Genomic DNA, 100,284 nt, shown 5'->3' on the forward strand with positions numbered 1-100,284 from the left:
CAGGCGCGACTCTCATCGTGGCGCGGAGTACATCTCCAATTAGACGCCGGATAGATTTAAGCGAGCCTTCTTACAGCATACAAAAAATCAGCTTGCAAAAAAGAGGGTGACCATAGATTTTATTGCAGGCAATGGCGGATGCCGTCTTCCAGCGCCACCGTGGGCCGCCAGCCCGGCACGCTGTCGAACGCCGTCCACGGCACCATCACTTCGCGCGGCCGGTAAGGCCGGCCGCCCCATTCGATATTGAGCGCCCGCCCGCTGGCCTGGGCGTAGACGGCGGCGATCTGGCGCAGCGGCAGCGGCGCGCCCGACGAGACGCCGTAATCCTTCATGCTGCCGGCCGGCGCCGTGTCCAGCTGCGCCTGCGCCAGCAGGAAGGCGGCGATCACGTCGTCGATGTAGACCAGGTCGATCAATTGTTCGCCGGGCGACATGGCCAGCGGTTCGCCCGACAGCGCGTGCCGCTTGAGCAGGTGCAGCAGCTTGGGGCGCGGGTCGCCGGGGCCGTAGGTGTCGAACAGCTTGAGCGTGACCACGCGCAGGCCGGCCGTCTCCACGTAGTAGCGCAGCACGGCTTCGAACGCCTGTTTCAGGGCCGCGTACAGGCACACGGGGTTGTACTCCGCGTTCTCGTGGTGCTGCCATGAGGTGCCCGTGTTGACCAGGCGCGTGACGCCGTTGGCGGCCATGGCTTCGGCCAGCTGGGTCGAGAACAGGACGTTGGAGCGCACCAGCGGCTCCACCTGGTCGGCCGTGTGCTGGGCCAGGAACAGCGAGGCCAGGTGGAATACCACGTGCGGCGCGGCCGCCCCGACGATGGCGATCAGGTTGGCCGTGCCGCCGTCATGTTCGTGGATGACCAGCCGCGTGCGCTGTGCCGCATCCAGTCCTGCGAGCAGGGCGCGGTCGGAGGCGGGCCGCAGCACCACGTGCACCTGCCAGCCTTGCGCCAGCAGGCGCCGCACCAGGGCCGCGCCGATGAAGCCGCTGGCGCCCGTCACCAGCGCCGTGCGCACGGTCGGCGCGCTCATGGCTGCGCCTCGTAGGTGAACGGCGACTGGAACTCGGCCAGCGGCGCGAAGCCGCGGTCGCGCGCCGACAGGATGGGCTGCTGGTCGGGCCAGACGATGCCGGCCGAATTCCACAGGATGCCCGTGTCGTGCGCGGGGGCGTAGGTGGTGGTGACCTTGTACACCATCAGCGCCTGTTCGCTCAGCGTGTAGAAGCCGTGCGCCACGCCCGGCGCCAGGTACAGGGCCTGGCCATGCTCGGCATCGAGTTCGATCATGATGTGCTGGCCATAGGTGGGCGAACCGACGCGCAGGTCCACGGCCGCGTCGAGCACCTTGCCCTGCACGCAGTACAGCAGCTTGGCGTGTTCGTGCGGCGGGGTCTGGAAGTGCAGGCCGCGCAGCACGCCGCGGCGCGAGACGGAATAGTATTCTTCGGCGAAATCGGCCGCCAGGCCTTGTTCGCGGAAGGTCTGCTGGTGGAACACCTTGACGAAGCAACCGCGTTCATCGCGCAGGATGTTGGGTTGCAGCAGGAAGCAGCCGGGCAGGGCGGTAGGCAGGAATTTCATGGGAACGGTCCAGTCAGGACGCCATCGCTCAAGGCGACGCGGGCGGTGCGGACGGCGCGGTGGCCGCGGCGGCGGTGTCCAGTTTGAGGTGCGGCATCAGCACCGTCAAGCGTTGGAAGATGAGGTTTCCCCAGCCCCATTCGTTGGCCTTCTTGGCCAGCAGCAGCGCGTGCAGCCGTTCGCAGCTGAACGCCATTTCCCGCGAGTGGTAGCCGGGACGCTCGATGTAGTGGTTGCGGTAAAAGCGCGCCATCACTTTTTCCAGTGCTTCGACGATCTCGACGAACCACGGGATGGGGATGTAGGACACCGTGGGTGCCGTGATGAAGGTATTGCCGCTCAGGTAGTTGACGCATTCCTCGTCCGTGATGATGCCGAGGTCGATCGCATCGCCGAAGAACTTGAGCAGGTCGCGCACCTTGTTGTCGGCCCCGTACTGCTGGATCAGGTTGCCCTGGAAGCCCACCAGCATCGGAATAATGGGGGTCACGCCGTCATGGTAGAACAGTTCCGGCGGCACGTCGGCCAGCATGTCCGGATGGGCGTGGTAGTTGAAGTAGCATTGCTGCCCGATCGGCTTGGTCAGCGCGAAGCGGCGGTAGTGGCAGACGCCGACGAAACCCTGGGCGTTCGACTCGAGCAGCATCTCCCGGATCGCGAACAGCGCCACGTACTCGCCCAGGTAGGCATTGCGGTGGGCCAGGTGGGGGAAGCGGTCGGCCATGGCGATGCCGCCTTCGGGCCGGTAGTCGCCGGTGCCGATCACAGTCATGAACTTCGGCAGCGGCCAGGCGCACGGGGCATGGGAAATGCAATAGAAATGTTCGGGGGCGGGGGTCATGGCAGCAAGGGTGGTCGGTGGACGTGGGCGAGGCCGCTCAGCACGGCATGGACTTCAGCAGCAGCGGGCCGGCTTCGGCCGCGTTATCCGTCGGCAGCAACAGCGGGTGGCCGGCGCGGAATTTCGCCTGTTGCAACATGCTGCGCACCGCGTCCGGCCCGTGCTCGAGCGAGGCGCCCGAATGGGGCCAGACGGGCAGGTTGGGCAGCACGATGTAGAGCGAGGCATCGGCCTGGATCACCTGGCGGATGCGGCCCAGCAGCGCCACCGGGTTGGCGCTGTCGAACAGGGTCTGGTCGAAGATCCAGGCATCGGTCATGTCCAGGTGGGCGAAGAAGGCCGGGCCGGCCGTATCGGGATTGGCCTGGTGGACCAGGTCGCAATAGCGGCGCGCCTGCGCGGCCAGTTCGGCGTCGCGCACCACCACCTGCCACACGTTGGCCGGGTAGGTGTGCTTGTAGGCGGCGGCCAGCGTGGCGTCGTGCCAGCCCACCTGCACCAGGCGGCGCGCATTGGGCGGCAACTGCCCCTTGAGCGCGGCCGCGTAGCGGGCCGGGTTCAGCATGGCACCGCCTTGATCAGGTACAGGTCGGCCTGGGCGTCCTGGAACGCCAGTTCCGGATCGACCCCCATGCTGGCCGTCAGCTGGCGCAGCGCGGCCGCCACGCCCGGATGCTGCAGCGGCTGGCGTATCACGGGCGCGCCCTGGACGATGCGGAACCCGGCCTGGCGGAACAGTTCGAACATGGTGACGCGGCTGAACCAGCGGCGCTGGCCCGGGCTGAGCAGACCTTCGGCGCTGTAGGCCAGGTCGCCGATGGCCATGCGCAGCAGCATGCCCCAGTGCTGGGCGTTGGGGATCACGGCCACCACGCTGGCGTCGGGCCGGATGCACTTGCGGATGCGCGCCAGCAGCTGTTCGGGCGCGGCGCTGCGCTCCAGCGCCTGGTCCAGGATCCAGCAGTCGGTGGCGCCGTGGTCGCGGAAGAAGGCGTCGTCCAGCGTGTCCGGGTCGCACGGGTAGAGCGCGTCGCAGGCGTTCTGGGTCACGCTGGCCTTGTCCGGGTGGCTGCCGGCGGCCAGGTAGCGGGTGGCCGGGTCGGCCTCCTTGCAGGCGCGCGCCAGCAGGGCGTCGTTGGCGCCCAGTTCGAACAGCAGGCGCGGGCCCGGCGGCAGCATGGTCTGCACCATCAGCCGCAGTTCGGCGGCCTGGCGCGATTTCTGGTTCCACTCGTCCAGGCCGTAGCTGCCGCTGCGCTTGACGGTGCCTTGCCAGTCGTGGCGCAGGTAGTGGCGCTCGCCGGTGGTGGTGTTGAGGAAGTCTTCCTTGAGCCAGTCGATGCCCTGCACCAGCTGGCCCTGGCCGGCCCGGTGCAGGGCCAGCATCGGTTCCGTCATCGGTGCGCCGTGCTTGGTCGGCATGGGCCACTGGCGCAGCACCTCGATGTTGACCAGCATGCAGGCCGGGTGCAGGTAGCGCACCGCGCCTTGCTCGTAGTCGACGTCGTAGCCGCCCTCGTTGACGTGGTTCACATAGCCGACGCCGTACATGCCCGGCTGCAGCCGCTGCGCCATGTCCTCCAGGAAGCCGCGCTTGAGGATGAACACGTCCGAATCGAGCACCAGCACCGGGCCTTGCAGTTCCAGGTTCTGGAACGCCCACGCCATGCCGGGGCCGTGGTGGATGTTGTAGTCGAAGTGGATGAAGCGCACGTCGTCATAGCGCGCGCACACGGCCTCGATGGCGCGGTAGTGCTGCTCGCCCGAGCCGTCGATGATGGTGACGGGGTTGCGGTAGTGGGCCCGGAATGAACTGAGCAGGTCTTCGATCAATTCGGCCGAATTGTAGGAGACGGAGATGACGGGAATGGTATCGATGTGCATGGCGGGCGGCATGGTTCAGGGAGTGGTCCGGCGCCCGCGGGCGCCGGAACGGGCGGCATCAGCCGCGGTCGTACACGGCCTGTTCGGCCGGCTCCAGCGGGAACGATGGCGTGCCCTTCATGCGCGCGTATGGCTTGCTGATGGCGCGCTTCTCGATCACCACGATGCTGTCGTAGTAGTGCACGGCGAAGGTGGTGCGGGTGTGCTCCTCGACGAAGTGGCGCGCGTCCTGCGAGTACCAGGCATGCAGCTGGTCGATCAGCTGCTTGGTGTACTCGATGAAGGTGTGCGGCTGGCGGAAACCGCCGCCGAAGCCGGGCCAGTAGTTGGTGTGCAGGTCTTCGCACAGGTAGATGCCGCCTTCCTTCAGGTGCTTCCAGGTTTCCTCGAACGTGATCACCTGCTGCGACATGGTGTGGCCGCCATCGTCGAGGATGATGTCGAGCGGCGGCAGCTTGGCGCAGATGTCGCGCAGCGACTGGCGGTTGTCCTGGTCGCCCAGCAGGATTTCGATCTGGTCCTCGGCCAGCTCGGCGCAGCGCGGGTTGATGTCCACGCCGTAGATTTTGGCCTGCTTGCCGAAGTAATACTTCCACATCTGCAGCGAGCCGCCGTGCAGCACGCCGAATTCGAGCATGTTGATGGGCTTGTTGCGGAACTGGGCGAAGTGGCGCTCGTAAATCTCGAAGTAATGCATCCACTTGTGGATCATGCGGTGCGGGTGGTTCTCGAAGAAGTCCAGCAGTACGCTGCCGTTGTTCAGTTCCATGGTGTCTCCTCGTGTGGCGATCGTTGATTGGATGGGGCGGGACGCGCCGGCGGCCGGCGCGCCCGCCGCGGTCAGGTTCCCAGCAGGATGGTGGTCGCCTGCTGGATGACGGCCTGGATTTTTTCCAGCGGATAGGCGCCGGCCTTGATTTGCTCGTGCTGGGACGACAGGTACCAGATGCAGGTCACCAGCTTGTTGGTGAGCATCTCGCGCAAGTCGGCCCGGTTGCGCAGGAAGTGCTGGTGCTGGTGGGCGTCGCACAGCAGCTGCAGCCATTCCACGTTGGCCTGGATCTTGATGCGGCTGCCGCTGGCCTGGTCCTGGCCGCCGTGGATGCGGAAGTAGCTGAGCGGCTCGGTCATGTAGACGCAATCCTGGGTGGTCAGGATGGACAGCCAGGTGGCCACGTCCGACAGCGTCACGTACTGCTTGCCCTGGAACTTGCCGAAACCGTCGGGCAGGGCGCGCTTGCGGAACAGGGCCGTGGTGGGCTCGCCGATCATGTTCTGGCCGTTGGTGAGGATCAGGTCGCCCAGCGAGGCGCCGCCCACGGCCGTGTCCACGTTGAACAGGCGCTCGGTGCCGCTGATCGGCGCCATGTAGCGGCCCTCGGCGTCGATCAGCTGGCGGAACGAGGTGACCAGGCCGATGTCGGGACGCGACAGCATGCAGCCCATCATGCGCTCGATCTTGTTCGGATGGAACAGGTCGTCATCCATCAGGAAGTTGATGAATTCGCCGCTGGCGTTGTCGTAGCAGTTCAGGAAGTTGCCCAGCGCGTTCAGGCCCGGCGCGCGCAGGTAGCGCAGCCGCGGGTCGCGCTTGGCGTAGGGCGCGAAGCGCTCGCGCGTGAGCTCGTCGTCGCTGTTGTCGCTGACGATGATTTCCAGGTTGGGCCAGTTCTGCGCCAGCGCGCTTTGCAGCGCCAGTTCCGCGTAGTCGGGCCGGTTGTGGGTGGGGATCAGGATGCTCACCAGCGGCAGGCCGCTGCTGCGGGCCGGGCGCAGCGCGTCCGTGGTGCGGGTCGGCGGCGCCGCCTTGGCGCCGGCGTTGCCTTTCAGTGCCACGGCCGCGTAGCGCTCCTCCAGGTCGCGCACGAACTGCGGGCTGTCGAACAGCGCGCAATCGAGGCGGTGGTCATGCAGCTGCTGCTTCATCGCTGCCACCCGGGCCCGGTCCTGGGCCAGCGCCACGGCCTTGTCCTCGTAGTCCTGCAGGTTGTACGTGATCAGCTCCGGCAGGTCGACCGCCTGCAGCAGGCTGCCGGCCATGCGCGACGAGAAGGTGCGGCCGGCGCAGGTGAGCACGGGCAGGCCGGCCCACAGCGCGTCGCTGGCCGTGGTACCGCCGTTGAACGGGGCCGTGTCCAGGAACAGGTCGGCCACCTGGTAGCGGGCCAGGTACTCGGCCGGCACCACGCGCCCGGCGAACACCAGGCGCTCCTGGTCGACGCCGGCCAGTTCGGCCTGGCGCCGCAGGTTGGTGCGCACCTGTTCATTATCGGCCACCATCCACAGCAGGCTGCCCGGCACGCGCGCCAGGATGCGCATCCAGGCGCCGAACACTTCCGGGTTGAACTTGAAGTTGTTGTTGAAGGCGCAGAACACGAAGGCGTCTTCCGGCAGCGCGCAGGCGGCGCGCGTGGGGCGCGGGCCGATGATGCGCTGGCGGTCGTTGATCTGGAAGGTGCGCGGCATGTGCAGCGGCTTCTCGGTGAAGAACGGCTCCAGTTCGGGCGGCAGCACGAACGGGTCGGCGATCACGTAGTCGATGGCGGGCATGCCGGTCGGGCCGGGCAGGCCCAGCCAGGTGATCTGCACCGGGGCCGGGCGGTAGGCCAGGATGTTGGGGCGCGCGCCCAGCGTGAGGCCGTGCAGGTCGACCAGGATGTCGATCTCGTGCGAGCGGATCAGGCGCGCCGCCTCCTCGTCGGTCAGGGTGCCGATGCGGATGTGCTGGTCCATGCCGGCGATCACGCGCGCGCGCAGCGGCGAACCATCCTCCTGGCTCCAGCAGAAGCCGTACACTTCCACCTTGCTGCGGTCATGCAGGCCGTACAGCTCGGCCGTGAGGATGGACACGGCGTGCGAGCAGAAGTCCGACGACAGGTAGCCGATGCGCAGCCGCTCGTGGCCATAGCCTTCCGGGCCGGACAGGCGCGGCACGTCCTGGATCACCTTCTCTTCCACGAAGCGGCGCGAGGCGGCCAGCTGCTGGGCCGGGTCGCCCGAGGCCGACAGCATGGCCAGCGCCGAGGTGGCGTCCATCAGCTTTTCTTCGGCGATGCCGCAGGCGCTGCTGTTGTAGACGGGCCATTTGCACTGCTTCTGGCGCAGATGGACCCAGTGCGTGATGACGTTCTTCTGTTCCGGCTCGATCTCCAGGCTGCGCGTGAGCATGTCCTCGGCGGCCGGGTAATCCTTGCGGATCTCCAGCAGCCGGCCCAGGTTGTTGAGCGCCTGCAGGCAGTGCGGCTTCTCGGCCGCCAGCTGCGGGTTGGCGTAATCGAGCACGGTGCGCCAGCTGGCCAGCGCCTCCTCCGGGCGCTGCAGCCGTTCCAGCAGCGTGCCCAGGTTCAGGTGGGCTTCGGAAAAGCGCGGGTTGACGGCCAGCGCCGTGCGGTAGGCCGCTTCGGCGCCGGCCGTGTCGCCCTGGTCGCTCAGCAGCACGGCCAGGTTGAACTGGGCCGCGTAGGCCAGCGGTGACGCCGTCTTGCTCAGCCACAGGCGGTACAGCTGGATGGCCGTGTCGCGCTGGCGCGCTTCCGTCAGGGCGGCGGCGGCGCCAAACAGCTCGATGATCTGCAGCGAGCCGTCGGCCGCCTGGGCGAAGGCGGCGGCGGTGGCCTGCGCCAGCGGCGCGGCCATGGTGGGCGGGGCGATAAACGTCGGTGTCGTCATGTAAAGCTTTCAGGCGCGGGCCGCGCTCACGCGCGCGGCGCGGCGAACCAGCGGTAAGTCTTGTCGATGGCCTGCTGCAGCGAACAGGTCTGGCGCACGCCCAGCCGGCGCACGGTGGCCGTCACGTCCGGGTACAGGTCGTCCTGCTGGCGCTGCTGGCGGGCCGGCGCCGTGTTGAGCACCACGCGCGGGCGCGGCGAGACGCGCTCGCCGATCAGCTGCACCAGTTCCAGGTGGGTCACCGGCTCGGCGCTGCCCAGGTTGTACACCTCGCCGTCCACGCCCTTGACCAGCGCGGCCAGCGTCCACCAGGCCGCGTCGCTGCCGTACAGGTAGCTGCGGCGCGCGCTGCCGTCGCCGTGGATGCGGATCTCGCCGCCGGTCAGCACGTCGCGCAGGAAGTTGTTGATGGCCCACGGCCGGTCCAGCTGCTGGTAGGCGCCCGTCAGCGTGAATGGCCGCACGGTGGATATGGGCAGCCGGTACTGGCTGCGGTAGATCGAAGCCAGCATCTCGGCCGAGCGCTTGGCGTCGATGTAGACCGTGTGCAGCTGGCCCGAGGGGATGGGGAAGTAATCGGTCTCCGTCAGCGCGCCCAGGCGGTCGGGGGCGCCGGCCACCAGGCAGGAGCTGACGTTGATGAAGCGGCGCAGGCCGTCGAGCTGGGAGGCCGCTTCCAGCGCGTTGGTGATGCCGGCCACCGTGGTCTGGTGCACGCGCAGCGGGTCGGAGGCGTGCACCCGGTTGTTGGGGATGCCGGCCGCATGCACGATGTAGCTGGTGTTCTTGGCGAATTCGAACGGCGAGCGCACGTCCTGCGAGCGCAGGCGGATGTCGAGCCGGCCCGCCAGGTGCGGGTACTGCTGCGGCCATTCCGTGACGTTGCGCGCGTACAGGTCGAGCGTGATGCCGAGCTGGTACTGGTCGTTCAGGGCGGCCACCATTTCGGCGATCCAGGTGCCCAAAAAGCCCGTGCCGCCGGTGACGGCCAGGTGCTGGCGCGCCAGGGCGGCCCGCACGTCGGGCTGGTCGGCGCAGGCGGCCAGGCAATCCTGGCGCATGTCGGCAAAGCGTTGGTTGGCCATGATTACCCTTTCACTGCGCTGCGGTTGGCGGCCAGGTCGCGCGCCACTTCGATGATCAGGCTTTCCTGCCCGGCCACCGCGTTGCGCTTGCCCAGTCCGAAGAAGATGTCGCGCGGGTCCACGTTGTAGTCCTGCGCGGCGCGCGCCACCGGCTTGGCGAAGCCGGAGAACACGCCGGCCAGGCCGGAGACGATGGACAGCGGCGAGATCGACGGCGCCACCGGATTGAATTCCTTCTCGGCGATGTCGGCCGCGTCGAGAATCTTGTACAGGTCGATGCCGGTGCTGTAGCCGAGGCGCTCGAACACGGCCACCAGCACTTCGAGCTGGGTGTTGCCGGCGCCGGCGCCGAAGCCGCGGATGGTGCCGTCGATGATGCTGGCGCCCTCCTGCACGGCGGTGACGGAATTGATGACGGCCATGCCCAGGTTGTTATGGCCGTGGAAGCCGACCGGAATCGACAGGCCGTTGACCAGGGTGGCGATGCGTTCCTTCACGTCTTCCGGGAAGTAGGCGCCGGCCGAGTCCATGATGACGATCGCTTCGGCGCCGTACGATTCCATCTTCTTGGCTTCCTCCAGCAGCACCGCGGCGCTGGCCATGTGGCTCATCATCAAGACGCCCCACGCTTCCTTGCCGGCCTTGCGCACGTAGCCGATGTGGCGGTCGGTGATGTCGGCCTCGGTGCAGTGGGCGGCGATGCGGAACACGTCGACGCCGAGGTCGATGGCCTTCACCAGGTCCTTCTTGATGGTGCAGAAGCCGGGGATCACGTGGATGCCGAGGCGGGAGTTGTGCAGGTGCTGGCGCGAGACGGTGAGGATGTCCTCGTCCGTCAGCCGGCATTCGCCGACCAGCATGGACGAGGCGCCCAGGCCGTTGCCGTGGCCCACTTCGACGATGGGCACGCCGGCCGCCTCGGCGGCCTGGCAGTAGGCGATGAAGCTTTCGCGGCTCAGCTGGTGGCGCACGGCGTGGTTGCCGTCGCGCAGGGTGGGATCGCTGATCAGGATGTTCTTAGCCATGCTTGCGCTCCTTGGTGTGCTTGGCGTGGCCGCCGTGGCGGGCCTCGGCGATCATTTCCGCCATCGCGATGGCGGCGCAGTTGATGATGTCCAGGTTGCCCGCGTACTGCGGCAGGTAGTCGCCGGCGCCCATCACCTTGATGGTGGTGACCACCTTGCCGCCCTCGATGGTGGGCGGCACGATCAGCTGGTAGCCCGGCACATAGGTCTTGAGCTTGGCCACCATGGCGTCCACCGACGCCTGGATGGCCGGCAAATCGGGGTTGGCGATCTTGGCGTAGATGGTGGTCTGCATGTCGATCGGCGGGTTGGCCGGGTTCAGGATCAGGATGGCCTTGGCCCGCTTGGCGCCCGAGAAGCGCTGCAGCGCGTCTTCCGTGGTTTCGATGTATTCGTCCAGGTTGGCGCGCGTGGCGGGGCCGGCGCTGCGCGAGGCGATGCTGGAGGCCACTTCCACGTATTCGATATCCGCATGGACCTGGCCGATCGCATTCGCAATCGGAATGGACGACTGGCCGCCGCAGGTGATCATGTTGATATTGCGGGTGCCCGTGTCCAGGCAGGCCTGGGCGTTGATGGCGGGGATGCAGAACTCGCCCAGCTTGGCCGGCGTCATGTCGATCACGGTCTTGCCCAGCTTCTCGAGCGCGGCCCAGTGGCCGATGTGGGCCTGGGCCGACGTGGCGTCGAACACCACGTCGCAGATCGACGGATCGGCGATGATGGCCTCGATCCCGCGGTCGGAGATGGGCACGCCCAGCTGGCTGGCCCGCTTCATGCCGGCCGAGTTGAAATTGCGGCCCGCGAACAGCGTGCACACCAGGTGCCTGGAGCGCATCACCTTGATCATCAGATCGGTGCCGATGTTGCCGGAGCCGATGATGGCTATCTTCAGTTTGTCGGAGCTAGTCATGGTTCACCCATAGTCTCTTTATCGTTATGTCGCCGTGCCTGACACGATTATCGCCGATTCGGCCAGGATGCCATCGAGCGAAGTATAGGCCGGTTGGTAGCCCAATTCGGCCGCTTGCCGGTTGAGCGAATAGTAGTGGGGCTTGGCCCCGGTGGCGTTGACGATGGCTGCGCCATTGGCCGCACCTGCACCAGCACCAGCACCCGCGCCGGCCACTTCGTAGCGCAGGCCGTGGTGCCGCTCCATGGCCGCCAGCAGCGCCAGCTTGTCGATCGGCGCGGCGCTGTAGCAATCGATGGCGTGGTTGGCCGGCGGCGCGCGCAGCACGCATTCGACCAGCTGGTGGAAGTCTTCCGGGTGCAGGTAGTCGCGCACCATGGTGCCGGGCGAGGTTTGCAGCACGGTGCCGTCGCGCACGGCGCGCAGCACGTCGGTGATGAAAAAGCGCGCGTCCAGGTTCTGGGTGTGGCTGAAGTAGTTGAACACGCGCAGGTCGGTGATGGCCAGTTCGGGGTGGGCGCGGTGCTTGCACTCGGCGTGCAGCTTGGCCACGCTGTAGTACTCCTGCGGCGTGAGCGCGTTGATGGTGATGTCGGCGTGCGTGTCCGGGCCGGCCGGCTGCAAAAACGTGCTGCCGTAGGCGGCGCCGCTGGACAGGAAAATGTAGCGCCGCTCGGGGTGGCGCCGCAACTGCTCCAGCGCCAGGTCGTCGAACTGCTGGGTGACGCCGAAGATGGCACCACCCATTTGCGCGGCCCGCTGCGGGTCGCCCACGCCGACGAAGTTGAGCACCGCCTCGTGCGGTTCGCGGCCATATTCCTCGTACGGCGCCACCGGGTAGTGGATGAAGTGATCGGCCAGCCAGCGCCGGGTGGCCGCCACGTCGCGCACGTACAGCAAGGCGTGCGTGCGGCCCTGGCGCGCGAAGGAGCGGATCAAATCCCGGGCGATCTGGCTGCTGGCACCGAGGATGGCGACGCGCTTCATCGTAGGCCGCACCGTGCTACAGCGATTTCGACTTCTCGTGCATGCCGCCCAACATGGCCTGGTCCAGCACCTCGCGCGGCAGCAGCGGCGACAGGTCTTCCAGCGGCGGCGACACCAGCGTGCCGTCGGCCCGCGCCACCACGCCCAGCTTGGGCGAGAACAGCTGCTGCGGGTGCATGAACACTTCGCAGATCACGGGGCCGGTGGCCGCCTGCACGGCCGCCAGCGTGGCGTCGCACTCGTCCCAGCCGTGGATCTGGTAGGCCGGGATGTCGAACGCTGCCGCCACCTTCGAGAAGTCGGGGCAGGACACGCCGGACGCGCGGTCCGTGCCCACGTAGTCGGCCTTGAACAGCGACTTCTGGGTGTGCTTGATCATCAGGTAGCCGTCATTGTTGAAGATGAACAGCTTGACGGGCAGCTTGTGGTGGACGATGGTCTGCAGTTCCTGCAGATTCATCATCATGCCGCCGTCGCAGTTCAGGCACATCACTTCGCCGCGGTCGGTGGCGAACGACACGCCCAGCGCGGCCGGCAGGCCGTAGCCCATCTCACCGAGGCCGGTGGAGGTCATCAGACGCTGGCCATCCTTGATGCGCAGCGCCTGGTGGCCGCACAGCAGGGCCGTGCCCATGTCGGTGACGACGATCTGGTCGGGCTTGAAGAAGCCGTTCAGGCGCTCCATGAAGCGGTAGGAATTCATGTAGCCGCCCTGGTCGGCATGCTCCTCGCCTACCCACGGGAACTGGGCTTCGTAGGCGCGGCAGCGTTCCAGCCAAGCGTCGCGCTTGGGCTGGGCCGGGGCCTGGGCCGCCAGCGCGCGCAGGAAGTCGCCCGCGTCGCAGATGATGTTCTCGGTGGTGCGCACGGCGTGCTTGACGGCTTCGGTCGGGTCGATGTCGACCACGTCGATGCGGGCCAGGCGCGCCAGTTCGCTCAGGTCGTAGCCGATCTGCGGGATCGCCAGGCGGGTGCCGATGGCCAGCACGTAGTCGCTGTTTTGCAGGATGAAGTTGGCGGCGCGCTGGCCGTACACGCCGGCGCGGCCGAACACCAGCGGATGCGAGGAGTCGATCATGTCGATACCGGCCCACGACACCAGGGCCGGCACGCCCAGCTGCTCCAGCAGCGGCGCGATCAGTTTTTCGGCGCCGGCCAGGCGGATGCCGTTGCCCAGCCACAGCAGCGGACGTTCGGCCTTGGTCAGCGCTTCCAGGGCGCTGGCCAGCTGGCGCTGGACGTCCGGTGTCACATACTCGGGCGCGGCCGGGACTTCATAATGTTCGAGCGCGGCCGGCGCGATGCGGCTGGACTGGATGTCCATCGGGATCTCGACCCAGGTCGGGCCGGGGCGGCCGGCCAGCGCGATGTGGGCGGCCTTTTCCAGTTCGTAGACGGCGTATTCGGGCCGCATCACGCGCTCGGCGTACTTGGTCACGTCGCGCACCATCTGGCACGAGTCGTAGCCCTGCACGCCCCACATGCGCAGCGGATTGTCGGCGCGGGTGAAGCGGGAGTTCTCGTTACCGGCGATCAGCAGGCAGGGGATGGAGTCGGCCCAGGCCGACACCACGCCCGTCACGCCGTTGGTGGAGCCGGCGCCCGTGGTCAGCAGCGCGGCGGCCAGCTTGCCGCAGGTGCGGTAGTAGGTCTGCACGGCCATGGCGGCCGCCTGCTCGTGGTGCACGCAGACGATTTCCGTGAAGCCGCGGCGGGTGATGGCCTCGAACAGGTGCACGTTGCCGGCGCCGATGATGCCGAAGGCGTGGCGGATATCCAGTTGTTCGAGGGCTTCGGCCACCAGTTCGGCGACCTTGATGGTCAGTTCAGGCGCTTGCATCAGAAATTCACACCAAAGAAGGTTTCCAGTTTCTCGATGGTGAAGTCGAGCATCTCGCGCGTCAGGCCGGGGAAGACCCCGATCCAGAAGGTGTCGTTCATCACGCGGTCGGTGTTGGTCAGCTCACCGGAGACGCGGTAGTTGCGGCCCATCATGTAGGGCTGGCGCGTCAGGTTGCCGGCGAACAGCAGGCGGGTGCCGATCTTGTGCTGGTCCAGGTAGGTCAGCAGGTCCACGCGCGACACGTTCGCTTCCGGCTTCAGGGTCATGGGGAAGCCGAACCACGATGGGTCGCTGTGTTCAGTCGCTTCCGGCAGGATCAGGAATTCGGCGCACGACTGCAGCTTTTCCTTCAGGTAGGCGAAGTTGTCCTTGCGGGCCTGGATGAAGCCGGGCGCGCGGTCGATCTGGGCCAGGCCGCAGGCCGCCTGCATGTCGGTGATCTTGAGGTTGTAGCCCAGGTGGCTGTAGGTATACTTGTGGTCGTAGCCTTCCGGCAGCGTGCCCAGTTTCCAGCCGAAGCGCTTGCCGCAGGTGTTGTCCTTGCCCGGCGCGCAGTAGCAGTCGCGGCCCCAGTCGCGGAACGATTCGGCGATCATCTTCAGTTCCGGGTTGTTGGTGAACACGGCGCCGCCCTCGCCCATGGTGATATGGTGGGCCGGGTAGAACGACATGGTGCCGATGTCGCCGAAGGTGCCCACCATCTTGCCGTGGTAGGTCGAGCCGAGCGCGTCGCAGCAATCCTCGATCAGCCACAGATTGTGCTTCTTGCACAGCGCGACGATGACGTCCAGGTTGTACGGGTTGCCCAGCGTGTGGGCCAGCATGATGGCCTTGGTTTTGGGCGAGATGGCCGCCTCGATCTTGGACGCGTCGATGTTGTAGGTGCCCAGCTCCACGTCCACGAACACGGGCACGGCGCCAAATTGCAGGATGGGGTTGACGGTGGTGGGGAAGCCGGCCGCCACGCCAATCACTTCATCGCCGGGCAAGATGGCGCGCGCGCCCAGCTTGGGCGAGGTCAGCGTGTTGAACGCCACCAGGTTGGCCGAGGAGCCGGAATTGACGGTGATCAGGAAGTCGACGCCGATGAACTTGGCCAGCTTGGCTTCGAACTGTTCGTTGAAGCGGCCCGTGGTCAGCCACGCGTCCAGCGAGGCCTCGACCATCAGTTCCATCTCGGGCGCGCCGACCACCTTGCCGGCCGGCGGCACCACCGTCACGCCTGGTTCGAACGGGCGCGGGGCGCTGGCCAGCGCGCCGTATTCGGCCACCAGCTTGATGATCTGCTCGCGCAGTTGTTCCTTGCTTTGCTGTTCACTCATGATGATTGCGACCTTACTTGATGTCGGTGTGTTGGTATTGCTCGATCTGGGCCAGCGTCAGGGCGCGCATGGCGGCGCCGTCCGGGTTGGCGGCGTAAGCCTGGTGCCATTCCACGATCTTGTCGATGGTGTGGCCCAGGTTCCAGCGTGGCTGCCAGTGCAGCCGGCTGCGCGCCTTGGAGCAGTCGAGCTTGAGGTAAGTGGCTTCGTGCGGTTGCGGCGCGCCGTCCAGTTCCCAGCTGGCGCCGGCGCCCCAGCTCTGGCACAGCCGCTCGATGATCCATTCGACCGGGCGGGCGTCGGTGTCGTGCGGGCCGAAGTTGTAGCCTTCGGCGTAGGCCGGGCCGTCCAGGTAGAGCCGTTCGGCCAGCGTCAGGTAGCCCGACAGCGGTTCCAGCACGTGCTGCCACGGGCGGATCGCGTGCGGGCTGCGGATCAGCACCGGCTGGCGGCGCGCGATGGCGCGCACCATGTCGGGGATCAGCCGGTCCTCGGCCCAGTCGCCGCCGCCGATCACGTTGCCGGCGCGGCCCGAGCCGAGCGCCACGCCATGTTCGGCGTAGCGTTCGGCGTTGAAATAGGAATTGCGGTAGGCCGACGTGATCAGTTCGGCGCAGCCCTTGCTGTTGCTGTAGGGGTCGTAGCCGCCCATGGCTTCGTTCTCGCGGTAGCCCCACGGCCATTCGCGGTTCTCGTAGCACTTGTCGCTGGTGACGTTGACGACCGCCTTCACGCCCGGCGTGGCGCGCACGGCCTCGAACAGGTTGACCAGGCCCATCACGTTGGTGCTGTAGGTTTCCACCGGGTGCGCATACGAATAGCGCACCAGGGCCTGGGCCGCCATGTGGATCACGATGTCGGGCCGGGCCTGCTGCACGGCGCGGGTGAGGGTGGCGCCGTCGCGGATGTCGCCGATCTGCGAGTGCATGCCGGTGGCCACGTCGGCCACCGTGAACAGCGACGGTGTGCCGGGCGCCAGCGCGAAGCCGCTCACATGCGCGCCCAGTTGTTGCAGCCACAGGCTCAGCCAGCTACCCTTGAAACCGGTGTGCCCCGTCAGGAACACACGCTTGCCTTGCCAGAAGCCTGGCGTCATGGCCAGCGCTTCCACGGCGCTTTGCCGTTCTGCCACAGGTCTTCCAGCAGCACCTTGTCGCGCAGCGTGTCCATGGGCTGCCAGAAACCGTGGTGGAAGAAGGCGTCCATCTGGTTGTCGCGCGCCAGGTGTTCCATCGGTTCTTTTTCCCACGTGGTGCTGTCGTCGGCGATGTAGTCGAGCACCTTGGGCGAGAGGATGAAGTAGCCGCCGTTGACCCAGTTGCCGTCGCCTTGCGGTTTTTCCTTGAAGCTCAGGATGCGGTTGCCATCGAGGTCGATGGCGCCGAAGCGGCCCGGCGGCTGCACGGCCGTCATCGTGCCCAGTTTGCCGTGGGCCTGGTGGAATTGCACGGCGGCCGTGATGTCGACGTCGGCCACGCCGTCGCCGTAGGTGAAACAGAATGCTTCGTCCGGGTCCAGGTATTTCTTCACGCGCTTGAGGCGGCCGCCCGTCAGGGTGTTTTCGCCCGTGTCCACCAGCGTCACCTTCCACGGTTCGGCGTGGCGCGAGTGCACTTCCATTGTGTTGTACTGCATGTCGAAGGTGACGTCGGACGTGTGCAGGAAGTAGTTGGCGAAGAATTCCTTGATGATGTAACCCTTGTAGCCGCAGCAGATGACGAAGTCATTGATGCCGTGCGACGAATAGGTCTTCATGATGTGCCACAGGATGGGCTTGCCGCCGATCTCCACCATGGGTTTTGGACGAACGGAGGTTTCCTCACTGAGCCGCGTCCCCAGGCCGCCGGCGAGTATGACTGCTTTCATGCTGCTCCCTCGATGATTGGTCTTTGTCGTTATGGCAGCGGTACGCGCGTGCGGCGGCGATCCATCTGACGGCCCTATTGTGGGCCCAAGCGAGGCTATTCTAAACCAGAAGCAAGAGGGTGTGCAGGGCTTTATTTTCATTTGGCAACACTGTGTTGCGGCACCGCGCCGGGGGGCGCGGTGCCGTCCAAACAACATTGCCAACCGGGGCGGCAGCGGCCCCGACCGAGGCCTGGCCGGCGCCCGGCTTTACTTCGGCGGCAAGGCCAGCCAGCCCTGCTGGGCGGCGCGCGGATCGGCCATGCCATCGGGCCGCGCCGGCGCGCTCAGCAGGGTGCCGGCGCGCGGCCGGCCGTAGGCGTCAAACTGGCTCAGGGCCGCCGTCAGCACCGCCACCTGCTGCGAGGTGCCGGCCGCCAGCGCGCTGGCCGGCGGCGTGGCGCTCGCCTGCTGGGCGGTGTCGGCCGCCAGCGCGTCACGGGTCAGTGCGTAATGGGTCAGCGCATGGGCCAGGCTGCCCACCTGGCTGCTCATCGGCGACTGCACGCCTTCCTGGCGGTTGGCCACGAACCACACGTCGGCCGCCTGGTGCACGCTGCCGTCGCCGCGGGTGAAGCTCGATACCAGGCCCAACCGGTTGCCGTACTGCTGCGTACCGCTGGCCGTGGCCGTGGTGGCGATGGCCGTGATGCCCAGCGAGGACAGGCTGTGCAGCTCGCCCGTTTCCGTCACGGCGTCGCTGTTGGCGTCCACCCACACTTGCAGTTGGCCCCAGGCCACGTCGGCGCTGGTGATCTGGCCGTCGCCATTGCTGTCGAGCTGGCCCAGGGCCGCGTAGCCATCCCTGGCCTGGCTGCCGTCGGCCAGCCGGGTGGCACTGCCGAACAGTTCGCTGCCGCTGGTGATCTGGCCGTCGCCATTGCGGTCCATCACCAGCAAGCCATCGCTGGCGGCCACCCAGCCCGTGTGCACGGTGCGGCCGTCGCCATAGATGTCGAACTGCACGCCGGCCGCCACGCTCAGCGTGGACACGCCGTCGCCGCTCAGGTCCAGGATCAGCGGCGTGGCGTAGCGCGACGAGGCCGGGTTCAGGGCCATGGTCTGGTCGGTGCTCATGGCCGCCACCTGGGTGTTGCTGAAGGCGGCGATCTGGTCGGTGCTGAGGGCGGCCAGGTCGGCCGTCTCCAGCGCCACGATCTGCTGCGTGCTCAGCGAGGCCAGCTCGGCCGTGCTGAGCGCGGCCGCCTGCGCGCTCGTGATGCCGGCGATCTGGGCCGTGGTGAGGGCCACGATCTGCGACGTCTTGAGGGTGCTGATCTGCAGCGTCGTCAGCGCGTCGAGCTGGGGCACGCCGATGGCCGCGATCTGGTCGGTGCTCAGGGCCGCCAGCTGGGCCGTGCTCAGGGCCGGCACCTGCACGCTGGTGAACGAGGCCACCTGGCCGGCGCTCATGCCCAGCAGCTGGCTGGTCTTGAGCGACGCGACCTGGGTGGTGGTGAGGGCGGCCACCTGGTCGCCCGTCAGGTAGCCGACCTGGGTGGCCGAGAGGGCGTTGACCTGCGACGTGCTGAGCGCCGTCAGCTGGTCGGTGCTGAAGGCGTTCAGCTGGTCGACGCTGAAGGTGGCCACTTGCGAGGTCTTCAGCGACTGCACCTGGGCCGTCGTCAGCGCGGCCACCTGGGACGCCAGCAGCACGGCGACCTGGGCCGTCGTCAGGGTCAGCACCTGCGCGGTGGTCAGGTTGGCCACCTGGTCGGTCGACAGGGCGTTGAGCTGGTCCACGCCCAGCGCCGTGATCTGGCTCAGCTTGATGGCGTCCACTTGCAGCGTGCTCAGCGCGCCGACCTGGGCCGCCGTCAGCACGGCCAGCTGGGCCGTCGTCAGGTAGCCGATCTGGGCCGTTGTCAATGCTTGCACCTGGTCCGTGCCCAGCACATACATCTGGTCGGCCGTCAGCGCGGCCAGCTGGGCGCTGCCCAGCGCCGGCACCTGGGTGGCCGTCAGGGCCGGCACCTGGCTCAGCGACAGGGCCGCGATCTGGCTCGTGGTGAGGGCCGCCACCTGGGCCGTGGTCAGCGCCGTCAGCGCCGCCGTGGCCAGCGTGGCCAGCGTGGCGCCGTTGAGGGCCGCCACTTGCTGTGTGCCCAGCGAGGCCAGCTGGTCGGTGCTGAACACGGCCAGCTGGGCCGACTGGATGGCTGCCGCCTGGGCCGTCGTCAGGCCGCGCAGCTGGGCCGTGCCCAGGCTGGCCGTCTGCGCCGTGGACAGGGCCGTGAACTGGTCGCTGGTGAGGGCGGCCAGCTGCTTGCTGCCGAGCGCGGCCAGGTCGGCCGTCTCCAGCGCGGCCAGCTGGTCCAGCGTCAGCGTGGTCAGCTGGGCCGTGGCCAGCGCGGCGGCCTGGGCCGTCGTCAGGGCCACGATCTGGTCCGTGCCCAGCGTGGCGAACTGGGCCGTGCTGAGCGCGCCGATCTGGGCCGTCGTCAGGGCGGCCACCTGGTCGGTGGCGAGCGCGGCCACGTCGTCCGTGCTCAGGCCATAGGTGAGCTGGGTCGAGCTGAGGGCGGCCAGGCTGGCCGTGGCCAGCGCGGCGACCTGGGCGGTCGACAGGCCGGTCAGCAGCTGGGCCGTGGTCAGGGCCCGCAGTTCGGTGCTGGTCAGGGCGTTCAACTGGTCGCTGCCCAGCGCGGCCAGCTGGTCGCTGGTGAGCGCGACTATCTGCCGCGTTTGCAGCGACGACAGGTCCAGCGTTTCAAGCGCCGCGATCTGCTGCGTGCCCAGCGCCACCACCTGGCGCGTCGTCAGCGACGCGGCCTGGGCCGTCGTGAGGGCGACGATCTGGTCGGTCGTGAGGCCGGCGCTGATCTGGTCGGTCGACAGCGAGGCCAGCGCGGCCGTGCTCAGCGCGGCCAGCTGGTCGGTGCCCAGCGCGGCCAGCTGGTTGGTGTCGAGCGCGGCCAGCTGGGCCGTCTTGAGCGCACTGGCCTGGGCCGTTGTCAGCGCGGCCACCTGGGCTGTCGTCAGGGCCGCCACCTGGGCCGTGGCCAGGCTGGCCAGCTTGCTCGTGGCCAGGCTGGAGAACTGATCCGTGCTCAGCGCCGTCAGCTGGTCGGTGCTGAGTGCCGCCAGTTCGGCCGTGGTCAGCGCGTTCAGCTGGTCCGAGCCCAGCCATTGCAACTGGCTGGTGGCCAGCGTGGCCACCTGGATCGTGTTCAGGGCGGCCAGGTCGGCCGTCTCGATGGCGGCCACCTGGTCGCTGGTGAGCGCGTTGACCTGGGTGCTGGCCAGCGCGCGCCACTGGGCCGTGGTCAGGGCCACGATCTGGTCCGGCGTCAGGGCCGTCAGCTGGGTGCTGCCCAGGGCGGCCACCTGGGCCGTCGTCAGCGCGGCCAGCTGGACCGTATCGAGCCCGCTCAGCTGGGCCGTGCCCAGGCCCAGCGCGATCTGCTCGGTGCCCAGCGCGGCCAGCGTGGCCGTGGCCAGCGCGTTCAGTTGCAGCGTGGTCAGGCCGGCCACCTGGGCCGTGCTGAGCGCCGTCACCTGGCTGGTGCGCAAGGCGTTCAAGTCCTGGGTGCTGAGCGCGGCGATCTGGGCCGGCGAGAACGCGGCCAGTTGCACACTGCTCAGGCCCACCAGTTGCTGGGTCAGCAGGGCGCCGATCTGGTCGCTGCCGAGCGCGGCGATCTGCGCCGTGCCCAGGCCGGCCAGCTGGCCGCTGGCCAGCACGGCCAGCCAGTCAGTGGTGAGGGCGGCCACGTTGGCCGTGCTGAGCGCGCCCAGCTGGGTGCTGAGCAGGGCCGCCACGTCGGCCGTGGCCAGCGCGTTGAGCTGGTCGCTGCCCAGCGCCGCCACTTGCTGGGTGGCCAGCGATACGGCCTGGGCCGTCGTCAGGGCGGCGACCTGGTCGGTGCTGAGGGCGGCCAGTTGCAGCGTGCTCAGCGCGTTGAGCTGGCCGCTGGCCAGGCTCGCGATGTCATCCGTGTTGAGGGCCGCCAGCTGGTCGCTGCGCAGGGCCGCCAGCTGGCGCGTGGCCAGTGAGGCGGCTTGGGCCGTCGTGAGGACGGCGACCTGGTCCGTGGTGAGGGCGCCCAGCTGCAGCGTGCTCAGCGCGTTCAGTTGCTGCGAGCCCAGGGCCGGCAACTGGTCGGTGCCGAGGGCGCCCAGCTGGGTCGTGCTGAGCGCGGCCACCTGGGCCGTGCCCAGCGCCGCCACATCGTCGGTCGGCAAGCCTTGCAATTGCTGCGTCCCCAGCGCGGCCACCTGGGCCGTCGTCAAGGCCGCCACCTGCTGTGTGGCCAGCGCGTTGAGCTGGTCGGTCGCCAGGGCCGCCACCTGGGCGCTGCGCAGGCCGGTGATCTGGGCCGTGGTGAGCGCTTGCAGGTCGTCCGCCTGCAGCGCGGCCAGCTGGTCGCTGCCCAGCGCGGCTAGCTGGGCCGTGCCCAGGGCGCGCGCCTGCGCCGTCGTCAGGGCCACGATGTCATCGGTGCTCAGGCCGGCCACCTGGGCCGTGCCCAGCGCGGCCACCTGGACCGTCGCCAGGTTTTGCCACTGGTCGGTCGTCAGTTGGCCCAGTTGCAGCGTGCTCAGCGCGCCGATCTGGGTGGCGGTGAGGGCCGCCAGTTCGTCCGTGGTCAGGCTTTGCAGCTGGACGCTGCCCAGGCTGGCCACTTGCAGCGTGCTCAGCGCGGCCACCTGGGCGGTACTCAGCGCGGCCAGCTGGTCGCTCGTCAGTTCGGCCAGTTGCAGCGTGGTCAGCGCCACCACCTGCGCCGTGCGCAGCGCTTGCAGGTCGTCCGTCTCCAGCGCCGCCAGCTGGGTGCTGGTCAGCGTGGCCAGCTGCAGCGTGCCCAGGCTGCTGACCTGGTCCGTGGTCAGGGCCACGATCTGGTCGGTGCCCAGGCCGGGCAACTGGCCCGTGCCGAGCGCGGCGATCTGGCTGGTGGTCAGGCTTTGCAGCTGGTCCGTCGTCAACTGGCCCAGTTGCTGCGAGCCCAGGGCCGCCAGCTGCTGCGTGCGCAGGGCCGCCAGTTCATCCGTCGTCAGGCTTTGCAGCTGGGCGCTGCCCAGGCTGGCCACCTGGGTGGCCGTCAGCGCGGCCACTTGCAGCGTCGTCAGGGAAGCCAGCTGGTCGCTGCTCAGTTCATTCAGTTGCAGCGTCGACAGCGTGGCCAGCTGGAGCGTGGCCAGCGCTTGCACGTCGTCCGTCTCCAGCGCCGTCAGCTGGGTGCTGGCCAGTGCCGCCAGTTGCAGCGTGGCCAGGCTGCGCACCTGGTTGGTTGTCAGCGCGACGATCTGGTCGGTGCTGAGCGCTTGGATTTGCGCGCTGCCCAGCGCGGCCAGCTGGGCCGTGCCCACGCTTTGCAACTGGTCGGTGCTGAGTGTGCTGACCTGGGCCGTCGTCAGCGCGGCCAGCTGGGCCGTGCGCAGGGCGGCCACATCGTCCGTGCCCAGCGCTTGCAGCTGGGCCGTGGCCAGTGCGGCGATCTGGTCCGTGGTCAGCGCGGCCGCCTGGGCCGTGGCCAGTGCGGCGATCTGGGCCGTGCCCAGGCTGGCCAGTTGCGTCGTGCTCAAGGCCGCCACCTGGGCCGTCTTGAGCGCTTGCAGGTCGTCCGTGTCCAGTGCGGCGATCTGGGCTGTCGTCAAGGCCGCCACCTGGGCCGTGGCCAGCGCCGCGGCCTGGGCCGTCGTCAGGGCCACGATCTGGTCCGTCGTCAATGCTTGCAGCTGGCTGCTGCCGAACGCGACCATCTGGGCCGGGGTCAGGCTTTGCAGCTGGTCGGTGCTGAGCGCGTCGAGCTGGTCGGTGCGCAGGGCTGCCAGTTGCGCCGTCTTCAGCGTGGCCAGCTGGTCGGTGCGCAAGGCCGCGACCTGGGCCGTGGCGAGGGCCGCCAGCTGGGTGGTGGACAGGGCGCCCGTTTGCAGCGTGGTCAGGGCGGCGATCTGGTCGCTGCCCAGCGCCGCCAGCTGGCCGGTGGCCAGCGCGGCCACCTGGGCCGTTTTCAGGGCGGCCAGGTCGTCCGTCGTCAGGGCCAGCAATTGCTGGGTGCTCAGCGAGACGGCCTGGGCCGTGGTCAGCGCGGCGGCCTGGGCCGTCGTCAGGGCGGCGATCTGGGCCGTGCTCAAGCCCGGCAGCTGGCCCGTGCCCAGCGCCGCGATCTGCAGCGTGGCCAGGCTTTGCACCTGGTCGGTGGACAGGGCCGCCAGCTGGGCCGTGCCGAGCGCGGCCACCTGGGCCGTTTTGAGGGCGGCCAGGTCGGCCGTCTCCAGCGCTTGCAGCTGGAGCGTGGTCAGCGCGGCCACCTGGGCCGTGGCCAGCGCGCCCGCCTGCAGCGTGGTCAGGGCCACGATCTGGTCCGTGCCTAGGCTGACCAGCTGGCTGGTGCCCAGCGCGGCCAGCTGGGCCGTCTTGAGGGCCGCCACGTCGTCGGTGGACAGCACGGCCAGTTGTTCCGTGGCCAGCGTGCTCACCTGGAGCGTCGTCAGGCCGGCGGCCTGGGCCGTCGTGAGGGCGGCGATCTGGTCGCTGCGCACGCCGCGCAACTGGGCCGTGGCCAGGGCGGCCACCTGGGCCGTCGTCAGGCTGGCGAACTGGTCGGTGCTCAAGGCTTGCAGTTGCAGCGTGCCCAGCGCGGCCACTTGCGCCGTCTTGAGCGCATCGAGGTCGCGGCTTTCCATCGCTTGCAGCTGGGCCGTCGTCAGGGCCGCCACCTGCTGCGTACCCAGGGCGCTCGCTTGCAGCGTGGTCAGGGCCACGATCTGGGCCGTGCCCAGCGCGGCCGTGGCGTCCGTGCCCAGCGCCGTGAGCTGGCTGGTCTTGAGCGCGGCCACGTCGTCCGTGCTCAGCGCCACCACCTGGGCCGTGCCGAGCGCGGCCACCTGGGCCGTCGTCAGATTGGCGGCCTGGGCCGTGGTGAGGGCGCCGATCTGGTCGCTGCGCAAGCCGCGCAACTGGGCGCTGGTGAAGGCGGCCACCTGGGCCGTCGTCATGCTGGCGATCTGGTCGCTGTTGAGGCTGGCCAGTTGGGTCGTGGCCAGCGCGGCCACCTGCGTCGTCTTCAACGCGTCGAGGTCGCTGTTTTCCAGCGCCCGCAGCTGGTCCGTCGTCAGGGCCGCCACCTGCTGGGTGCCCAGGGCGCTCGCTTGCAGCGTGGTCAGGGCCACGATCTGGGCCGTGCCCAGCGCGGCGATGGCGTCCGTGCCCAGCGCCGCGAGCTGGCTGGTCTTGAGCGCGGCCACATCGTCCGTGTTCAGCGCCACCACCTGGGCCGTGCCGAGCGCGGCCATCTGGGCCGTCGTCAGATTGGCGGCCTGGGCGGTGGTGAGGGCGGCCAGCTGGTCGCTGCGCAGGCCGCGCAACTGGGTGCTGGTGAGGGCGGCCATCTGGGCCGTCGTCATGCTGGCGATCTGGCCGGTGCTGAGCGCCGCCAGTTGCGCGGTGGCCAGCGCGGCCACTTGCGCCGTCTTGAGCGCGTCCAGGTCGCTGTTCTCGAGCGCCTGCAACTGGTCCGTCGTCAGGGCTTGCACTTGCTGCGTGTTCAGCGCGCCTGCTTGCAGCGTGGTCAGGGCCACGATCTGGGCCGTGCTGAGCGCGGCCGTGGCGGCGCTGCCCAGCGCCGCGATCTGGGCCGTCCTGAGCGCGGCGAAGTCGTCGGTCGTCAAGGCCAGCACCTGGGCCGTGCCGAGGGCGGCCACCTGGGCCGTCGTCAGTCCGGCGGCCTGGGCCGTGGTGAGGGTGGCGATCTGGCCGCTGCCCAGGCTCACGACCTGGGCCGTCGTCAGTGCGGCGAGCTGGGCCGTTCCCATGCTTTGCAACTGGTCGCTGCCGAGCGCGGCCAGCTGGTCCGAACTGAGCACCATCAACTGGGCGCTCTTGAGCGCGTCCAGGTCGGCCAGCGTCAGGGCCTGGATTTGCTGCGTGCCCAGCGCCGCCACCAGTGCCGTGCGCAGCGACGACGCTTGCAGCGTGGACAGGGCCGCGATCTGGGCCGTGGCCAGGCTGGCCAAGGCCGCCGTGCCCAGCGCGTTGAGCTGGGCCGTCTTCAGGGCCGCCAGCTGGTCGGTGCTGAACGCGGCCAGCTGGGCCGTGGCCAGCGCGGCCACCTGGGCCGTTGTCAGGTTGGCGGCCTGGGCCGTGGTGAGGGCCGCGATCTGGTCGCTGCCGAAGGCCGGCAACTGGGCCGTGCCGAGCGCGCTCAGCTGGGCCGTGGCCAGGCTTTGCAGCTGGGCCGTCTGCAGCGCGGCCAGCTGGTCGGTGGACAGCGCCTGCAACTGGCTGCTGCGCAGCACGGCCAGTTCGGCCGTCAGCAGGGCGCGCACCTGGTCGGTGGTGAGGGCGGCCAGCTGGCGCGTGCCCAGGTTGCTGACCTGGGCCGTGACGAGCGCGTCGATCTGCCCGGTGCCGAGCGCGGCCACCTGCTGCGAGGCCAGCGCATTGAGCTGGCTGGTCTTCATGGCGGCCAGGTCGACTGTCTCCAGCGCGGCCACCTGGGCCGTTTGCAGGGCCGTCATCTGGGCCGTCGTCAAACTGGCGGCCTGGGCCGTGGTGAGCGCGACGATCAGGTCCGTGCTCAGCGCGGCGACCTGGGCCGTGGTGAGGTTGGCGATCTGGGCCGTCGTCATGGCTTGCAGCTGGGCCGTGCTGAGCATGCCCAGCAGTGCCGTGCCCAGCGCCGCCAGCTGGGTCGAGGACAGCGCGGCCAGATCGGCCGAGGTGAGCGCGGCCACCTGGCCGGCATTGAGCGTGACCAGCTGGGCCGTGCTCAGCGCGCGGGACTGGGCCGTCGTCAGCGCGGCGATCTGGTCCGTGCTCAGCAGGCTCACTTCGGTCGTCGTCAGGGCCGTGATCTGGCTGGTCTTCAGGGCGGCCAGGTCGGCCGTCTCCAGCGCCGCCAGTTGCGCGCTGGTGAAGGCGGCCACCTGGGCCGTCGTCAGGCCGGCGGCCTGGGCGGTGGTCAGGGCGGCGATCTGGTCGCTGCCCAGGCCTTGCAACTGGTCGGTGCCGAGGGCGGCGAGCTGGGCCGTGCCCAGCGCCTGCAACTGGCTGGTGGCCAGCGCGCCGAGCTGGCTTGTGCTCAGGGCCCGCAGCTGGCTGCTGCGCAGCGCGGCCAGTTCGGCCGTGCTCAGCGCTTGCATCTGGTCGGTGGTCAGGGCGGCCAGTTGGCGCGTGCTCAGGTTGCTCACTTGCAGCGTGGACAGGGCGGCCAGCTGGGCGCTGCTGAGCAGGCTGACCTGGGCGCTGGCCAGGGCGTTGAGCTGGGCCGTCTGCAGCGCGGCCATGTCGTCGGTGCCGAACATGGCCAGCTGGTCGCTGGTGAGGGCGGCCATCTGGGCCGTGGCCAGCTTGCTCAGTTGCAGCGTGCCGAGGGCGGCGATGTCGGCCGTGCCCAGGGCCTGGAACTGGGCCGTGTTCAAGCTGCTTAGCTGGGCCGTGGTCAGCGCCTGCACCTGGGCCGTGCCGAGCGCGCCGATGTCGTCCGAACTGAGGCCGCGCAACTGGAGCGTGCTCAAGGCGGCCAGGTCGGCCGTCGTCAGGGCGGCCACCTGGTCGGTGGTGAGGGCGGCCAGCAGGCGCGTGGCCAGGCCGGCCGCCTGCTGGGTGCTCAGCGCGGCCAGCTGGGCCGTGCTCAGCAGGACGGCCTGGGCCGTGCCCAGCGCGTTGAGCTGGCTGGTTTTCAGGCTGACCAGGTCGGCCGTCTCCAGCGCGGCCAGTTGGTCGCTGTTGAGCGCTGCCAGTTGGGCCGTCGTCAGGGCCGCCGCCTGGGCCGTCGTCAGGGCGGCGATCTGGGCGCTGCCGAACGCGCCCAGCAGGCGCGTGCCCAGGGCCACCGTTTGCAGCGTGTTCAGGGCCGCCACCTGGGTCGTGCTCAGCAGCGCGGCCTGGTCCGTCGTCAGGGCCGCCACCTGGTTCGATTGCAGCGCGGCCACGTCGCCCGTGTCGAGCGCGGCCAGCTGGTCGCTGGTCAGCGCGGCGATCTGGACCGTGGCCAGCTTGCTCAGCTGCTGGGAATTGAGGGCCGTCAGCTGGGCCGTCGTCAACGCTTGCAACTGGGCCGTGGTGAGCGTGCTGAGCTGGGCCGTCGTCATCGCGCGCAGCTGGGCCGTGCCCAGCGCCGCGATGTCATCCGTGTTCAGGCCGCGCCACTGGGCCGTGCCGAGCGCGGCCACGTCGGCCGTCGTCAGGGCGGCCACCTGGTCGGTGGTGAGGGCGGCCAGCAGGCGCGTGGCCAGGCCGGCCGCCTGCTGGGTGCCCAGCGCCGCCACCTGGGCCGTGCTCAGCAAGGCGGCCTGGGCCGTGCTGAGCGCGTTCAGCTGGCTCGTTTTCAGGCTGGCCAGGTCCACCGTCTCCAGCGCCGCCCACTGGTCGCTGGTGAGGGCGGCCACCTGGGCCGTCAGCAGGCTGTTGGCCTGCGCCGTGGTCAGGGCCACGATCTGGGCGCTGGTGAGCGCTTGCAACTGGCTGCTGTTGAACGCGGCGACCTGGGCCGTGGACAGGGCCTGGATCTGGGCCGTGGTGAGCGCGGCCACGCTGGCCGTGTCGAGCGCGGCGATCTGGACGGTCAGCAGCGAGGCCAGGTTGGAGGTGTTGAGCGCCAGCAGCTGGGCGCTGCCCAGCGCGTTGAGCTGGGCCGACGTCAGCGCGGCCGCCTGGGCCGTCGTCAGGGCCGCCACCTGGGCCGTGCTGAGCAGGGCCACTTCGTCGGTCGTCAGGGCCCGGACCTGGGCCGTGCGCAGCGCGGCCAGGTCGGCCGTCTCCAGCGCCGCCAGCTGGTCGCTGGTGAGGGCGGCCAGCTGGCGCGTGGCCAGGTTGCTGGCCTGGGCCGTCGTCATGGCCACGATCTGGGCCGTGCCCAGCGCCTGCACCTGGGCCGTGCCCAGTGCGCTCAACTGGGCCGTCGTCAATGCTTGCAGCTGGGCCGTGCTGAGGGCGGCCACGTTGTCCGTGCCCAGGCTGGCCACCTGGACCGTGCGCAGGGCGGCCAGCGTAGCCGTCGGCAGGGCGGCCAGTTGCGCGCTCGACAGGTTGGCCATCTGCAGCGTCGACAGCGACGCCGCCTGCAGCGTCGTCAGGGCGGCCACCTGGGCCGTCGTCACGGCAGCCAGCTGGGCCGTATTGAGGGCCAGCAACTGGCCGGTGGCCAGCGCGGCCCAGTCGCGCGTTTGCAGGGCGGCCACCTGGTCGCTGCCCAGGCTGGCGACCTGGCGCGTTGTCAGCGCGGCCGCTTGCGCGGTGCTGAGCACGCCGATCTGGTCGGAATTGAGCACGGCCACCTGGTCGGTGCCCAGCAGTGCGATCTGGGCCGTCTTGAGCGCGGCCACCTGGCTGGTGCTGAGGGCCGCGATGGCGGCCGTGCCCAGGCCCAGCAACTGGTTCGATTGCAGGGCGGCGTAGTCGGCCGAGCTCAGGGCGGCCAGCTGGTCGGTGGACAGGGCCCGCAGCTGCAGCGTGGTCAGCGCGGCCGCCTGGGCCGTGCCCAGCGCCGCGATCAGGGCCGTGCCCAGCGCGCCCACCTGGGCCGTGGTCAGGGCCGTCAACTGGCTGGTCTTGAGGGCGGCCCAGTCCACCGTCTCGAACGCGTTGAGCTGGTCGGTGGTGAGCGCGGCCATCTGGCGCGTGGTCAGCGCGCCGGCCTGTGCGGTGCCCAGCGCCACCAGCTGATCGCTGGTCAGCGCGGTGATCTGGGCCGTGCCCAGTGCGGCCAGCTGTTGCGTGGCCAGCGCGGCCACCTGGGCCGTCTGCAGGGCGGCCACGGCATCGCTGCCGAGGGCGGCCATCTGCTGGGTTTGCAGGGCGCGCAGAGTGGCCGTGCTGAGCGCGGCCAGCTGGTCCGAACGCAGCGCCGCCCATTGCACCGTGGCCAGGCCCGGCACTTGCGTGCTCCTGAGCGCGGCCAGCTGGGCGGTCGTGACGGCGCCCAACTGGGCCGTCGACAGCGCGGCCAGTTGCGCCGTTTTCAGGCTGGCCCAGTCGGCCGTTTCCAGTGCCGCCAGTTGATCGGTGGTGAGCGCGGCCAGCTGGCGCGTGCCCAGGTTGCTGGCCTGGTTGCTGCTGAGGGCGACGATCTGGTCGCTGCCCAGGGCTGCCACCTGGGCGCTGGACAGGGCATTGAGCTGGGCCGTGCCCAAAGCGGCGGCCTGGGCCGTGCTGAGGGCGGCCACGTTGGCCGTGCCCAGGCCGGCCAGCGCGCCGGTGGCCAGCGCGGCCAGGTCCATCGTTTGCAGCGCGGCCAGCTGGTCCGAGCGCAGCGCCGCCAGTTGTTGCGACGATAGCGACTGGGCCTGGGCCGTGGTCAGCGCCGTGATCTGGTCCGAGGTCAATGCGCCGAACAGGGCGCTGCCCAGCGCGGCCAGCTGGCTGGTCTTGAGGCTGGCCAGGCTGGCCGTGGCCAGCGCGTCCAGTTGCGCCGACGACAAGGCCGCCACCTGGGCCGTCAGCAGGGCGCTGGCCTGGGCCGTGCCCAGCATGGCGATCTGGTCGCTGCCCAGGGCCGCGATCTGCTGGGTCAGCAGGGCCGTCAGTTGCTGGGTGCCGAGCGCGGCCACCTGGTCGCTGCGCAGGGCCGCCACGCTGGCCGTGGTGAGGGCGGCCAGTTGCTGGCTGCGCAGGGCCGCCACATCGGCCGATTGCAGGGCCGCCACCTGGTCGGAGCCGAGCGCGCGCGCCTGCGCCGTGCTCAGGCCGGCGACCTGGGCCGTCTTCAGGGCGGCCAGGTCGGCCGTGCCCAACAGGGCCACCTGGGTCGTCGTCAGGGCGCCCAGCTGGGCCGTCGACATCGCGGCGAACTGGTCGCTGGTGAGGCCATACACCAGTTGCGCCGTCGTCAGCAGCGGCATTTGCTGCGTGGACAGGGCCTGAATCTGCTGGGTGCCGAAGCCGTAGGCCAGCTGCGTCGTGCTCAGCGCCTGCAAGTCCTGGCTGGGCAGGGCGCGGATCTGCTGGCTGCTGAAGACCGCCAGCTGGTCAGTCGTGAACGCCGTCATTTGCGTGGTCGACAGCACGCCCATGTCGGCCGTGGTCAACTGGACGATTTGACTGGTCAGCAGCTGAGCGATCTGGTCAGTGCTTAATTCTTGAACGAGCGACGACATAGTGGGGGTCTCCTAGCAGAAGGATATAGTAACGCCAATCGACTCGAAATTGAGAATAAGCAAGAAATTCCCATGCAAATCTTGGCATGAAAACAAGGACTTAGCGGCGCCGGATCAGCATGTTGGAAACACGGTAAGATGCACGCTATCGCATCCCGAGGAATCGCCGCCCCATGCTGCACACGCCCGCCGCCTTCACGCCCATGATCCATCCGCAAACCCATGCCGCGCCGCTGACTTTCCTGTGCCATCGCGGACAGTTGCTTTTGCGCAACGACAACTGGTCCTTACCGCCGTCCGCCGTGCTGGCCGCGCTGGACGTGGCGTCCGCACGCATCCATCCCGTGGGCGTGCTCGATGGCCAGTACTATCAAACCGCCTGGACCGACAGCGACGCCGTGCCGGGGCCGGAATACGGCTGGCACAGCCTGCGCGCCCTGTTCGGCGTGTGCGACGAGGGTTTCCTCGGCGTGGCCGGGCGCGCCGTGCAACTGGCCGAATGGGCCAGCACCCACCGCTATTGCGGCGCCTGCGCCACCCCCATGACGCACGTGGCCGGCGAGCGCTGCTACCAGTGCCCGGCGTGCGGCATGAGCGCCTACCCGCGCATCTCGCCGGCCATGATGGTGTTGATCCGCAAGGGCGAGCAGGTGCTGCTGGCCATGCACGCCAACGCGCCCTACAAGCGCTACACGGCGCTGGCCGGTTTCCTCGAGGCCGGCGAATCGATCGAGGAAGCCGTGCACCGCGAAGTGTTCGAGGAGGTCGGCTTGCGCGTGCATAACCTGCGCTACTTCGCCAGCCAGCCGTGGCCGTTCCCCCATTCGCTGATGGTGGCCTTCACGGCCGACTACCTGGACGGCGAGATCCGCGTCGACCCCAGCGAGATCGCCGACGCACGCTGGTTCGGCCCCGACGACGAATGGCCGGAGCTGCCCATCACTGTCTCGATCGCGGCCGCGCTGATCAACGCCCACCGCCCGCCCGGGCGCTAGCGGCGCGCGGTTGGCCTGCGGGCTGGCTGCAAGACTGGGCGCGGGGCCGGCCGCGGGGCTGACCGGTGGGCTGTCCGCATTTTCTGTATACTTGCGGCAATCGTTATTTTTATGGTCTCACTACATCATGTCTAAAGAAGCTTTCACGGAACAAGACTGGCGCCGTCTGCTCAGCTCGCTGGGCGAGGACCCGGACCGTCCCGGCCTGGCCGAAACCCCGCATCGGGTGGCCAAGGCCTGGAAACACTGGACCTCGGGCTACGAGCAGGACCCGGTCGAGCTGCTGAAAGCGTTCGAGGACGGCGCCGAGCAGTACAACGAGCTGATCGTGGTGAAAAACATCCCCGTCTACAGCCACTGCGAGCACCACCTGGCGCCGTTCTTCGGCAAGGCCACGGTTGGTTACCTGCCCAATGGCAAGATCGTCGGCCTGTCCAAGCTGACCCGGCTGGTCGATTGTTTCGCCAAGCGCCTGCAAGTGCAGGAACGCATGACGATACAGATCGCCAACGCCCTGATGGAAGTGCTGGAACCGAAGGCGGTGGGGGTGGTCGTCAAGTGCCGTCACATGTGCATGGAAAGCCGCGGCATCCGCACGCCGGGCGAAGAAACCATCACCTCGGCCATGCTGGGCGAATTGCAGCCCAACCTGGCGCTGCGCACGGAATTCCTGGCGCTGGCCCGCGACTAGGACGACGCAACGTCAAACCGGGGTCAGGTCATGCCATCACGCAACTTGCGCGCAAGTTGCGTGATGGCATGACCTGACCCCGGTTCTTTGTGTGGCTATTTGCGCGCGGCCTTGAATTCGGCGTTGGGCTTCCATTGCGGCGCGGCGCTTGCTTGCGCCACCTGGTAGCCGACGTCGTACAGCAGGGCGATGTCCTGCACGGCGCCGCGCAGATCCCAGTCCGGTTCCACCACGTCGTGCACGGTGTGGTATTGGTTGGCCGTGTAGGCCTGGCGCTTGGCCAGCGCGGCCGCCGCGTTCGCGCCCGTGTATTGCGCGCCGCCGCGCAGCAGCAAGGCGGGCACGCCGGCGCGCGCGAATTCCATCTGGTCGTTGCGGAAGTACATGCCCAGCTCGGGATTGATCTCGCCGTGCACGGTGCGGCCCTGCGCCTTGGCGGCGCTGACGACGACGTCTTCGGCGTCGCTGCGGCCCATGCCCACCAGTTCCACGTCGCGCGTGCGGCCCCACAGGTTGAGGCCGTCCACGTTCAGGTCGAGCAGCGTTTTGTTGAGCGGATACAGCGGATTGCGCGCGTAGTATTGCGCGCCCAGCAGGCCGCGTTCCTCGCCCGTGGTGAACAGGAACACGATGCTGCGCTTGGGCGCCACCGGCAGCGCCTTGTAGGCCTTGGCCACGGCCAGCAGGGCGGCCACGCCGGAGGCGTTGTCGCGCGCGCCGTGGAAGATCTGCTGCGTGCGCGGCCCCGGCAGCGTGCTGTCGATGCCGAAATGGTCCCAGTGCGCGCTGTAGAGCACCACTTCATTCTTGAGCGCCGGGTCCGAACCCGTGATCTTCGCCACCACGTTGTTCGACGCCACTTCGCGCCACGTGTTCTGCGCGCTCAGGCTCACTTTCACACCCAGCGGCACGGGCTTGAAGTCGCGCGACAGGGCGCCGTGCTGCAACTGGTCGAAGTCCTGGCCGCCGGCCTTGCACATGGCGCGCGCCTGCTCCAGCGGCAGCCAGCCGGCCAGCGGCGGGAAGGCCGGATTGGGGCCCTTGGTCTTGATGGTGAACACTTCGCGCGCCAGGCTGCTGCGCGCCACCTCGTAGGGATAGCCGGCCGGCTTGGTGTCGTGCACGATCAGCACGGCGGCCGCGCCCAGCTTGGCGGCCATCTCGAACTTGTAGTTCCAGCGCCCGTACCAGGTGAGGGCCTTGCCGCCGAACTGGCTGGCGTCGAGCTGTTTCGGATGCTTGGGGTCGGGCAGCGGCGGGTCGTTGATCAGCACCACCAGGGTCTTGCCGTGCAAGTCCACGCCCTTGTAGTCGTCCCACTGGTATTGCGGCGCCGTGATGCCGTAGCCGACGAACACCAGTTCCGAATCGGTCACGTTGACCTGCTTCTCGGTGCGCGCGCTCCAGGCCACGAACTGGTCCGGGTAGGCCAGCTTGACGGGCGCGCCGGCGCCGGCCCGGTAGCTGAGCGTGGGGTGGGTGGAGATGCCCACCGTCGGCACGGCTTGCAGGTAGGTGCCGTCCGGGTTGCCCGGCTCCAGGCCCAGCTTCTTCAGTTGCTGTTGCAGGTAGTCGACGGTGGCGGTCTCGCCGGGGCTGCCCGGCGCGCGGCCTTCGAAGGCATCCGAGGCCAGCGTGGTGATCTGGGACAGCATGGCGTCGGTGTCGACTTTGAGCGGCGCGGCGGCGCTGGCGGCGGCGCACGCGCACAGCGTCAGCAGCGCCGCGGTGGGGTGGAATCTCATTGGGGGTAGAGGTTGGCGGAAAGAATGCCCTATTTTAACAAACAGAATGCTGCAATAGCACATCGGCCAGCCAGTCCACGAACACCCGCACCCGCGGCGACAGGTGGCGGTTGTGCGCGTACACGATGTTGAGCGGCAGCGGCGCCGGGCGGTAGGCCGGCAGCACTTCCTCCAGCGCGCCGGAAGCGAGCAAGTCGAGCATGCCCAGCCGTGGCGACTGGATCAGGCCCAGGCCGGCCCGGCAGCTCTCCAGATAGGCTTCCGTGCCGCTGACCGACACCAGGCTGCGCATGGCCAGCGTGTGCCGCACGCCGTCGCCGTCCAGGTATTCCCAGTCCAGGTCGCGCCCGGTCTGGCTGGAGAAGAAGTTGACGGCCCAGTGCTGGCGCAGGTCGGCCAGCGTGCGCGGCCGGCCGTGGCGCGCCAGATAGGCGGGCGCGCCGACGTTGATCTGCTCCATGTCCGTCACCTTGCGCGCCACCAGCGTCGAGTCGCGCAGCACGCCGGCCCGCACGGCGCAATCGATGCCCTCGCCCACCAGGTCGGCGTAGCGGTCGCGCGAACCGAGTTTGACCTGGATCTCGGGGTAGCGCTGGAAAAAATCGGGCAGGGCCGGGATCACCACCTGGTGCGCGAGCCGCTCGGGCAAGTCCACCCGCAGGCTGCCGGCCGGCTGGCGGCCGTCGCCCAGGAACAGGCCGTTCAGGTCGTCCAGGTCGTTGAGCAGGGCGCTGCAGCGGTCCAGGTACAGCGCCCCTTCCACGGTCAGGCTGACCTTGCGCGTGGTGCGTTGCAGCAGGCGCACCCCCAGCTGCTGTTCGATCGCTTGCACGGCGTTGGTGACGGTGGGCTTGGGCAAGTCCAGCTGCTGAGCCGCCAGCGTGAAACTCTTGCTGTCGGCCACGGCCTTGAAGATGTGCATTGCTTTCAGCTGGTCCATAATTGTTATGTTTTTCCGAATAAAGTAGTGTAATTTTCCGCATTTATTGCGTACTTCGATAATAGCATAATGACTCCATCGCGCGCCCCACCGGGCAAGGCGCCCCACACCGAACTGGAGAATCTCATGCAAGCACATCTGCAAACACATCTGCAAACACATCAGCTTGGCAGCACCGGACCGCAAGTGTCGCAACTGGGCCTGGGCCTGATGGGCATGTCGGACCTGTATGGCCCGACCGACCGCGCCGAAAGCATCGCCACCATCCACGCCGCGCTGGAAGCGGGCGTCACCCTGCTCGACACGGGCGACTTCTACGGCATGGGCCACAATGAATTGCTGCTGCGCGAGGCGCTGGCCGGGCGCCGTCGCGAGCAGGCCGTCATCAGCGTCAAGTTCGGCGCGCTGCGCGATCCGCTGGGCGGCTGGAGCGGCGTCGACAACCGTCCGGTGGCGCTGAAGAACTTCCTGGCCTACTCGCTGCAACGGCTGGGCGTGGAGCACATCGACATCTACCGTCCGGCCCGGCTGGACCCGGCCGTGCCCATCGAGGACACGGTGGGCGCCATGGCCGACCTGGTCAAGGCTGGCCTGATCCGCCACATCGGCCTGTCCGAGGTGGGGCCGGAGACGCTGCGCCGCGCCCACGCCGTGCATCCGATCAGCGACCTGCAGATCGAATATTCGATGATCTCGCGCGGCATCGAGGATGGCATCGTGCAGACCTGCCGCGAACTCGGCATCGCCATCACGGCCTACGGCGTGCTGTCGCGCGGGCTGATCAGCGGCCACTGGACAGCCCAGCGCGCCGGCGAGGGCGATTTCCGGGGCCAGCACAGCCCGCGCTTCCAGGGCGACAACCTGCGCCACAACCTGTCGCTGGTGGAGCGGGTGCGCGCCATCGCCGACGAGCTGGGCGTCTCCGTGGCCCAGGTGGCCATCGCCTGGGTGGCGGCGCAGGGCGCCGCGCTGGGGGCCGATATTGTGCCGCTGGTGGGGGCGCGCAGCCGGGTGCGGTTGGCCGAGGCGCTGGGCGCGGCCAGCGTGCACCTGTCGGCGGCCGATCTGGCGCGGCTGGCGCAGGCGGTGCCGGCCGGCGCCGCGGCCGGCGCCCGCTACAACGCACACGCGGTGGCGTTGCTCGACAGCGAACGGCGCGCCTGATGTCGTCGTGATAACAAGGGGAGGGCAGTGTTATCACTCCCCTTGTCAAATCCTCTACGACAAATAAACAACATGAATGACGGTCAGTTACACAGCTTATGGCCGATCAGGCTAATTCGGCGTATTCTTTCTCCGTGTTAACAAAGGAGCTTGCCGTGAATCGCCTGACTTTCCAACAAAAACTGTGGGTCCCGCTCATTTGCAGCCTGCTGTGCATCATGGCGATCTTCATCGTCGACGCGTTCCACGCGCGCGCCGTCCGCATGGAGGAACGCAGCAATGATTTGCGTAACATCGTCGACAGCGCACTCAGCATTGTCAAAGGCTACGATGCCCAGGTGGCGTCCGGCGCGCTGAGCAAGGAGGAGGCGCAAGCGCGCGCCCAGGCCGTGATCCGCAGCATGCGCTACGGCAGCGACGGCTACCTGTCGATCAACAATTCCAATTTCGTCGTCATCATGCATCCGATCAAGCCGGAAATGAATGGCAAGGACATGAACAGCATGCAGGACCCCAAGGGCAACTACGTGTACCGCGACATCGTCGCCGCCGGCAACAGCAGCGACAACGGCGGCTTCGTGCGTTACTACTGGCCCCGCCCCGGCGCGTCCGAACCGGTGCCCAAGCTGAGCCGCGTGGGCCATTACGCGCCTTGGGATTGGCACCTGGTGACGGGCGTGTACGTGGACGATATCGATACCGCGTTCCGCGATTCCCTGCTGACCTCGGGCGCCGTGCTGCTGGGCGTGTGCGCGGTGCTGGCGGGGATCGTCAGCGTGGTCAACCGCAGCCTGCGCCACACCATCGGCGGCGATCCCGAATACGCGGGCCAGGTGGCGGCCCGCATCGCCGGCGGCGACCTGAGCACCGACGTCGACACCCATGAGAGCGACCGCGGCAGCATCCTGTACGGCATGAAGGCCATGCGCGACCAGCTGGCCGACACCATCGGCGAAATCCGCCACAGCGCCGAGATGATCGCCACCGCGTCGGCCGAGATCGCGACCGGCAATATGGATTTGTCGGCCCGCACCGAATCGCAGGCCAGCGCGCTGGAAGAGACTGCCGCCTCAATGGAGGAACTGACCTCGACCGTGAACCAGAACGCCAGCAACGCGGTGCAAGCCAACGAACTGGTGGAATCGGCCTCGCAAGTGGCCGAGCAGGGCGGACGCGTGGTGTCGCAGGTGGTGCAGACGATGGAAACCATCAACGCGTCGGCCACCCGCATCGTCGACATCATCAGCGTGATCGACGGCATCGCCTTCCAGACCAACATCCTGGCCCTGAACGCGGCCGTGGAAGCGGCCCGCGCCGGCGAGCAGGGCCGTGGCTTCGCGGTGGTGGCGTCGGAAGTGCGCAACCTGGCCCAGCGCAGCGCGGCGGCGGCCAAGGAGATCAAGACCTTGATCAACGATTCGGTCGACAGCATCAACGCCGGCAGCGCCCTGGTGGCCCAGGCCGGCACCACGATGGACCAGGTGGTGGCCAGCGTGTCGCGCGTGACCGCCATCATGCGCGAGATCACGGCCGCCTCGACCGAGCAGAGCACGGGCATCGGCCACGTCAACATGGCGATCACGGAAATGGACAGCGTGACGCAGCAGAACGCGGCCCTGGTGGAACAGGCCGCCGCCGCCGCCGGCAGCATGCAGGAACAGGCGCACCACCTGGCCGACATGGTGGCGCGCTTCCGGTTGAGCGGCGAGGCGGTGCGTCCGGCCGTGGCCGCCGCGCCCGCGCCAGCACCGGCCCGCGTGGCCAAGCCGGCGCGCCGCGTGGCGCTGACGCGCTAAGCCGGCGCCTTCAACGGCAACGGCCCCCGGCAACGGGGGCAAGACAAATGGGGAGTTCAAGGCAGATGGGGACGTGACGCCAGTAAATGGCTCACGTCCCCATTGGTTTGTGTGCGGCCTTATTGCGTGGCCTTGCCGGATGCCGGGGCGCCGCCACCGGCCGTTGCCGCGTCGGCCGGCTGGCCGTCATCGGCCGGGCCGTCCTGCTGGCCATCGGCGGCCGCGCCCGGTGTGCCGGCCGCGGCTGGCGCACCATCGTTCGAGACCACGGCCGGCACGAACACCAGCTTGCCGCCTTCGACCCGGAACACACCCAGCAAGTCGCCCGCTTCCGCCTTCGGTTCCGGCAGCTCGGTGCAGGTTTGCGTCTCCACCTGCCACAGCTGGTTGCCGTCGCGCAGGATCCAGGTTTGCTCGCCCAGCCCGAACAGTTCGATTTCCACGTCCTTGGCCGGCATGCTGCCCAGGCTGATGCGGCGCTGGCAGTCCGGCCAGCGCGACAGGATCAGCGACACGGCCGCGTCGCGCTTCCACAGGTGTTCCTGCTCGCGCTTGACGGTCAGCGCATGGCTGCTGCCGCTGCCGCCCACGTAGTAGGAGGCCGAGTCGTCGACGCAGGCCGTCAGCAGCAGGGGCAGGGTGGCGAGCAGGATCTTGCGCATGGCGGGAATCGTCAGCAAAAAAATGGTGCGTCCATTATAGCGGCAGCGCGGCGCGGCGGATGGCGCCGTTGGCGGGGATGGACAGGAGGCGGGAGGCGGGAAGCGGGAGCAAGACGGGCGCAAAGCGGGAGTCAAAACGCGTCGCGCCCGGCCATGTAGGACCGGGCGCGACGTTGGCGTTCACGCGGCGGGCGCCGCGCGAACGGTGGGAAGTGCGGCTGGCTTAGAAGCGGTAGCCCACGCCCACGCCGACCAGCCATGGATCGATCTGCACGTTGCTGACCTTGGCGCCGCTGACGAACACGTCGCTACGGATCTGCACTTTTTTCACGTCGAAGTTAACCGACCAGTTCTTGTCGATCTTGTAGTCCACGCCCGCTTGCAGGGCCAGGCCGAAGCTCTTGTGCTCCAGGCCGCCTGCGCCGTTCAGCAGTTCCACCTTGCTGATGTTGGTGTAGTTGATACCGGCACCGACGTAGGGATTCAGTTGCGCGTCAGGCAGGAAGTGGTACTGGGCCAGCAGCGTTGGCGGCAGGTGCTTGAAGGTGCCGATGTTGGAACCGTCCAGGCTCACGTCATGCTTTTGCGGGTAGGTCAGTACCAGCTCGGCCGACACGTTGCGGTTGAAGAAATAGGAGATGTCCACTTCGGGAATGGTCTTGGAGCTGACATCGATGCGGTCCGATGCGCCCACACCACCGACCGGGTCGGACTTGTTGGCCGGGTCAATGTGCACAGCGCGCACACGCACCAGCCATGGGCTTTCTTCCGCCATGGCGTTACCGGCCAGCATGCCGAGGGAGACCAGAATGATTGCTGCTGCAGACTTTTGCATTTGTATTTCCTCTCTTTGTTTCATTGAAGTAACGCAATCAGTCTATTGTTGCGGTGCCGCAGAAACTTTGATCTAAGTCAAAATTGTCCGGGACACGACGATGTAGCAGGCTCAGCGTGAACGCGGCTTGATTTGACGACTATTTTTTGTTGGATCGGTAAGCAATCGCGTGCGCGGGGCCGCGATTGCTGGGCCGGAAAGGTGGGGCAGTGGGGAGATGGGATGCCGGCGCCGGCAGCTTATCCGCGAGGCTGGCTGGCGCCGCGCCGTGTGCGCTGGTGTGGTCAGCGCCGGATGATGAAGTTGGTGGCGTAGGTATAGCGCATGGCGCATGGCTGGCCGCCGCAGCGTGCCGGCTTGAACTTGCTGAGCATGAGGATGGTGGCGGCGATGCGGCCCAGTTCGGGTTCGGGCGCTTCCAGCACAGAGACGCTGGTGGGCTTGCCCTCGCTGTCGATCTGGGTCAGCAAACGGAACATGCCCCGGACATGCGCCTTGTCGTGCATCGCCGTGAATGCCCGGGCGATGGCTTCCGGCCCGTTGAGCGGGTAGGGCGGCTCGTCGCCTTCCAGCAGGATCTTGTACGGCGCCTTGACCAGCTCCTGTTGCTCGGGCGAGAGTTGTGCATAGCTCAGGCCTGGCGGCACGAGGAAGCCAGACGCGGCGTCGCGCTTGATGTGGCTGCCCAGGTCGGGCTGGTCCTGGTGGATGCCGTAGGTCGGCCGTTCAGCCGGCTTGCTTGGCTTGGCTTGCGGATGGAATTCGCGCGTCACCTGGATGCCGTTCGGATAGGTGATCACACCCTTGCCGCTGAATTCACCGTGCGCCCAGCCGCCTTCGTAGCTGCCGCCGGCGCCATAGCGCATCTTGCCCTGGCCATGGGGGCTGGTGTCCTGCCACTCGCCGTGGTAGCTGTCGCCCAGCGGGGTGCTGAAATCGACGATGCCGCCCGCGACGCCAGCGACGAAGGTCGCGTTGAGCTTGCTGCCTTTCGGGTCCGTGTAGACGCCCTTGCCTTCCAGCTTGCCATCCTTGAAGTCGCCCTGCAGCGAAGCGTCGTCGTCGAGCAGCAGGAAGCCCGGCCCATTCGGTATGCCCTTCACCAGCACGCCTTCGTAGCCGCCGTGCGGGCGCCCGCGCACGGACCAGTTCAGGATGCCCATGCCGTCCGCATAGCCATCCTTGCAGGCGCCGCTCCAGCTCGCCTTTTCGTCCTCGACCGGCTGCGGGTTGGCGATCAGGCAGTCGGGGTTGCCAATGTAGCTCATGGCGGCGCTGGCGTTGGTCGCCAGCAGCAGGGAAGTCAGGGATAGCAGCAAGCGCATGGCGATGCTCCGATTGTTATTGATTTTGCAATCTTAACACCACCATTGCCCAAATGGAAGATTGCATACCTGCTCATGTATTGAGCTGGCGCAGGAACAGGCTTACTATGGACGGGTATCCCTCCCACCGGCAGCTGACATGCAGGCTTTCCTCTCCTTGCCAGGACAGCGCGCTGCGCTGGCGCAAATACTGGCGCTGGCACTGCTGGCTGGTCCAGAGGCTTGCGCACAGCCGCTCACCCAGGAGCGGGTGGCGGCGCAGGCGGCCGGGGTGTACGCCGTGCGCGTTGCCGCGCTTGATGCGGCCGGCAAGCTCGATCCGGCGGCCGCCTTCACGGCTCGCGTGCGGCGCGTGGCGGCTGGCCTGATCGCGCAGGCCGCGCGCGACTATCCGGACACGGCGGCCTGGCCTTGGGAAGTGCATGCCACCACCGACCCGGACCAGGACGCCGACAGCATGGCCGGCGGCAAGATCCTCGTCAGCCAGGCCTACGTGGAGCGGCTGGAATTATCCGATGTGGAACTGGCCATGCTGCTGGCGCATGAAATCGCCCACGTCGTGCTGCGTCACAATTTGCATGAACTGGAGCAGGCGCTGGCGCTGGACCCGGCCTGGGCCGGGCGGCCTTTGGAAGCGCTGGTGGATGCCGTCGATCACGACGCGGCGTTGATGGCCAGGCTGGCGCCCCTGAACGTGGCGCAGGAGATGGAGGCCGACCACGCCGGCCTGTTGCTGGCGGCGCATGCCGGCTGGCCGCCCGAACGGCTGGCCCGGTACTACCACAAGATGATGCGCGCCAGCGGCCGGCCCTACCTCGACAGCGACGACCATCCGGCGCCGGCCCGGCGCTGGCAGGCCGCGCGCGCGCTGGCCATCACGCTGGCCGCGCCCGTGCCCGTGCCCATGCCCGTGTCCGCGCTTCAGCGGTAGCGGGCCAGGATGCGCTCCACGCTGCCATCGTCGGCCAGCGCGTCGAGGGCGCGGCTGATGTCCTGGAACGGGATGGCGGATTTGCGCGAGAACGCGCATTGCGCCTTGAAGGTGGAGAACACCAGGTCGGGCCGCAGGCGCAGCGTCTTGTCGTTGCGGGTCAGGTAAGCCATGGTGGACTGCACCATGATGGTGTACTGCACTTCGCCCGCCATCAGCCGGCGCAGGTTCTTGTCCATATTGGGCGACTCGGTGCGGAAGAATTGCTTGCCCAGCACCTGCTCCACGCGCGGATAGCGGTAGCCGGCCACGGTGCCGATGGGGCGGTCGCGCAGGTCGGCCAGCGAACGGATGGCCGGCGCCCCCTCGCGCGCCACCACCAGTTCCGCGTCCGGGATCAGCGGCCGGCTCCATTGGTAGTCGCCATCGATCCAGAACGGCAGCACGTAGCAGATGCCGTCGGCGCGGCCTTGGGTAAGGGTGGGGGTGACGCCGTCCACGTCCACGCTCAGGTAACTCGCCTGGCGGCCCAGGCGTTGGGCCAGTGCGTCGCCCAGGTCTTTCAGGATACCGCTGCTCAGTTTGCCGTCGCGGAACTGCACCAATGGCATAGTCAGATCGGTGGGCGCGATCATGACGAGTTCGCTGGTTGCCGCCTGCGCGGTGTGGACCAGGAACAGGGCGGCAAGAAGACACAGGAGTTGCCGAAGCATGGGCGGTTCGCCTCCGGGTGTTGGATGGGGGCGGATCGCTTACGGGTACGGGCAAGCGAGCAGCGTTGAATGGGAATTTCGGACATTCTACGACAGGCGTGGCAGTGCCGTGGCGCACTGCTGTCAATTTTGTTGCGGTGTTGGTCAACTGCCAACGGCGGGCGCGGCACACCCTGCGCCGATGTGATCGGCCGCCAGCGGGGCTTGCCTCAGATCAAACAGCACGCATTGCATCGGTGACAGTATGGCCATTCCTTTCTCGCAAGCATGGAGTGGCCGATGGAGCAGCTGACCCCCTATTTCGAAACCGAACTGGCCCTGCTGCGCCGGAACATGCGTGGTTTTGCCGAGCGCTATCCCGCCCTCGCCGGCAAGCTGGAATTGACCGGAGACACCTGTAAGGATCCCCATGTTGAACGGATGATACAGGCCACCGCCCTGCTGGCCGCGCGCGTAGCCAAGCGGATGGACGACGACTATCCGCAGTTCACCGAATCGCTGCTGGAAATGCTGTACCCACATTACCTGCGCAGCTTCCCGCCATGTTCGATCGCCCAATTGGATTTGCGCAATACGATGGCGGAATCGACCGAGGAAGTGATCACCGTGCCGCGCGGCGTCGTCATGAAGTCGCTGCAGGAGCAGGGTGTGAAGTGCCTGTTCACCACCGCCAGCGAAGTGCTGCTGGCGCCGCTCGTGGTGACGGGCGTGCGCTTTGATGCCGTGATCGACGCGCCGCCGGCCATGGGGCTGGGTCCTGGCGTGAGTTCCAGCATCGCCATCACGCTCTCCTGCGCTGGCCCGGCCAGTCTGGACGCGTTGGCGTTGCCGCGCTTGCGCCTGTTCATCGACGGCGATCCGCTGTTCTGCGCCGCCCTGCGCAACACCTTGTTCATGCGCGTCGCCTGCGCCTGCCTCGTGCTGCCCGGCCAGGCGGACTGGTGCCGGCTGGCGCGCGTGCCGCTGCGGGCGGCGGGCTTTTCCGAGGACGAAGCGCTGGTGCCCAGCGGCGCCCGCTCGCATCCTGCGTATCGCCTGCTGACGGAGTACTTCGCGTTCCCGGAAAAATTCAACTTTGTCGACCTGGACTGGCCCGCTATCGCCGCGCTGCTGCCGCCGGACTGCCGCAGCGTGACGCTGCAACTGGCGCTGGCCAACGTGTCCGGCGGTTCGCATCTGGCGCGCACGCTGGGCAGCCTGGGCACGCATCACTTGCTGCCGCATTGCGTGCCGGTGGTCAACCTGTTCAAGCGTCCGGCAGCCCCGGTCAGTATCAGCCACACGGCCCCCGACTATGCCCTGCTGGCCGACGCGGCCGACCCAGCCGCCTACGAGATTTACGACGTGCTGGCGGCCAGCCTCGTCACCGACCCTGCGCGGCGCGACGGGACCGAGACGCTGCAACCATTCTATGGCGGGCGCCACCGACAGGCAGGCAACCAGCCGCCGCGCTACTGGGTCACGCGGCGCGACCCCGTGACCGCCGAGCTAAGCCCTGGCCACGAAACCCGCATCGCGCTGGTGGACCAGGAGCTGGCGTCCTACGCGCCGGTAGCGCCCACGCTGTCCGTGGAACTGCTGTGCAGCAACCGCGACCTGCCATCGTCCCTGCCCTACGGCCAGCCGGACGGCGACCTGGCGCTGGACGGTACGCTCGCCAGCACCGTCATCCGTCTGCTGCGCAAGCCGACGGCCAGTTGCCGCTTCGAGACGGGCAACAGCGCGCACTGGCGGCTGGTCGCCCACCTGTCGCTCAATCATCGCGCGCTCAGCAGCATGGGGCTGGAGGAATTTCGCACCATGCTGGCGCTGTATGACTTGCCTCGCTCGCTAGTGACGCAGCGTCACATCCAAGGTGTGGTGGACCTGCACTACCGCACGGCGCAGACCTGGGTGGGCCGCCAGCCACATGCGGCCTTGATGCCGGGCGTGGAAATCCGCGTCACGCTGGACGAGGCGGCATTCGTCGGCGGCGGCATCCATCTGTTCGTGCAGGTGCTCGATCACTTCTTCGGCCTGTATGGCCAAATCAACGTGTACAGCCAGCTGGTGGTGCTGTCCAAACGAACCGGAGACGAACTATGGAAATGCCCGCCGCGCAGTGCCGACCAGCCGCTGGAATAATCGGACGCATGCTGGATGAACCGCACCGCTTCGACTTCGTCCAGGCTGTGCGGCTGCTGGAAGACTTGCTGGTGGCGCAGGGCGTGCCGCGCGCCGCCGCGCTGCGCGACTACCTGCACTTCGACAACAGCATGTCGCTCAGCTTTCCCGCCAGCCAGATCGAAGCGTTGCGGGTCGAGGCGGGCCAGGTCGTGGACAGCGAAGCGGCGCTGCATGCGGCGGCCTCGCAAGGCAAGCTCAAGCGCATCCGCATCACGCCCGCCTTCATCGGCCTGCTGGGCGCGCATGGCGTGCTGCCCAACCACTACACGGAACGCATCGCGGCATGGCGGCACGACCAGCAGGACGATGGTCCGCGCGCCTTCATCGACCTGTTCTCCAATCGCATGGTGGCGCTGTTCTGGCTGGCGTGGCGCAAGCACCGGCTGGAACTGCCGCAAACGGACGATGGCCGCGATGGCATGTTGTCGCGTTTGCTGGCGCTGTCCGGCAGTAGTGCTGGCCGAAGCGGCCGGGGTGGCCAGGATGGTCAGGATGGCCACAGTGGCCATGCCGTGCCGGACGAAGTGGCGGCCTATTATACGACGGCATTCCGCCAGCGCCCCGTGTCGGCCGTGATGATGGAGCGCGTGCTGTCGGAATACTTCGCCATTCCGGTCCGGCTCACGCCCAACGTGGGACGCATGGAAACAATGGCGCCGCAGCACATCACCCGGTTGAACCGGCAGAACAACCTGCTGGGCCGGGGCGCCGTGTTGGGGCCGCGCATGTGGCGGCGCGACCTGGTGGTCGGCATACGGCTGGGGCCGCTCGAGGGCGCGCAATACGAGCACTTCATCAAAGGCAGTCCCGGCGCCGCGGCGCTGCAAGCCATGCTGGCCATGTTCGACCTGCCCACGCTGCGCTTCGAGGTGGAAGTGGTGCTACGCAAGGAGGACATGCGCAGGGTGACGCTGGGCGCCGGCCAGCGTCTGGGCGTGGACGCCTTCGTGTTCAGCAAGCCGCCCGCGACGGACTGGGGCACATCGCACTACGAGATCGTCCACGCTTGAGACGGCGCAAGACCGCCCCGGATGAGTGCGCTACCTTGGCGGTTCTGGTCATCGCTCCCGCCACCAAGGACACCGATCATGAATCTGCTGCACGACATCACCAGTTTTCTCGCCGGCCTGGCCGACGATCCGCAGGGCCAGCGCCTGCTGACGCTGAGCTTTCCCCGCAACGACGGGCCGGACAGCGTGCTGCTGGCCAACGCCATCGAAGCCAATGAAGCCCTGTCGCGCGACTTCGAATTCCAAGTGGAAGTGCTGTCGGACAACGCGCTGATCCCGCTCAAGGACATGATGGGCAAGATGGTCACCATCGCCCTGGTGCGCAACGACGGCACGCTGCGCTATTTCAACGGCTACGTGTTCGACTTCAGTTTCGTCAAGACGGACGCCGGTTTCGCCTTCTACCGCATGACGCTCAAGCCCTGGCTGGCCTTCCTGCGCCTGCGCCAGAACAGCCGCGTGTTCCAGAACCTCAACATCTGCGAACTGTGCGAGCAAACGTTCAACGACTACCAGCAGCGCGACTACCGCTACGCCATCGTCGGCAAGACGCCCAACTCGACGTTGCTGGTGCAATACAACGAGAGCGACTACAACCACCTGCACCGCCGGCTGGAACAGGCTGGCCTGCACTACTGGTACGAGCACAGCGCCGACGGCCACACGCTGTGGTTGGGCGACGACAGCACGCTGAGCCAACCCATCGACGGCGAAGGCACGATGCGCTTCCAGAACGCAGCCGGCGCCATGGAGGATGACGGCATCCACCAGTGGAGCCCGGTGCGCCACGTGAGTTCGGCCAAGGTGGCCGTCAACAGCTACAACTTCAAGAACGCCCGCAGCAACCGCATGGACCGGCCATCGCTGAACCCGCAGGGCAAAGTGGCGCCTCTCGAAGTGTACGAGGACACGGGCGCCTACGGCTTCAAGGACGACGACGCGGGCGATGCGCTGGCCACGCGCCGCATGGAGGAGATCGACGCGCGCGGCCAGGACTTCAGCGTGCAAGGCAACGACCGCGCCGCCCAACCGGGCCGCAGCTTCCGCCTGACCGATCACTTCAGCGGCGGTGCGCGCGGTCGCGACGACGGCGACACGCCGCTGGAGGATAGGGCCGGGCGCGAATACCTGATCCTGTCCGTGCAGCATCAGGCCAGCAACAACTATCAGGATGGACGGCACGCGCTGTCCCACTACAGCAATACGCTGACTTGCCTGCGCAAGAGCCGGCGCTGGCGTCCGCGGGTGGGGCTGAACAGCCGCGACGTGCGCATCTACGGGGTGCAGACAGCCACGGTGGTGGGCCACAAGGGCAGCGAGATTCTCACCGATGAGTTCGGCCGGGTGCGCCTGCAATTTCACTGGGATCGTCTCAACAAGTTCGACGCGGCCAGCTCGCCCTGGGTGCGCGTGATGACGTCGATGGCCGGCAACCGCTTCGGCGTGATCGGCGTGCCGCGCGTGGGGCAGGAAGTGGTGGTGACGTTTCTCGATGGCGTGTGCGACCGGCCGCTGGTGATCGGCAGCGTGTACAACGCGGCCAACATGCCGCCGTGGGAACTGCCTGCCAACAAGACCCAGAGCGGCATCCTGACCCGCTCCACGCGCGAGGGCAGCCGCGACAATGCCAACGCGCTGCGCTTCGAGGATTTGAAGGGCAAGGAGGAAGTGTGGCTGCATGCGGAACGGGACCAGCGCATCGAGGTGGAGCACGACGAATCGCACAGCGTGGGCAACGACCGCGGCAAGACCGTGGGGCATGACGAGACGGTGCAGGTCAAGCACGATCGCACGGAGACGGTGGGCAATGACGAGAAGATCACCGTGCATGGGAAGCGGACGGAGCGGGTGGATGGTGATGAGAAGATCGACATCGGCGGCACCCGCGTCGAGACTGTAGGGCAGAACGATATCGTGACGATCACCGGCGCCAGGATCGAAACCGTGCTGCTGGCCAAGAACGAGATGGTCATGCTGGAGAAGGCGCTGGAGGTGGGCGACAACTATGGTGTACTGGTAGGCGGTTCGATGGCCACGACGGTCGCCCGTTCTCAGGTGGAAATGGTCGGGCAAAGCAAGGACACCAGGGCCGGCACCACCTACACCATCACCGCGAAGGACTCGTTCGAGATCACTGTGGGCAGCGCCAGTTTGAAGATGACGTCGGACGGCGCCATCACCATCAGCGGCACCCGCATTAACATCGGCGCCTCCGGGCCGGTACATATCAACGGCAAAGACGTGGACGTGAACTGAGGTGGGCGATGGACGTCGTCAATCACACACCCTTTCCCGCTGCGGCGTTCAATGCAGTGGATCAGCACGATCAGCAGTTTCAGGTGTTCGTGCTGCGGCAGACGTTGAGCTTTGGCAGCGGCCAGCTCGAGTATGCGGAGAAGCAGCAGCCGTTGTGCGCCGCCGACAGCCCGTTCGAGGATGGTACGAGCGCGGGCATACGCCAGGAATCCGATTACTGCCCGTTCAAGCCGAAATGCGACGTGATCCTCCATGCCGTGGCGCGCGCGCCCAACGGGGTGGAGGTGCGGGATTTTCCTGTCCGGCTGGCTGTGGGGCGTGGCAGCGGTAAGAATCTCAAGATCCTGATAGACAAGACGTTGCGCGTCATGGGCGAGCGCTCGTTCAAAAAGAGGATATGGCCGCTGCGGCTGCTGCAATGGGTGATCAAATGGGGCACGCTCACGCTGGTCCGCCCCAATCCGTGGAAGCTCACCCGCGCCAAAAAGTTCAAGTCGCTGCCGCTGCGCGATGAACATGCATATGGCGGACAGTGTCGCATCAATCAGGGCGAACGGGATGCCCGCTGGGTTCCCAAGGCGCATCGGCTCACGGCGGAACAATTGGCGAGCCATCCCGATGCCGGGAAGTCCGGCGTCACGATGCCTGTTGCTCATGCAATGTGTGCCGCCAACTCCATCGGTGTTGGCTTTGCACCGCACTGGTATTTGAAAGCGGCGTTGAAGTCAATGATGCCGGCACCGAGGATAGAGCGGGCAGGGGCGCCGATCACAGCCAGGCAATTCTGGCGGTTGCAGAAGCCGTCGAAGAAGAACGTGAAGATTGAGCCGGTTGGCTTGGGTGTGCGCAGCAAACTGCATCCTGAACGGCGGGCACTGCTGGGCACGGCAAGCAATGCGTTCGCACACACCATGGCATCGCTGCCGGGCGACTTCGACTTTGGCATGTGGAACGCCGCGTCGCCCGATCAGCAAGTTGATGGATTGACGGGCGGCGACGTGATCGAGTTGGTGAATTTGTGTCCCACCGATGTACCCGGCCTGCACCTGGACAAGATGGGATACACCTACCTTCGCATCCACCTGCCGGAACATGAGTGCTTCGTCTTGTTGCGGCCGGACGAAGGGCCAGCGACGACGCGCCCGCTCGTGATCGACACGGTGTTGATCGAACCGGAGGATTACGCGGTAACACTGGTCTGGCGCACCACTATGCCGAAGGAGGAAGTCGCCCATGTTGTCGCTTGCGAGTTCCGCATGCGTACCTTCAGCGACAGGGACATTGCGCGCATTGATCCAGAGGCTTATCGGGAACAGCAGGCGCAGGAAGTCCTGTCTGCGGAAGCGGGGGCTTCGTCATGACCGACCGTTTGAAGTTATCCGATCCCACTGGCGACGCCGAGGTCGACAAAATCGCCGTGGCGGCGGAGCAGGAAGACCGCATCCAGCAACTGAGGAAGAACATCGCCGCGTTGCAGGGCAAGCTGGCGAAGCAGACGGCGAACGCCGCACCAAGTCCGGCGCCCGCCGCCAACAACAAGATCGGCGCGCGCAAGCACGGCAGTTTTAAAGCCATCAGCACCGCGCCATCGATCAACTGGACGCCGCATGGGCCGACGATGGTGCCCGTTCCCTATCCGGTGGTGCAAGACCTGTCCAGTAGCGTGAACACGGCGCGTACCGTCAGGTTCAACGGCTGCCCGGTCTACTTGCTCGACGCCAGCACCCAGCCGAAATGCACGGGCGACGAACGGGGTACGGGAAAAGGCATCAAGTCCGGCACGGTCAGCGGGGAAGTGAAGCCGGTACAGGGCAGCAGCACGGTTCGCGTGGAGGGCAAGCAGGTGGTGCGCGAAGGCGATGCTTGCACGATGAACGGAGGGAATTGTCCGGGGATTTATGTGACGACACCGGCGACGAGCGGGGCTGCGCCGAAGTCGGCTGCCCGAAACTCGAACCCAAGCACTCGGAAACTGAGCTCAGGTCAGCTTCCTGGCGCAACGGAACTTGCGAGGATCCTCGATTCCATGAAGCCAGCTGGTCAACTCAACGACTTGCTCCGGCTAGTGCAGGACGACACGCTAAGTGGGAATTTTTCGCATACATATCCCACATCCACCCCCGTTGAACGGAGGCAAATTGCTGCCATGAACAGCCGCGTGCGCGGGCCATCACTTATACCTTGGGATGGAGACGATAGGCCACCCGCACAGCGCGTTGCAGATGAAACTACAGCTATTTTTAATTCGTCGATAGGGGGGGCGCTATATGGTGTGGCTCGTGTTGTTGGTGCCGGAGACAGCTTCGCTAGGATAGTGGGAGGGATTGGGAATGGGATCGATATCTCGGCTGGCGTTTCCACAACAAATTCTATTCCAACATTCGGCAGCGGTAGGAGTATTTCCAGTTCAAACGGAATAAAGATTCTTTCTCGGAAAACACTTTCATGGAATGTTTCAAAGGAAACACTTGAAGCAAACGCAAGGAAGAAGGCAGAGATATATCAACAATGGAAGCAAGATGTTGGTGGGAAATATCATTCCTTGGAGGAACAGGCTGAATCCTTTACGGAGTTAATAAGTGATCAATCGCCATGGCCTGCCGGCTATACTCCGAAAATTGAAGTCCTCCCTGTGGGAACAAAGATATATATGGCAATGTCTCCTGGGCAACCTCCAACTTCGCCGGGGGGGTTTGGTACTTTGGATAAGATATCAGACGTTAATGCCGTGCGTGATAGACTAGCCGTAAAATCAGCATGGAAAAAAGAAATATCCCATGTTGTTGAATATGAAGTGGTCAAGCCGTTACCAGTACGATCGGGGCCTGTTGGTCCGCAGATCGATCATAGAACGGGCATTTATCTACCTGGAAAAGGAAGTCAGGTCAACTTTGACATCCCATCTGGAAGTACTCGGATGGACTATCTAAAAGTTGTTAAGGTAAACCCAATTAAATAGGCACAAATTGTGAAAATTGAAAATTTTGTATTTGATGGTGATAACCGGATCGCGCGGTGGGAAGTCGATAGAAATGCGTACGTGATTCATGCAGTTAGAAGTGCATGTGTTAACGCTAATTCCGATTTTATACTCGCCGTTGTCGATAATGGGTCCGTAAAAGTATTGGATGGGTTCAGCGTGGCCGGTAAGGAATTTGAGTTGCCACCGCCAGAGCACTATGCTTTCGAATACGTTTTGTCCGACAATGAAAAAGATGTTCTCGTTGTTTGCTCTGGAAAAAATAAGAACGGTGACACGTTGGATTGGTATTTTGAAATTAATTTGAAGACTGCGTGCCTGAAAAGATATCGAAGAGCCTATTGACGATATTTCAATAATTTGGCAGGCAATATTTCCTCTTAGACTTTTAATGATATTGATCAAAGTGTTCCGCGAATAGGGTGCGCATAGTTCTCGTTCCCTTCAATGGTTCACATTACTTGGAAGTTGATCAAGTCGCATTGGCGCGAACCGCGGCGGCCCTATTTCCAATCATTCCAGAGGAAGACGTGTTGGATAGTTATTCTTTAGAAAGAACACTACGTCCAATTTTGATGAGGGCTATCAACCATAAAATTGGTAGCCCCGTTTTAGAACGTTCGGGAATTATTGATGGGAAATATTTTTTTGAACGTCGGGAGGGTAGCCTTCCCGCCATTTTTACGTCTGAATTCAATGCGGCTCTGTCGCGGTTTCTTGTAAGGGCAATGTCCATGCCTTTGGATTGGCCAAAATTGCAAATTATAGATGGAAAAACATGGGCATTAATGGAGATGGAGGAGCCTGGCGATTGGCCAGATAAAATTCGACACCTATGACTTGCTCTCAATACCATCTACTTGATGCGCTTGATAAACTTGGTTTAGCTATTAATGAAACCGAACTTCTGTTGGTGAATGATAGAAGTCAGATTCTATTAGCCTTCCTGAAAGAGTTGCAACGGTATAGAGAAATGGCTTGTGATCATTGGCCATTGAGCGCAGATGAAAAGACGACGGTTGATATTGGTCGTGTGGCGGCGCGGGAGCTAGATAATATGTATCCAGATTATGTAACGTTATTGTCAAGAGTAGGAGCGTTACTTCGCGAGGAACAGCAATTGTAATCCAATATAGAATAGTAGATGGCAACGTCGGAATTACTCCGCCTCAGTTGTCACCGGAGCTACGCAGCTTGAAATAGACCCCGTTGGCCGAATGTTGGTGTTATAAAATCCAAGTGAACTAGAAAAGTGCTGTGCAGTGCCGGCGCATCGATTATTGATATAAATGTAACGAGGCGCCGCAGGTGCCGACACCACACGTTGACGTCAATGCTTGCCCTAAAGCTGACTGCACCGCACCCCGCCCGTGCCAGCTAACAGCTCACCTCCCCATACTCCAGCAAGCCGAACAGGGATGCGATGTCGATCAGTTGTATCAACACCTCACCCCCATACGCCTTGATGATCCGCGTGACCAGCGAACGCCCGTCCTGACTTACCAGCGGCAGCGCGATCAGGTCGTCGTCGCCGAATTTGGCCACGCCGTGCAACTCGCTCACCAACAAGCCCACGGTGCGTGCGCCGTGGCGCACCACCACCACCTGCGAACGGCCATCGATTTCAGTGCTGCGGCCGGACAGGAAAAAGCCAAGGTCGTACACCCATACATGGTCGGTATCGTCCTTGCCGGCCCCGTCCAGTTCCAGTATGCCGATGCATGCCGCCCCGCCGCCCATCGAGACGGGCGTCAGCTTGGACGCCGTGCGCGCTTCGTACACCCCGGCCGCGTCCATGGCGAATAGCGACGTGCCGACGAAGAAGGTGGCGTACTCCGCGCCGTGCCCGCCACCGGCCGGCGCCGACAACATCCGGGGGCGCGCCGTGCCAGCCGCGCCGCCGGCGCGCACGGCGCCGAACGATTGCACCACCACGGCCAGCACGTCGGCCGGATAGCCGTCCGACACCTTGAACTCGCGATAGCCATGCGACACGGTGCAGCCAAGCAGCGCATAGTGCTCGTCGTGCGTCAGCAGGCAGGAGCCGCTGCGGCCATTCTCCATGGCCGCCAGATGGGGCGCGATCTCGAAAGTGGCGCCGACGGGCCGCGCCGGATCGGTGCTGGCGATGATGGTGCCCGACCGTTCGATGAAGCAGGCGTGCAGGTTGGCCCGGCCGCCCAAGGCCCCGCGCAGCATCGCATCGAATTCCGTCGCCGCGTCGAACACGATGCCGATGCCGCCGATCACGGCCTGGTCCGGCCCCGGCGAGCGGATCGCGGCGTGGTAGACGTAGGTGGGCCGGCCATCGTAGAGCGGCGATGGCGCGAACGGCGTGACGTGGTAGTCCTGCTCCGTGCGCAGCGCCAGCACGGCGGCCAGCGCATCGGCGTCGATCGCCGTCGCCGAGCAGGGGCCGGAACTGGCCACCACCTTGCCGTCCACGTCATAGACCACCAGCGAGGAATAGACGGTGTAGAGGCCGTGGATGTAGGCCAGCACGTTGGCGATGCGCGCGCCGCGGTCGGGCTGCTCGCCGGCCAGCAAGCGCCGTAGTTCCGGCGACAGCGCCCACCAGCGGCAGTCGTTGGCGCGCTCGTACAGATTGCGGTCCAGCAGATCGACCATCAGGTGCGAGGCGAATTCCGCGTCGCGCAGGCCGGCCGCCAGCACGGTCTCGAACAGCTCGTCGATCGAATCGGCGAACAGGGCGTTACTGCGCGCGCCCGTTTCGCTGATCTGCTCCAGTACGCTCTGCAGCCGCGCCGAGTCGCCCTCCTGGCCCGAGCTCATCACCTGCCCGTTCCAGACCACGCGCCGCACCATCTCCGCCGCCCCGACGATCTCGTGCAGGGGCGGGCAGAACGAGCGCGCGTGTGACAGCAGGCCCTCGGCCCATTCCGGCGCCAGGCCGGCCAGCACGTCGCTGTCCAGGCTGCCGAAGGCGACGTCCACCGGCACCATGACCTGGCCCTGCCAGCCGTCCGGCCCGGGATAGCCCTGGTAGCCGGGCGAGACGGCGGTGCGCACCAGGTAGTCGCGGCCGGCATGCTTCATCAGGGTGGGGCTGCCCTTGCGGTTGACGGGCACCGTGGCGCCCAGCGGTATCCAGAGCGGATCGGCGCTGGCGATCACGGCGCCGTCGGCGTCGAGCAGCAGCATCAGGGTCCGCTCCGTATGGTCGCGGTGGGTGTGGAAGATGCGCGCCATCTCCTCCTCGAAATGGAAGCACAGGCACAGCACGCCGACCACGGCGCCGGTGGCCGGATGGTGCATGCGGCGCGAGTAGATCAGCGCCTGGCGCTTGCCCGGCCGCAGGTCGCTGGCGCGGAAAGTTTCGACGTGGCTGTCGCAGGACAGGGTGGCGGCGATCAGCGGATCTTCGCTGCGCGCGACCGGGCTGGCGTCGTCGATCTGCGCCAGCACCGTGCCGTCGGGCGCCAGCAGGATGATTTCATCGTAGACCGAGTATTTGTCGCGATAGGAGCGCAGCCGCGCGCGCACGCGCTCGACGTCATTGCCGGCGTCCCCGTCCAGGCCTGCCACAAAGGCGCACAGCTCGTGGTCGGTGGCGAGAAAGCCCACGTCCGCCGTGCGCTCGTACAGGTTGCGCACCACGATCTCGATGATGTACTGGGACTTGGTCGCCATCTCGGCCAGCACCGTGTTGGTCTTTTCGCGCGCCAGACCGGCCACCAGCTCTTGCTCCAGCTGGCTGAAGCCGGCGCGCGTCGCCATCACGGTTGGCAGTATCGTTTCGGCCTCGTTCGGGCAATTCATCTTGGCCGAGGCCTCGATCATGCGCCACATCAGATTTAGTTCGTGCAGCGACCGTTCGCATCGGCCGACATCGGGCATGTAGGGCAGGAAACGGTCTACCGGAAAGGGCAGGGTCATGTTCATACGCGCGCTCCTCAGGGAAGTTCGGGAATCGGAGTCCGCGCCGGCGTCGACGCGGGCGCAGGCGCAGGTGTCGCGGTCGGTGCCGGTGCCGGGCGCTGCGCGGTGGCGGCACCTTGCTTGGCACGCGATGCAGCAAGCATCGCGATCAGCTGGGCCAGCGCCATCGGGCGGCCGGGCAGGTAGCCCTGGATCAGCGCGCAGCCGTACTGGCGCAGGAAACCCAGGTGCGCATCCAGCTCCACGCCTTCGGCGATCACGCGCAATTTCATGTTGCGGCCCAGGTCGATGATGGTGCGCACGATGGCGCAATCGTTCTGGTCGTGCGGCACGCCTTGCAGGAACAGCCGGTCTATCTTCAGCGAGCTGATGGGCAATGACTTCAGCAGCGACAGCGACGAATAGCCCATGCCGAAATCGTCGAGGCTGATCTCGAACCCCAGCCGCTCCAGTTCGCGCATGATGGGCAGGGTCTTGTCCTTGTGCCGCATGACGACGGTCTCGGTCAGCTCCAGGCAGATCTGGCGCGGATCGACGCCGGCGGCGGCGGTGATGGCCAGCAGCTCGCGCGGCAGGTCGCGGTCGAGGAATTCCGGCGCCGCCATGTTGACGTGCACCTGGATGCCGCCGTGGCCCGCCGCGCGCAGACGCGGCAGGTCGCGGCAGACCTGCTCGATGACCCAGCGCCCGATCAGCACGATCAGGCGGCTGTGCTCGGCCACCGGGATGAACTGGTCCGGCGGCACGATGGTGCCGTCGGCCTTGCGCCAGCGGATCAGCGCTTCCAGCCCCACCAGCCGCGGGCCCTGGATGTCGTAGATCGGCTGGTATTCGAGGAAGAATTCGTCGCCGTCGAGCGCGTCCTGCAGCGCCGTCAGCATCAGCAACTGGGCCGCCTTGGCGCGCTGCTTGCTGTCGTGGTCGCGGTTGAAGTAGCTGACCAGGTTGCGCCCATGGTCCTTGCTGACGTACATCGCGGCGTCGGCCGCGTGCAGCAGCTGGGCCGTGTTGTCGCCGTCGCGCGGGAACAGGCTGATGCCCACGCTGGCCGACACCGACAGATCGTGTCCCATGTAGTTGAAGCGCACGCGCGCCGCCTCCAGCACGGCGCTGGCCAGCGCGTCGAGCCGCGCCCCGGTCAGGCCGGCGGGCGCCAGCAACGCGAACTCGTCGCCGCCGAGACGCGCCACCACGCCGTCGCCGGGCAGCAGCGCCCGCAGGCGGTGGGCGAACTCGCACAGCACCTGGTTGCCCGCCGCGTGGCCAAAGCCGTCGTTGATGGGCTTGAACTGGTCGAGGTCGATGTACAGCAGGCCGAACTCGCGGCCCCTGGCGCAAGCCGCGTCCAGCAGCGTGTGGAAATGGGCGCGGTTGACCAGGCCGGTCATCTCATCCGTTTGCGCCAGCACCCGGACGCGCTCCTGCTGCACCATGCGTTGCGCGGTCTGCGCGATGAGGGCGCTGATCGACGCGGCCAATCCCGGCAATTGCGCCTCGCGCTGGCGCGGGGCGGCGCTAAAGAACTCCAGCACGCCGGCCCGGTGCAGCTTGCCGTCGGCGGCCACATAGGTCACGGGGAAGAAGAAGCCCGACTGCAGGCCGCAGTGGCCGGCGGCGCGCGCGCGCGTGCGGTCGGCGTGGGTCACGGTCGTGTCCACCCATTGCGCCTCGCCGGTGCGCCAGGTCTGGCCCACCAGCCCCTCGTCTGGCGTGACGGCCAGGCGCATGGTCGCGTCGCGGAACTGCGTGTAGTCGCGGTCGGGCTTGTGCCAGACGTGCTTGCAGCTCAGGAGGTCGACCGTGTCGCCCCGTTCCAGTGCCCAGTAGGCGCCCCATTCCCAACCCAGTTCATCGCAGACCAGGTGCAGGATCTTGTCGACGGCGGCGTCGAAGGTGTCGGTGCCGATCAGGTATTGGGTCAATGCGAAATTGAAGCGCTCGCGGGTGGCCGCGCGCTTGGCCGTGGTGACGTCTTTGAGTATGCCGCTGGCCATGGGCAGGTCCGCCGCCGGCAGCGCTTGCAGGCGCAGCCAGCGCACGCCATGGTCCGGCGCGAAGACGCGGAACTCGCACAGCACTGGCTTGCCGGTGTGGGCTATCTCGCTCAGTGCGGCCGCCAGCGGTGCGCTGTCTTCCGGCACCACCCCCGTCGTCCACTCGTCATGCGCGCGGTCTGGCGCCAGGCTGAGCAACCGCAGGGCGACGGCTGAAAAGCGCATGCGGGCGTTGGCGCGATCCATGGCCCAGCGCCCCAGTCCGGCGAGCTCGTCCAATAAATCGGCTTGCGACGGGAAAGCCGTGCCGGTGTCCATGGCCGCGTGCGCGGGGGGAATGTGCGTAAGGTGATCGTCCAAAGCCGGGTCCTGAAAATCGTTGAAGGCGTGAGTCCGCGGCAGATAGACCGGACCGGCACATCGCGCGCGACGTGCGCCATCCCAGGCCGTGCGCACCGAAGTGAACACATCGTGCACCAGCAACTAGCATTTCGCTGTGGCAACGAAGGCCTGCGAGATCCAGACTGGGCCCAGAGCTGGTGGCGCCGGGCCTACGACGAAAACATCACATGGAATTTGCTTTTGGCATGGTTGTGGTTAGCAGTATTCATGCCATGTTGCAAGTGACTGGAGGGCACCTAGGGAGGCAGAGCGTAGGGTAGGGCTGGGGCTGGAGTCCTTGAAGATGAGCGAGTCCGGAAAGGTCTGTATCCGTGTTGATTTCCGCAACGTGAACTAGCGCACCGACCCGCTCGGCCACCGCAGTGTGTTCTCGTCGCCAGGGGCGCTATGGTCGCCGGCCTTTAGCGTCTTGGCCTGCACGCAAATTCCGATTTTTACATCGTGAATTCTCCCCTAAGATATCTGATGACCGATCATTGATCGGCATCAGAACTTGATGCCCAAGCTGTGCTAGAGGGCTTGGCCGTCGCGAGGGGGAGTAGTGGTCGACTCTGTCACACCTGAGCTGCGCAGCGACATCATGTCGCGCATCCGGGCCAAGGATACCCGGCCGGAGATGATCGTCCGGCGCATGCTGCACAAGGCGGGATATCGTTACCGCCTGCATGTCCGGAAGCTGCCAGGTACGCCTGATTTGGTATTCCCGGCACGCAAGAAGGTGATTTTTGTTCATGGTTGCTTTTGGCACATGCATGCGGGTTGCGAATTCGCCCGAATCCCGAAGACGCGAGTCGAATTCTGGACGACGAAATTGATGGCCAACAAGGCGCGGGACGATAAGAACCTGGCAGCGCTGCGGGCGGCGGGGTGGGATGTTCTGACGATATGGGAGTGCGAACTGCGTCAATCTGGATTGCTGAACGTGTTGACGCAGTTTCTTGAGTGTGGATCGCAGGAACGTTGAAAAATTTTCTATGAGAAATGGAAATTGCGTTTTGGAACTTCCGTCTTGCAGCCGACGCTTATACCAAGTGAGCTGTGGTTGCAGAGTGTGTCGATTTGGTCTCGGGTGCGATAAATACCTAGAGCATCCGCTATCGCTGTATACTTTGTGGCTAGTTGCCCTTGCATTTTTGTTGTATTTAAAACCATATTTCCAAGACCTCAATATGCCCTACGATTTAACCGATGAACAACGGGACCGCTACCGCGAAATCTCTCTTCGTTCCAAAGCGCGGAAACAAGCGATGCTGCGGGACCACTCAGAGAGCGCGGGGGTACTCGAAGAAGAGCTTAATGAGCGTCTTGACCCCAATGACCTCATGCCGCAGCTTGATCGTCATGGTTTAACTGCCCTTTCTCTGTTTTCTGGAGGGGGAGGGCTGGACTTAGGCTTCGAGCGCGCAGGCTTTGAGCACCTGGCCTCATATGAAATACTCGACATTTGTGGAGAAACCTTGCGTGGGAACCGTCCTAACTGGGATGTGCATTCAGGCTCTATTGAAGGCGACGTCCGCGCTGCTCCATTTAGTCGTTATAGGGGCGTGGACATTGTTCATGGTGGGCCACCTTGCCAGCCATTTTCGATTGCTGGCAAGCAAGCTGGTGCAGACGACCCGCGAAATATGTGGCCTGATTTCGTTCGTTGTGTCCTGCAAACCCGTCCCCGCGCCTTTATTGCCGAAAATGTGCCAGGATTGTTGGATAGCAAATTCGAATCTTTTGTTGACGAATTTATCATTTCTCCGCTTAAAGGGCAGTACACTATCTTTAGGTTCAAACTTGCCGCTCATGACTTTGGCGTTCCGCAGGCTCGCCGAAGGGTGTTCTTTGTTGGTTTTAGGGCAGCGCGTGACGCCGCACGATGGATTCAGCCTCAACCTACTCATGGCGATGTCGATACGGTATTTGGTCCTCTGTTGCCCCGTAACACCACTCGAACGAGCTTGGGGCTGCCTAGTATTGGTTTTGACGAGGTCGCGCCAACGTTGCGTTCTGGGTTCACTGGCCCCCGGAACACTACTGGTGTAGTAAATAGCAAGGCATCTATGACGGTATGGGACAAACTGAACGTGTGGCCAAACGGTGTCCAGCCTACTCGCTCAATGGCTGCGGCCTACACGCCAGAAAATGGGCATTTTCGTATGTCAGTTGACGATTGTGCTTTGCTGCAGGGCTTCCCAGGGGACTGGCGATTTAGTGGGGCTGTGTATCAAGTCCTCGGGCAGATAGGAAATAGCGTGTGTCCACCTGTGGCCTATGCAGTTGCTAGGCAGATTGCTATAGCCTTGGGGGTCTGATGCCGGTTCAAGATGACGAGCGTGAACGTGAGTTGGTTCGGATGTTTAACCTTAACTGGGACCCTGCACACCAGCGTGCAGGAGTCGATGCAATACTGGATCTTCCTGTTGGAGGGCGTCTTTGCCGCTTTGAGGTAGAGGTAAAATCTACGACGAATAGTACAGTTTCGACTGCTCGAGATGTTGGTATGGAACATATCGCTAAATGGCGTCGTAAGCTTTTTGTCATTGGATTTTATTCAAGAGAAGCGCGTCGCCCAGAGCTTCAAAGTTGCCTTTGTTTAACTCCAATTGACATGGAGCCATGGATTGCATCCATTGAGGCGAAAATCATGATTGATTTTAAATTGGCAGCACGTGCATCCGCGAGATTTGTTCTTGATGATTTGTTTGATGTGTGCGGTGAAAAGGAACATTATTCAGTGACTGATGCTAAGAAGTTGCATAAGCAGCAATGGACTGGTGAGGAATATAATAACGCATTGGATATAAACATTGACGGCAGGCAGCATATCTCGCAGGGAAAAATGCTGGAGATTTTACAGTTGAGATCGCGATACATAGCCGAGCGCGGCGCGACTCTCAATAATCCGCATGTAACCAAGAGTTTTCTGGATTCATTTGCGGATACAGACAGAGTTGTCGCTGGACCTAACTGGGCTGCGGATGTGCGGCGAATTGCGTCAGAGTTTGTGGCTGCCCATCCTGACCACCCGGCGATTCTGCCTCAGGTACCGTTGGTGGGAGCGTAGCGCATACATTACAAAAGTTCGAAGGGTTTTATGAATCTCAGATCCTGAGATTCTAGTAGTACGTTCTAAGAAGCATAAAAGCCAACCGAACGAACGGTTGGCTTTCTCATGTGATATGCGTTTGCGACGTGTAGCAGGACTCATAATCTGAGATATTTCGCCGTGTCAGCAAAGGTCCGGTCGGGCAACGGAACGTATCAGTTGAGACTTGAGGAAGCAAAAGGTGAGATTCCGGCGATACTAAATCCGAAGCGAAACCTGCAAACGTTGAACAAGGGAAATCACCCATGGAAGTATCCCACCACCAAGAAATCGGCTCCAAGAGCAGGCTTGGAGCCGTGGGTTGATGATTGAATTGCTTAGTCGGCAGTTCTGTCTGATACCCAGGATTGGCTGCGGCCGACCACCGCACCGCGTAGTTCCTGCGTAAAGGAATTCAGATCCTTCAACACCTCGTCCTGCGATGCTCCCGGTAGCGCGATCATCACACCAAGTGTCGCAGATGTCTTCTTTACGATCACGTCGCGCGTGGCAACGATCGTGCTGCCGGTCTCAGTATCACGCACGTAACGCGTGCCACCTTCGACCATTGCGTTCTGCACGCCATGCGCTTCAAGACTTGCCGCCAGGTCCAGCAGATTGCGTACCTCGCCATCGATCGTTGGAACTGGGGCACTCGGAATTACCTCGTTTTTCATGAGCATCTCCTTAGGTTCGCTGTGCGCAAGTGCAGCTGAGTTTAAGATCGACGCGATCATTCGAGTATATCTCGTCGCACCCAGGGCAGACCTTCAGGCGCACGCTTTGACGGCCGATGTCCGCAAATGCGGAATCCAGTCGTGTACGCTCGATCGGCTTTTGGAAACGCGGGTTCACACTCTCGCGCAGAAAATTCGCGCTCCACGGTTTGGGTGGAGAATTCATTGGCTGCCGGAGTGAATACCATGGTGTCACAATGCTGATGTTCTCGCCGAGCTGCCCCTTTGCAGTAGCCAGGAAGAAGCCTAAGCCGAGTTCCGCGACAGGGAATTTGGGGTGCTCAGTAAAACGGTCTGCGCGAGCCATGCGGCCCGGTTCGAGATTCGGCGCCGGAAACTCTACCAACGTTGGTTCATGTTCAGCGACCCACCGCGCGAACGAAGAACCCAGAAATCCGAACCCCTGCATCCGTTGTCCCCCGAGGAAAAGCAGATGCTCCTTCAGGTTGTTCGATGGGAGGGCAGGCAGGCGGCCGCTAGCTATAGCAGTGCTCGCTGAGACCGGGGGAAGTTCGGGCAGTTTCATTTCTTTGAGCATATCTATGGCGACTGCCTTGTATGCCGGAGAAAACAGCAGCTTTTGTGTATATACAAAGAGTCCATGCTGGCGGACATGCTTAGTAACGATGTCAGTCGCGTTCAATTTCATGAACCGCAAAGTGATTGGATCCGGCAGCGGCTCACCCAAGCGCTCATATGCGCGGCGAAGTGCTTTATCCACGCGCTCGAAGACCACATCGTCACGCAAGAGGCGCTCCCATGTTCGAACTGTACCATTTGAAGCTTTCGCCTCAACCTCGTCGATGACAATGGGAACTTCTAACTTCAACATTTCTTCAAAGCTGACGACGCTGTTGCCAAACAGTGCGGCGACGACGAATTGTTGTGAATTTTGAATCTTAAACGGCAGGTTGTCTGCCTGGAGAGCGCTTGCCGCAGACGTGGCAACGCGCATAGCAATAGTAGCCATGATGCATCCTCCTTATGAGGGCGTTAATTGCCTGACACGACTGCTGGGGGCCGTGTGCGATGCTGGCAATAAACGATTGCATCGGGCACAACGGGTAAATCGGACTATGCTGAAAACAAACGCTGCGGGCCTCGGATGTGAGCAGCATTCGACGAGGCGACCAAGCAGAGAATAATTATGAGCGAGACTCTGAGCGCTTGTCAACCCATCCTCCGGGGGCGTCGCCCGCCATTGCGAACAAGCTGGAGATCGCAATGGCGCCAGTTGTCGCGTAGTACCTACGAGAGGTTTCCAGCGTAAGTCACGGCCTGAACAGCATTTTTCGTAGCGACCTGTGCTCCAAAAAGATATTCGTCCTGGCAGATGTGTACCAGCACAGTGAAAACGCCCAAAGTGTCAATGCTTCAGCCCAGAATACGCCAATGTCGAAAGATGCGGTGGGAATCATGTCCTGAGATTTTGTATCCCACCAACAAAGCTCTCGTGGGAGAATTGCAAGCATTTCATGAGATTTTGAGGGGCATAGCATGAGATACTCTACCTCATGGATACCAGCACTTGCCCGCCGGCTAATATCCTGAGGAACCTCGCCGATTGCAGTAAGCGCCCCAACGTTACGCAGGCATTCATGCGCGTTTGCGCCCCAATGCGACAAAAGGCAACTCAACTCGCGTAAGTGTCGAGCGCTGCTGTGACACGCGTTCGCTTATTTGAATCATGGTTGCGCCAGGTATGGACGAAGGATCAACGCCAAATCTTACAACCACCTTGTCGGCATCAATCGACCTAACAGGCGACTTCGACGCCTGCCTGCCAAGTCTTAGCGTCCAAGCAGCTTTATATCCCTTGGCCTTTCGGCGCCGATCGACACAGCGTTTGACATCGAAACCAAACGACAGCTTGAATTGCATGTGCGGCGTTGCCCTGCCTAACTTAGTGCGTAAACATTGCTCCAACAAATAGATCACGAACCGATTGAGCAAATAAGCCTTATCGAAGTGTTGCCCACGGACGATATGGATCACCTGACCGGTGCCATTACGCAAGGTCTTACGGACCTGTCGTACTACCGTCGGGTTAGATGCAAGACGCGCCGCTGCTTGCTTGCATGCGGCATCAGCCATTGCCAATCCTGAACTGTCCCGAGACCACGACCCGTGCTGCCGCAGCTGTCGGTCGACGCTCAGCAGCGCAGGAAGTTCGTTCTGCAGAGCATCCCTTACTGCGGGTACGGATTCGATGTCCCGTATTAGCGAGAGTGGGTGATTATGGTGGGTGAGAATACGCAAGGTGTCCTGAATAGCACCATCCCCTCCCCCGAGCACTACGATACGTTCTTTTGTCACTGCACGCGATTTAAGATCGTCGTCGGCCCAAAACGATTGCGACGCAGGTTGACGCGCACCTGGCACGCGCACGACTTCCGTTCCCATGCCTGCAGCGATAATGACGTAATCGGGCGCAAACGGTTGCGGCGGCATCTCCGCCAAACCGTTCCAGGGGGCGGCTGCGGTTCCCATCCAGTCCAATACGACCTTTGCGCTTTGATAGGCGCCATGCTCGTCCTCGATTGCACGGACCGCTTCCCGCTCCGCAAACTCCTTAACGAATCTGCCAATCTGTCTTGGCCCCACATTGACGTAGAACGCAGGGATTGGCACAGGTGGGTTAGATTTCAGCGCGGTCGCTATCCAGTTTTGTACCGATCGCGTCAGTTGTTCGGCCAACTCGTCGGCGCTGATTGGATGCTCTGCCTCCCAAGACAGAGGTGATCGGCCATAGCCACCCCAAGCTGAGGTTTCGTGGCATGGGTAGGACTGGTTGCCGTGGAACGAACTGGGCCACTCGTACATGTATGGGCCAACGAAACGCGATTTTACGTTACGAAACAAGCTAAATGGCTGATCCCTTGTGTCCACAACGCGAACCTTGTCGAAACCAGCTTCGCATGCAGCAAGTGCTGCCGCCATTCCAGCAGCGCCCATGCCTATAACGAGGAGCGATCTCGACTCTGGATGAGCTATTTTTAAGTCCGTTATCAGTTGCTGAGCGCGTACGAGTTGATCGCGGATACTGACATTGAACTGACGACTGGAAAGATCGAAAACATTCGACGCCACCTTGTGTGCAATAAGGCTCAAACAGTCGATCTCCTCAACGCGTCTCATACTCCCGCTCATGGAGCCCCCGGTCCATCAAACATGCCGTCGACAAGACTGGCGAACTCCGCTCTTGGCAGTGCAAATAAATAAGGGTGGCCAAGTATCTCGCGCACACCTCCCCCAGATGTTCCGCCGTCTCCTGTGCTGTTGCCACCGCCGCCGCCTTCATCGCCGCCGCCCCGACCATCTCCACTTCCCAGACCGCTCTGCTTATCCTCGGGAAACCGTTCGTTTAGGACAGTGTGATTGACCACCCCCCACGTGGCTGCCGGACCATCGACATTTCCTTCCGGCGCATCAATACTTCGGACCAGTCCGAGCAGAGCCATTGCACGCAGGTGGCGGGCGATGACACCTATTCTGTCGTGCAACAGCGACTTACGGAACGCTAGATAAAACTCGAAGTCCTCTCGGCTATATCTGTAGGGTAGTTCGTAATGCAGTTCTTGGTCGAGCAACACTATCGAAAAAGCTCTACTTGGGCGCCTTGCCAACGTCAGTAAAATAAGACCGATGAGGTAGGGTTGGAGACCATCCATTATTCGATTCCTTTAAGACTGATAGACATGGGGCATGCCGTAAAAATATCCATCGCAGGCCGTGCGATGTCGGGCGTTGCCAGATAGCGCCCTTATCGAAGCACCGAGAGGCCTCGAATATTAGTCTAGTAACGTGGCGATCAATCACATATCCCTGCCAGCAGGATGTTGCAATTTATCGTTTCCCCTAAATTTACCGTTCGACAAGCCCACAGTATTGCATATCATAAATTGCAATAGAAGTGTTTATTAACTGTAAAGTTTGCATAGAACTTTTGGGTTCCCATTTCCAGCCAGTGGCATTGGCCAGCTGCTGAATTGTCATGCCTGATTCGATCAGCGGCATACCGAAGTATTTTGATACGTCAGACCGTCGAAAGGACAGATCGCCAAGATGCTTAGCAGGTGTGACTGCTCTCACCTCACCATTTAAGATGGCCTTCATCAACGACTCGATGGCTTGTTTTTCCCCCATGCGGCGGCTGGTAAAGTTCGCCCAGATGACGGTAATATCATCAACAGTCGTGGTTGACTCGGCCAACCACCTGAAATACAAACGCGAAATGTGACATGCCTGCTGAACCTAATCCCATTATCGATCGCTGCGCCAGTCTCGCAATGACACTAAGTAGAGCGCAGCAATTGGCGGTGGAGCATGATGCGAATGATCCGGACTCGCTGGCACGTGTGTTAGGACTGGACACCGAAACGTGGCAGCCTATTCGCGACCGTCGCTGGGTTTGGATGGCTGCTCAGGGAGCAAGTGTGGGCTATCGAGATGTGATGGATGAACGTGCCTTGGTTGATGCAATTTCGTCCGCCAAGGTCGAGAGCAAGTATTTTGTGCACATGTGCACGCTTCTCGATGAAGTCCCACTTCAAGTCGTGATCATGGCATGCAGCCAAGTGGCCCAACAAAGCCAAATTCCAATGCCGATGATCTGGAAAAATGTCGCAACGCTGGCTCGCATAGTGAGTGCTCGTCGAGCGAAGTTCTGGAGCATAGACAATTATTAGTCTGTGATATCGAAACGCATCCCTAGATAGATGTCTCAAGGGAGCCTCCCAGATTTCCGGGGCGGTTCAGACCTGATCGGCACGGCATTCGTGCTCAGCGTTCATTGGCAATAAGAACACGGGCAGGAGCACTCTCCAAAAAATGGCGGCTACAATTCCACCTCATGTTGGGTCTGGACGGCGCTGAGGGCTGTCACGCATATCTGGTTGGGAGCCGCCTGACAGGACGAGGCGTTTTGCGGGACCAGCAAGTACCCCGGAAAATTTTTCTTGAGCCTCCTTTGTGTGCCTAACACGTTCACTGAAAGAATTCCGGGACTGATCCAAATATTGCTCCATCCGTGCGACATTGACTGCAAAATTGGTTATCTCCCGTGACTTGCTCACGGCCTTTTGACGGACCTTATTTCTCTTGTCAATTTTCATCGCAACCTCCTCGACTTTCATTCATCCGTAACTGCGAACGATGAAGCTCATCGCGCAAGCTGATTGCCCGCCCGTTAGCTCAAGGCTTGGCTAACGATTCTATCATCGACACTAACGTACTTCTTCGACGTTTCCTCTCCGCCGTCGGTCGCCCTTTCGCAGTCGCGCTTCACTTCGCTTGCTATGGTCAGATCGAGGCGGGACTTACACCCGCTAGATTGCGCCCATGCTGGACGCACAACAAAAAGGCCCACGAATCGAAATTCGTGGGCCTTTTTGCACAACTGCGCATACTCACGCGCCGAGTCTAAAGAATTCGCAATTCAAAGATTTGACGAATAACAAAAACCACTGACGCATTTACCGACTCCCGACCAATCTGCCCGCCGCCGAATATTAGCGCGCATTCATTTCCTGACCCGGTCCCACTCAACGTGTCGCTTAACACGAAACATGAAAAATAGCAAGTTGATATTTATGAAATTTTCCACTTTTCCCGTCATGAGAACCAACAACTTCAGGCACGGTAGATGCAAAAAAGCCGAAAACACGCCACAAATCGTGAAGAATTGCTCGCCATCCGCAAATCGTTGTTCGGCCGAGGATAAATCCGAGCAGAGCTAATACAAAAATTACACTCGGTACGGCAACTAATGTAGAGTTATCAAAATTGCTTCGCGTCTCTACCGGTTCTGTTTCCCGGCGTCACCGTCCATGCGACTTATTATCGGTTTGGTTACTTCATCATTGATGGGCAGCGAAAATTTGAATATGTGAAAGGGGTGAGGCATGAAAGCAACTCTGCGCACTGTGGTAGCTGCATTTCTCATAATTATTAGCTTTGGCACTGCTCAAGCACAGGCAGATCCGCGTGAGATTCTTGCCGCGATGATTATGCAGCTGCAGACCGGAACTCCGAATCCACAGATGTACGGCCAGCAGCTCTGGCAAACGATTGCGATACAGACTGGGAATTCAGGTGTGTATCCTCAGCTGGCGCAAGCTGGCCAAGTTCAGAACATCGTCCTGACGGGACAGCAACAATTGCCACAGGGCTGGCTTTTTGCAATGGCCGTGCAACATACCAATGGGCAGTCAGTTTGGATGATAGGCTTAAGCAGTATCACAAATCGGATCGAGTACGCCAATTTCAATGTTGGTGCTGAACCGGCGCCCTTACCACTTCCGCGCACAACACCGACAATTCCCAGACCTACCCCCCCAAATCCTAGCCCGACACCTCCGTCGGATGAGCCGACCAGTCCGGCACCAAGTGACTCTGAGGCATGCCGAAAATTTCCTAATCTGTGCTAAGGGGGGGAGCATGTCAAATCGCCGTGAGATCGTTCAGGGTGGTCTGCTGACATTGATATTCGGTTTTGGACCGATCTGCGCTTGCAATGCGCAAAGTCGCCGCGAGCCACATGCCTACGGGTGCGTGTTGTCTGCAAAAGATGCAGATCAGTACATGGACGATAACACTGATACACGACTTTACATTACAGGAAATGAGCCAATGATCCCTCGTTCAGGGGATCGCAGTTTCGATTTAGCCTTGGCTCGGACGCTCGCTGCTGTGTCCGAGACCTTGAAAGTCCTTCCCAGTTTCGCTTACTACGATGACTATGATGGTCTGAATGCTTACGCGACTCCAAAGGTTCGGCTTGTCAATGCTGATGGTACTGTCCTGTTTGGACAACGACTGCTATCCAGACTAATGAGTGGAAAGGAAAGTCCTGAGGTTGCAGTAGCGGCAGTTTGCGCCCACGAATTTGGACATATTCTGCAGTTTAAAAGAGGGCTCGACAAAGTAGTCGGTGCAGGCCAAAGAACAGTAAAACGTGTCGAATTACAGGCCGATTTTTTTGCTGGCTACTTTGCAGGTGTGCGAAAGCTTCAGCGGCCTAATTTCCCTGCGGCGGTATTCGCAATGACTCAGTATCATTTTGGCGACAACATGGTCAACGACCCGGGCCACCACGGGACTCCAGAAGAAAGGGGCGCGGCCATTTCAAAGGGATTTGAAATAGCATATCGCGAAAAACGCAGCCTTTCGGAAGCTATTCAGGCAGCCAACAATTTCGCCCTTTCACTGTAGCTTAGTGGAATGCAAAAGTTGCTGTATGAGCATGTTATCGGGGCAACCAGCGAAATACCCAACACGATTGGCATGTAAGCCCTCTCGATTGCTGGTGCCAATATCGAAGTACCCACTCAGAGTCTGAGAGCACGGCCGACATCGGCAACGAAGCGGGCAAGAAGCAACAAAGACGTCGTAAAGATGATCGATGAGCTCTCGTTGTTGCTGGCGAGTCGTAGCCAGTATTGCTCCCTTGCGGCAGCCAAAGCACCTGGCCACGGCGATCAACGAGATATGGAGCATGGACCTCGTCGCCGACGCCTTGTTCGACGGCGCCGGTTGCGTGCGTTGACCGTCGTCGATAACTACACGCGCGAGAGTTTGGCCATCGACGGGGGACAAAGCCTGAAGGGAGAAGATGTGGTCGCCACGCTCAATCGGATCGTTGCCCATCGTGGACTGCCGGCAACGATCAAGGTCGATAACGGCAGCGAATTCCTTTCGAAGGTCATGGACAAATGGGCGTATGAGTGCAAGGTGGAATTGGACTTCAGCCGTCCAGGCAAACCGACCGACAACGCCAAGGTGGAAAGCTTCAATGGGCGCTTCCGGCAGGAGTGCCTGAATGCCCACTGGTTCCTATCGCTGGACGACGCCAAGGTCAAGATCGAGGAGTGGCGCCAGTACTATAATGAGACCCGTCCCCACTCCGCACTGCAGTGGGCCACACCGTCAGAATTCGCCTGACAGGTAAGGAAAAATAACCCTAGTTATAACGAGGATGCGGAAACAAAAAGGCCCACGAATCGAAAATCGAGGGCCTTTAACGAACCTTGGTAGGCTGAAAATCGCCAAGCTATCGAAATGCTTCTTTTGATGAAAGTCTCAAGAGATGCGTCTCAAAATCTCAGGTTATGGCTCCTGCTACACGACGATTTACACGTCGATGTTGCCGGCTCGCAGCGCATTCGTCTCAATAAACGCCCGGCGTGGCTCCACATCATCGCCCATCAGCGTAGTGAAGATCTGATCGGCCGCGATGGCGTCCTCGATCTGCACCTTGAGCAAGCGGCGCACAGTCGGGTCCATGGTGGTTTCCCACAGCTGGTCCGGATTCATCTCGCCCAGACCCTTGTAGCGCTGCTTGGACACAACGCGTTCCGCCTCGTCGCGCAGCCACTGCATGGCGTGGTGGAAGTCCGTCACGGCCGATTCCTTGGTGCGCTCGCCTTCGCCGCGGCGCACCACGGCGCCTTCGCCGATCAGGCCGGAGAAGGTGGAGGCGGCGCTGGCCAGCACGGCGTAGTCGGCGCCCTGCACGAAGTCGGCGTCGATCGAGCTGACTTTCACGTTGCCGTGATGCATACGCTCGATCCACAACATGTGCTTCTCCGACAGCTCGTCCGAACGCACCGTGACCTTCACGCCCAGGTCGCCGATGCTGTTGGTCAGCGCGCGGGCCGAGGCTTCGGCCGATGCCAGCGACGTCAGGTCCAGCGTCACGCCGGTCATGATGGCGCCCAGCGCGGAACGGTCGATCACGCGCGCCAGGCGCGTCATGATGGCGTTGGCCAGGTTGAACTTGCGCACCAGCTCGGCCAGCGGTTCGCCCGTGATCGGGTCGGCGCCTTCGCGCGGGGTCAGCGCGGCCGTGTTCAGCGCCACGTTCATCATGTAGCCAGCTTCCTCCAGGTCGTCCTTCAGGTAGCGCTCGTCGCGGCCGGCCTTGACCTTGTACAGCGGTGGCTGGGCGATGTAGACGTGGCCCCGTTCCACCAGCTCCGGCATCTGGCGGTAGAACAGCGTCAGCAGCAGGGTGCGGATGTGGGCGCCGTCGACGTCCGCGTCGGTCATGATGATGATGCGGTGGTAGCGCAGTTTTTCGACGTTGAATTCGTCCGGTCCGATCGAGGTGCCCAGCGTGGCGATCAGCGTGGTGATCTGCTCGGACGACAGCATCTTCTCGAAGCGTGCCTTTTCCACGTTCAGCACCTTACCGCGCAGCGGCAGGATGGCCTGGAACTTGCGGTCGCGGCCTTGCTTGGCCGAGCCGCCTGCGGAGTCACCCTCGACGATGTACAGTTCGCACAGGGCCGGGTCTTTTTCCTGGCAGTCAGCCAGCTTGGCCGACAGGCCCAGACCGTCCATCACGCCCTTGCGGCGGGTCAGGTCGCGCGCCTTGCGGGCCGCTTCGCGCGCGCGCGCCGCTTCCACGATCTTGCCGCAGATGATCTTGGCGTCGTTCGGCTTTTCCATCAGGTAGTCGGCCAGCGTCTTGGCCACGATCTCTTCGACCGGGCCGCGCACTTCGGACGACACCAGCTTGTCCTTGGTCTGCGACGAGAACTTCGGCTCCGGCACTTTCACCGACAGCACGCAGGTCAGGCCTTCGCGCATGTCGTCGCCCGATACTTCGACCTTGGCCTTCTTGGCCAGTTCGTTCTCTTCGATGTACTTGTTGATCACGCGCGTCATGGCGGCGCGCAGACCGGTCAGGTGGGTGCCGCCGTCGCGCTGCGGGATGTTGTTGGTGAAGCACAGCACCTGTTCGTTGTAGGCGTCGTTCCACTGCATGGACACGTCCACGCTGATGTTGGTGCCCTGGTCGGACTGGCGCTCGCCCGTGGCCTGGAACACGGTCGGGTGCAGCACGGTCTTGGCCTTGTTGATGTATTCGACGAAGCCGCGGGTGCCGCCTTCGAACGCGAAGATTTCTTCCTTGCCGGTGCGCTGGTCGGTCAGCTTGATGTTCACGCCGTTATTGAGGAACGACAGTTCGCGGATGCGCTTGGCCAGGATCTCGTAGTGGAATTCCACGTGGGTGAAGATTTCCTCGTCGGCCCAGAAGTGCACGTCGGTGCCGCGCTTGTCTGTCTCGCCGATCACCTTGATGGGCGACACGGCCACGCCGTCGCGCATTTCGATTTCACGGTTCTGCGCCACGCCGCGCGCGAACTCCATCTGGTGCACCTTGCCGTCGCGGCGGATGGTCACGCGCAGCAGTTTGGACAGCGCGTTCACGCACGACACACCCACGCCGTGCAGACCGCCCGACACCTTGTAGGAGTTCTGGTCGAACTTGCCGCCGGCGTGCAGCTCGGTCAGCACGATCTCGGCGGCCGAGCGCTTCGGTTCGTGCTTGTCGTCCATCTTCAGGCCGACCGGGATGCCGCGGCCGTTGTCGGTGATGGAGATCGAGTTGTCCGAGTGGATGGTGACGTGGATTTCCGAGCAGTAGCCAGCCAGCGCTTCGTCGATCGAGTTGTCCAGCACTTCGAACACCAGGTGGTGCAGGCCGGTGCCGTCCGAGGTGTCGCCGATGTACATGCCGGGACGTTTGCGCACCGCTTCCAGGCCTTCCAGGATCTGGATGGAGGCGGCGCCGTATTCTTCGGTCTTGACCGGAACTGGGTTCTCTTGTGGGCTAGCGGACATGGACTGCTTTCTCAAAAAACGAATTGCTGGAATGACTGGTTGGACTTAAGACGGCGCTTAAATCCGCATCGGCATGACGACGTACTTGAAGTCGGCGTTGTCCGGGATCGAGATCAGGGCCGACGAGTTGGAGTCGCCCAGCGCGATGTTGACGTAGTCGCACTTCAGGTTGTTGAGCACGTCGAGCAGGTAGGTGACGTTGAAGCCGATGTCCACGCTGTCGCCGCCGTAGTCGATTTCCAGTTCTTCCACCGCCTCTTCCTGGTCGGCGTTGGTGGAGCTGATCTTCATGCTGCCCGGGGTGATGATGCAGCGCACGCCCTTGAACTTGTCGCTGGTCATGATGGCGGCGCGCTGCAGCGAGCGCAGCAGTTCATCGCGGCCGATCGTGAATTCGTTGTGATAGCCCTTGGGGATCACGCGCGTGTAGTCCGGGAACTTGCCTTCCACCAGCTTGGAGATCAGCTCAATGTCGGCGAAGGTCAGCTTGACCTGGTTGGCTGCGATGTCGAGCTGCACCGTGTCGTCGTTCTCTTCGAGCAGACGCTGCAGTTCGATGATGGTCTTGCGCGGGATGATCACTTCCTGGCGCTCGAAGCGCTGTTCGGTTTCCACCTGGCAGAACGCCAGGCGGTGGCCGTCGGTGGCCACGGCGATCACGTTGTTGCCATCCAAAACCAGCAGCAGGCCGTTCAGGTAGTAGCGGATGTCCTGCTGGGCCATCGAGAAGTGCACCATGTTGAACAGGTGCTTGAGCGTCTTCTGCGGCAGGGTGACGGTGGCGTTGTAGCTGTCGGCCTGCTGCACGGTGGGGAATTCCTCGGCGGCCAGGGTTTGCAGCGCGAAGCGCGATTTGCCCGTTTGTACCGTCAGGCGCTTGTTCACCAGCGTCATGGTCACGTCGCCCGATTCGGGCAGCGCGCGCAGGATGTCGAGCAGCTTGCGGGCGGCCACCGTGGTGCCCGTCACATCCGCGCCCGAGCCGATGTCGGCGTGGGTGGTGATCTGCACTTCCGTGTCGGTCGACAGGAACGACACGCTTTCGCCTTCCTTGCGGATGAGGATATTGGCCAGAATCGGCATGGTGTGCCGACGCTCGACAATACCGCTCACGATCTGCAGTGGCCGGAGAAGCGTATCTCGGGTGGTTTTGACCAATTGCATATTTATCCTCGAAAGTAAAAATTAACGATACAACTTTAACAATTCCGCCGGTTGGGCGGTTTGCGGGTTTGCCAGAATCATAATGGCAAACCTTGCGGGCCGCCACTGCGCCGGCCCGCCTGGTGCTGGTCCTGCTTAACCTTGGAGTTTAACCTTTGAGTGTCTGCTCCAAGACGTGCAGCTCGTGGTTGCATTCCGGGTTCTTGGTGCGGTCCAGCGCGATCTTGCGCACGGCGTGCAGCACCGTGGTGTGGTCGCGTCCGCCGAACAGCTCGCCGATCTCGGGCAGGCTCTTTTGCGTCAGTTCCTTGGCCAGGTACATGGCGATCTGGCGCGGCCGCGCGATGTTGGCCGGCCGGCGCTTGGAGTACATGTCCGCTACCTTGATGTTGAAGAAGTCGGCCACCGTCTTCTGGATGTTCTCCACCGAAATCTGGCGGTTCTGCACCGACAGCAGATCCTTCAGCGCTTCCTTGACGATGTCGATCGTGATGTCTTTGCCGTGGAAGCGCGAGTACGCCAGGATCTTGCGCAGCGCGCCTTCCAGTTCGCGCACGTTCGAGCGCAGGTGCTTGGCCACGAAGAAGGCCACGTCGTCCGAGAACGTCACGCCTTCCTGCTTGGCCTTTTTGAGCAGAATCGCCACCCGCATCTCCAGCTCCGGCGGTTCGATGGCCACCGTCAGGCCCGAATCGAAGCGCGAGATCAGGCGGTCGTCCATGCCCGTGATCTCTTTCGGATAGGTGTCGCTGGTGATGATGATCTGCTTTTTCGCCGCGATCAGCGCCTCGAACGCATAGAAGAATTCCTCCTGCGTGCGGCTCTTGCCGCCGAAGAACTGGATATCGTCGATCAGCAGCATGTCGAGCGAATGGTAGTAATGCTTGAAGTCGTCGAAGCCCTTGCGCTGGTAGGCCGTCACCACGTCGCGCACGTACTGCTCGGCGTGGATGTAGCGGATCTTGGCGCCCGGCTGGTCGGCCATCACCTGGTTGCCGATCGCGTGGATCAAGTGGGTCTTACCGAGGCCCACGCCGCCGTAGAAGAACAGCGGGTTGTACGACACGCCCGGGTTGTTGGCCACCTGGATCGCGGCGGCGCGCGCCAGCTGGTTGGCCTTACCGGTCACGAAACTCTCGAAGGTCAGGTCGGTGTTGATGCGGCTTTGTTCGCGGCGCGGCGCGGCGCTGGCCGGCAGCTCGGGCACGCTGGGCACCGGGTCGGCCATGCGCGCATTGTTGCCGGGGACGCCGCCATTGGCGTCGGGCACCGGCGCCACCGTGGCCGCCTTCTTGGGCGCGGACAGGCGCGGGTCCAGCACGAACTGCACTTCCGTCGGCGCTTCCCAGTACTGGCAGGCCAGCGCCGTGATGCGGCTGGCGAACTGGGTCTTGACCCAATCGAGCTTGAAACGATTGGGCGCGGCCACGCGCAGCTTGCCCGCCTCGTAATCGAGGGGGATAAGCGGTTTTATCCACGCACTGAATTGTTGCGGCGTCAGCTCCAGTTCCAACTGCGCGGAACAGGTCTGCCAGAAATTTTCCATGAATCGTCTACTGTGAAAAGGTGTGGGAGGGCGTCTCGAAACGGCCCCGGTGCCGCATCCGGACTCGGGCCGTTTACGCCAGGGCTCGCCACACGTAACGCGCTATTCTACTCTCGACCGCCCAAGTTATCCACAGGCGCGGCGCTTATTTTAACGATGCGTTCGTGTTGCGGTGCGGCGGATTGCATGCCGGGGCGGCGAGAGAAGTGTTGACATGCGGGATCGAAATGCTGATAATTCAGGGTTCCCCGCCCGTATTCCGTGTTTATTCACTTGAACGACAATATGGAGTAAGCGTGGATATCAGCGGGCGATGAGATGGACCCAGCTTGTGCCGTGGCAGTTGGCATAGGTGCGCGAAATGTCATTGGCACCAAAAACTGACGGGACGTCAGACCCGATTTTGCATTTTTTTGCTTTTTAGCGAGACCAACATGAAACGTACTTACCAACCTTCCGTCGTGCGCCGCAAGCGTACGCATGGCTTCCGCGCTCGTATGGCTACCCGTGGTGGCCGTGACGTGCTCAACGCACGCCGCGCAAAAGGCCGCAAGCGTCTGGCTGTATAAGCCTGAAGCTTGTTAGCTGATCGCGTGGAAAGCTGTATTTCAAGCGGCTCGACAGGCGAAGGTTCACACGACTTCGCGCGCGTTCGGCGTATCGTTAAAACGGATGAATTTTCATCCGTTTTTCGTTTGCGCCCGGCGCAAAAGACGGCGCACTTCGTGCTGTACACCCGCCTGAACCAATTGCCGCATGCGCGGCTGGGCGTCGTGGTGGCCAAGCGATTTGCGCCGCGCGCCGTCACGCGCAACACGATCAAGCGCGTCACGCGCGAACTGTTCCGCGTGACCGGCCTGCCGGCCATCGACTGTGTCGTGCGCCTGGCCAAGCCGGTCAACAGCAAGGACGGTCCCGCCACCACTGCAAAGCTCAAAGCGGCCTTGCGGGTGGAATTGGCGCGTCTGTTCGCTTCGCAGGCCAAACAGGGCCAGGGCCGGGCAGCATCCACACCGGCGCCGGCGCCGGTGCCTGTGCCACCCAACGTGGAACCGGGTGCGCCATGAGCACCTTGCTGCGCTGGCTGGTCCGGGCCTATCAGCTCACCATCAGTCCCATGCTGGGACCGCGCTGCCGTTTTTACCCAAGCTGTTCGAACTACGCGCTGGAGGCACTGCAAGTGCATGGCGCCGCGCGCGGCAGCCTGCTTACCGTCAAGCGCCTGTGCCGCTGCCACCCGTGGCATGCGGGCGGCCCTGACCCGGTGCCGCCCAAGGGCGCCGCACCGGATGATTCTTCTACGACCGCTTGCGGTTGCAACCACTCCTGACAAATACCGTAATGGATATCAATAAACGTACCATCCTGTGGATCGTGTTTGCCGTGTCGCTGGTAGTTCTCTGGAACAACTGGATGGTCTCCAATGGCAAACCATCCATGTTCGCTCCGGCGCCAGCCCAGGTGGCCAAGGCCACGGACGCGAAGAAATCCGAACTGCCAGCCGTGGCCAGCGCCGCCGGATCGGCCGCCGCCGCCGTGACGCCGGGCGCACCCGGCGCCACCGGTGAAGCAGCGCCGTTCAAGAGCGAGCGCATCACCATCACCACCGACGTGATCCGCGCCGACATCGACACCCTGGGCGGCACCATCAAGCGCCTGGAACTGCTGCAGTTCAAGGACGGCATCGACCCGACCAAGAACCAGGTGCTGTTCGACGCCGCCGCCACCCACACCTATCTGGCCGAGACCGGCCTGATCGGCGCGGCCGGCCTGCCCAACCACACCACCGGCTTCACGGCCCGTCCCGGCGCGCGCATGCTGAACGACGCCAACCAGGTGCAACTGGTGTTGGAAGCGGAGCAGGGCGGCGTCAAGCTGACCAAGACCTTCACCTTCAAGCGCGGCGACTACGTGATCGACGTGCGCCACGACGTGACCAACACCGGCACCGCGCCTGTGAAACCAGAGCTGTACCTGCAGCTGGTCCACGACGGCAACAAGCCCGAGGGCGATTCCTACTTCAACAGCAGCTACACCGGCCCCACCCTGTACACGGACGCCGACAAGTACAAGAAGCTGAAATTCGAAACGCTGGAAAAGGAAGCCCAGGAAGCAGCCAAGACCGGCAAGCCCGTGGTGCAGGACCATCCGACCAAGGCTGACAATGGCTGGATCGCGATCTCGCAGCACTTCTTCGTCTCCGCCTTCGTCCCGCAGGACAAGCTGACGCGCGACATCTTCACCAAGAAGATCGACACCAACCTGTACGCCATCGGCACCGTGCAGCCGCTGGGCACGCTGGCGCCCGGCGCCACCGTCTCGAACGACGCCAAGCTGTATTCGGGTCCGCAGGAATCGAAGCTGCTCGACAAAGTGGCGCCCGGCCTGGAACTGGTCAAGGACTATGGCTGGCTGACCATCATCGCCAAGCCTATCTTCTGGGTCATGGAACAGCTGCACAAGGTGCTGGGCAACTGGGGCTGGACCATCATTGTCTTCACCATCCTGATCAAGCTGGCGTTCTTCCCGCTGTCGGCTGCCGGCTATCGCAGCATGGCCAAGGTCAAGCTGGTCACGCCGAAGATGCAAGCGATCCGCGAGCGCTACAAGGGCGACCCGGCCAAGATGAACCAGGCCACCATGGAACTGTACAAGGCCGAGAAGATCAACCCGCTGGGCGGCTGCCTGCCTATCCTGGTGCAGATGCCGGTGTTTATCGCGCTGTACTGGGTGCTGCAAGCGTCGGTGGAAATCCGCGGCGCGCCTTGGATCGGCTGGATCCACAACCTGGCCGCGCCGGACCCGTTCTACATCCTGCCGGTGCTGTACGCGATCTCGATGTTCATCACCACCAAGCTTAATCCGCAGCCAGCGGATCCGATGCAGGCCAAGATGATGATGTTCATGCCGCTGGCATTCTCGGTCATGTTCTTCTTCTTCCCATCCGGCCTGGTGCTGTACTGGGTGGTGAACAACGTGCTGTCGATCGGCCAGCAGTACGTGATCTCCAAGAAGTTCGCGCCCGCCGCCGCCAAGTAAGCGGTAGTCGCAGCAAAGAGCCCGCGCCGAGCGCGGGCTTTTTTCATTTTGAATAGACTAGAATCTCACCCCATGAACCTCGACTCCTCCCCCATCGCCGCCATCGCCACCGCACCGGGCCGGGGCGGCATCGGCGTCGTGCGCGCCTCCGGCAAGCATCTGCAACCTCTGATCACCGCGCTGTTCGGCGCCACCAAACTGCAGCCGCGCCACGCCACCTACATCCCGTTCACGCAGGCCGACGGCGCCATCATCGACCAGGGCATCGCCATCTGGTTCAAGGGCCCGCACTCGTACACGGGCGAGGACGTGCTGGAACTGCAGGGCCACGGCGGCCCCATCGTCCTGCAACTGCTGCTGGCGCGCGTGCTGGAGGCAGGGGCGCAGATGGGCTTGCGGCTGGCCGAACCCGGCGAATTCACGCGCCGCGCCTACCTCAACGACAAGCTGGATCTGGCCCAGGCCGAAGCCGTGGCCGACCTGATCGACGCTTCCACCGAGGCCGCCGCCAAGTCGGCGTCGCAGTCGCTGTCGGGCGCGTTCTCGAAAACCGTGAACGCGCTGGTGGACCGGGTGACGGGGCTGCGCATGCTGGTAGAGGCCACCCTCGATTTTCCCGAGGAGGAGATCGATTTCCTCGAAAAGTCCGATGCGCGCGGCCAGTTGGCCGGCATCGTCGAGGCGCTCGACCAGGTATTCCGCCAGGCGGCGCAAGGCGCGCTGCTGCGCGAAGGGCTCAACGTGGTACTGGTGGGTCAGCCCAACGTGGGCAAGTCCTCGCTGCTGAACGCGCTGGCCGGCTCGGACGTGGCCATCGTCACCCCGATCGCCGGCACCACGCGCGACAAGGTCAGCGAAACCATCCAGATCGAAGGCATCCCGCTCAACATCATCGACACGGCTGGCATCCGCAGCACGGAGGAGGCGGTGGACCTGGTGGAGCGCATCGGCATCGAGCGCACGTGGGCCGAAGTGGGCAAGGCCGATGTGATCCTGCACCTGCTGGACGCCGACCATGGCCCGTCGCGCGCTGATGAAGCCATCGTGGCCGCCTTCCCGTCCGGCGTGCCGGTGCTGCGGGTGTGGAACAAGATCGACCTGTCCGGCCACAAGCCCGGCATCGACGCGCGCGACGACGCCACCCACGTTTATCTCTCTGCCCACGAGCACACGGGCATCGATCTGCTGCGGGCGGAACTGCTGCGCATCGCCGGCTGGCAGCAGACGGGCGAGTCGCTGTACCTGGCGCGAGAGCGGCATCTGATCGCATTGAAAAACGCCGGCACGCACCTGGCCCGCGCCGGCGAGCACGCGGCGCAGGATGACCAGTCGCTGGACCTGTTCGCGGAAGAATTGCGGCTGGCGCAAGCGCAGCTGTCGAGCATCACGGGCGCGTTCTCGTCGGATGATTTGCTGGGCGTGATCTTCAGCCGGTTCTGTATCGGCAAGTAGCGAGGCGAACCGATTATTCGTCATTCCCGCGCAGGCGGGAATCCGTCCTGCGTCTCTGCTCATGCGGTGTATGGGTTCCCGCCTGCGCGGGAACGACGGGAGCATGGTCTCAAACAAGCGACAAGTCGCGCGGCGCGACGCCGCTGAACACCTGCGACAACTGGGCGCCGTTCAGTCCATACAAGCGCGCGAACAGGCCGCCCAGCACGGCGCGGTATTCGTTCAGCACCGGATAGTCGCGGTTCTGGAACAAGGTCCTGGCCGTGAGCGCGGTCTGTTCGCCGGCCACCCGGCCGCCATGCACGGCACCACCGAGTACCCAGTAGGCCGTGCCATGGCCATGGTCGGTGCCCCGGTTGCCGTTCTCGCGGAAGGTGCGGCCGAATTCGCTGACCACCACCACCACGGTCTGGCGCCAGTCCGCTCCCATCTCTTGCGCGAAGCCGGACAGGCCGCGCCCCAGTTCATCGAAGCGGCTGGCCAGGTAGCCGGTCGCGCCGCCTTGCCCCACATGGGTGTCCCAGCCGCCCACGTCGACGAAGCCGAGCGTGTATTTGTCCTTCATCAGCCGCGCGATGCGGCGCGCTTCCAGTTCGAAGCCTTTGGCGGAGATGGCGTTGCGGTTGGCCGCTTCCATCTCTCCGGCCATGTCGCGCATCACGTCGTCGCGCACGGCGAAGCCTTCGCTCACGTTGCGCGCCAGCGGCGTGCCTTCGTACATGGCGGCGATGATGCGGGCCTGGCGCGCGTCGATGGCCGGTTTGGCGAGATTGCGCAGCGCCGTGTTGGGCACTTGCAGCCCGCCCTGCATGGCCAGCGGCAGCTGGTCGGTGAAGGCGATCGGATGGGCGCCCTGCAGCACGCCCGCCAGCCGGTTCAGGAAGCCCGAGCGGTAATCGCGCTTGCCCGTGAGCGGCTGGCCCATTTCGATGCTGTCCTGGGTTTCGAAGTGGCTGCGCGAGAGGTCGTCGATGCCGGCGAACGGAATGAAGGCGGCCTGGCCGGACTGGAACAGCGGGTAGATGCTGTCGCGCAGGACCGGGTGCAAGCCCCAGTCGGCGTCGAGCGGCAGCGCCGTATTGAGTTCGGCGCCGGGACGGGCGATGGCGATGTTGGGCCGCGCTTCGTAGTAGAACGGGCTGGCCACGGGCACCAGCAGACTGGCGGCGTCGTAGCCGCCGCGCAGGAACACGAACAGCAGCCGCGCGCCCGCGCTGGGGGCGGCCCACAGGCGCGTGCTGGCGGCGGCCAGCGGCAGGGCGGCGAGATGGTGCAGGGCGGTGCGGCGGTCCATGGCGGTTCCTTCAGCGGTACATCATGTCCGGCGCGGACAGCAGGAAGCTGTTCCACTCCTGCGGCGAGGTGGCTTGTTCCAGCGCGTGCCGCGTGCCCGCCGCGAGGCGGCTTTCGATGGACTGGTAGTACAGCGCATTGGCCAGCTGGGGGAAGGCCGGCTGTTCCTGCGGTTGCGGTCCGTCCGTCTTGAACAGGCCAGCGTTGCCGGTGCCGATGGCGCGCGCGATCTCGAAGCGCACGTTGAGCTGACCGGGGCTGTCCCATGCGGCGGCCGTGAGCGGATAGCCGTCCGGCGTCTGCTTGCCATACGGCGGCTGGCCCATACGGTTGAGCCAGTTCAGCATGGGGCCGGCGTTGAGGATGGTCTTGTCGCCGTAAGCGAGGCGCACGGCGGAGACCACGTAATGCACGGGGTCCTTGAACTGGTGGCCCAGCGAGGCGTGGAATTCCGCGCTGGTGAACAGCACGCGCAGCACGGCGGCGATATCGCCGTCGCTGGCGGTGAAGGTGGCGGCCATGCGCTGCACCAGCGCACCCGGCGGCGCGTCGCCCACCCAGAACGCGGCCAGCTTGCGGCTGATGAAGCGCGCCGTCGATGGATGACGCGCCAGGCGGTCGAGCGCTTCGTCCACTTCGGCCAGGCCGCGGCCATGCACGGGCTGGCCGAGCAGGACTTTGTCGCCATAGTCGTGGCGTTCGGGATTGAATTCGAACAGGCCCTGGTGCCGGTATTGCGCCTGCCGCTCGCGCCGGACCCTGGGCTCCGTGGTGCCCAGGTTGACGCCCACGCCGGTGAGGATGCACGCCAGTTCCTGCACGTCGCGCTGGCTGTAGCCGCCATCCACACCCAGCGTGTGCAGTTCCATCAGCTCGCGCGCGTAGTTCTCGTTGAGGTGGCCGGCCGCGTTCTGCTCATTGTCCAGGTAGCGCAGCATGGCGGGGTGGTAGACGGTGGCGGCCAGCAAGTCGCGGAATTTGCCCAGCGCGCGCGGGCGGATCGCGCGGTCCTCGTAATCGCCCAGCATCAGGCGCAGGTTGTGCTTGTACTGGTGGACGTTGAAGTGGTTGACCCAGAACCACGTCATCTGCTCCTGCACCTGGTCGGAGGAATACAGGTCGCGCAGCAGGGAGCGGGTGGCCGCTTCGCGCGCGAGACGGTTCAGTTCATCCTGGTAGGCCTTCTGGGCCGCCTTCTTGTCCTCGTCGCCGACGATCTTGTCGGCGTCCTTGCGGCGCTGTTCGAGGTCGCGGTTCAGGTCTTCGAGCGGGCGGCGGCTGATCGTCATCGCGTCGATCCGGGCTTGCACGGCGGCCGGCAGGCGCGCCGGCGCCGGGTGCAGCTGGGCGGCTATCCACGCGTCGAGGCCTTGGGTGCGCACGGCGTGCAGGTCGGCGCCATTCAACCCCCAGGTCAGGCGGTTGACCACGCGCGCATCGTCCGCAACGTCGGCCGGAGTGGGCGGCACGGCGGCGCAGCCAGTCAGCACCAGCAGGCACAGGCAGAGTTTCTTCATGTACACACTCTACCGCGTCCATGGCGCCGTGTCGTGCGGGCCTGCAACGAATTGTAACGACATGCCGCCGCATGACCGGCAACTTTGTTGCTTCCACGGCCGGTCTGGCGTGATTTTGATCTGCGTCAATCAAATTATTGACATAGCTCGGTATAACTTCATTCAGATAGTTCTTGCATGCGCGCAATTTTTTCTGCGTCGCTTGTATGGTGTGCCGTTCCTGCCCGGGCCAGGACGTAATTCCTGCCGGGCAGCCCCCGTTCGTATCCACATCCTGGAGAAACCACGTGAACATCGCCAGCCTTTTTTCCATACGCAACCTGCGGTGCCGCTATCGGGCGGCACTCCTGTTGATCCCGCTATTGTGCGGTTCGCACAGCGCGCAAGCTTTGCCCGCTTTTGCCCGTCAGACCGGGCAGAACTGCGTGGCCTGCCACGCCGGCGGCCAGTTCCCGGAACTGACCAGTTATGGCCGGCTGTTCAAGATGACCGGTTACACCATCGGCAGCAGGGCGGTTCCCTTGTCGGCCATGGGGGTGTTCAGCTACACCAAGAGTTCCTCGCCGACCGATGACGCGGCGTTCGCCAAGGATGCCGCCGCGCTGTTCCAGACCGGCAGCGTATTCGTCGCCGGCAAGGTCACCGAGAACGTCGGCGTGTTCGCGCAGGCGACCTATAACAACTACGACAACCAGAATCCCGACAGCAATAAGTGGCAAGGCAAATGGGGTTCGGACAACATCGAGGTGCGTTATGCCGACCGCTTGATCGATGACAACCGTGACTTGATCCTGGGCCTGACGATCAACAATAATCCATCCCTGGCCGATCCCTGGAACAGCGCGCCGGCGTGGATGCAATATGTTCCCACCCAATTTGGCGTGACCGGCCCCGATGCCGCCCCCATCGTGTCCCAGTTGGGCGCGCAGGCTGCGGGTATCGCCGGCTACGCGTTCTGGAACCAGACCTTCTACGCCGAACTGGCGGGCTATCAGACCGCCAACCGGATGTGGTCCTTCCTCAGCCAGGGGACCAAGGATGCCGACCAGGTCAAGCTGCAGGGCACCAATCCTTACCTGCGCCTCGCGCTCAGCCACGACTGGGGGCCGCATAGCGCCATGGTCGGGGTGATGGCGATGCATGCCAACATCTATCCGGACAATCTGGACCCGTCCGGCCCCACCATCCATTATCGCGACCGCGGCATCGACGCCCAGTACCAATACCTGCTCGATCCCCATGCCGCCACGGTGCAACTGAGCTATATCGCGGAATCGATCGACAACGGCGACGTGGCCGGCATTGCGGCCAACCCGGGGAACACGCTCAAGCAATTGAAAGTCAAGGGCAGCTATGTGTACCGGGCGCGCTACGGCGGCAGCCTGAGCTACTTCAGCACCACGGGCAGCTCCGACACGACGCTGTATCCGGACGCCGCCAGCAACCCCGATACGCGCGGCTGGGTGCCTGAGGTGTTCTGGACACCGGTGCAATATGTGCGCGTGGGCGCGCAGTATTACCACTTCAACCGTTTCCATGGGGCCACCGCGAACTATGACGGCGCGGGGCGTAATCCGAGTGGCAACAACACCCTGTTCGTCTACTTGTGGGGAGCATACTGATGACCGCCTTCTCGTCCTTGCGCCCGGTTGCGGGCGCCACGCTGGCATGGATGCTGGCCGCCGGCGCTGTCGCCAGCCTGACCGCCTGCTCGTCGGTGGAACGGTCGCGTTCGCTGAGCGATACCACCGTCTCGGCCCGTACCATCGCCACCCAGGTCTGCTCGAATTGCCACGGCATGCACGGCGTGTCGACCTCGCCCAATTTCCCCCACCTGGCGGCGCAATCGCCGGCCTACCTGGAGGGACAGTTGCGAGCGTTCCGCAGCCATGGCCGCGCCGATCCCGCCGGCTTTGAATACATGTGGGGCATCAGCGCCAGGTTGACCGACCAGCAGATCGCCGACCTGGGCACGTACTACGCCCAACAACCGGCGCCCGGCGGGCATTCCAGCAACGCCGCGCTCGAGCAGCGCGGCCAGGCCATTTTCGCCAACGGCGTCAGCGCTAACGGCGTGCCGGCCTGCGCATCGTGCCACGGCGCGCACGGGGAGGGCATGGGCGCGTTCCCGCGCCTGGCCGGCCAGCACGCCGACTATGTCTCGAAGCAGCTGGCGGTATTCCAGCGCACGGACCAGCGTCCGGAGGGGGCTGTCATGAAGACGGTGGCCCATGCGTTGAGCAAGGACGATATCGTTTGCCTGTCCCTGTACGTGGCGTCCATCAAGCCGGGTGGCTGAGGATGGTGCCGGCACGGCGGCCCTTGTCCCGGCCGCCGTGGCCGGAACTTGTGTCGCCCTGTCCGGTCCCATGTTGCAATACGTTGTTTCTTGGCTTTTTTGATACCTGAAACTCCAACACTTCCGGCTTTGTAGTAACCTCAACATTATGGGATGTGTCTCAATGGAAATTAAAGTGGGCTGACCGTAATGATCCCCTGGCACGGGGTGGAGAGTCGGCCCCACGCTGGGGTAGCACGGATGAGGGAACGATCGACACCATCGCGCTGGACGGGGCTGCTCGCCCCGCTATTGCTGTTGCTGGCGCTGGCCGGCTGCAGCGATGACAGCCAGGTATCGGCGCCGTCCGCGACGGCCGGCGCGGCCCCCACCACCATCACGGCCCTGGTCTGGGCCCCCGACTGGCCCAAGGAGATGCATGACGTGGCGGCCGCCTTCAGCCGCGAGCATCCCGATATCCGGGTTGATGTGCAATTCATGATCGGCAATTCGGTCGAGGAAAACCTCAAGCCCAAGGTGGCGGCCAACCAGTTGCCCGACCTGATCTCGATCAACCCCAATGCCTACGCGGCCAGCCTGGCCGAACAGGGCGTGCTGGCCGAAGTGGGCCAGACGGCCGCTTGGAGCAACATGCTGGACCTGCTCAAGCCCGACTGGACCAGCGCCGGCGGCAAGCACTTTGGCGTGGCCGGCGGCGTGGCCGCCACCGTCATCTACTACAACAAGACCATGTTCCGCGACGCCGGCATCAGCCGCCTGCCGCAGAACTTCGAGGAATTCCTGGCCGTGTGCGCGCAGTTGAAGAAAGCCGGCTACACGCCGCTGGTGCTCGACGGCGGTTTCCCCAACATGCTGGGCAACGGCCCGTTCAGCCATGGCTTCGCCAACCTTGTGGCGGCCAACCGGCCGGACTGGCGCGCGGCGCTGGCCAACGGCAGCCTGGATCTGGACACGGCCGCCGGCGCCGACATCTTCGGCCGCATCAAGCTGCTGGCCGCGCGCGGCTATGTGCAGCCCGACTATCTGAACACCGGCTACGACGAAGGTATCCGCCTGTTCACGGCCGGGCGCGCAGCCATGGCGTTCGAGGGTACGTGGGCGGCGGGCCGGCTGATGGTGGGCAAGCGCGATGAGGTGGGCGTGTTCATCCCGCCCTGGAATGCGCCCGGCAAGCTGGCCGTGCCCGTGGTCGGCAGCGAGACCGGATTCGCCGTCTGCAATACCCGCCATCGCGCGGCGGCCATGCAGTTGCTCGATTACCTGGTCGGCAAGGGTTTTGTGATCCAGCAGAACGCGCGCCGCAACATCCCGCCCATGAAGCAGTTGCCGGGCCGGATGGTGACCGATCCCCAGATCACCGCCTATATCCGCGAGGTGAGCGCCTATCCGCAGGTGGTGCCGCCGTATTACGTGTTCCTGCCCGCGTCGACCATCGAGCAGTTGCACCCGCTGCTGCAGGACGTCCTGGCCGGCAAGACCTCGCCGCGCGACGCGGCCCGTCAGCTCGACCGCTCGCTGCGCGCCGAAGCGCGCGGCGGCGCGCACTGATCTCACCACCGGGAACGCGGCATGCGACGCCTGATCGCCCTGTACCTGCCCGCGCTGCTGCGCAAGATCGCCATCCGCTACCGGCTGCTGGCCTCGTTCATCCTGATCTCGCTGACGCCGTTGCTGGTGTCGGGCTACATTTCGTATGCCGAGTCGAGTAAGGCGATCGAGCAGAAGACCCGGCTGTTCACCACGGAAGTGGTCAAGCAGATCGCCAAGAACGTGCAGCTGCGCATGGCCGAGATCGAGTCGGACAGCGAGACGCTGGTGCTGTCCGATCCCGTGCAGTACGCGCTGGCCCGCTATGCGCTCGACAATCCCGAGGACAAGGGCCGGGCGCGCGCGGCCCTGACCAAGATCCTGCTCGACAGCTACGGCTCGTTCCAGGATTTCGGCCAGAAGTATTTCCTGGACCGCGACAACCACGTGCTCGATCCGCAAGTGTTCGCGCAACTGGGGCGCGGCGTGGTGGAATTCAGCGCGGCTGCCCGGGCCAGCCAGCGCCGCGTGGTGTGGGGTGCGCTGGAGCTGTGGGATGGACAGAAGAGCATCGCCATGGTGCGCCAGATCTACTCCAAGAACGAAAACCGTTTGATGGGCGGCCTGTTGCTGGGCGTGCGGGCGGCCCGCTTCGCCGCCATCTTCGACAACGCCAGCCTGGGTGCGGGCAGCGACATCTTCATCGTCGACGCGCGCGACGGCACCGTGCTGGTACAGCGGCGCGAACCGGCTGCCGCGGTGTCGGCCGCGCCGGCCCTGCTGGAACAACTGGCCGCCAGCCTGCGCGGCAGCGAGCAAAGCGGCTTCCTGGCCTACCAGCGGACGGTGGCGGAAGGCCATCCGCCGGCCGGTTACTTCGCCGTCTACACCCAGGTGCCCAACACCAGCTGGTACGTGGTCAGCACGCTGCCCAACCAGTTGCTGCTGGCCGAAGCGCAGGCGGTGCGCAAGGAGATCGTGCTGATCGGCCTGATCTGCTTCTGCGGCGCGCTGGTGCTGGCCTACGTGGTGGCGCGCAGTATCTCTATGCCGCTGGAGCGGCTGGCCGGCGCCATGCGCGCCACCCGTACCGGCGACTATGGCCAGCGCGTGGAGTATGAGGGCCGCGACGAACTGGCGCTGCTGTCGCAAAAATTCAATGAGATGGCGGCTAACATCAGCCAGACGCACGAGCAGCTCGAAAGCCGGGTGGCCGAGCGCACGCGCGACCTGGAGCAGGCCAACCTCAAGCTGGCGGCCCTCACCATGACGGACCCGCTGACGGGCATCGCCAACCGGCGCCGCTTCGACGACATGCTGGCCTTGGAGCTGCACCGGGCAGCCCGCTGTTCCCATCCGCTGGCGCTGCTGATGATCGACGTCGATTTCTTCAAGAGCTACAACGACCACTACGGCCACCAGGAGGGCGACAGTTGCCTGCGCAAGGTGGCCGCGCTGTTGCAGACGCACGCGCGCCGCGCCAGCGACCTGGCGGCCCGCTACGGCGGCGAGGAATTCGTGATGCTGGCGGCCGACACCGACGTCGACGCGGCGCTGGCGCTGGCCGAGCAGGTGCGGCAGGCGCTGGAGTCGCTGCACCTGCCGCACGCGCTGTCGCCCATTGGCTGGGTCAGCATCAGCGTGGGGGTGGCGGTGCAGGTGCCGGACGAACTGCAAACGCCGGAGCTGTTCCTGCGCATGGCCGACAAGGCCATGTACCGGGCCAAGGAGCAGGGCCGCAACCAGGTGGTGCTGGCCGGGCGCAAGTGAGGCCGGCGCGGCTGGCGCACTGCCCCGGTGCTATCGGCGACGCCATTTCCATTGAAAAATATTTTCCTGCCGAAATCCCCGGTGCGGCCCGTTTGTGCAGGGGCTGCGCACTGTGCGCGGCGTCGGATTTTTACCGATTCGCCGGATCAGGTGGTGGCCTGGAAGCTGTTATGATAGGTCACAACGCGGGGCTGTTTGCGCATGATCATGCCCGCCGACGTCCGCTGACGTAACCTGCTGGTAGACCTGTGTACTGCCGCGAAAGGAGGGAGCCTTGGAACCGAAACCAGACAGCGTGCCAGATGACGGGGCCGAGCGCCCGCCACCCACGCTTTCCCCCGCCGCGCGGGCGCGCCAGTTGTTGCCGCCCAAGGGTGCCTGCTGGTATTGCGACAAGCCGCTCGACAGCGTGCGCCGCTTCTGCGGCAAGGAATGCGCCGACGCCTTCGACGAAGAAAAGGAATATACGCGCTGAGTCGCCCGGCTTGGGCATGCCGGCACTAGAGGTGCGGCGCGAGCGCCGCCAGTGCCGCTTCGAAGTCGAACTGGTGGGCGGCTGCCGCCACCCGCTGGTAGCGTTCAACACCCAGCCGCGCCGCCAGCGACGACGCTGATTGTTCCAGCACGTCGAGCGCGGCGCCATCCCCGATGTCGAGCAGGCTGGCCAGCCGCGCCAGCACGGCGTCATTGGCCACCGGCCCGGTCGGATCATTCGGCATGCCAGCCAAGGTCGGCGCCGGCGCAGCCCCGTCCTTGGCCCCGACTCCGACCCTGACTCCAGCCCTAGCTTCGGCCCCGGCTGCGGCTTCGACTTCGGCCCCGGCCCCGGCTCCGGCCGATGCCGTCAGCGCTTCAGTGTCCAACAGGGTCTCGATGCTCGCCAGCAGCGCGCACAAGGCCTCATCCAGTAGCAGCACGGTTTCCGTGCAGGCCGCCGCCGGCAGGTGGCAGGCCGGCTCCAGCGCGGCAGCCAGCTGGCACACGGCGCGTGCGCCTATCATGCCGGCCGCGCCGCGCAGCATGTGCACGCGGGGCCGCAGCGTGGCCAGGCTATTGCCGGCCAGCGCCAGGCGCAATTGCAGGCCCAGACCACAGTAATCATCGCGGAAGCGGTGCAGCAATTGCAGGTAAAGCGCGCGGTCGCCCATCACCCGATCCAGCCCGTCACTCACGCACAGGCTGGCCGTATCGCGCGAGGAGAGTAACAAACCTGCTACGCCGGGGATGTTCATCGATGCGCTAGCGCGTGGTGAACGACCAGCTGCGCGACAGGGGCACGCCATCCACGGCGCCGCTGAACGCCACGTCATAGGTGGTGCCCGATTGCAGGACGGCCAGCGGCACGATGGCGGCGGCCGACGTGGGGGTTTCGGTATCCGTCGCATGGCTCAGCAGGCGGGTGGCCAGCGGCGCGCCGCCGTGAGGACGCACGGTGAAGCTCTGCACCGTCATCGTGGTCGTGATATCGGCATGCATGCTGATCGGGTAGCCCACCTCGTTCAGGTCGGGCACGGGGTCCGGCGTCTCGTTATTGCTCAGGAAGCTGGTCGGCACGTTGGTCTGGCCATTGACCGGGTAGCCCACCGCGCGCCCGCCACCGAGACCGAGACCATAGCCATTGTTGGCCGCCATGTCGCACGTGAAGTAGGAATAGCCGCCCGACCCGAGCGCGGCGCCGGTGCCCATTTCCTTGAACACCGGTTCGAACATGACGAAGCGGTGGTAGATGGCCGTCACCAGTTCCTCGGCCAGCACGAAGCCGGAGGTGCTGTTGGTGGCGGAGATGATCTCGCCATAGGCATAGGGCCGCACCAGCACGTAGCCGGCGTTGGCCAGCCGGTCGGCCAGCGTGGCGCCGGTGAAGCCGGGCAGACCGGGCGTCTGGATATGGGTGACCGTGTTGTTGATGCGCTGGTAGTCGGCGTGGCCCTGGGCCGCCGTCGTGAGCATGCTGTTGCGCGACAGGACGGCCACGCCAAGTTGGGCGCGGCGGAAATTGATCCAGTTGAAGCCATCGAGCGCCGCGTCGCCAGTGAGTCCCGGCGCGCCGGGTTCGGCCTGCAGGTTGGCGCCGCTGGCTGGCGGGGTGGTGCTGCCACTGCTGCTGGCGCTGCCGCCGCCACCACCGCCGCACGCGGCCAGCGCCAGGGTCAGGCTGAGTACCGCGAACGGGAGATGCCAACGTGGACGGCTTTGCATGGAGAGCTCCTGTGTCGTTATCCGGGCCGCCGCTGGGGACCAGCCCGCTTATGGATCGATTCTAAGTCAACTCCGGCCGCGCCGCACCCGATATGCGCAATCGCGTGCGCGGGCCGGCGTGCCGCGTGCCGGCGGGGCGGGTTAAAATAGTCCGCCGCCATCCCGGTGGCGCTCCATCGTCGCTCTTACTGGAATACGCCTGATTTGACTTCCTTACCACACCGTCCGCGCCTGCAGCGCGCCAAGTTCGCCTTGCCCAGTTTCGTCACGCTGCTGTCGATCGCCTGCGGCTTCGGCAGCATCGTCATCTCCGTCGACAACGCCTTCATTGGCAACGCCCACGATTACCGGCTGGCCGCCGTGCTGCTGGTGCTGGCCGGCGTGTTCGACGCGCTCGACGGCATGGTGGCGCGCGCCACCGGCACCAGCTCGGACTTCGGCATGCAGCTCGACTCCATCGCCGACGTGATGAACTTCGGCTGCGCGCCCGGCTTGCTGCTGTACTGCTATGGCTTCGTGCAGCTCGGTGCGCACCAGCCCACGCTGCTGCGCCTGGGCGGCATGGCCAGCTTCTTCTTCGTCGCCTGCGGCGCCCTGCGCCTGGCCCGCTTCAACGTCAACGTGGGCCGCACCGATCCGCGCTACTTCGTCGGCATCCCCATCACGGCGGGCGCGGCCTGCGTGGCGTCGGTGGTGGTGGCCTGGCCCGACCCGCCCACCGGCACCCTGCAGGCCGTCATGCTGGCGCTGCTGTTGTTCGCCGTCGGCGGGCTGATGGTATCGACCATCCGCTTCCCCAGCACCAAGCAAAAGAAAAGCAAGGCGGCGCTGGTGCTGTTGCTGGTCAACCTGGCCTTGCTGGCGTGGTTGCAGACGGTGTTCTTCGTGCTGTTCTTCGCCGTTTACATCGCCGCCACCTTGGCGCTGAACCTGGGCTGGAAGCTGGGCTGGCGCGGCATCGCCCCCCCGGCCGTCTACAACGACTGAAATTCACAACCGGGGTCAGGTCATACCATCAAGCAACTTGCGTGCAGATTGCTTGATGGTATGACCTGACCCCGGTTTGTTGTTTGCCTCAGGCCACCTCGTGCCCGCGCGCGGCGCGCAGGATCTCGAACCACTGGCTGCGGCTCAGGCTGAACTGGGTGGCGCGCACGGCGTCGACGATGGCGTCGATGCGGCCGCTGCCCGTCAGCGGCAGCGGCCGCGATGGCAGTTGCATGATCCACGCGAACACCACGCTGGCGAACGGCTGTTGCAGTTCGTCGGCGATGCGCTGCACCACGGCGCGCACGCGCTCGCCAGCCGCGTCGCCGCCGTTGAACAGGCGGCCGCCGGCCAGCGGTGACCACACCATGGGCCGCACGCCCTGGTCCTGCAGACCATCGAAGGTGTCATCGAATAGCGGCGCCACGTGCAGCGGCGAGCATTCGACCTGGTTGGTGGCCAGCGGCACGCGCCGGTTCAGGCATTCGAACTGGTGGCGGCTGAAGTTGGACACGCCGAAGTGGCGCACCTTGCCCTGCAGCCGCAGCCGGCTGAAGGTGCCGGCGATCTCGTCAAAATCCATCAGCGGATCGGGCCGGTGGATCAGCAGCAGGTCCAGGTAGTCCGTGCCCAGCGCCTTGAGCGATTGCTCGACCGAGGCCGTGATGTGGGCGGCGCTGGTGTCGTAATGCTGGATGGTGTGCCCGGGCCGGGCCGGCGACACCAGCTTGATGCCGCACTTGCTCACCAGTTGCATGCGCGCGCGCAGCGACGGCTGCAAGGCCAGCGCTTCGCCGAACAGGGCTTCGACGCCGTAGTCGCCATAGATGTCGGCATGGTCGAAGCTGGTCACGCCCAGCGCCATGCAGCGCTTGATCAGGGTCAGACGCTGTTGCGGCGTCAGGTTCCAGGCGCCCATGCGCCACATGCCGGCCACCACGCGCGACAGCGTGGGGCCGTTGTTGCTGGTGACGATGGAGGGGCACAGCAGACCGACGGGCGGTTCGTAGTTCATGGCGGGCTTTCGGGCGTGGGAGGATAGGGGATACATTCCTTTTTGCAAGTAGTATTGTTACACGACTACTAGGCCCGGGTGGCACATTTTGCCTTTTAGCGACCTCGACCGTTGCAAGCACCGCATAGAGCAAAAGACAATAAACAAAAGTCCACCGAAGTGGACTTTTGTTCATCGGGATGGCGGTAGATTACTTCATCCAGAGGCGGATCGAATCCCAGGCGCGGCCGAAGATGGAAGCCTGGTTCACCGGCTCCAGCGCCACCACGGGCAGTTCCAGCAGCGGCTTGCCGTCGACCAGCATCTTGAGCGTGCCGACGCGGCTGTTCTCGGCCAGCGGGGCCACCAGCGGGTCCTTGCGTTCGAGCAGCGGCTTCATCTTGCCGGCCACGCCCTTGGGCACGGTCACCAGCACGTCGTTGGGGAAGCCGATCTTGACGGTGCCCTTGGAGCCCTTCCAGATTTCCGGGGTGGCGATGGCCTGGCCCTTGGAGTACAGCTTGACCGTGTCGAAGTTCTGGAAGCCCCAGTTCAGCAGCTTCTGGCTTTCCTGGGTGCGCGCGCTGTCGGAGTTGGTGCCCAGCACCACGGCGATCAGGCGGCGCTCGCTGGCGCCGTTGGGACGGTGGGCCGAGGCGATCATGCAGAAGCCGGCCGCTTCGGTGTGGCCCGTCTTCATACCGTCCACGGTCGGGTCCAGCCACAGCAGGCGGTTGCGGTTCTGCTGGGTGATCTTGTTGTAGGTGAAGCTCTTGACCGAGTCGATCTTGTAGAACTCGGGGTAGTCCTGGATCACGTGCTTGGCCAGCACCGACAAGTCCTGCGCCGTCGAGTAGTTCTCGGGGCTGGGCAGGCCGTGCGGGTTGGCGAAGTGGGTCGAGGTCAGGCCCATGCGCTGCGCTTCGCGGTTCATCATCACCACGAAGGCCGACTCGTCGCCGGCCACGGCTTCGGCCAGGGCCACGGCCGCGTCGTTACCGGATTGCACCATCAGGCCGTACAGCAGGTCGTTGACCTTGACCGGGGTGGCCGGGTCGATGAACATCTTCGAGCTGCTCGAATCGACTTTCCACGCGTGGGTGGAGACGTTGACCATCTGGTTCAGGTCCAGCTTCTTGTCCTTGACGGCGGCGAAGGTCAGGTAGGCCGTCATGATCTTGGTCAGCGAGGCCGGCTCGATGCGGGCGTTGGGGTCTTGCGAGGCGATGATCTGGCCGCTGGTGGCATCCAGCAGCAGCCACGATTTGGCGGCGATGGTGGGCGGCGGCAGCGTCTGGGCGACGGCGGCGGTCATCATCAACACACTGGTGGCCAGTGCGGCGAATAATTTTTTCATGTTGCGTATCGGGTGTCTAAGTTGGGGGACGGGCGGCCTGCAAAAGGCGCGCCCATTATAGGGCTTCAAGCCGCCGTCGCGGTGTCCTGTTCCGGCCGCGTGTGCCACAGCTGGCTGACCCAGCCTTTGATGTGCTGCAGCTTGCGGTGGAAGAAGTGGTCGGCGCCGGGGATCACGATCACGGGCAAGTCCTGCGGACGGGCCCAGTCGAACACATCCTTCAGGGGAATGGTTTCGTCCAGCTCGCCGTGGATGACGATGGTGTCGGCCGGGACCTTGGCCACGTCCCACTTGCCGGCCGCCGTGCCGATCATGACCAGCCGCTCGGCCGGGGCGCCGGCCGCCACCAGTTGTTCCTGCAGGCGTCCCATCACGAAGGTGCCGAACGAGAAGCCGGACAGGGCCACGGGCAAGCCCGGGTAGCGTTGCTGCATGTATTGGAGCAGCACGGCCATGTCGTCGGTCTCGCCGTGGCCGTGGTCGTGTTCGCCTTCGGAGGCGCCCACGCCGCGGAAGTTGATCCGCGCCGCCACATAGCCGAGGCCGACGAAGGTGCGGGCCAGGGTCTGGGCCACCTTGTTGTCCATGGTGCCGCCGTACAGCGGGTGCGGGTGGGCCACCAGGGCGATGCCGCGCGGGGTCTGCTTGGGAAAGTCGATCAGGCCTTCCATCAGGCCGGCGCCGCCTTGCAGCGTGAATTTTTCAGAGTTCTTGTTCATGTGAATCAGGGAGTTCAGATTTTCAGACGTTCCACCACTTTGCCGTTGACCAGGTGGCTGTCGACGATTTCATCGATGTCGGCCGTGTCGACGTAGGTGTACCACGTGCCTTCGGGATAGACCACCAGCACCGGGCCTTCGTCGCAGCGGTCCAGGCAGCCGGCCTGGTTGATGCGGACCTTGCCGGCGCCGTTGATGTCCAGTTCCTTGCAGCGCTTCTTGGCGTGCTTCTGGGCCGCGATGGCGTTGTGGTCGCTGCAGCAGGGGCGGCCGTCGTCGCGCTGGTTCACGCAGAAGAAGACGTGGCGTTGGTAATACAGGTCGTCGCTCATGGCAATCTCGGGTTGGTTGGCGTTAGTTGGCATTGGTGGGCAGCCGATATGATACCCGCGATCGCGGCCTCATGCGGGCCGCCGTCACTGGCGCTGCTGGCCGTGCGCGGGCAGCCACAGGTACCAGACCGTGAAGAACGGCCACAGCAGCGAGAGGAATTGGGCCGCGCCGTTGAAGTTGAGGAACTTCCCTTGCACCCAGGTTTGCAGCGTGGCGACGAAATACGGGTTGGCCGGCGTGGTGTTGACGATGAGCAGGCTCAGCAGCAAAGTCAGGGCCGCCAGCCGGCGCTGCGCCACGTGCGGCGCGAACGCCAGGCCGGCCAGCATGATGGCGCCGATCAGCAAGCCCCCTTCGGCGCCCGGCGTGACCCACACGAAGGCGTTCTCGGGCGAGAACAGCAGCGCCGTGGCCAGCGCCTTGACGACGATGGCCGCGCCCACCAGCGCCGCCACCAGCGTGGCGCGCGGCGCCGGCCGGCGCAGCAGGCAGAGCAGCGTGAGCGCCGCGCCCACCATGCCGCAGGCCGTGATGATGGTCTCGGACAGCCAGTATTGTTCCACCGTCAGCGTGGCCACGGGGCGCAGCCAGGCGCCCAGGTCGATCTCCGTGTCCAGCAGCTCGGACAGCCATTCGGACAGGATGGGCAGCAACTGGCCGTGGCCGAACAGGAAGCTTTGCGGATAGATCTGCGCCAGCGGCCACAGGGCCAGCAGCACCAGGCCCTGGCTGGCCTGCGGCGCGAACCAGCGCCGCCGCAACTGGTACAACTGGCTCTGGTCCAGCAGGCGGCGCACGGTGAGCACGCCGATCAGCGCGCCCAGGCTGCAACCGGCCGCGTTGGTGTAGAAGTCCAGGTTGGACGAGACGCGGCTGGGCAAATAGGTCTGCACGGCCTCCATCAGGCCGGACAGCAGTACGCCGCTGGCGCTGGCCAGCAGCCAGGCGGCCAGCCGCGTGACGCGCGGGTACAGCGCGTACACGATCAGGGTGCCGAGCGGGACGTAGCCGACCACGTTGGTGATGGCGTCGAACTTGGTCCAGTAACGGGGCAGCTCGATATGTTCGAGGAAGATCAACGGCGACAGGCCGTGGTTCTGCCAGCCCGAGAACGGATACCAGCTGGCGTACACGATCAGCAGCACGTAGGCCAGCAACGCCGCGCGCGCCAGCGCCGAGCTGCGCCCGGCCGTGGCGGCGGGCGCGCTCGCCGCTTCCGGCGCATGGCCAGCAGCCTGCCCCGGCGCTTGCGTCAGCCTCGGATCGGATGCTGGTGGATCGGCTTGTCGATTCATTGTCGCGTCATCGCCTGGTTATCGCTACTTTATCGCCGCGCCATCGCTGCGTTATTGCTGCGGCAGCGCGGCCAGCCAGGCCAGCAGGTCGGCGGCCAGTGCGTCGCTGGCGTCGGCCAGCGCATGGGCGCCGCCGGCCGCGTCGGCGCTGGGCGCGGGACTGCTGCGCTGGAAGGTGCGCTGGTCCACCAGCCGGTGGTTGCGGAACAGCGAGGCGCGCATGGCCAGCGCTCCGTTACTTTGGGTGGCGCTGGTGAAGTTCTGCGCGAAGTCGTCCAGTTCCAGCCGCAGCATGGGGGCGCCGCTGCCCACGTCGGTCGAGGTCAGCACCTTGACGCCGGCCTGCGCCAGGCGCGCCTTGATGCGCTGGGTCAGCAGCTGCGGCGGCGTGCTGGTCCACTGGTTGTAGGCGTACGGGCGGGCTTGGCGCGCGTCCGCATACAGCAGCCGGTATTGCATGCGCTCGGAGTCGAGCGCGGGCGGGCCGTCCACGTCGGCCACGATCAGGGCCGGCAGCGGCGCGGACGCAGGCGCAGCTGCGGCCGTGGCCTGGGGCAGCGGGCCGAAGTCGTACAAGGTGGTGGTGGTGCGGCCGCCGCTGCTGGCGCAGGCGCTCAGCAGCAATGGGACGGCCAGTGCGGCCAGGCGGGAAAGGTGGGTCATCGCGGGGCTCCTCATTTGGCCGGTGCCGTGAAGCCGTCTTCGCCGGGGCCGGGCGGGGTGCCGGGCGCGCCAAACAGCAGGCTTTGCGGACGTTCATTGAGCTTGTTCATGGTGTTCTTCAAGGCCCGCATCGACGAGCGCGATTCGTCGGTCAGCGAGATCACGTGCGGCAGGGCGTCCATCTCGACGCCGCTGGTGACCGCTTCCACCGACAGGCCGACCCGGTCCACCGTCCCGCTCATGCGCGCCAGCGGCCCGTCGGGGGCCTGCAGGCTGGTGGTCAGGCGGCGCGCGTCGTTGGCCAGCGCAGTCACCGATTGCAGTGCGCCGTGGGCCTGGTCGGCCAGCGCGGGCAGGCGTTCAATGGTCGGCTGCAGTTGTTCCGGCAGCGCGCCGTATGCCTTGGCGGCGGCGCTGATGTCGCTGAAGGCGGACAGCATGACGCGCTGGTTGGCAGGGCTGAGCAGCGCGTTCAGGCGGTCGGCCGCCTGTTCGGCTTGCGACAGGATTTGCTTGCCCCGCTTTTCCAGCTGGTCGAAGAAGCCTGGGCGCAGCGGGATGCGGGTGGGATTGTCGGCGTTGGTGCCCAGCAGCGGCGAGCCGACCTTGTCGTCGTCCAGCTGCACGTAAGCGATGCCCGTCACGCCCTGGTAGCCCAGCGTGGCGAAGGTGGTCTTGGTGATGGGCGCATCCGGGTTGATGCTCAGGGTGACGAGGATCTGGCCCGTCACCTTGGGGTCGAAGCCGATGCTGGCCACTTTGCCGACCTGCAGGCCACGGTAGCGCACCTGCGCCTGCGGATTCAGGCCGGGCACGGGTTGGGTGGTGGCCAGCTGGTAGGGCACGCGCTCGATGCGGTCGCGGTTGAACCAGAGGCCGAACAGCACGGCCGCGATCACCAGCGTGATCGTGAAGAAGCCTGTCATGAGTGCGTGCGATCTGTTTTCCATGGATGCTCCGATGCGCGTGCAGTGTCCCGCTCAGTGTTGGTTCAGTGGTTGCTCTGGCGCGGCCTTGGGCTGCGGCGGGGACGAGTCGAGCGCTTCCAGCGCGCGGCGGCCGCGGTCGCCCAGGAAGAACTCCTTGATGAATGGGTGGTCGATCTTCAGCAGCTCGCGCGTAGGGCCGATGGCGATCACGTGTTTTTCGGCCAGCACGGCGATGCGGGTCGACAGTGCGAACAGCGTGTCCAGGTCGTGGGTGACCATCACCACGGTCAGCCCCAGTTCGCGGTGCAGCGATTTGATCAGGGCGACGAAGCTTTCCGACAGGTCTGGATCGAGGCCGGCCGTCGGCTCGTCTAGGAACAGCAGCTGCGGTTCCAGTGCCAGCGCGCGCGCCAGCGCCACCCGCTTGACCATGCCGCCGGACAGGTCGGACGGCATCTTGTCCGCGTGTTCCGGCCCCAGCCCGACCATGTTCATCTTCAGCAGCACCACGTCGCGCACCAGGTCTTCCGGGATCTTGTGCAGTTCGCGCAGGGGCTGGGCGATGTTCTCGAACACGGTCAGGGCCGAATACAGCGCGCCCTGCTGGAACAGCATGCCCCAGTGGTTGCGCAGCTTTTGCAGCTGGCCCGCATCGACCTCGCTGATGTCCTCGCCGAACACGCGCACGCAGCCGCGCGCGGGGTGTTCCAGGCCCAGCATCTGGCGCAGCAGCACCGTCTTGCCGGTGCCGGAGCCGCCCACGATGGACAGGATTTCGCCAGCCTGTATGGCCAGGTTCAAGTCCTGGTGCACGACGGTGCGGCCGAACTTGGTCCACAGGCCGGTGATCTCCACCACGGGCACGCTGCCATCAAGTTTCAGCACGCCCGTGTTGGGCGCGCCGCAGTTGGAGGTGGCGGTTGGCAGGTTCGCGTCCATCAGTACCCCACGCCGTTGAACAGGATCGCGAACACGGCGTCGGCCAGGATCACGACGGTGATGGCGGTGACCACCGAGGTGGTGGTGCCACGCCCCAGGCTTTCCGTGTTGGGTTTGATGCGCAGGCCGAAGTGGCAGGCCACCAGCGCAATCAGCACGCCGAACACGGCGCCTTTGCCCAGGCCGATCATGTAGTTCGCCAGCGGCACGGCGTCCGGCAATTTTTCGATGAAATAGTACGGCGACAGGTGCAGCTCCACGTTGGCCGATACCATGCCGCCGATCAGCGCCATCACGTCGGTCCAGATCACCAGCAGCGGCATGCAGATGGCCAGCGCGAGCACCTTGGGCAGGATCAGGCGGAAGCCGTGCGAGATGCCCATCACCAGCATGGCGTCCAGTTCCTCTGTCACCCGCATCACGCCCAGTTGCGCCGTGATCGAGGAGCCGGAGCGGCCAGCCACCAGGATCGCCGCCAGCAGCGGCCCCAGTTCGCGGATGATGCTCATGCCCAGCAGGTTGACCAGGTAGATGTCGCCGCCGAAGTTGCGCAGCTGCTGGGCCGACAGGTAGGACAGCACCACCCCGATCAGGAAGCCGACCAGCGCCGTGATGCCCAGCGCCTGCGGACCGGCGTGGAAGATGTTGGCCGAGATTTCGCGCCACGGGCCGCGCAGCGGATGGCGCGCGAAGCGGACCATGTCCTGCGTGACGGCGCCCACCAGCGAGATCATGCCGCGCAGGTGTTCGAAAAACTGCATCATCGCGAAGCCGAGCACCATGACGGAGGTCAGGCGCTGCTTGCGCGGGGCTTTCAGTTCCAGGTTGCCGGCTGCCTCCAGCCGTTTGAAGAATTCTTCCTGCCCGGGCGCCAATCGCAGCGAGGCGGGACGGGTCTTGCCCCAGGCGTTCCATAGCAGCTGGGCGCCGATGTGGTCCATGCTGTCAATGGCCGTCAGGTCCCATGTGATCTGGGCCTTGCCCTTCAGGGAATTGAGCTGGCCGGTGAGGGTATGCATCGCGCCGCCCAGCGTGAGTGCGTGGACTTGCCAGGTGCCGGCGGCTGTGGCGGCGCCGGAATCGAGAGTGAGGGTGGGCTCTGGGACGGAGGGCATGACGCCAGTTTAAGGGAGTTTGGACAGGACCGCCACCGCTGTCGCCTGCGGTCCCATGGCGATTCAGGCCGCCAGGTGGCGCGCCTGGCGCTGTGGCGCAGCCGTTTCGGCCCGTGCTGCGGGGGTGTTGGCGACGGACGGCTTGAGGCGGGAGCCCGATTCGTTGCGGCCGGCGTAGTCGCTCGCCAGCAGTTCGTCGGCCGCCGCTTTGCTCATGCCGCGCGTCTGCAGCCACTTCGATACCATCGCAGCGAGGCGGTCGAGGGCGATGCGATGGGTGGCGTCCGTGTTCGCATACAGCCAGTCGGAGAAGGCCATGAAGTTTTCAAACGCGGATTCGCCCAGCAGCACCGGCAAGGTGTGCGCGAAGCGGCCCGAGTTGGCCACCAGGTCCCAGTAACGGGCGAAGCGCACCAGGCGCTGCATGGTGGGGAAGTCGATGTCCTTGTTGGCCAGGATGGTGTAGGGCGCGTAGGGCTCGAATACCAGGCCATACGCTTCCGTGTGGCGGATGATCGGTGTGCCGCGCAGCCGCTTCAGGATGCCGAACTGGATCTCGTGCGGCTGGAGCGACCACAAATGGTTAAAGCCGCGCGCAAAGCTGGCGACGTCCTCGCCGGGCAGGCCGGCGATCAGGTCCACGTGCATGTGGGCGTGCGATTGGGTGGTCAGCCAGCGGATGTTGTCGGCCGCCTTCTGGTTGTCCTGCTTGCGGCTGACGAGGGTTTGCACCTCGGGATTGAAGCTCTGGATGCCAATTTCGAACTGCAGCGCACCGGGCGGGAACTTGCTGATGCCTTCCTTGAGCGCGTCGGGCAGGTGGTCGGGCACCAGTTCGAAGTGGGCGTAGACCGGATCGTCGGGATGGGCGGCCAGCTTATCGAGGAAGAACTGCATGATCTTCAGGCTGGTCTTGATGTTCAGGTTGAAGGTGCGGTCGACGAACTTGAACAGGCGGGCGCCGCGCGCATGCAGTCCTTCCAGCTCGGCGAGGAAGGCGTCGAGGTTGAACGGCCATGCCGTCTTGTCCAGGGCAGACAGGCAGAACTCGCACTTGAATGGGCAACCGCGTGACGCTTCCACGTAGATGGTGCGGTTCTTGATGTCGTCGTCGCTGTAGAGCGAATATGGCAGCTTGATTTCGGCCATCGGCGGCTGGACGCCGGCGTGGATCTTCATCAGCGGCTTGGGGCCGTGCAGGATCTCTCCGCACAGCTTGGGGAAGGTAACGTCGCCCCAACCGGTGATCAGGTAGTCGGCCAGTTGGACAATCTGCTGTTCGCCTGGTTCATGCGAGACTTCTGGTCCGCCCAGTACGACCACGACCTGCGGCGCCACGCGTTTGAGCATGGCCACCACTTTGGTCGTCTCCTCGACGTTCCATATATAGATGCCGAAACCGACGATGCGCGGCTGGTGTGCCAGGATGCGTTCCACGACCTCGGTGGTCTTGGCGCCGATGACGAACTCCTGCAGCCTTGTCTGTTCCTGCAACGGCCCCATGTTGGCCAGCAGGTAGCGCAGGCCCAGCGAAGCGTGGGTGTAGCGGGCGTTGAGGGTGGTAAGCAGGATGGTCATGACAGCGGTGTGGATCGGTGAAACCGCTATTTTACGCTGCCGGCCTTGCCAGCCATGCCGGCTCTTTGCTATAGTTCGGTCCCTCGCGAAACGATGCATCTGAAGTGCAAGTTAAGCGGGAAAAACGAGGGGTTGACGACTTATACGAAACACTGCATAATCTCGCTTCTCTGCTGACGAACAAAACGCTTCGCAGCATGCAGTACCGAATAAGGTTCTTTAACAATTCACAGTCGATAAGTGTGGACGTTTGATGGAAGTGCACGCGGAGCTCGTCTCCGCGATACTTAAAATATCAAATGTTCACAAGAAGTAATGAAATAGGCGCTTCGAAAGAAGTGGCCTGTCAGTATTTTGAGTGAGCGACCCGCTAGCAATAGCGGTGCGAGAAATCGCAAACAAACAGAGATTAAACTGAAGAGTTTGATCCTGGCTCAGATTGAACGCTGGCGGCATGCCTTACACATGCAAGTCGAACGGCAGCGCGGGGCAACCTGGCGGCGAGTGGCGAACGGGTGAGTA

Annotated in this window: 76 protein-coding genes, 1 rRNA gene and 1 pseudogene; 32 read left to right on the plus strand and 46 right to left on the minus strand. The window is 64.6% G+C overall.

The window, feature by feature from the left end:
* Window positions 1-119: 119 nt before the first annotated feature.
* From H3H37_RS22070 to H3H37_RS22145, 16 genes are all read right to left on the minus strand, one after another.
* A complete protein-coding gene (locus tag H3H37_RS22070) occupies window positions 120-1,034 on the minus strand; it encodes an NAD-dependent epimerase/dehydratase family protein (RefSeq protein ID WP_220456531.1) in 915 nt (304 codons plus the stop codon).
* Window positions 1,031-1,585, minus strand: a complete 555-nt coding sequence (gene rfbC, locus H3H37_RS22075; RefSeq protein WP_182166583.1) for a dTDP-4-dehydrorhamnose 3,5-epimerase — start codon at window positions 1,583-1,585, stop codon at window positions 1,031-1,033. The genes H3H37_RS22070 and rfbC overlap by 4 nt, the downstream gene beginning before the upstream one ends.
* A gap of 28 nt (window positions 1,586-1,613) precedes the next feature.
* Complete coding sequence (locus H3H37_RS22080; RefSeq protein WP_182166585.1) at window positions 1,614-2,357, minus strand: hypothetical protein; 744 nt, start codon at window positions 2,355-2,357, stop codon at window positions 1,614-1,616.
* A gap of 106 nt (window positions 2,358-2,463) precedes the next feature.
* Window positions 2,464-2,991, minus strand: coding sequence for a hypothetical protein (locus H3H37_RS22085; RefSeq protein ID WP_182166587.1), 528 nt, complete (start codon window positions 2,989-2,991; stop codon window positions 2,464-2,466).
* Complete coding sequence (locus H3H37_RS22090) at window positions 2,985-4,310, minus strand: glycosyltransferase (RefSeq protein ID WP_182166589.1); 1,326 nt, start codon at window positions 4,308-4,310, stop codon at window positions 2,985-2,987. The genes H3H37_RS22085 and H3H37_RS22090 overlap by 7 nt, the downstream gene beginning before the upstream one ends.
* 58 nt (window positions 4,311-4,368) lie before the next feature.
* The gene (locus H3H37_RS22095) at window positions 4,369-5,079 is read right to left on the minus strand and encodes a class I SAM-dependent methyltransferase (protein WP_182166590.1); all 711 of its coding nucleotides are present in this window, start codon (window positions 5,077-5,079) and stop codon (window positions 4,369-4,371) included.
* Window positions 5,080-5,150: 71 nt separating this feature from the next.
* Entirely contained in the window at window positions 5,151-7,979 is a 2,829-nt protein-coding gene (locus H3H37_RS22100; RefSeq protein WP_182166592.1) for an O-linked N-acetylglucosamine transferase family protein, read from the minus strand.
* Between the two features lie 26 nt (window positions 7,980-8,005).
* On the minus strand, window positions 8,006-9,064 hold the full coding sequence (locus H3H37_RS22105; protein WP_182166594.1) for an NAD-dependent epimerase/dehydratase family protein: 1,059 nt from the start codon (window positions 9,062-9,064) through the stop codon (window positions 8,006-8,008).
* A gap of 2 nt (window positions 9,065-9,066) precedes the next feature.
* Window positions 9,067-10,089 (minus strand): 4-hydroxy-2-oxovalerate aldolase, encoded by a 1,023-nt coding sequence (dmpG, locus tag H3H37_RS22110; RefSeq protein WP_182166596.1) that lies wholly within the window; start codon window positions 10,087-10,089, stop codon window positions 9,067-9,069.
* Window positions 10,082-11,002: an acetaldehyde dehydrogenase (acetylating) gene (locus H3H37_RS22115; protein ID WP_182166598.1), complete on the minus strand. Its 921-nt coding sequence runs from the start codon at window positions 11,000-11,002 to the stop codon at window positions 10,082-10,084. Before H3H37_RS22115 ends, dmpG begins: the two co-directional genes overlap by 8 nt.
* Before the next feature lie 24 nt (window positions 11,003-11,026).
* A complete protein-coding gene (locus H3H37_RS22120; RefSeq protein WP_182166600.1) occupies window positions 11,027-11,989 on the minus strand; it encodes an NAD-dependent epimerase/dehydratase family protein in 963 nt (320 codons plus the stop codon).
* Between the two features lie 16 nt (window positions 11,990-12,005).
* The gene (locus tag H3H37_RS22125) at window positions 12,006-13,829 is read right to left on the minus strand and encodes a thiamine pyrophosphate-binding protein (protein ID WP_182166602.1); all 1,824 of its coding nucleotides are present in this window, start codon (window positions 13,827-13,829) and stop codon (window positions 12,006-12,008) included.
* Window positions 13,829-15,154, minus strand: a complete 1,326-nt coding sequence (gene rfbH / locus H3H37_RS22130; protein WP_182166604.1) for a lipopolysaccharide biosynthesis protein RfbH — start codon at window positions 15,152-15,154, stop codon at window positions 13,829-13,831. The genes H3H37_RS22125 and rfbH overlap by 1 nt, the downstream gene beginning before the upstream one ends.
* Before the next feature lie 13 nt (window positions 15,155-15,167).
* The gene (rfbG, locus tag H3H37_RS22135; RefSeq protein ID WP_182166711.1) at window positions 15,168-16,250 is read right to left on the minus strand and encodes a CDP-glucose 4,6-dehydratase; all 1,083 of its coding nucleotides are present in this window, start codon (window positions 16,248-16,250) and stop codon (window positions 15,168-15,170) included.
* Complete coding sequence (rfbF, locus tag H3H37_RS22140) at window positions 16,247-17,020, minus strand: glucose-1-phosphate cytidylyltransferase (RefSeq protein ID WP_182166606.1); 774 nt, start codon at window positions 17,018-17,020, stop codon at window positions 16,247-16,249. Before rfbF ends, rfbG begins: the two co-directional genes overlap by 4 nt.
* A gap of 249 nt (window positions 17,021-17,269) precedes the next feature.
* Complete coding sequence (locus H3H37_RS22145) at window positions 17,270-30,103, minus strand: beta strand repeat-containing protein (protein ID WP_182166608.1); 12,834 nt, start codon at window positions 30,101-30,103, stop codon at window positions 17,270-17,272.
* Between the two features lie 173 nt (window positions 30,104-30,276).
* Here H3H37_RS22145 and nudC point away from each other — a divergent pair, with 173 nt between their 5' ends.
* The gene (nudC, locus tag H3H37_RS22150; RefSeq protein ID WP_182166610.1) at window positions 30,277-31,098 is read left to right on the plus strand and encodes an NAD(+) diphosphatase; all 822 of its coding nucleotides are present in this window, start codon (window positions 30,277-30,279) and stop codon (window positions 31,096-31,098) included.
* Between the two features lie 127 nt (window positions 31,099-31,225).
* The gene (gene folE / locus H3H37_RS22155) at window positions 31,226-31,789 is read left to right on the plus strand and encodes a GTP cyclohydrolase I FolE (RefSeq protein WP_182166612.1); all 564 of its coding nucleotides are present in this window, start codon (window positions 31,226-31,228) and stop codon (window positions 31,787-31,789) included.
* Window positions 31,790-31,884: 95 nt separating this feature from the next.
* Here folE and H3H37_RS22160 read toward each other — a convergent pair whose 3' ends face one another.
* Together H3H37_RS22160 and H3H37_RS22165 are read right to left on the minus strand one after the other, a co-directional pair.
* The gene (locus H3H37_RS22160; RefSeq protein WP_182166614.1) at window positions 31,885-33,534 is read right to left on the minus strand and encodes a M20/M25/M40 family metallo-hydrolase; all 1,650 of its coding nucleotides are present in this window, start codon (window positions 33,532-33,534) and stop codon (window positions 31,885-31,887) included.
* Between the two features lie 34 nt (window positions 33,535-33,568).
* Window positions 33,569-34,474, minus strand: a complete 906-nt coding sequence (locus tag H3H37_RS22165; RefSeq protein ID WP_182166616.1) for a LysR family transcriptional regulator — start codon at window positions 34,472-34,474, stop codon at window positions 33,569-33,571.
* 150 nt (window positions 34,475-34,624) lie between these two features.
* On the opposite strand from H3H37_RS22165, the gene H3H37_RS22170 reads away from it, so the two are divergent.
* Together H3H37_RS22170 and H3H37_RS22175 are read left to right on the plus strand one after the other, a co-directional pair.
* Entirely contained in the window at window positions 34,625-35,638 is a 1,014-nt protein-coding gene (locus H3H37_RS22170; protein WP_182166713.1) for an aldo/keto reductase, read from the plus strand.
* A gap of 155 nt (window positions 35,639-35,793) precedes the next feature.
* Window positions 35,794-37,434: a methyl-accepting chemotaxis protein gene (locus H3H37_RS22175; RefSeq protein ID WP_182166618.1), complete on the plus strand. Its 1,641-nt coding sequence runs from the start codon at window positions 35,794-35,796 to the stop codon at window positions 37,432-37,434.
* A gap of 119 nt (window positions 37,435-37,553) precedes the next feature.
* Here H3H37_RS22175 and H3H37_RS22180 read toward each other — a convergent pair whose 3' ends face one another.
* The 3 genes from H3H37_RS22180 to H3H37_RS22190 all read right to left on the minus strand — a co-directional run bounded on the left by H3H37_RS22180 (window position 37,554) and on the right by H3H37_RS22190 (window position 40,256).
* Window positions 37,554-38,096, minus strand: a complete 543-nt coding sequence (locus H3H37_RS22180) for a hypothetical protein (protein ID WP_182166620.1) — start codon at window positions 38,094-38,096, stop codon at window positions 37,554-37,556.
* 223 nt (window positions 38,097-38,319) lie between these two features.
* The gene (locus H3H37_RS22185; protein ID WP_182166622.1) at window positions 38,320-38,931 is read right to left on the minus strand and encodes an OmpW/AlkL family protein; all 612 of its coding nucleotides are present in this window, start codon (window positions 38,929-38,931) and stop codon (window positions 38,320-38,322) included.
* A 284-nt stretch (window positions 38,932-39,215) separates the two neighbouring features.
* The gene (locus tag H3H37_RS22190; protein ID WP_182166624.1) at window positions 39,216-40,256 is read right to left on the minus strand and encodes an energy transducer TonB; all 1,041 of its coding nucleotides are present in this window, start codon (window positions 40,254-40,256) and stop codon (window positions 39,216-39,218) included.
* Between the two features lie 139 nt (window positions 40,257-40,395).
* Here H3H37_RS22190 and H3H37_RS22195 point away from each other — a divergent pair, with 139 nt between their 5' ends.
* On the plus strand, window positions 40,396-41,187 hold the full coding sequence (locus tag H3H37_RS22195) for a M48 family metalloprotease (RefSeq protein WP_182166626.1): 792 nt from the start codon (window positions 40,396-40,398) through the stop codon (window positions 41,185-41,187).
* Here the strand turns inward: H3H37_RS22195 and H3H37_RS22200 are convergent.
* A complete protein-coding gene (locus tag H3H37_RS22200) occupies window positions 41,178-41,900 on the minus strand; it encodes a substrate-binding periplasmic protein (protein WP_182166628.1) in 723 nt (240 codons plus the stop codon). The two genes, H3H37_RS22195 and H3H37_RS22200, sit on opposite strands and share 10 nt — an antisense overlap.
* A 279-nt stretch (window positions 41,901-42,179) precedes the next feature.
* Here H3H37_RS22200 and tssF point away from each other — a divergent pair, with 279 nt between their 5' ends.
* The 8 genes from tssF to H3H37_RS22240 all read left to right on the plus strand — a co-directional run bounded on the left by tssF (window position 42,180) and on the right by H3H37_RS22240 (window position 51,438).
* Window positions 42,180-44,024 (plus strand): type VI secretion system baseplate subunit TssF, encoded by a 1,845-nt coding sequence (gene tssF / locus H3H37_RS22205; protein WP_182166630.1) that lies wholly within the window; start codon window positions 42,180-42,182, stop codon window positions 44,022-44,024.
* A gap of 8 nt (window positions 44,025-44,032) precedes the next feature.
* Entirely contained in the window at window positions 44,033-45,076 is a 1,044-nt protein-coding gene (gene tssG, locus H3H37_RS22210) for a type VI secretion system baseplate subunit TssG (RefSeq protein WP_182166632.1), read from the plus strand.
* A 78-nt stretch (window positions 45,077-45,154) separates the two neighbouring features.
* The gene (locus H3H37_RS22215; RefSeq protein WP_229218975.1) at window positions 45,155-47,332 is read left to right on the plus strand and encodes a type VI secretion system Vgr family protein; all 2,178 of its coding nucleotides are present in this window, start codon (window positions 45,155-45,157) and stop codon (window positions 47,330-47,332) included.
* A gap of 8 nt (window positions 47,333-47,340) precedes the next feature.
* On the plus strand, window positions 47,341-48,693 hold the full coding sequence (locus H3H37_RS22220) for a DUF2169 family type VI secretion system accessory protein (protein WP_182166634.1): 1,353 nt from the start codon (window positions 47,341-47,343) through the stop codon (window positions 48,691-48,693).
* Complete coding sequence (locus H3H37_RS22225; protein WP_182166636.1) at window positions 48,690-50,291, plus strand: DUF4150 domain-containing protein; 1,602 nt, start codon at window positions 48,690-48,692, stop codon at window positions 50,289-50,291. Before H3H37_RS22220 ends, H3H37_RS22225 begins: the two co-directional genes overlap by 4 nt.
* A 9-nt stretch (window positions 50,292-50,300) precedes the next feature.
* The gene (locus H3H37_RS22230; RefSeq protein WP_182166638.1) at window positions 50,301-50,657 is read left to right on the plus strand and encodes a hypothetical protein; all 357 of its coding nucleotides are present in this window, start codon (window positions 50,301-50,303) and stop codon (window positions 50,655-50,657) included.
* Between the two features lie 116 nt (window positions 50,658-50,773).
* Window positions 50,774-51,151 (plus strand): hypothetical protein, encoded by a 378-nt coding sequence (locus H3H37_RS22235; protein WP_182166640.1) that lies wholly within the window; start codon window positions 50,774-50,776, stop codon window positions 51,149-51,151.
* Window positions 51,148-51,438 carry a hypothetical protein gene (locus tag H3H37_RS22240; RefSeq protein WP_182166642.1) on the plus strand — a complete coding sequence of 97 codons (291 nt, stop codon included), beginning with the start codon at window positions 51,148-51,150 and terminating at the stop codon, window positions 51,436-51,438. Before H3H37_RS22235 ends, H3H37_RS22240 begins: the two co-directional genes overlap by 4 nt.
* Window positions 51,439-51,689: 251 nt before the next feature.
* On the opposite strand, the gene H3H37_RS22245 is transcribed toward H3H37_RS22240, so the two are convergent.
* Complete coding sequence (locus tag H3H37_RS22245) at window positions 51,690-54,215, minus strand: chemotaxis protein CheW (protein ID WP_182166644.1); 2,526 nt, start codon at window positions 54,213-54,215, stop codon at window positions 51,690-51,692.
* Window positions 54,216-54,226: 11 nt separating this feature from the next.
* Entirely contained in the window at window positions 54,227-56,566 is a 2,340-nt protein-coding gene (locus tag H3H37_RS22250) for a sensor domain-containing protein (protein WP_182166646.1), read from the minus strand.
* Window positions 56,567-57,149: 583 nt separating this feature from the next.
* Between H3H37_RS22250 and H3H37_RS22255 the strand changes: the two genes are divergently transcribed.
* From H3H37_RS22255 to H3H37_RS22265, 3 genes are all read left to right on the plus strand, one after another.
* Window positions 57,150-57,572, plus strand: a complete 423-nt coding sequence (locus tag H3H37_RS22255) for a very short patch repair endonuclease (RefSeq protein ID WP_182166648.1) — start codon at window positions 57,150-57,152, stop codon at window positions 57,570-57,572.
* A gap of 172 nt (window positions 57,573-57,744) precedes the next feature.
* Window positions 57,745-58,908, plus strand: a complete 1,164-nt coding sequence (locus tag H3H37_RS22260; protein ID WP_229218976.1) for a DNA cytosine methyltransferase — start codon at window positions 57,745-57,747, stop codon at window positions 58,906-58,908.
* Window positions 58,908-59,660, plus strand: a complete 753-nt coding sequence (locus H3H37_RS22265) for a PDDEXK family nuclease (RefSeq protein WP_182166650.1) — start codon at window positions 58,908-58,910, stop codon at window positions 59,658-59,660. The genes H3H37_RS22260 and H3H37_RS22265 overlap by 1 nt, the downstream gene beginning before the upstream one ends.
* A gap of 359 nt (window positions 59,661-60,019) precedes the next feature.
* Here the strand turns inward: H3H37_RS22265 and H3H37_RS22270 are convergent, their stop codons facing one another.
* The 5 genes from H3H37_RS22270 to H3H37_RS22290 all read right to left on the minus strand — a co-directional run bounded on the left by H3H37_RS22270 (window position 60,020) and on the right by H3H37_RS22290 (window position 64,630).
* Window positions 60,020-60,358 carry a hypothetical protein gene (locus H3H37_RS22270; RefSeq protein ID WP_182166652.1) on the minus strand — a complete coding sequence of 113 codons (339 nt, stop codon included), beginning with the start codon at window positions 60,356-60,358 and terminating at the stop codon, window positions 60,020-60,022.
* A gap of 10 nt (window positions 60,359-60,368) precedes the next feature.
* Entirely contained in the window at window positions 60,369-61,388 is a 1,020-nt protein-coding gene (locus H3H37_RS22275) for a hypothetical protein (RefSeq protein WP_182166654.1), read from the minus strand.
* A gap of 626 nt (window positions 61,389-62,014) precedes the next feature.
* On the minus strand, window positions 62,015-63,556 hold the full coding sequence (locus tag H3H37_RS22280; RefSeq protein WP_182166656.1) for an FAD-dependent oxidoreductase: 1,542 nt from the start codon (window positions 63,554-63,556) through the stop codon (window positions 62,015-62,017).
* Window positions 63,557-63,564: 8 nt separating this feature from the next.
* Window positions 63,565-64,089, minus strand: coding sequence for a hypothetical protein (locus tag H3H37_RS22285; protein ID WP_182166658.1), 525 nt, complete (start codon window positions 64,087-64,089; stop codon window positions 63,565-63,567).
* A gap of 193 nt (window positions 64,090-64,282) precedes the next feature.
* Window positions 64,283-64,630 carry a hypothetical protein gene (locus H3H37_RS22290; protein ID WP_182166660.1) on the minus strand — a complete coding sequence of 116 codons (348 nt, stop codon included), beginning with the start codon at window positions 64,628-64,630 and terminating at the stop codon, window positions 64,283-64,285.
* 29 nt (window positions 64,631-64,659) lie between these two features.
* Here H3H37_RS22290 and H3H37_RS22295 point away from each other — a divergent pair, with 29 nt between their 5' ends.
* The 4 genes and pseudogenes from H3H37_RS22295 to H3H37_RS22310 form a co-directional block, all read left to right on the plus strand.
* Window positions 64,660-65,106, plus strand: coding sequence for a hypothetical protein (locus tag H3H37_RS22295; RefSeq protein WP_182166662.1), 447 nt, complete (start codon window positions 64,660-64,662; stop codon window positions 65,104-65,106).
* Window positions 65,107-66,321: 1,215 nt separating this feature from the next.
* Complete coding sequence (locus H3H37_RS22300) at window positions 66,322-66,846, plus strand: hypothetical protein (RefSeq protein ID WP_182166664.1); 525 nt, start codon at window positions 66,322-66,324, stop codon at window positions 66,844-66,846.
* Between the two features lie 10 nt (window positions 66,847-66,856).
* Entirely contained in the window at window positions 66,857-67,630 is a 774-nt protein-coding gene (locus H3H37_RS22305) for a hypothetical protein (protein ID WP_220456532.1), read from the plus strand.
* Window positions 67,631-67,868: 238 nt separating this feature from the next.
* A pseudogene (locus H3H37_RS22310) lies at window positions 67,869-68,359 on the plus strand (IS3 family transposase); the annotation flags it as partial.
* A 189-nt stretch (window positions 68,360-68,548) separates the two neighbouring features.
* On the opposite strand, the gene gyrB reads toward H3H37_RS22310, so the two are convergent.
* The 3 genes from gyrB to dnaA form a co-directional block, all read right to left on the minus strand.
* Window positions 68,549-71,047: a DNA topoisomerase (ATP-hydrolyzing) subunit B gene (gene gyrB / locus H3H37_RS22315; protein WP_182166666.1), complete on the minus strand. Its 2,499-nt coding sequence runs from the start codon at window positions 71,045-71,047 to the stop codon at window positions 68,549-68,551.
* Window positions 71,048-71,104: 57 nt separating this feature from the next.
* Window positions 71,105-72,211: a DNA polymerase III subunit beta gene (dnaN, locus tag H3H37_RS22320; protein WP_182166668.1), complete on the minus strand. Its 1,107-nt coding sequence runs from the start codon at window positions 72,209-72,211 to the stop codon at window positions 71,105-71,107.
* A gap of 148 nt (window positions 72,212-72,359) precedes the next feature.
* Complete coding sequence (dnaA, locus tag H3H37_RS22325) at window positions 72,360-73,757, minus strand: chromosomal replication initiator protein DnaA (RefSeq protein ID WP_182166670.1); 1,398 nt, start codon at window positions 73,755-73,757, stop codon at window positions 72,360-72,362.
* Window positions 73,758-74,191: 434 nt separating this feature from the next.
* Here dnaA and rpmH point away from each other — a divergent pair, with 434 nt between their 5' ends.
* From rpmH to mnmE, 5 genes are all read left to right on the plus strand, one after another.
* On the plus strand, window positions 74,192-74,326 hold the full coding sequence (rpmH, locus tag H3H37_RS22330; RefSeq protein ID WP_010401996.1) for a 50S ribosomal protein L34: 135 nt from the start codon (window positions 74,192-74,194) through the stop codon (window positions 74,324-74,326).
* Window positions 74,327-74,350: 24 nt separating this feature from the next.
* Complete coding sequence (gene rnpA / locus H3H37_RS22335) at window positions 74,351-74,824, plus strand: ribonuclease P protein component (RefSeq protein ID WP_375540026.1); 474 nt, start codon at window positions 74,351-74,353, stop codon at window positions 74,822-74,824.
* A complete protein-coding gene (gene yidD, locus H3H37_RS22340) occupies window positions 74,821-75,087 on the plus strand; it encodes a membrane protein insertion efficiency factor YidD (protein WP_182166672.1) in 267 nt (88 codons plus the stop codon). Before rnpA ends, yidD begins: the two co-directional genes overlap by 4 nt.
* An 11-nt stretch (window positions 75,088-75,098) precedes the next feature.
* Complete coding sequence (gene yidC / locus H3H37_RS22345; RefSeq protein WP_182166674.1) at window positions 75,099-76,796, plus strand: membrane protein insertase YidC; 1,698 nt, start codon at window positions 75,099-75,101, stop codon at window positions 76,794-76,796.
* Between the two features lie 72 nt (window positions 76,797-76,868).
* Complete coding sequence (gene mnmE, locus H3H37_RS22350; protein WP_182166676.1) at window positions 76,869-78,248, plus strand: tRNA uridine-5-carboxymethylaminomethyl(34) synthesis GTPase MnmE; 1,380 nt, start codon at window positions 76,869-76,871, stop codon at window positions 78,246-78,248.
* Window positions 78,249-78,357: 109 nt separating this feature from the next.
* Here mnmE and H3H37_RS22355 read toward each other — a convergent pair whose 3' ends face one another.
* Together H3H37_RS22355 and H3H37_RS22360 are read right to left on the minus strand one after the other, a co-directional pair.
* Entirely contained in the window at window positions 78,358-79,542 is a 1,185-nt protein-coding gene (locus H3H37_RS22355; protein WP_182166679.1) for a DUF1501 domain-containing protein, read from the minus strand.
* Between the two features lie 10 nt (window positions 79,543-79,552).
* On the minus strand, window positions 79,553-81,058 hold the full coding sequence (locus H3H37_RS22360; RefSeq protein ID WP_182166681.1) for a DUF1800 domain-containing protein: 1,506 nt from the start codon (window positions 81,056-81,058) through the stop codon (window positions 79,553-79,555).
* Window positions 81,059-81,483: 425 nt separating this feature from the next.
* Here H3H37_RS22360 and H3H37_RS22365 point away from each other — a divergent pair, with 425 nt between their 5' ends.
* The 5 genes from H3H37_RS22365 (at window position 81,484) to H3H37_RS22385 (ending at window position 87,129) form a co-directional block, all read left to right on the plus strand.
* On the plus strand, window positions 81,484-82,680 hold the full coding sequence (locus H3H37_RS22365; RefSeq protein ID WP_311197576.1) for a cytochrome C: 1,197 nt from the start codon (window positions 81,484-81,486) through the stop codon (window positions 82,678-82,680).
* Window positions 82,680-83,357: a c-type cytochrome gene (locus tag H3H37_RS22370; protein WP_229218979.1), complete on the plus strand. Its 678-nt coding sequence runs from the start codon at window positions 82,680-82,682 to the stop codon at window positions 83,355-83,357. The genes H3H37_RS22365 and H3H37_RS22370 overlap by 1 nt, the downstream gene beginning before the upstream one ends.
* A gap of 240 nt (window positions 83,358-83,597) precedes the next feature.
* A complete protein-coding gene (locus tag H3H37_RS22375) occupies window positions 83,598-84,905 on the plus strand; it encodes an ABC transporter substrate-binding protein (protein ID WP_182166683.1) in 1,308 nt (435 codons plus the stop codon).
* 21 nt (window positions 84,906-84,926) lie between these two features.
* A complete protein-coding gene (locus tag H3H37_RS22380) occupies window positions 84,927-86,654 on the plus strand; it encodes a GGDEF domain-containing protein (RefSeq protein ID WP_182166685.1) in 1,728 nt (575 codons plus the stop codon).
* A gap of 274 nt (window positions 86,655-86,928) precedes the next feature.
* Complete coding sequence (locus H3H37_RS22385; RefSeq protein ID WP_182166687.1) at window positions 86,929-87,129, plus strand: hypothetical protein; 201 nt, start codon at window positions 86,929-86,931, stop codon at window positions 87,127-87,129.
* Window positions 87,130-87,154: 25 nt separating this feature from the next.
* Here the strand turns inward: H3H37_RS22385 and H3H37_RS22390 are convergent, their stop codons facing one another.
* Window positions 87,155-87,862, minus strand: a complete 708-nt coding sequence (locus H3H37_RS22390; RefSeq protein ID WP_229218980.1) for an Hpt domain-containing protein — start codon at window positions 87,860-87,862, stop codon at window positions 87,155-87,157.
* A 31-nt stretch (window positions 87,863-87,893) separates the two neighbouring features.
* A complete protein-coding gene (locus H3H37_RS22395) occupies window positions 87,894-88,853 on the minus strand; it encodes a CAP domain-containing protein (RefSeq protein WP_182166689.1) in 960 nt (319 codons plus the stop codon).
* A 231-nt stretch (window positions 88,854-89,084) separates the two neighbouring features.
* Here H3H37_RS22395 and pssA point away from each other — a divergent pair, with 231 nt between their 5' ends.
* On the plus strand, window positions 89,085-89,840 hold the full coding sequence (gene pssA / locus H3H37_RS22400; protein WP_182166728.1) for a CDP-diacylglycerol--serine O-phosphatidyltransferase: 756 nt from the start codon (window positions 89,085-89,087) through the stop codon (window positions 89,838-89,840).
* An 88-nt stretch (window positions 89,841-89,928) separates the two neighbouring features.
* Here pssA and H3H37_RS22405 read toward each other — a convergent pair whose 3' ends face one another.
* From H3H37_RS22405 to H3H37_RS22450, 10 genes are all read right to left on the minus strand, one after another.
* Entirely contained in the window at window positions 89,929-90,855 is a 927-nt protein-coding gene (locus tag H3H37_RS22405; RefSeq protein ID WP_182166691.1) for an aldo/keto reductase, read from the minus strand.
* A gap of 190 nt (window positions 90,856-91,045) precedes the next feature.
* Window positions 91,046-92,191: a D-alanyl-D-alanine carboxypeptidase family protein gene (locus H3H37_RS22410; RefSeq protein WP_182166693.1), complete on the minus strand. Its 1,146-nt coding sequence runs from the start codon at window positions 92,189-92,191 to the stop codon at window positions 91,046-91,048.
* A gap of 65 nt (window positions 92,192-92,256) precedes the next feature.
* Window positions 92,257-92,910, minus strand: a complete 654-nt coding sequence (locus H3H37_RS22415) for an alpha/beta hydrolase (protein ID WP_182166695.1) — start codon at window positions 92,908-92,910, stop codon at window positions 92,257-92,259.
* A gap of 14 nt (window positions 92,911-92,924) precedes the next feature.
* Window positions 92,925-93,242, minus strand: a complete 318-nt coding sequence (locus H3H37_RS22420) for a (2Fe-2S) ferredoxin domain-containing protein (RefSeq protein ID WP_182151911.1) — start codon at window positions 93,240-93,242, stop codon at window positions 92,925-92,927.
* Window positions 93,243-93,326: 84 nt separating this feature from the next.
* Window positions 93,327-94,538, minus strand: a complete 1,212-nt coding sequence (locus H3H37_RS22425) for a VanZ family protein (protein ID WP_182166697.1) — start codon at window positions 94,536-94,538, stop codon at window positions 93,327-93,329.
* Between the two features lie 51 nt (window positions 94,539-94,589).
* On the minus strand, window positions 94,590-95,201 hold the full coding sequence (locus H3H37_RS22430) for an ABC-type transport auxiliary lipoprotein family protein (protein WP_182166699.1): 612 nt from the start codon (window positions 95,199-95,201) through the stop codon (window positions 94,590-94,592).
* 11 nt (window positions 95,202-95,212) lie between these two features.
* Window positions 95,213-96,151, minus strand: coding sequence for an MlaD family protein (locus tag H3H37_RS22435; RefSeq protein ID WP_182166701.1), 939 nt, complete (start codon window positions 96,149-96,151; stop codon window positions 95,213-95,215).
* Between the two features lie 30 nt (window positions 96,152-96,181).
* Window positions 96,182-97,069 carry an ABC transporter ATP-binding protein gene (locus tag H3H37_RS22440; protein ID WP_182166703.1) on the minus strand — a complete coding sequence of 296 codons (888 nt, stop codon included), beginning with the start codon at window positions 97,067-97,069 and terminating at the stop codon, window positions 96,182-96,184.
* Window positions 97,069-98,184, minus strand: a complete 1,116-nt coding sequence (locus H3H37_RS22445; RefSeq protein ID WP_182166705.1) for an MlaE family ABC transporter permease — start codon at window positions 98,182-98,184, stop codon at window positions 97,069-97,071. Before H3H37_RS22445 ends, H3H37_RS22440 begins: the two co-directional genes overlap by 1 nt.
* A gap of 63 nt (window positions 98,185-98,247) precedes the next feature.
* Window positions 98,248-99,762 carry a B12-binding domain-containing radical SAM protein gene (locus H3H37_RS22450; protein WP_182166707.1) on the minus strand — a complete coding sequence of 505 codons (1,515 nt, stop codon included), beginning with the start codon at window positions 99,760-99,762 and terminating at the stop codon, window positions 98,248-98,250.
* Window positions 99,763-100,173: 411 nt separating this feature from the next.
* Between H3H37_RS22450 and H3H37_RS22455 the strand changes: the two genes are divergently transcribed.
* Window positions 100,174-100,284 (plus strand): 16S ribosomal RNA (locus H3H37_RS22455); the annotation flags it as partial.

It is taken from the genome of Rugamonas brunnea, assembly GCF_014042345.1.
In the GTDB taxonomy this organism is placed as follows: domain Bacteria; phylum Pseudomonadota; class Gammaproteobacteria; order Burkholderiales; family Burkholderiaceae_D; genus Rugamonas; species Rugamonas brunnea.

Excerpts from the sequence above, each read along its gene's own strand:
- yidD (WP_182166672.1), top strand. The coding sequence starts at position 74,821 with ATGAGCACCTTGCTGCGCTGGCTGGTCCGGGCCTATCAGCTCACCATC.
- rfbH (WP_182166604.1), bottom strand. The coding sequence starts at position 15,154 with ATGAGTGAACAGCAAAGCAAGGAACAACTGCGCGAGCAGATCATCAAG.
- rpmH (WP_010401996.1), top strand. The coding sequence starts at position 74,192 with ATGAAACGTACTTACCAACCTTCCGTCGTGCGCCGCAAGCGTACGCAT.
- folE (WP_182166612.1), top strand. The coding sequence starts at position 31,226 with ATGTCTAAAGAAGCTTTCACGGAACAAGACTGGCGCCGTCTGCTCAGC.
- tssG (WP_182166632.1), top strand. The coding sequence starts at position 44,033 with ATGCTGGATGAACCGCACCGCTTCGACTTCGTCCAGGCTGTGCGGCTG.
- H3H37_RS22415 (WP_182166695.1), bottom strand. The coding sequence starts at position 92,910 with ATGAACAAGAACTCTGAAAAATTCACGCTGCAAGGCGGCGCCGGCCTG.
- H3H37_RS22085 (WP_182166587.1), bottom strand. The coding sequence starts at position 2,991 with ATGCTGAACCCGGCCCGCTACGCGGCCGCGCTCAAGGGGCAGTTGCCG.
- H3H37_RS22450 (WP_182166707.1), bottom strand. The coding sequence starts at position 99,762 with ATGACCATCCTGCTTACCACCCTCAACGCCCGCTACACCCACGCTTCG.
- H3H37_RS22300 (WP_182166664.1), top strand. The coding sequence starts at position 66,322 with ATGAAAGCAACTCTGCGCACTGTGGTAGCTGCATTTCTCATAATTATT.
- tssF (WP_182166630.1), top strand. The coding sequence starts at position 42,180 with ATGGAGCAGCTGACCCCCTATTTCGAAACCGAACTGGCCCTGCTGCGC.
- H3H37_RS22165 (WP_182166616.1), bottom strand. The coding sequence starts at position 34,474 with ATGGACCAGCTGAAAGCAATGCACATCTTCAAGGCCGTGGCCGACAGC.
- H3H37_RS22355 (WP_182166679.1), bottom strand. The coding sequence starts at position 79,542 with ATGGACCGCCGCACCGCCCTGCACCATCTCGCCGCCCTGCCGCTGGCC.
- H3H37_RS22215 (WP_229218975.1), top strand. The coding sequence starts at position 45,155 with ATGAATCTGCTGCACGACATCACCAGTTTTCTCGCCGGCCTGGCCGAC.
- H3H37_RS22080 (WP_182166585.1), bottom strand. The coding sequence starts at position 2,357 with ATGACTGTGATCGGCACCGGCGACTACCGGCCCGAAGGCGGCATCGCC.
- nudC (WP_182166610.1), top strand. The coding sequence starts at position 30,277 with ATGCTGCACACGCCCGCCGCCTTCACGCCCATGATCCATCCGCAAACC.
- H3H37_RS22160 (WP_182166614.1), bottom strand. The coding sequence starts at position 33,534 with ATGAGATTCCACCCCACCGCGGCGCTGCTGACGCTGTGCGCGTGCGCC.
- H3H37_RS22100 (WP_182166592.1), bottom strand. The coding sequence starts at position 7,979 with ATGACGACACCGACGTTTATCGCCCCGCCCACCATGGCCGCGCCGCTG.
- H3H37_RS22200 (WP_182166628.1), bottom strand. The coding sequence starts at position 41,900 with ATGCTTCGGCAACTCCTGTGTCTTCTTGCCGCCCTGTTCCTGGTCCAC.
- H3H37_RS22190 (WP_182166624.1), bottom strand. The coding sequence starts at position 40,256 with ATGCGCTTGCTGCTATCCCTGACTTCCCTGCTGCTGGCGACCAACGCC.
- mnmE (WP_182166676.1), top strand. The coding sequence starts at position 76,869 with ATGAACCTCGACTCCTCCCCCATCGCCGCCATCGCCACCGCACCGGGC.
- H3H37_RS22225 (WP_182166636.1), top strand. The coding sequence starts at position 48,690 with ATGACCGACCGTTTGAAGTTATCCGATCCCACTGGCGACGCCGAGGTC.
- H3H37_RS22090 (WP_182166589.1), bottom strand. The coding sequence starts at position 4,310 with ATGCACATCGATACCATTCCCGTCATCTCCGTCTCCTACAATTCGGCC.
- H3H37_RS22285 (WP_182166658.1), bottom strand. The coding sequence starts at position 64,089 with ATGGATGGTCTCCAACCCTACCTCATCGGTCTTATTTTACTGACGTTG.
- H3H37_RS22275 (WP_182166654.1), bottom strand. The coding sequence starts at position 61,388 with ATGGCTACTATTGCTATGCGCGTTGCCACGTCTGCGGCAAGCGCTCTC.
- H3H37_RS22395 (WP_182166689.1), bottom strand. The coding sequence starts at position 88,853 with ATGCAAAGCCGTCCACGTTGGCATCTCCCGTTCGCGGTACTCAGCCTG.
- rfbF (WP_182166606.1), bottom strand. The coding sequence starts at position 17,020 with ATGAAAGCAGTCATACTCGCCGGCGGCCTGGGGACGCGGCTCAGTGAG.
- H3H37_RS22280 (WP_182166656.1), bottom strand. The coding sequence starts at position 63,556 with ATGAGACGCGTTGAGGAGATCGACTGTTTGAGCCTTATTGCACACAAG.
- H3H37_RS22240 (WP_182166642.1), top strand. The coding sequence starts at position 51,148 with ATGACTTGCTCTCAATACCATCTACTTGATGCGCTTGATAAACTTGGT.
- H3H37_RS22405 (WP_182166691.1), bottom strand. The coding sequence starts at position 90,855 with ATGAACTACGAACCGCCCGTCGGTCTGCTGTGCCCCTCCATCGTCACC.
- H3H37_RS22220 (WP_182166634.1), top strand. The coding sequence starts at position 47,341 with ATGGACGTCGTCAATCACACACCCTTTCCCGCTGCGGCGTTCAATGCA.
- H3H37_RS22305 (WP_220456532.1), top strand. The coding sequence starts at position 66,857 with ATGTCAAATCGCCGTGAGATCGTTCAGGGTGGTCTGCTGACATTGATA.
- H3H37_RS22440 (WP_182166703.1), bottom strand. The coding sequence starts at position 97,069 with ATGGACGCGAACCTGCCAACCGCCACCTCCAACTGCGGCGCGCCCAAC.
- H3H37_RS22195 (WP_182166626.1), top strand. The coding sequence starts at position 40,396 with ATGCAGGCTTTCCTCTCCTTGCCAGGACAGCGCGCTGCGCTGGCGCAA.
- H3H37_RS22265 (WP_182166650.1), top strand. The coding sequence starts at position 58,908 with ATGCCGGTTCAAGATGACGAGCGTGAACGTGAGTTGGTTCGGATGTTT.
- gyrB (WP_182166666.1), bottom strand. The coding sequence starts at position 71,047 with ATGTCCGCTAGCCCACAAGAGAACCCAGTTCCGGTCAAGACCGAAGAA.
- H3H37_RS22435 (WP_182166701.1), bottom strand. The coding sequence starts at position 96,151 with ATGGAAAACAGATCGCACGCACTCATGACAGGCTTCTTCACGATCACG.
- H3H37_RS22370 (WP_229218979.1), top strand. The coding sequence starts at position 82,680 with ATGACCGCCTTCTCGTCCTTGCGCCCGGTTGCGGGCGCCACGCTGGCA.
- dnaA (WP_182166670.1), bottom strand. The coding sequence starts at position 73,757 with ATGGAAAATTTCTGGCAGACCTGTTCCGCGCAGTTGGAACTGGAGCTG.
- H3H37_RS22095 (WP_182166590.1), bottom strand. The coding sequence starts at position 5,079 with ATGGAACTGAACAACGGCAGCGTACTGCTGGACTTCTTCGAGAACCAC.
- H3H37_RS22145 (WP_182166608.1), bottom strand. The coding sequence starts at position 30,103 with ATGTCGTCGCTCGTTCAAGAATTAAGCACTGACCAGATCGCTCAGCTG.
- yidC (WP_182166674.1), top strand. The coding sequence starts at position 75,099 with ATGGATATCAATAAACGTACCATCCTGTGGATCGTGTTTGCCGTGTCG.
- H3H37_RS22410 (WP_182166693.1), bottom strand. The coding sequence starts at position 92,191 with ATGAAAAAATTATTCGCCGCACTGGCCACCAGTGTGTTGATGATGACC.
- H3H37_RS22120 (WP_182166600.1), bottom strand. The coding sequence starts at position 11,989 with ATGAAGCGCGTCGCCATCCTCGGTGCCAGCAGCCAGATCGCCCGGGAT.
- H3H37_RS22070 (WP_220456531.1), bottom strand. The coding sequence starts at position 1,034 with ATGAGCGCGCCGACCGTGCGCACGGCGCTGGTGACGGGCGCCAGCGGC.
- H3H37_RS22115 (WP_182166598.1), bottom strand. The coding sequence starts at position 11,002 with ATGACTAGCTCCGACAAACTGAAGATAGCCATCATCGGCTCCGGCAAC.
- H3H37_RS22375 (WP_182166683.1), top strand. The coding sequence starts at position 83,598 with ATGAGGGAACGATCGACACCATCGCGCTGGACGGGGCTGCTCGCCCCG.
- H3H37_RS22270 (WP_182166652.1), bottom strand. The coding sequence starts at position 60,358 with ATGAAAAACGAGGTAATTCCGAGTGCCCCAGTTCCAACGATCGATGGC.
- H3H37_RS22360 (WP_182166681.1), bottom strand. The coding sequence starts at position 81,058 with ATGAAGAAACTCTGCCTGTGCCTGCTGGTGCTGACTGGCTGCGCCGCC.
- H3H37_RS22380 (WP_182166685.1), top strand. The coding sequence starts at position 84,927 with ATGCGACGCCTGATCGCCCTGTACCTGCCCGCGCTGCTGCGCAAGATC.
- dmpG (WP_182166596.1), bottom strand. The coding sequence starts at position 10,089 with ATGGCTAAGAACATCCTGATCAGCGATCCCACCCTGCGCGACGGCAAC.
- H3H37_RS22445 (WP_182166705.1), bottom strand. The coding sequence starts at position 98,184 with ATGCCCTCCGTCCCAGAGCCCACCCTCACTCTCGATTCCGGCGCCGCC.
- rfbG (WP_182166711.1), bottom strand. The coding sequence starts at position 16,250 with ATGACGCCAGGCTTCTGGCAAGGCAAGCGTGTGTTCCTGACGGGGCAC.
- H3H37_RS22245 (WP_182166644.1), bottom strand. The coding sequence starts at position 54,215 with ATGAACATGACCCTGCCCTTTCCGGTAGACCGTTTCCTGCCCTACATG.
- H3H37_RS22425 (WP_182166697.1), bottom strand. The coding sequence starts at position 94,538 with ATGAATCGACAAGCCGATCCACCAGCATCCGATCCGAGGCTGACGCAA.
- H3H37_RS22430 (WP_182166699.1), bottom strand. The coding sequence starts at position 95,201 with ATGACCCACCTTTCCCGCCTGGCCGCACTGGCCGTCCCATTGCTGCTG.
- H3H37_RS22180 (WP_182166620.1), bottom strand. The coding sequence starts at position 38,096 with ATGCGCAAGATCCTGCTCGCCACCCTGCCCCTGCTGCTGACGGCCTGC.
- dnaN (WP_182166668.1), bottom strand. The coding sequence starts at position 72,211 with ATGCAATTGGTCAAAACCACCCGAGATACGCTTCTCCGGCCACTGCAG.
- H3H37_RS22420 (WP_182151911.1), bottom strand. The coding sequence starts at position 93,242 with ATGAGCGACGACCTGTATTACCAACGCCACGTCTTCTTCTGCGTGAAC.
- H3H37_RS22185 (WP_182166622.1), bottom strand. The coding sequence starts at position 38,931 with ATGCAAAAGTCTGCAGCAGCAATCATTCTGGTCTCCCTCGGCATGCTG.
- H3H37_RS22105 (WP_182166594.1), bottom strand. The coding sequence starts at position 9,064 with ATGGCCAACCAACGCTTTGCCGACATGCGCCAGGATTGCCTGGCCGCC.
- rfbC (WP_182166583.1), bottom strand. The coding sequence starts at position 1,585 with ATGAAATTCCTGCCTACCGCCCTGCCCGGCTGCTTCCTGCTGCAACCC.
- H3H37_RS22295 (WP_182166662.1), top strand. The coding sequence starts at position 64,660 with ATGCCTGCTGAACCTAATCCCATTATCGATCGCTGCGCCAGTCTCGCA.
- H3H37_RS22125 (WP_182166602.1), bottom strand. The coding sequence starts at position 13,829 with ATGCAAGCGCCTGAACTGACCATCAAGGTCGCCGAACTGGTGGCCGAA.